Raw genomic sequence first — 112,046 nt, 5'->3', positions numbered from 1 at the left:
GCCGGGGAATCGGGCGAACGCGGCGGCGCCCCTGCACCCCGACGCCTCCCTCGACCGGCTGGACGGCGTCCGCGCCTGGTACGCCGCCCGCGACCTGCCACTGCACCTGACGGTGTCCGAGCGGCTCCTGCCCGGCGCGTCCGCGCTCGCGCCTCTCGCCCAGCCCACGGAGGTGCTCACGGCGCCCGCCCTCGGCGCCGCCGACCCCGCGGTTCGGTTCGCCGCCGCACCCGATACCGCGTGGCTCTGCCTCACGGGAGCGGCCGCGCCGCTCGTCGCCTCCGTCGACGGGTGCCGTGCTCTTCGCCACCCTCCCCGGGCCCGACGGTGCCCCCGCGGCCGCCGGCCGCCTCGCGCTCACCGCCGACGCCACCGGAACGGTGTGGGCCGGGATCGGCTCGATGGCCGTCGCACCCGAGCAGCGCCGACGGGGCCTGGCCACCCGCCTCCTCGGCGCACTGCGCGCGCGGGCTGCGGACGAGGGCGCTCAGCGCGTCTTCCTCGAGGTCGTCCGGGACAACACCGCCGCCCAGGCCCTCTACCGCGGCCTGGGGTTCACCCGTCACCACGGCTACCACTACTGGACCGAGCCCCGATGACGACACCCGCGCAGCGGGTGGCGCGCGCCCGGTACGTCCGGGCGCTGCGCCGGCCCGGCTCCTAGGTGTGTGCCGCGGAGGTAACGATGTCCTGGTACTGCGGGAAGCGAGTGAGGAACGAGCGCACGTAGCTGCAGACGGGGATGACGCGGCGCCCGCGGGAGCGCAGGTCGTCGAGAACTCCCGACACGAGGGCCCGGGCGAAGCCCTGCTTGCCGAACTTCTCCATCACCACCGTGTGCAGCAGGATCACGTCACCGTGCTCGGTGACCTCGTACCCCTCGACGCCGATGAGCTCGTCGCCCGACCAGAGCTCGTACCGGTCGCGCACCGGATTGTCGAAGAGACGCAACGGCTCCCCCAGTTCCAGCGTGGGCGGGGGAACCTCGACCTTGTCAGCCATGAACACCTCCTGTGATGCGGATCACCCCACCGTACGCCGGAACCCCGACAAGCCGGTGGATGCACGACCGGTGTTTTCACATCCGTCACATTTCTCGATCGTGAACCCGGCAACGCCGCTACCGTGAAATCCATGACGCTGGTCGCCCGCGGGCTCACGCGGACCTTCAAACAGCATGTCGCGGTCGCCGATGCGAGGCTCACGCTCACCCCCCGGGCGCATCACCGGGCTGGTCGGGCCGAACGGCGCGGGCAAGACGACGCTGCTGCTCATGCTCGCCGGCCTGCTCCGACCGTCGTCGGGCACCATCGAACTCGACGGCGCCCCCATCACCGCGGACGCGCTCCGGTCCCGCGTCGGGTGGATGCCCGACGTCTTCGGCACCTGGGACTCCCTGACCCCGACCGAGATCCTGAGCACCTTCGCCAAGCTGTACGGCCTCCCCTCGAGCGAGGCCCGCGCCCGGGCGACGGACCTGCTGGCGCGAGTGCACCTCACCGAATTCGCCGACCGGCCGGCGCAGGTCCTCTCCCGCGGGCAGAAGCAGCGACTCGGTTTCGCGCGGGCGATGGTGCACCATCCACCGATCCTGCTGCTCGACGAACCCGCGTCGGGCATGGATCCGCGGTCCCGGTTCGAGCTCCGCGATTCCCTGCGCGCTCTCGCCGGCAACGGCGTCGCCGTCCTCGTCTCCTCGCACATCCTCTCCGAGCTCGGCGAGATGGTCGACGATGTGGTGATGATGTCGCAGGGCCGCACCGAGGCACCGCCCGAATCCGCGGTGACTCGGTGGCGGATCCGCCTGCTCGGCGAGCCGCCGAGCGGCGGAACGCATCTCACCTTCGGCTCCGAGTCCGACGCCGCCGCGCACCTCGCGCAGCAGATCGCCGACGGTGCCGAGGTCGTCGAGTTCGCCCGTGCCACCAGCGCTCTCGAGGACTCCTACTTCGCACTGGAGGCTGATCGCACATGAACCGCCGCACCGGATGGTGGCGCACCGTCGGCGTGCTCGTCGGCCTGGAACTGCGCCAACGCACCCGTGCCACCCGCTGGCGCGTCCTGCTGGGCGTCTTCTTCGTCGTCGTCTCGGCGGTGGTCTTCGGCCTCCTGTGGTTCATCACGGCGACGTCGCCGGGCACCGGCGGGCAGACCTTCGAGGAGAACCTCTACTTCATCGTCCTCGGCTTCATCGGCTTCCTCGGCCTGGTCATCGCCCCGACGATGACCGCCACGTCGATCAACGGCGACCGCAAGGACGCCACCCTCGCGGTCGTCCAGGCGACCCCCGCCAGCGGCGCACAACTCGCGACCGGCAAGCTCCTCGGCGCCTGGATCGCCTCCTGCGCCCTGCTCGTGGTCTCGGCGCCGTACCTGATCTGGGCGATCGCCGTCGCCGAGTACCCGGTCGTCTTCTCGATACTCGGCATCGTCGTGACGGCGCTGCTCTTCCTGTCCTACTGCGGCATCGGGCTCGGCTTCTCCGCGCTGCTGGCGCGGCCGATCGGCTCCGCCGCGATCACCCAGCTGGCCATGCTGTTCCTGCTCATCGGGCTTCCGATCATCACCGTCCTGCTGATCCCCGCCACGAAGACCGAGGTCTCCGCGGACCGGCCGACCTGGACGTACTCCGACAGCGGCGCGAGCGGCACGTGCCGCATCGAGCGGACAACCGTCACCGTCGAACACACCGAACGGGTGTGGTGGATCCTCGCGCCGAACCCGGCCGTCGTGCTCGCGGACGCCGCGGCGCAGCGCGACGACGGACGCGACGCGGACCGGGACCGCGCGCACCGATCGCGCTACACCTCGGACGATCGGCGCGCCCCCTCCGAATCCGGCCTCGGCGCCCTCGCCGACGGGGTCTCGGAACTGCGCACCGGGCCCGCCGCGAATCAGGATCGCACCTGCGGGCGGGCGGGAATCCGGACCGGCGACGACTTCGTCTCCTTCGCCGGCGACGAGCCGCGGCGGACCGACCGCTACCTCGGCCGCTCCTGGTACTGGGGCCTGCTGGCCAACCTCGCCCTCGGCGGGCTCGGACTGGCGATCGCAGCCCGCCGCCTGCGGGTTCCCTCGGGGAGGCTGCCCCGCGGTGTTCGGATTGCCTGACGACGCCTCCGCATCACGCCGTGTGGGGAGGGCGACCGGGCACCGGTGCCGGCGCGACCGCCCTCCCTTACTCCGGCGATCAGGGCACGAGGATGGCGCGGCCCGCGACTCGACCCGCTTCCAGATCGTCGACGGCCTGCTGGAACCGTTCGAGCGGGTACTTCACGGTGTCGATGGAGATCCGACCACGCTGCGCCAGGCCGATGACGTCCACCAGGTCCCGCCTCGTCCCGCCGTACGAGCGCTGGACGGTGACGCCCCACGGAAGCGATTCCCCCTTCGACCCCTGCGTTGAACGGGAACGAGCCGCCGCCGAGGCCCACCAGCCGGAGGGCACCCTCCGCCGCGACGACCCGCCGGGCGAGGTCGATCGTGGGCCCGATGCCGACGAGATCGAGGACCACATCGGCTCCGACACCGTCGGTCTCAGCGAGGATCGTCTCGATCGCCTGCTCGTTGCTGTCGAGGACCAGGTCGGCACCGTGCTCGGCGGCCGCGGCTCGCTTGGCGGCATCGGTGTCGAGCGCGATGATCCTGGACGCGCTCACCGCGGCGAGGATCTGCACGGCGATGTGGCCGAGGCCGCCGAGGCCGATGACCACGACGGTCGCTCCCGGGGTCAGCCGGTCGAGCACGGTGTTGATCGCGTGCATGGGCGTGACTCCGGCGTCGGTGAGCGGAGCCGCGGTCGCGGGGTCCAGATCTCCGATCGGCACGGCGTGCTGCGCCGGGACCACGATGTACTCGGCCATGGATCCGTCCGGGCCCAGGCCCGGGGTCAGCGGAAGCCCGGTACGGGTTCCCGCTGTGGTGCACGCGTTCTCGCGGCCCTCGACACAGGCGCGGCAGGTGCCGCAGCTCCAGATAAGGTTGACCACGACCGCCTCGCCCTCGGTCACCCCGGTCACGTCGTCGCCGACCGCGTCGACCCATCCGCCGCCCTCGTGGCCGACGGTGCCGCCGAAGGCCGGCCACGCGTCACCGAGGTGCAGGACGTGGAGGTCGGAGTGGCACAGACCGGCGCCCGCGACCCTGATCCGGACCTGTCCCGGTCCGGGCTCGGGCTTGTCGACCTCTTCCAGTTCGAGAGTGCCTGGACCGGTGAGTTTTACTGCGCGCATGATTGATTCACTTTCTTCTTGGTGATCGAGATACATGTGTTCCGTGCGACTCAGGGATGCGAGGCGCAGGTGGTGAGAATCGTGGTGATCTGAGCATCGATGGGTGCACGCCACGCCGAGTACGCGTCCGCCGGGCCGGGCGCCATCTGGCGGGCCGTCGTGACCAACTGCTTCTCGGCGGTTCCGACGGTCTGCAGCACCGACGTGACCGTGCCCACGCCGCCGGGGATCGCATTGATGACGGTACAGATGAATCCGGTCAGCGGATCGGGTGCCGCGCTCGGAGCGGGCGCCTTCGGGGCCGGCGCCTTCGGCGCGGGAGCCTTCGGGGCGGGAGCGTGCGAGGCGGCGGGGCGGGGCTTGGGCGAGGTGGGTACCCCTGGAGTCGCGCCGGCGATACCGGCGCCCCCGGCGACGAGTGCTCCGCAGAGTGCGGCGGTAGCGACTGATCGAGCGATGACCATGGTGACCTTTCGTTGTGGGTTGCGCAGGACGACGGAAGCCCCCTACATGTCGTAGCCGCCGTTGACACCCCAAATCTGGCCGGTGATGTAGCCGGACGCGTCCGAGGCGAGGAAGCTCACGACGCGGGCGATCTCGGAGGGATCCGCGATGCGCCCGACGGGGATCTGCTTGCGGAGCTTGTCGATGACCTTGTCCGGCATCGCGGCGACCATCTCGGTCGCGACCATGCCCGGACTGACGGTGTTGACGGTGATGCCAATCGCGTTGCCCTCGAGCTTGCCCTGCCGCCCGAGTGCGAACGTCGCCTCGCGAGCAAGGGTCTTCGTCAGGCCGAACAGACCGGATTTGGAGGACGCGTAGTTGGCCTGACCGACGTTGCCGGTCTCGCCCACCACGGAGGAGAGGTTGATGACGCGTCCGGTGCCCCGCTCCACCATGTGGGCGAGCGCGGTCTGCGAGATGTAGAACGCTCCCGAGAGATTCACCCGGAGCACCGATTCCCAGTCGTCGTCCGTGAGCTCGAGGAAGACCTTGTCGGCGGTGATTCCGGCGTTGTTGACGAGGATGTCGAGGCGTCCGTGACCGGCGATGACCTCCGCCACGGTGCGCCGACAGTCGTCCGCGCTGCCGACGTTCCCGACGTGGCCCGACGCTCGCGCCCCCGACGTCGCGGTGATCGCGGCGAGTTCTTCGACGAAGGCGTCCGCCTGAGGACTCTCCTTGCTGTGGCCGACGGCTACGCTCGCGCCGAGGGCCGCGAGGTGGCGGGCGATGGCCGCCCCGATCCCGCGCGTGCCTCCGGTGACGAAGGCGACGCGGCCGCGCAGCTCATCGGTGCTGGGTACGGTGGACATGACTGTTCTCCTCATTCGATCGGCGAGCCGCCGGTGCGGCGGGCGGGGTGGCGCAGCGCATTCAGTGCGCTGGGCCCCTTTTGGCCTAACACATCCCGTGCGCCCCTAGGACCCAGGGGCAGGGGCGTCGCTGCGGAGCAGATGTACATGCCGAGGACGCCGAGGTCCTAAAGCTGCAAGGTGATTCGTGGCCCCTGCCCGCTAGCGTGTGACGAGCAGGAAGGCGCCCGGTGATCGTCAGAGCAGTGACTGCCGGAATCCGCCGTCGAGGATCAGGTTGCTGCCGTTGCACCACGAGGATCGATCCGACGCGAAGAACACCGCCGCCTCGGCGATCTCTTCGACGCGGCCGTACCGCGTCTGCTTGCTCTGAATGAGGCCGTCGAATCCGCCGGGCTCCAGGCCGAGGGCGGCCTCGAAGTTCGCCTGGTTGCTCGTCACGAGCGCGGTGTCGATGAACCCCGGCATGAGGCAGTTGGCTCGGATGTTGTGGAAACGCATCTCGGCGGATACGGTCTCGGTCAGATTGCGCACCGCCGCCTTCGCGGCCGCGTAGCTGGCGATCAGACCCGATCCTGCCGTGCCGGTGATCGACCCGACTGTGACGATCGAGCCGCCGCCGGCTGCCAGGAGTGCGGGGAGCGAATGCCGGATGGTGAGGAAGACCCCGTCGAGGTTCACGGCCATCACTTTGCGCCAGTCCTCGAACGAGGTCTCGACGATCGGTGCGGTGATGCCGATACCCGCGTTCGGTACCACCACGTTCAGGGAGCCGAGCTGGGCGACCACGTCGTCAATCCCGGCGCGTACCTGCGCCTCGTCGGTCACGTCCATGGTCAGGCCGATCGCGCCGTCGATCGTGGCGGCAGTGGCGGCTGCGGCGTCGCCGTCGATGTCAGCCACGGCGACGCGCGCTCCCTCGGCGGCGAAGGCGCGGGCGATCGCTGCGCCGATGCCCGTGGCGGCGCCCGTGACGAGGGCGACCTTGTTCTCGAGTTGTCCGGTCATGCGAGTCTCCTTGTGTCGGATGGATGGGAAACGGAGGGCCGCCGGCGGCGGCCCAGATCGTGGAGCGCGCGGGTCGCGGCGTGGAAGCCGCACATCCCGTGCGCGGCCGGTCCCGGCGGAGTGGCGGCCGAGCAGATGTACATGCCGGGGACGCCGAGGTCGTAGGGCTGCAGCGTAATCCGCGGCCCGAACACCAACTGGAGCGGGTCCTTGGAACCGGTGTTGATGTCACCGCCGACGAAATTGGCGTTGTACCGCGACATCTCCGTCGTCGAGCACACCGCGGTGCCGACGATGCGCTCGCGGAATCCGGGTGCGAACCGTTCGATCTGGCCGATGATCGCCTCGGTCGCGTCGCCGGTGTAGCCGTTCGGCACGTGCGCGTAGCTCCAGACGGGGTGAACATCGCCGGCGGAGCGGGTCGGGTCGGCGAGGTACTGCTGCCCGACCAACACGAACGGACGGTCCGGCATCTGCCCGGCGGCGATCGCGCGCTCGGTCGCGGCGACCTCCGCGAACTCCCCGCCCAGGTGGACGGTGCTGGACCGGCGCGCGTCGGGATTGGCCCACGGCACGCCGTCCTGGACCGCGAAGTCCACCTTGAACGCGCCCGGGCCGCGCCGGAACCGGTGGAACGCCTTGGCGATCCGTGCGGGCATCCGGTCGCCGACGATCCGCGCCACCTGGTGGGGATCGAGGTCGAACAGCACGATATCGCTCGTCGGCAGCTCGGCGAGCGAGGTGACCCGCGCTCCAGTCTCGATGTCGCCGCCGAGTTCCTCCAGTTCCGCCGCGAGGGCGGCCGCGATCGCGCCGGAGCCGCCCTCCGCGACCTTCCAGCCGAACGCGTGCCCAGCGGTGAGCATGCCCTTGCCGATCGCGGAGCTCATCGGCTCGTGCAGCGGCCGGAAGGCGTGGGCGGCAACGCCGCCCCAGAGTCCGCGCGCCTGCGGGGTCCGCAGCACACGGGCCAGAGCCGCCGCGGGCAGGGCCGTCGGCATCCCGAACCGGCCGAGCGCCACGGGATGCTGCGGCATCCGCAGGAGCGGACCGAGCATCGCGGGCCCGATCCGGTCGAAGTCCCGGACGGAGTGGTCAAACAGCGCGCGCCACGCGCCACCGTCTACCCCCATGCTGTTCGCGGTGTCGTCGACCGAGCGGTGCAGCACCCCGGCGGAACCGTCGTCGAGCGGATGCACGCACTCGAGTTCCGCCGAGCACCAACGCAGCCCGTGCCGTTCCAAGTCGAGTGAGCGGAGGAACGGGGAGCCGACGGCCATCGGGTGGATGGCGGCGCAGTGGTCGTGGATCAGTCCGGGGACGATGCCCTCGAAGGAGCGGGTGCCACCGCCGACGGTGCCGGCCGCCTCGAGGAGCGTGACGTCGACCCCCGCTCGGGCCAGGGTGATCGCGGCGGCGAGCCCGTTGGGGCCGGCGCCGACGACGGTGGCGGTGGTCATGCCTGAACCGCCTTGTGACCGGTGCGGATCTTCGACCAGGTGGGGGTGTGCGGCGCCGGGCCGTCAGGCAACCAGGGCTGGGTCTCGGTGACCTCGTGCACGTTCCAGGTGCCCTCCTCGAGGACGCCGAGGGCGGCGTCGATCACCCTGTACGACTGGGTCTTCTTGTGCACGGGCTGTGACTCGACCCAGACGATGACGCACTCGCCGGGCTCGAACTGCGCCTCGTCCTGGACCGCCTTGATCATGTCCATGCCGTGCAGGTGGCCGTCACCGAAATTGAAGCCGATGATCGAGTTGCACAGGAACTCGGCTTCGCGGACGGTGCGGCTGTCGATGTCCGGCAGGGTGGCCAGGAGCACCGAGAACAGTCCGCGGCCCTGGCTGTGCAGCGAACGCCAGCCGATGGTCATCTGCAGGGTGATCTCCGCCCAGTCCGGCGGGTAGCCCGCGGCGATGAACTGGTCGACCTGGTTGGGGGCGGAGCGGGTGACGCGGTTGAGCTTCTGCTCGGCGCCGGGTGTGAAGGTCCACAGGCCCGAGGCCCAGTTGCCGGCGTACTGCCGCATCGAGGGCAGGAAGGAGACCTTGTCGGGCCGGAGGTTGCCGAGGATCGGGAAGAATGCCAGGGCGGCGGTGATGGTGATCGCGAGCCAGGCGGGATTCATGTCCCACAGCGCATATCCGCTGTCGGCGGGGAAGCCGATGAACAGGGTGATCGCGGTGTAGCCGAACAGCAAGTTCCACTCCAGTGGCACGGCCAGCGGGAAGGTGGAGATGATGAACAGGTGGTAGAGGCACATGAAGACGGCCGCCACGACGGTCACGGTGCGGTTGGTCGAGAACAGCAGGATCAGCGGGGCGATGATCTCCACGACGACGCCGGGGCCATGCGCGAGGAACCGGGCGAAGCCGGACGGGCGCATATCGTCGGGGAAGCTCCTGTACTGCATCTTCTTGAACCAGCTGCCCGGGACGAGCGGGCTATTGGAGACCATGGGCGGGATGACCATGGTGAAGTGGTGGTTGCACTTGGACAGTCCAGCGCCGACCCAGACCACGCCGATCACGAGCTTGAGCGCGATGATCATGTTGTCGAAGCCGTGCTCGCCGAAGAGCAGCGGCAGGGTCGCGAAGGCCAGCATCGGAGGCAGGTACTGCTCACCGCGGGCCGCGAGGAAGACCGTCTTGTCCCGCAGGCCGATCAGGATCAGTAGAACCAGCGGAGCGATCAGCAGCTCCGGGCGCATCAGGCCGTGCGAGGCGTCGATTCCGAGCGCGGCCATGGAGGCGCTGAATCCGCCCAGGTCCCCGACGCCGGGGAGCACGATGCCGGTCAGCAGCGAGACCAGCATGGCCAGGTAGACGACGACGTCGAAGACGGTGCGCCGATCACCGGCCGTGCCGGGGACCCACTTCCACGGCCGCAGGCGGATCGTGCCAGGCTTGGCCCAGAATAGGATTCCGCCGGTCATCGGCTTGGCCTTACCGGCGAGCGGCCCCCAGGAGCCGGCGATGCCGATGGCTTCGAGCATGACCGTCCAGAGCACGAGCTTCTGGTAGACGATGGGCTGGTTCCACCACTCGTCCAGGGCGAAGGGCTGCATGCCCGAGGTCAGCGTGGCGATCGCGACGCCGCCGAGACCGTAGAAGACGAACAGCTTGAGCACGTAGATGGTGTGCACCATGTACGGGGTGCCGAAACCGTATTCGGCCCACTGGGTGCTCAGTACGCGGATGCGCTCCATGAGGGGGCGCTGGAGGAATTCCTCGGGTTCCACCGCGGGGAACACCGGATCCTTGAATCCCATGATGACTCTCCTTGATCGATCGGTTCTATTGATGTGACTGGTGTTACGACGCCGCGGTCGGCGACGTGAGGCGCTTGCGCAGGGTGGGCTTGTCGAGCTTGCCGACGGCGTTCTTCGGCAGGGTCGGTAGCACGGTGATCTGTGCGGGCAACTTGTACTTCGCGAGCTTCTCCGAGGCGTGCGCGAGGATCTCGGCGTCGCCGAGCACCGCACCGTCGCTGAGTGCGACGAACAGGACCGGCACCTCGCCGAACTTCGGGTCGGGCCGTCCCACCACGGCCGCCTCGGCGACCTGCGGCAGCTGGTAGATCACGGCCTCGATCTCCTTGGGGTAGATGTTCTCGCCGCCCCGGATGATGAGGTCCTTCGCGCGGTCGACGAGGGTGAGGTAGCCGTCCTCGTCGAGAAAGCCGATGTCGCCCGTCCGCAGCCATCCGTCGACGAGCGTGCTCGCGGTGTCCTCCGGACGATTGAGGTAGCCGCGCATCACGTTCGGTCCGGCGATCACCACGTCGCCCGGCTCTCCGGCCGGCCGCTCGGCACCGTCGGGGCCGAGGACCGCGACGGTCACGCCGGGAATGGCGGGACCGACGGTGCCGACCTTGCGGACGCCGTCGTACGGGTTGACCGTGGCGACGCACGTGCACTCGGAGAGCCCGTAGCCCTCGACGAGGGGGAAGCCGAAGCGCTTCTCCACCTTCGTGAGCAGTTCGACGCTCGCCGGGGCGGCACCGCAGATGCCGAACCGGATCGACGAGGTGTCCGGACGGACCTCGGCGGGCAGATCGACCAGCATCTGATAGATCGTCGGCACGGCCGAGAAGTAGGTGGGCCGCGCCTGCTCGACCCTGTCGAAGAAGGTCTCCGGCTTGAACCTGCCCGCCACCGTCGCCCGGCCGCCCGCGAGCAGCGGCGACAGCGTGCCCACGATGATCCCGTTGGCGTGGAACAGCGGCAGGATCAGCAGGCTGTGGTCCTCCGCGGTCAGGCCGAGGGCCTCCCCGAGCGACTGGCACTGCGCGGTGAGGTTCGCGTGATCGAGATGCACGCCCTTGGGCCGGCCCGTGGTGCCGGAGGTGTAGATGAGCAGCGCGAGATCGTCATCGCGCGGTTCGGCGGCAGGCGCGAGGGCATCGGTTCCGGTCACACCGTAGAGATCGGCGGTGAGCAGGACCGGTGCTCCCAGATCCTCGGAGCGGTCGTTATCGGTGACCAACATCTTCGACTCGGCGTCCGTCGCCTGATAACGGATCTCGTCGGCGGTCAACGCGGGATTGATCGGGGTGACCGCGGCGCCGAGTCGCCACGCCGCGAAGAGCGTCACGATCAGGTCGACGGTGTTGGGCAGGAGCACGGCCACGACGTCACCCCGGCCGACACCACGCTGGGCGAGCGTGGCGGCGGCACGGTCGATGAACTGGTCGAACGCGGTGTTGTCGAGATCGCGGCCGTCGTCGGCGACCGCCGGCTCCGACGGTGCCGTAGTGGCCCGGCGTGCGGGGAGGAGTGCGAAGTGCATCGGTGGCCTCTCAGGTGGGATGCGTGTTCTGGCTCACCGAGAAATCTATGGCGGCGTGACCGCAGTCACATCGTCCGTAACCGCCAACGTTCCAGTGCCCTTTGTCGCCGACCGACAACTCCAGCCGATAGCGAACGCGAACGGATTCCCGCGGATCAGCACCCGGGACAGCGCCCGATCGCTACGCTCGGAAGCCATGCCGGACCACCCCGACGCACCGTCCGAGCCGAACTCCGCCGCGGGCGCGGTAGCCGCGCGCATGGAGCCCCGGCTCGCCGGCATCACCGATGCCGTCCGGGACGTGATCGTCGCCCAGATCCCCGAACTGCGGGGCGACACCCAACTCGTCGAGCTCCTCCGCGCCAGCGTCGAAGGCAACATCGCGACCATCCTCACCGCCATCCGGCACGGCATCACCGTCTCCGGCGTCACCGCCCCCGTCGCGGCCGTCGAATACGCCCGACGCCTCGCCCAGCACGACGTCACTCCCAACGCCCTCGTCCGCGCCTACCGCCTCGGCCAACAAGAACTCCTCCGGCTCGTCTTCGCCGAGATCCGGGCCGGCGGACTCGACCCCGAATCCGCACTCGAAGTCTTCGAGGCCACCTTCACGGCGACCTCGCAGTACATCGACTGGATCTCCGAGCAGGTGATCGAGGAGTACCGCCAGGAACTCGGCCGGTGGCGCGAGAGCCGCGCCCGCATCCGGGACGATCAGGTGCGCCGAATCCTCGCCGGCAACACCGACTCCCACGCGATCGACGAACTGATGAGGACCCTGCGCTACCCGCTGCGCGAGCGCAGCCTCGCCGTGATCATGTGGTATTCGCGGCCGGAGCTCGAACGCGGCGAGCTCACCGGTATGGAACGATTCCTCCGCCACGCGGCCACGCAGCTCGGCGCATCGGCGGCGCCGCTGTTCATGGCGCACGATCGGCAGACCGCGTGGGGCTGGATCCCGCTCCCTGCGGCGGCCGCCGACGGTGCGGTCGAGGCCCTCCGCCACCTCGGCGCGACCGAGGATCGTGCGCCCTCGCTGGCGATCGGCTCACCGCGTCGGGGTGTCGCGGGGTTCGTCCGCTCCCACGAGCTCGCCCTGCAGGCCCGCGCGGTGGCGCTCCGCGCACCGGGCGACGACAGGGTCACGGTGGCGAGCGACGACACCGGCGTGGTGATCGCCGCCATGCTCGACGGCGATCTCTCCACCGCCGGCGTCTGGATCCGCGAAGTCCTCGGCCCCCTCGCCGAACCCACCGAATCCGATGCCCACCTACGTCACTCGCTCCAGGTCTATCTCGAAGCCGGCTCCAGCTTCACCAACGCCGCACCCATCCTCCACCTGCACACCAACACCGTGAAATACCGCGTCCGCAAAGCGATCGAACGCCGCGGCCGCCCCCTCGAAGACGGCCGCCTCGACGTCGAGATCGCGCTCCTGCTCTGCCGGCGGTTCCCCACACTCCTCGGGCCGGAGCGTCCCTGATACGGCGATTCCGCCCCGGCGTTCGCCGGTCACGAACGCAGGTCCGCGCAGGCATCACACGGATCGAGTGAGCACCGAACCCGTGACCTCCGCCGAAGTGTGCGTTACGCTCGGTGACGCACACCATCGGGAGCTCGCCGCAGCGAGCTGAGAGGACGTCTAGAGCGGGCGTCGACCGTACGAACCTGTCCGGGTAATGCCGGCGTAGGGAAGAGGAGTCCCGTATGTCTGTTTCCGTCTCAGCCCCCGTCTCCACCGTCACCGTCGGCCCGATCGAGGGGTCCGAGAAGCGCTACCGCACCGTCTCCGGTGTCCCGGAAGGCGGAGCTGACCTCCACGTCCCGTTCCGGCGGATCGCCCTGACCAACGGCGACCACCACGACGTCTACGACACCTCCGGCCCGTACACGCAGTACACCGCCGAGGACCAGCTGCACGATCTCGCCGAGGGCCTGCCGAAGACCCGCGACAGCTGGCACCGGCCCGCTCCGGTCGACGGTGCGAGCACTCAACTCGCGTGGGCGCGTGCGGGAATCATCACCGACGAGATGCGTTTCGTCGCCGCTCGGGAGGGCTTCGAGCCGGAGCAGGTGCGCGCGGAGGTCGCCGCCGGGCGCGCCGTGATCCCCGCCAACCGCAAGCACCCCGAGCTGGAGCCGGCGATCATCGGCAAGGCCTTCGCGGTGAAGATCAACGCGAACATCGGCAACTCGGCCGTGACCAGCTCGATCGCCGAGGAGGTCGAGAAGATGGTGTGGGCCACCCGCTGGGGCGGCGACACGATCATGGACCTGTCCACCGGCAAGGACATCCACGAGACCCGCGAGTGGATCATGCGCAACGCGCCGGTCCCCGTCGGTACGGTCCCGATCTACCAGGCGCTCGAGAAGGTCAAGGGTGACCCGACGAAGCTGACCTGGGAGATCTTCCGGGACACGGTGATCGAGCAGTGCGAGCAGGGCGTCGACTACATGACGGTGCACGCCGGCGTGCTGCTGCGCTACGTGCCGCTCGCCGCGAACCGGGTGACGGGCATCGTCAGCCGCGGCGGATCGATCATGGCCGCCTGGTGCCTCGCCCACCACGAGGAGTCCTTCCTGTACACGCACTTCCGCGAGCTGTGCGAGATCCTCCGCGAGTACGACGTGACCTTCTCCCTCGGCGACGGACTGCGCCCGGGTTCCATCGCGGACGCCAACGACGAGGCGCAGTTCGCCGAGCTCCGCACCCTGGGCGAGCTGACGAAGATCGCGAAATCCTATGGTGTGCAGGTCATGATCGAAGGACCCGGGCACGTCCCGATGCACAAGATCGTGGAGAACGTGCGGCTCGAGGAGGAGCTGTGCGAGGAGGCGCCGTTCTACACGCTCGGCCCGCTCGCCACCGATATCGCGCCGGCGTACGACCACATCACCTCCGCGATCGGCGCGGCGATCATCGCGCAGGCCGGCACCGCCATGCTCTGCTACGTCACGCCGAAGGAGCACCTGGGCCTGCCGAACCGCGACGACGTCAAGACGGGCGTGATCACCTACAAGATCGCGGCGCACGCCGCGGACCTCGCGAAGGGACATCCCGGCGCACAGGCCCGCGACGACGAGCTGTCCAAGGCGCGCTTCGAGTTCCGCTGGGTGGACCAGTTCAACCTGTCGCTGGACCCGGACACCGCGCGCGAGTTCCATGACGAGACGCTGCCCGCCGAGCCGGCGAAGACGGCGCACTTCTGCTCGATGTGCGGGCCGAAGTTCTGCTCCATGCGGATCAGCGCAGACGTGCGCGCCTACGCGCAGGAGCACAACCTGGTGACACAGGAGGACATCGACGCCAAGCTGGCCGCGGACATGGCTGCCAAGTCGCAGGAGTTCGCCGAGGCCGGTGGGCGCGTGTATATCCCGCTCGACACCGTGCGCGCGTGAGCGGTCCGCGCCGGGTCGAGGTCGAGGTCGGCGGACCGTCGCGCCTGCCGACCGCACCGCGGGGCACCGCCCCGCGCCGGGTGCTGACCATCGCCGGATCGGATTCCGGTGGGGGCGCGGGCATCCAGGCGGACCTGCGGACCTTCGCCGTGCTCGGACTGCACGCCTGTGTGGCAGTTACCGCGGTCACGGTGCAGAACACCGTGGGCGTGCAGGACTTCCGCGGCGTCGAGCCGGCGATCGTGGCGGCGCAGATCCGGTCCGTCGCGGGTGATATCGGCGTCGAGGCCGCGAAGACGGGGATGCTGGCGTCCACGGAGATCATCGAGGCGGTGGCGGCCGCGGCCGACGCCGAGAGCATCGGACACGGCCGCGCCGTGCCGCTGGTGGTCGACCCGGTGGCCGCGTCGATGCACGGCGACCCCCTGCTCGCCACCGAGGCTCTCGACGCGCTGCGGTCGGTCCTGATCCCCCGCGCCACGCTGGTCACTCCCAACCTCGACGAGGTCCGACTGATCACCGGCGTCGAGGTGGTGGACGCCGCCACTCAGCGCACCGCCGCGGAAGCGCTGCTGGCGCTCGGAGCCCAGTGGGCGCTGGTCAAAGGCGGCCATCTCAGGGATCACCCGGACAGCCCCGACCTGCTCACCGACGGGGCGGAGTCCGTCGAGTTCACCGCGCCCCGCGTCCCGACCGGGCACGATCACGGCGGCGGCGACACACTCGCCGCCGCCATCACCGCGGCCCTCGCGCACGGCCGGACAGTGCCCGCCGCCGTCGAGTTCGGCAAGGCCTGGGTGACCGAGGGCCTGCGCTGGGCCTACCCGCTCGGCGCGGGCCACGGCCCCGTCAACCCGCTCTGGTCCATCGCCGATTGAACACCGTTACGGAGAGTAAATCGCAGGTCGGATTCTCCATAACGGTGTTCAATCGCGGTGGGGTCAGTTCACGATGTACGCGTCGATGAGCCGCATGATGTTGTCGGGCCGGTCGGGGATGCCGTGCACATTGACCCGCATCACCCGGCGCCAGTCCGCACCCCACAGGTAGCAGTAGGGCATGCTGTCCGCGAGGCGTTCGGAGACGGTGCGGTACAGCGCCTTCCGCTGATCCTTGTCCGACGGCACGGTGGCCGCGCGCATCAGCGGATCGAGTTCGGGTTCGTCGAGGAGCACGAAGTTGGAGCTCTTCTTGCCCGGCGTCGCCGCCGCACTGCTGAACCACCGGCTCACGTTCCCGTCGGGATCCATCGAACCGCGCCACCGGTAGAGCATCGCGTCGAACCGGTGGGCGAACGAATTGTCCACCAGCGTCGGCTGGTCGATCGGCCGGATGGTCGCCTTGATGCCCGCCACGCCCCACTGCGCCAGGAGGGCCTGCGCGATCCGGGTGTTGTCCGGCGACGCCGTCAGCTGCAGCTCGAACGAAAGCCCGCCGAGCTCCTTCACGAGTGCCGCCGCGCCCTGCGGGTCGTAGCGCGGGTACCCCGCCACGGGGCCGAGGTCGTACGGACTTCCGGTGGGGAACGGCGACTGCTGGCCCGTGAGCCGGACGCCGCCGAACAGCGCCTCGTCGATCAGCTCGGGGCTGAGCGCCATGCACGCGGCCCGCCGCGCGCGCCGGTCCTGGAACGGCGAGCCGGGCCCGCTCTGGAACATGACGAAGTTCGATCCCACGGCCCCCTGCTCCCGGATCTGCAGCGCGCGGTTCAGCTTCGCGTCGTTGAGCCAGGTGGGCGAGATGTTCTCGGCGACGTCGACAGCGCCGGAGGTCAGGCTCGAGTACCGGGAGTCGATATCGGCGATCACCCGGAACTCGACCGCGTCGAGGTAGGGCCGGCGGGGATCGCGGTAGTCCTTCCACCGGGTGAACCGGACCGAGTTGTCGGGCACCTGTCCGGCGAAGACGAAGGGCCCGGTACCCACGGGGCGCGCGCCCAGGTCGCCGCCCGATTCCGCGATGGCCTTGGGCGAGGCCATGAGCCCGGCGGCGGAGGCCAGGACCATCGTCGGGAATCCCGAGTGCGGGTACTTCAGCGAGAACTCCACGGTGAGCGGGTCCACCGTCCGGACGCCGGCGAGCATGGCGATCTCACCGAGGCACGAGCACCCGTTCTTCGGGTTGCTCATCCGGTTCACGTTCACCACCACCGCGTCCGCGTCGAACGGCACGCCGTCCTGGAAGCGGACGCCGTCCCGCAGCCGCACCGTGTAGTGCAGGCCGTCGGGGCTCACCTCGTACCCCACGGCCAGATTGGGCACCGTCTCGCCGTCCGCGTCCAGATCGAACAGCGGCTCGTAGACCGTCTGCAGCACGCTGGAGCTGACGTAGGTGGTGGCGCGCAGCGGATCCAGCGACACCCAGCTGCCCTCGACGCCGACGGTCAGGGTGCCCCCGTACTGCGGATCGGTGCGGCCACCGCCGGGGATCGCCGCCTGCCCGCAGGCGGACAGCAGGAGAAGGCCGGCCAATCCGAGAACGATCGCCCGGGCCCACCCGAGGTACTCACGCATGCGCATCGGACGCCCCCGGCTGGGGATCGAACAGGCCGAAGAACTCCACGACGGCGGCGTCGTCGTGTCCCGCCGTTCCCGCCCCCGCCCGCACCGTCACGGAACCGTCGGCGACGGCGTCCGCCCAGTCGCGGTCGCCCGCGTACAGGGCGGCCCAGGTAGCGCGGTCCATGCTCACCGTGACGTCGGGCGGGTACGGGTGCGCGGCCGGATCCGGTACGAACTCGCACACGGCGCGCCGGACGTGCAGGGCCGCGGTCACCCCGGCATCGGTGAGCTCGATCGCCACCATCCGCACCGTATCGCCGCTGCGCTCCGGGTCCAGCCGGACGCGCAGGTGGTCGATGGACAGGGCGGCGGGGGCGCGGAGCACCGCCTCGGCGGTGACGGGTACCGCGGGCGGGATCCGCACGGCGCCTTCGAGTTCCCGGGCGTAACTGAGGTAGAAGTGCCGGGCGATGGAGCCGCCGGCACGCTGCCCGAGCGCGCGGACGGTGCGGGCCTTGAGCTCCCGGTGGCCGGGGTTCGACGGGTCGGTGCACAGCAGGTGCCCCGCGAGGACCGCGGCCCACGACAGCTCCTCGCGCTCGAGGGCCGCCTCCACCGCGGTGCGCACGGCGCCGACGCCGCCGAAGCCCTCGACGATCCGCTGCGCCTCGAGTTCGCGCGGGGGCGGGTTGATGCTCTCCGGCCGGCCGTCGAACCAGCCGAACACCCGCTCGTACACGTACGGCGGCTGGTACTGGGTCTCGCCGTAGCCGTCGCGGTTCCTCGGCTGCTCCCGCAGGTACTCGGGCAGCCGGACGAAGGACCGCAGCTCGTCCGGACCGAGCCCGTGCAGGATGCCGCGCAGCGATTGGTCGAGGGTGTACGCGACCGCGTCGGCGTACGACTCGAGCGTCTCCGCGATCACCTCCGCGCCGGTCAGGTGCGCCCCGTGCGTGTTCACCAGGTACTCGGGCCGCAGGTCCCGCAGGTGCAGGAGGCCGTCGCGCCACGACTGCGGGTCGCGGTAGCCGGTGCCGCGCAGGGCGTAGAAGTTCGGGATGGTCGGCCACAGGAAGTTGTTCAGCGCGAGTCCCAGGTCGGGGAACCAGGCGGTGAGGGTGTCGTCCGAGTCGGTGCGGTACCGGGTGGAGAACCGCACCCGCAGACCGGCGATCGTCATCTCCTCGCCGTCGGCCACCGGGCGGTCCACCGGGAGGGTCCCCTGCGGCGACGCGGCCGGGTAGGTCGCGCCGACGGGCGCGTCCGGGCCCTCGGTGGGCAGGTAGGCGGCGAACTGTCGCCGGAACCGCACGGTGAGGGCCGGGGCGGCCTCGGGGAAGTCCATGGCGTCGGCGCCGCGCTCGAGGTTCCCGTTCACAGCCGGGTGGCCGATCACCGGCGGCCGCGGCCCCGACGCGGGCAGGAAGGCACGGGCGCCGTGTGCGTAGTGGTTGTGGCTGTAGATGATCGCGGCGACGGGCTTGTCGGTGATCGAGCGCAGCGCGGCCATCGCCCGCTCACCGTCCTCGAGATCGGTCCCGGTGTCGTACACGACGACTCCCTCGGGTCCCTCCACGAACGTCCGGTTCACGATCGAACCGCCCACGTACGAATGGATACCGTCGGCGATGGTCACCAGGCCGGCGGTCCGGTGCCGCCGCGCACCGGCGTGGAGGTCGGCGGCGGCGACGGCGCCGTTGGGCGCGACGACGGTGCCGAGCGTCTCGCCGTTGTACCGGTCGGTCTTCATCGGGTGTCCTCCTTCATGCTCCCGGCGCGGGAGGCGATGGTCAGCGGGAAGTGGCACGCCACCCGGCGGCCGGGATCGAGCTCGCGCAGCGGCGGGGTCTCCTCGGCACAGAGCTCGGTCGCGCGGGGGCACCGCGTACGGAATCGACAGCCGGACGGCGGCGCCAGCGGCGACGGGATCTCGCCGCGCAGAGGCGGCGGCCTCGTGCCGTCCGGCTCCACCTTCGGGACCGCGTCGAGAAGTGCCGACGTGTACGGGTGGGCGGGCGATCCGTAGATCGCGTCCCGCGGCCCGATCTCCACCAGCCTGCCGAGGTACATGACCCCGATCCGGTCGCTGATGTAGCTGACCACGGCCAGATCGTGCGCGATGAACAGGTAGGTCAGTCCCAGCTCCCGGCCCAGTCGGCGGAACAGGTTGAGGATCTGCGCCTGCACGGAGACGTCCAGGCTGGACACCGACTCGTCGCAGACCACCAGCTTCGGATTCAGCGCCAGTGCTCGGGCGATCCCCACGCGCTGCGCCTGGCCGCCGGACAGCTGGCGGGGCGTGCGGTCCGCGAAGCGGTCGGGATCGAGGCCGACGAGATCGAGGAGCTCCCCCACCCGGGCGGCGCGGCTCGCGGCGTCGCCGACCCGGTGGACGACCAGCGGCTCGGCGACGATGTCGCGGACCTTCCACCCCGGGTTGAGCGAGGAGAACGGGTCCTGGAAGACCATCTGCATCTGCGACCGGAGCGCACGCAGCTCGGCCTTCGAAGCCCCCACGAGGTCGGCACCGTCGAACAGCACCTGCCCGGAGGTCGGGCGCGGCGCCTGCAGCACGGCCCGCGCCGTCGTCGACTTGCCGCAGCCGCTCTCCCCGACCAGGCCGAGGGTCTCGCCCCGGTGGATCCGGAAGGAGACGTCGTCGACGGCGCTGACGACGCCGCCGTCCCGGCCCGGGACCGTGAACCGCTGCGTCAGGTTCCGCACGTCGAGCAGGACGTCGCCGGCGGACTCGGCGTCGTGGTCCTGGGCGGCAAGGATGTTCGTCATCAGCTCTCCGATCCGACGGGGTGCCAGCACGCCCACGAGCGCCCGCCGCGGTGCGGGGTGAGGAGCGGTTGCGCCGTCCGGCAGCGTTCCTGTGCGCGGGTGCAGCGCGGCTGGAAGCTGCATCCGGGCCCGAGCCGCGCCAGGTCCGGCGGGGAGCCCTCGATCGCGGGGAGCGGACGATCCCGGTCCGCGTCGAGCGCGGGTATCGAGTCGAGGAGCGCCCGTGTGTAGGGCATCCGCGGGTCGCTGAACAGCGTGCGCGTGGGGGCCGATTCGACGATCCGGCCGGCGTACATGACGAAGACGGTGTCGGAGTACTCCGCCGCGATGCCGATGTCGTGCGTGATCAGCATGACGGCCATGCCCAGCTCCGCCCGCATCTCCCCGATCAGGTCGAGGATCTGCTGCTGCGTGGTGACGTCCAGGGCGGTGGTCGGCTCGTCGGCGATCAGCAGGTCGGGGTTGCAGCTGAGCGCGAGCGCGATCATGACGCGCTGTCGCATGCCGCCGGACAGCTGGTGCGGGTACTCGTCCACCCGGCGGGCCGGCGCCGCGATCCGCACCGCGTCGAGCAGTTCGACGGCGCGGGCCCGGGCCTGCTTGCGGTCCAGGTCCGAATGCAGCCGGATCGCCTCCGTCAGTTGCCGTCCGATCTTCATCGTCGGATTCAGCGAGCGCATGGGGTCCTGGAAGACCATGGAGATCCGGGCGCCCCGCACCGCTCGCCACTCCCGCTCGGACAGTCCGACCAGTTCCCGTCCGTCCAGCCGGACCGACCCCGCCGCCACCCTGCCGGGCGGCGCCGAGAGCCCCATCACCGTGCGGGCGGTCACCGACTTGCCGGATCCGGATTCGCCGACGATCGCGATGGTCTGCCCGCGGTCGACCTGCAGCGAGACGTCACTGACGGCGGTGACGGGACCGCGCGGGCCGGCGAACTCGACCCGGAGGTCCTCGACCGCCAGCAGCGGTGTGGTCGCGGTGCTCATCGGGAGCTCCCCTCGGTGTCGATGCGGTTGCGGATGCCGTCGGCGAGCAGGTTCAGCGACATGACGGTGAGGAACAGGAACATGCCCGGGACGAGGACGATCTGCGGCGCACGGCTGAGGTCGGACTTGCCGTCGGCGATCATGGAGCCCCAGCTCGGCGTGGGTGGCGGGATCCCGAGTCCGAGGAAGCTGAGCGAGGCCTCCGTGATGATCGCGATACCGCAGATCAGCAGGCCGTAGGTCAGCAGCGAGCCGATCACCCGCGGCGCGACGTGCTTGGTGATGACGTGCCAGGAAGATGCCCCGGCCAGCCGGGCGGCGAGGACGAAGTCCCGTTCCCGGACGGCGAGGGCGCCGGCCCGCGCGATCCGGGCGTAGGACGGGATCGCGAAGAACGAGATGGCGATGATCAGGTTCGGGACGCTCGGGCCCAGGTAGGTGGCCACCACCAGCGCGAGGACCAGCGAGGGGAAGGCGAGGAAGACATCGAGGATCCGCATCACGACGGTGTCCACGCGCCCACCCGAGTAGCCCGCCGCGATGCCGAGGGAGCCGCCGACGAGGATGCCGACCGCCACGGATCCCAGCCCGACGACGATCGAGATCCGTCCGCCGTAGAGCGAGCGGGACAGCAGGTCCCGGCCCAGCGCGTCGGTGCCCAGGATGTGCCCGGGCGAGAACGGGCTCATGCGCGAGGCGCCCTCGCCACCGTTGAGGATCCCCAGGTCGGGGTCGAGCACTCCGGGCAGGACCGGCGCCGCCAGACACGCGACCGCGATCAGGGCCAGGAGGACACCGGGGACCAGGACCTCGATCGACGGGCGGCGGGTCCGCCCCGGCGCGGTGTCCACGGCCCCGGGGACGACGGCCGCGGTGGGATCACTGTGCTGCGCGACCATGACGAATCCTCGGATCCAGCGCGGCGTACAGGACGTCCACCGCGAAGTTGATGAGTACGAAGGCGATGGCGATGACGACGACCGCGCCCTGGACCACGACCACGTCGCGCTGGTAGATCGCGTCGATCATGAGCTTGCCGAGGCCCGGCACCGCGAACAAGGTCTCGACGATCACCGCGCCGCCGAGCAGCGCCCCCATGTTCAGTCCGACGACGGTGACCAGGGGGAAGACCGAGTTCCGCAGCACGTGCCGCACGATGACGGTGCCGCGAGCGAGCCCCTTGGCGCGGGCGGTGGTCACGTACTCCTCCTGCCCGAGCTGCGTCACCAGATCGGCGCGCAGCACCCGCATGTAGACCGCGTACAGGCCCACCGAGAGAGTGAGTGCGGGCAGCAGCGCCGTGCGCAGGTTCATCAGCGGATCGTCGGTGATCGGGATCCACCCGGTGGCGGGCAGACCGAACGGGATGGCCACCACCAGCACCAGGATCATGCCGACGAGGAAGGGCGGCATCGCGACGCCGGCGAACGAGGTCAGGCCGGTCAGCCGGTCCAGGAGGGACCCCGGGTTGCGCGCGGAGACGACGGCGACGGGGACGGCGGCCAGGAGCGCGAAGAGCTGCGCGAGCAGCATGATCTCGAGCGAGGCGGGCAGCCGTTGCAGCAGCAGGTCGGTGACCGGTGATCCGGAGGTGAGCGACGCCCCCAGGTCGCCCCCGAGCGCGCCGGTCAGCCAGTGCCAGTAGCGCAGCAGCATCGGATCGTCGAGGCCCAGCTGATCGCGGAGCGCGGCGACCGCCTCGGGCGTCGCCCCGTCGCCCAGGACGCTGGCCGCGGGGTCTCCCGGCAGCAGGTTCAGCAACAGGAACGTGAGCAGACTGACGCCGAACATCACCGGGAGCAGGTGGAGCAGGCGCTTACCCAGCAGCGGCAGCATCGGTCCGCACCTCCGTGGGCCCGTCGAGGAATTGCCCGGAATCGATCACCCGCATTCCTGCGAGTGGGAGATCCGGTTCAACGGGGAAATCGATGGTCCGTGTCATGAAGCCGCTCTTTTCGTGGTGGCATCCGATGTCCGCCTCAAAGGCTGCCATCGGCGATCGACAACGGCCATCGGTGGCGATCACAACGTTTCAGCAAAGCAGTGTGATGGATCACACTAGGGTGGGGACATGTCCAACGACGCTCCACAGCCCGGGGGCGGCGGTATCGACTCATCGGACGAGCGACTGCAGGCGACCGTCGCTCGGCTGCGCGGCAGCCTGCACGAGTTGGCCCGCGCCTCCGTGGACCGCTACGTCGAACAGACCCCGCTGTACGACCGCCGACACTCCCCGCCGCACGTGTACCGGCAGACCCTGCACAACACGCGACGGGTGATGGACCTGTGCGTGCGGGCGATCGCCGGGCCCACCGAGGATCCCGATCCGCCTGGGCCGTGGGGCGATGCGTGGCACGAGGGCGGCGAGGACCGGATCCGCGAGGGGCTCCCCGTCCGGGAGTACATCCGGGCGTGGCACGCGAGCTTCGAGGTGCTCAGCGATGCCCTGCAGGACCAGCTGGCGGACGCGCCCGACACGCTCCGGGTGGCGCTGACGCGGTGCCGCCGCATGCACGACCACCTCCTGCGGGAGGCGGTCACCGCGTTCGAGGCCCACACCCGCGGCCGGGCCGAGGACACCCGGGAGGCCGCGGAGCTGGCCGCCCTGTTCCGCGGCGAGCCGGCGCTGGCGACCGCCTCGTCGCTCCTGCCGGAGAACCCGGTGGCGGTCGCGGCCGCCTTCGGCCCGCTCGGCGCGGAACAGACCCCGGACCTCGCGGCACGGACGGCCGCCCAGCTGCGCAAAGTCCGCTACCTGCGGACCCACCTGACCCGGCTGCTCCCCGGTCTGAGGCTCGCCGACGTGCGCCCCGATTCGGCGCATCTCCTCCTCGAGGGCCCCCTCCCCGGCGGCCCGGCGCTGGCTGCCCGACTGGCGGACGCGGTCGAGGTGGATGTACTCCTCGCGACCGAGCCGGCCTCCGACCTCGCGGACCTGCCCCGCGCGAGCCGACTCGCGGTGGAAGTGCTCGCCGTCGGTGCGGGGAGCGGCCGCACGCGCACGGCACTGCAGCACGAGGACGTCGCGCTGGAGATGCAACTGTCCACCCCCGGCCGGTCCCTCGACGCGATCCGCGCCCGCTGTGCGCCGATGTTCGCGCACCCCGAACTCGCCACGACGGTGCGCGAGTTCCTCGCCTCGGACTTCGACCGCAGGCGAACCGCGACCGCGCTGGTGGTGCACCCGAACACCGTCGACAACCGGCTGGCGAAGGTCCGGGAACTCACCGGCCTGGACGTGCACCTGTGCACCGACCTGATGACGCTGGCCGTCGCGGTGACCCCGCCCCGCGCCCCGGAGATCGCACCGCCCGGCCAGCACGTGTGACAGATCACAATGCACGCGCCGAACGGTGTGATCAGGGCTCATTGCACGCCATTACTGCGATCGGAAGAATCGATTCCCGGACCCGGACCTTCGATTCTCCCGAGAGCAGGCGCATTTCATGGCGGACAATTCGACGACGATCACGAACGGCTCCCCCGACATATCGCTCTCCAATGCCTCCGGCGTCGCGAAAGAAGCCGCCGCGGCGTTCGAACTCGGCGTCGAGGCCTACCTCTGGGGCTATCCCCTCGTCCTCATGGCCCGCACGAAGGGCGTCTTCACCGACCCCACCCGCCACGGAACGGTGCCCGTGAACGTCCTCCAGCACGGCGACCGGCTGTGGGACCATCGCGACCGCGCGGTGGTGAAGCCGAACAACGACACGCTGTACTCGATCGCCTGGCTGGACCTGTCCGGCGAACCCGTACGGCTGACGGTCCCCGAGGTGCCCCGGTACTACAGCTTCCAGGTGCTCGACGCCTACACCAACACGGTCACCTATGTCGGTACCCGCACCACCGGCAGCGGTCCCGGCACCTTCCTCATCGCGGGTCCCGACTGGACGGGCGATGCGCCGTCCGGTACCCGGGTTCTGCGCTCGCCGACGTCGATGGCGTGGATGATCGGGCGCACCGTGCTCGACGGTCCCGAGGACCTGCCGACCGCGTCGGCGCTGATCCGCACGTACGAACTCACCGGTCCCCCGCCCGCCGCCACCGACGCGGAGCCGGCTCCGGCATCGTCGCCGCACACGATCGGCGAGTCCGGCCTGGGCTTCTTCGACGAACTCGCCGCCGCGCTGGAGGGGAACCCGCCGCCCGTCTCCGACACCGCGCTTCTCGAGCGCCTCGCCGCAGCCGGCATCGAACCCGGGCGCACCCCGTCGAAGGAGCTGCGGCCCGGCGCGACGCGTGACGCCCTGGTGAAGTCCGTGGAGTTCGCACACGAGTGGCTCTCGTCCCGCAGCGGCCGGCGCGGACCGCAGAACCCGGTGTGGCCGTACCGCCTCGACATCGGCTCCTACGGCACCGACCACGTGCTGCGCGCGGCGATCGCGCTGCGCGGACTCGGAGCCGTGACCGCGGAGGAGGCGATCTACTCGACCACCGGTTACGACGGTGCGGGCGACCGCCTGGACGGCCGTAACACCTACGTCCTCCGGTTCCCGCCCGACCGGCTGCCACCCGTCGACGCGTTCTGGTCGATCACCCTGTACGACGACGAGGACTTCCTCATCCCCAACCCGATCGATCGATACTCGATCGGCGACCGGACGCCCGGGCTCGTCCACGACGAGGACGGCGGTCTGAGCATCACCGTCTCGCACGAGCGCCCCGCATCGACGGCGAACTGGCTCCCCTCGCCGGCGGCGACCTTCGAACTGACCCTACGGTGCTACCTGCCGCAGCAGTCGATGCTCGACGGGCAGTACGTCGTCCCGCCCCTGACCCGCGCGTGAGCGAGCCCACCGACCACGAGCCCGACTACCGGTTCACCCTCGCCAACGAGCGCACGTTCCTGGCCTGGATCCGGACGTCGTTCGGCCTCCTCGCCGGAGGTGTGGCGGTCAACGAACTCGCCACCCGGTTCGGCACCCCCGCGTGGCGCACCGCGATCTCGTTCCTCCTGCTGGCGCTCGCCACCGTGCTCGCCGGGAACGCCTACCGGCGGTGGCGGCAGATCCAGACCGCGATGCGCTCGGACGCGCCGCTGCCCGAATCGCGGATGATCCCGCTCCTGGCGCTGGGCACCTGCGTGATCACCGCGGCCTCGATCGCAGTGCTGGCGCTCACGTGATCGCCCGCGACCCCGGCGCCCAGCCCGAGCGCACCATCCTCGCGTGGCGCCGCACCGCACTCGCCGCCATGGTCTGCCTCGCCCTGCTGGTGCACCACGCGCGGGACGCGGGCGGCACCGGGATCGTCACCGCCGGGTTCGCCGCCGCGAGTGCGGCATGCCTGCTGGTGGCGGCCCTCGTCCGCGCACCCCGGCTGCGGGCCGCGGCTCCGCCTGCCGCGCCGCGACTGCTCGCGGTGGTCGCGGCGGTGACCACCGCGACCACGGCGTGCGGGGCCCTGTCCACGCTCACGTGAACGCCCCGGGACGGCACCGTCGTTCCGCCCGGAGCTCCGGCGCTACCCTCCCCGCCCCGCCGCTCACCCGCCGTCGGGGTCCGGCGCTACCCTCGTCGAATGCAGCATCTTCCCCTCCCCGCGAACGGCGAGACCCCGGTACGGGTGATGACGATCGCCGGGTCCGATTCGGGCGGGGCCGCCGGGCTCCAATCCGACCTGCGGACCTTCGCGCTCGCCGGCGTCCACGGCACCTGTGCGGTCACCGCGGTCACGGTGCAGAACAGCCTCGGCGTCACCGGGTTCCACCCGATCCCGCCCGAGACGGTCGCGGGACAGATCCGGGCGGTGGTGCAGGACATCGGGATCGGGGCCGCGAAGACGGGGATGCTCGCGACCGCGGCGATCATCGACGCGATCGCCGACACCGCGGAAGAGGTGGGGATCGGGACCACGATCCCGTTCCTCGTCGACCCGGTCTGCGCCTCGCAGCACGGCGATCCACTCCTCACGCCGGACGCGCTGGAGACCTTGCTGCGCAGGCTCTTCCCGCTCGCCCACCTCGTCACCCCGAATCTCGACGAGGTGCGGCTCATCACCGGGATCGACGTCATCGACGAAGCCACGCAGCGCGAGGCCGCTCGGGCGCTGCACGCCCTCGGACCGCGCTGGGCGCTCGTCAAGGGCGGTCACCTGCGCTCGGCCGCCACCAGTACGGACCTGCTGTACGACGGTGCCGAGTTCCTCGAGTTCGAGGCGCCCCGCCTGCGCACCCGGCACGATCACGGCGCCGGCGACACCCTGGGGGCCGCCACCGTCTGCGCCCTGGCGCACGGCTTCGACGTGCCCGAGGCCGTCTCCTTCGGGAAGGAGTGGGTGACCCGCTCCCTCGCGGCCGCCTACCCCGTCGGGGCGGGGCACGGCCCCGTCAACGCGTCGTGGCGCCTGCGCGAGAGGCCTTGAGCCTCCACCACCGGTTGATGGCCGCCACCACCAGCGGCAACGTGAGCACGATGATGACGAGGCGCAGGCTCTGGACCGTCGCGATCAGCGCCATATCGGCCTCCGCGCTCCCGGCGGCGCTGGCGACGACCGCGTTGATCCCGCCCGGCGTGGTCGCCAGGTAGGCGTCGGCCATCGGCACTCCGGTGATCGCCGCCGCGGCCGCCGCGAGGAGCGCGACCAGGCCGCAGAGCACCACGATCCCGGCGGTGATCACAGGCAGCAGGTGCGCGAGCCTGCGCAGCAGCCGGCGGTCGAACATGAGCCCGACCTCCAGCCCCACGACGATGAGCAGCAGTTCCTTGAACGCACCCTGCGGCGCGAAGCCGCGGGTGAGTTCCGCCCCGCCGATCACTGCGGCCAGGAGCATGGGACCGATCAGCCCTCCGCCCGGCAGGTGCAGCCGACGGCCGAGCCACATCCCGGCCAACGCGAAGACGAACGCGGTGGACAGGCCCGCCACCTGGTCGCCCCGACCCACGATCTGCAGGTCGAAGGTCTTCGACTGCGCGGACGAGCTCGCACCGCCGGCGAGGCCGGTCATGACGAACGGCGCTGTCAGGCTGACCAGGAGGACGCGCGTGTACTGCATCACCCCGACGACGTCCTTCCGCGCGCCGAGCTCGTCGCACAGGGTGACCACCGCCGACGAACCGCCCGCCATCAGGCCGAGCGTCGCGGTGCGCTGATCGAGCCCGGAGACGCAGCGGCTCAGGATCCACGCCGCGGCCAGGGAGAGCACGATGGTCAGGACCGAGATGAGGAGGAAGGGCGCCAGAACCGGTCCGACGGCCCGCACGGCCTCGAGGTTCAGGTAGCCGCCGAGCATGACGCCGATGAAGGCCTGCGTCCACCGGCTGACCTCCGCGGGTACAGCGATCTCGCGTCCGATCATCAGCCGCAGGGCCGCGCCGAGCACCAGCGCCGCGAGCAACGCGGGTGCGGGGATACCGAGCCGCCGCAGGCCCTCGGCGAGCAGCCACGCGCCGGCCAGGACGGCGGTGTACCGCGGGCCGCGGGCCCCGAGGATCCGTCGGAGCCGCCCCCGCGCCGGCGCCCGCGCCCGCGCGGAAGCGTCCGGGAAGGTCGACGGGGCGGCGCTCTTGGCTGTCACACTATGTGTGTAGCAGTGCGAACGATCCTGGGCTAGACCCCCGGACGAACGTTCACCTAACGCTTACACGTGCCGCGTGACCTGCACCTCTACCGGCTCAGGGTGAGTCAGGCGTCACGTCGCGAGACCAGCGTCACCGCTCCCGCCCAGAGCGCGCCGATCACCACGACGAGGTAGAGGAACGAGACCGGCGCGCCCCACGGAAAGCTCGAGTCGAACAGCACGCCCATGAAGTTCTGCAGGTTCGACAGAGGAAGATACGGCCCGGCCCCGCGGGTCTGCGGGAGCGAGGTGATCACGTTGTCGACGACGAACAGGTAGCCGAGAAGCAGGGTGATGGCGCCCGCGCCGTTGCGCAGTGCGGAGCCGACGGCCACGCCCAGCACCGCCGCGACCGCGGCGCCCAAGGGGAAGGCCAGGAACGATCCCAGGCCCGTCCGGAAGACCTCGACCGGCGAGCCGTCGACGATCACGCCGAACAGCAGCACGGCCACGATCATCGTCACGGCGTACGCGACGGCGCACAGCGCCGCGACCACGACGGTCTTGGCGAGGAGCGCGATCCACCGGTTCGGCACCGCGAGGAAGGTGGACCGCAGTGTGTTGTACCGGATCTCGGTGGTCACCGACAGCACGCCGACGATGGCGGCGAAGGTGATGCCGATGCCGGGAAGGCCGCTGAAGCCGGAGAGCGGGGCCAGCGCCACCACACCGATGTCGTCGATGGTCTCACCGATGTTGCGGACGACGAGGGCCACGATCACGGTGATGGCGAGGGCCGCGCCGGACGAGCCGATCAGCAACCAGCTGGTGGCCCGAACGGTCCCGATCTTGATGAGTTCCGCCCGAATCGCGCGCGTGATCATCCGATGCCTCCCGTTCCGCGGTACTCCACGGCGCCGCCGGTCATCCGCATGAAGACCTGTTCCAGTGAGCTGGTCTGCGGGGCCAGCTCCGCCAGCGGCAGCCCCTCCGCCGCGGCGATCTCGCCGACCGCATCGCTGGTGGCACCGCGCACCGTCAGCACCGTCCGTCCGCCGCCGCCCGGCGCGGGCTCCGCTGCGACCTCCACCGCCAGCCCGCGGGAGGTGAGCGCCTGGGCGAGTTCGCGGTCGCGCGGGCTGCGCACGCGGACGGTGTGTTCCGAGTTCCGGGCGATGAAGTCGGCCATGGTGCCGTTCCACACCAGGTGTCCGCGGCCGACGATCACCACGTCGTCGGCGGTCAGTGCCATCTCGGCGAGCAGGTGGCTGGAGACGAAGACGGTGCGGCCCTGCGCCGCGAGGGACTTCATGAAGGTGCGCACCCAGACGATGCCCTCGGGGTCGAGCCCGTTGACCGGCTCGTCGAAGAGCAGGACTCCCGGGTCGCCCAGGAGCGCCCCGGCGATGCCGAGTCGCTGCGACATGCCCAGCGAGAAACCGCCGGCCTTCTTGCGAGCGGCGTCGGACAGCCCGACGGCGGCGAGGCACTCGTCGGCCCGGCCGGCCAGGATACCGCTCGCGGCGGCCAGCCAGCGCAGGTGATCCCGGGCGGTGCGGTTGGGGTGCACCCACTTCGCGTCGAGCAGCGCGCCCACCCGGGTGAGCGGACGGTCGAGGGCGCGGTACTCGCTGCCTCCGATCGTGGCGCGCCCCGCGGTGGGACGATCGAGCCCCAGGATGCAGCGCATCGTCGTGGACTTCCCCGCACCGTTCGGGCCGAGGAAGCCGGTGACGCGGCCGGGTCTCACCGTGAAGGACAGGTCGTTCACCGCCCGCACCGCCCCGTAGGTCTTGGTCAAGCCCGCGACTTCGATCATGGCTGCACGCTAGCAATTGCCGAGCGTCGGCGCCGTCACCCGCGCGAGCACATAGACTACGGCGGACCGGGATCACGGAGGGGGCGTGTGATGGGTGGGGACTCGGCGAACGACCGGACGGGGACGACCTTCGGCCCGTATCGGTTGATCAGCCTGCTGGGCCGTGGCGGCATGGGCGAGGTCTATCTCGCGCACGACACCGTCAAGGACCGCGACGTGGCGTTGAAGCTGCTGCCCGCGGGGTTCGCGCAGGATCCGGGCTTCCGCGAGCGCTTCGCCCACGAGGCTCAGACCGCGGCCCGCCTCTCCGATCCGCATGTGATCCCGATCCACGACTACGGGGAGATCGACGGCACGCTGTACTTGGACATGCGTCTCGTCGACGGCGGCAACCTGGCCGAGCTGGTCGCCGCGGGCGCGCTTCCCGCCGACCGCGCGGTCGATCTGGTGACGCAGGTCGCCTCCGCACTCGACTCCGCACACCTCAAGGGGCTGGTGCACCGCGATGTGAAGCCCGCCAACATCCAGGTCACCCCGTCGGGCTTCGCGTACCTCCTCGACTTCGGGCTCGTGGTCACGGGCGACGCGGACCGGCTCACCTCCGCGGGGCTGTTCGTCGGCTCGCAGGCCTACGCCGCGCCCGAGCGCTTCGACGGCGGCGGCGCCACTGCGGCCGGTGACGTCTACTCGCTGGCGTGCGTTCTCCACGAGCTCCTCACCGGACGGCCCCCGTTCACCGCCGGATCGATCTCGGACATGATGCGCCAGCACCTGCTCTCGGCACCGCCGCGGGCGTCCGCGACCGCCCCGTTTCCCGTTCCCCCGGCGCTGGACGCGGTCATCGCGAAGGGCATGGCGAAGCGGCCCGAGGATCGCTACGCGACCTGCGGAGCTCTCGCCCGGGCGGCGTCCACCGCGCTCCAGGCCCCGCAGCAGACCTGGGGCGCCACGACGACGGTGCCCGTCGCGCACCGCCCGGCGGGACCACGTCCGACGGGTCCGGCGTCCGCGCCGCAGCCCACCCTGATGTCGCACCCGCACAGCATGCCGACCTCGAGCGGGCAGCCCCGATACGTGACGCCGAGCTATGCGCCGCCCGTGGCGCATCCGCCGGCTGCCGCCACCACGCCGCGCAGGAATCCCGCGGTGATCCCCGCACTCGCGGTCGGCGCGGTGCTCGTGATCGCCGCGATCGTCGTGGCGGTCGTGCTGTTGAGCGGAAACGGGCGCCCCTCGACGGTCGCGGTCACGACGACCTCCGCAGCGCCGACCTCGGCCACCACGGCACCGACGATCACCGCACCGTCGACGACCCCGCCGGTGCCGAAGGCCGCCCAGCCCGCCAACACCGCGCTGTGCACGGCCGGCACGGGGGACGCGTTCACCTCCGTCGCCGCGGACCGGGGCAGCGGTGTCGCCGGCGCGCCCTACACCTCGTGCGAGTTCGCGACCGCGGTCGCCACCGCCTACCGGGCGCAGTTCACCGCGCCCGCAGCGGGATCCGTCTCGGCGGTCAGCCCGATCGCACCCGACCTCGGCGCGATCGCCATGGCGTGCACGGGAGCGTCGAACATCGTCACGTGCCGAGGGGGCAACAATGCGATCGTCTACCTCTACTAGGGTCGCCGCGCTGGCGCTGGCCGCGGCGTGCAGCGCCGCCTGCACGATCGGCGACGCCGGCTCGTCCGCGCCCGCCCCGTCCGCGGCGGCATCGTCGTCCCCCTCCGCCTCCCCGTCGGTCTCCCGGCCCGACCCCGCGCAGGAAGGACGACTCCGCGTCGCCCTGGAGCAGGCGGTGAAGGCCGTGACCGGTCAGGCGAGCATCGCGGTCGCGGGCAATGGACGGGTCGTCGTCGCGGGGACCAGCGCGGGCCTCCCCGCGTGGTCCACGTCGAAGGTTCCGTTGGTGATGGCCGCGCTGACGAAGACGCCGCGGCAGGGTGTGACCGCGCCGATGCGCGCGGCGATCATCAACTCGGACAACGCGGCGGCGGAATCGATCTGGTCATCCCTCGGCACCGCCGACCAGGCCGCCGCCGCGATGACGCAGGTGCTCCGGGCCGGGGAGGACAAAGTCACCGTGGTGCCGACGAAGAAGACCCGCGCGGAGTACTCCGTCTTCGGCCAGACCCAGTGGAACGACGGTCCCGCCGCCACCTTCGCCTCGCACATCCCCTGCTCGGCCGAAGGACGGACCGTGCTCGACCTCATGCGCGAGGTCGACGCGGATCAGCGGTGGGGCGCATCGACGGTGCCGGGCGCGGAGTGGGTGGGCGTCAAGGGCGGATGGGGCCCGGGGAACGACGGCCGGTACGTGGTGCGCCAGCTCGCCGTGATCCGCACGGCCCGCGGCTACACGGGACTGATGATGACGGTGCGCCCGGACGACGGCTCCCTCGCCTCGGGCCGCACCGCACTCACCGGTCTCGGCGCCGTGGTCCGCGCGCAACTCGGTGTCCTCCCCGCCGGGGAATGCTGAGCGATCACTCCCGGCGTGCGCCGCCGAGAAGCAGATTCGTCACCAGGTGGGCGCTCTCCGCGGGCCCGGTCACGTCCACGTCGTTGACCATCGCCGCGACGACGCCGAGCAGGTAGCTCAGCCAGACCTCGGCGATGTCGGCGGTGAGGGCGAGTTTGCCGTGCACCAGCCCCGCAGCGCGGGCACGTTCGAGGATCGCGGCGCAGCGCGAGGCGACCTCGCGGTAGAGGCCGAGGTAGGTGTCGAAGGCCTCGACGTCGACGCCGGGCACCTCCAGGGCGAGGAAGCGGAACTCCTCCAGACGGGCCTCCACGTCCAGCAGTACCCGCAGGTTCACCTCGTGCACCGCCGCCTGGAGGTCCTGCACCGAGACGGTCTCCGGCAGCATCGCGGTCACCTCGTCGATCCGCCCCAGGATCAACGCGCGGTTGCGCTCGATGAGCACCGAGAGCATGTGCCGCTTGCTGTCGAAGTAGTTGTAGAAGGTGCCGTGGCTGACCCCGGCGCGCTCGGTGATCTCGCGGACCCCGACGGCGGCGTACCCCTTCTCGACGAACTCGGTGATCGCCGCGTCGAGGAGTTCCGCGGCGCGCCCCTCCGGCCCCGGATCGGTGCCGGGCGGCACCACGGCACCGTCGTCCTCCGGGGCGGTGAGAGCGGGCAGTCCGGCCCGGACCTCGTCGGAGAGCATGCCGCTCACCGACATCCGTACCGCGGCGCGCACGTAGGCGTGCCGCCGGTCTGCGTCGGCACCGTCGGTGAGGGCCATCATCAGGCCCGGCACACCGAGCGCGGGCAACAGCCGGCCGAGTTGCACCGTCTCCGTTTCCGGGTGCGCCGTGCGGGTGACGATCCATCCGTGCTCACGGGCGTGCCCGAGCGCGCGCCCCATCATCGCGTCGAAGGTCTGGTAGAGACCCTGGATCCGGAAGCGGAGCTCCTCGTCGACGGTGCCCGCCTGCACCATCACCACCTTGAGGATGTCGGGCCGCGAGTCGACCAGGTCGAAGAGCCTGGCGCTCACGCCCTCCACCATCTCCTCGGTGGCCTGCAGATCGCCGGCGGCGGTCACCTCGAGGATCTCGTCGGGCGCGATCGCGGCCATGAGCTGGTCGACGCACCGGTCGAAGACGAGGTCGAGCAGCTCGCGCTTGCCCTCGACGTAGCGGTACAGGGTGCCCTGCCCCATGCCCGCGCGCCGGGCGATGTCGGCCACGGAGGCGTGCTCGTACCCCTGTTCTGCGAAGACGGTGAACGCGGCGTCCGTCAGCTCCTCGCGCCGGCGCTCGGCGAGGCCCGCGGAGGGAGGACGGCCCCGGCGCGGCCTGTTCTCGACCGCGGGCTCCGGTATCGACATGGTTGAAGATTCTATCGCGCGCCGGGCTTCCGCTCCGGCCGCCACTCTGCGATCCGGGCGCCCATCGGCGTGGCGGGCCCGCCCATGCCGAGGATCTCGCAGGCGATGGCCCGCCACGGCCCGCGCGCCCGCAGCTCGCCCAGCAGCGCCACCGTCGAGATGTCGGTGCGCCGCCCCAGGGCGTGTTCGGCCTGGAGCTTCTGGCCCTCGAACTTGTCGTAGAAGCCGCCCGCGGGAAGGGTCGCCGCGATGACCGCGCGCCGCGCCGTCGCCGGCGTCACGGCGACCTCGCCCTCTCTCAGATGCCAGCCGACGACCTCGTCGATGTACGCGGCGAGGTCGTCGGCGTTCATCAGGTCCGGGCGGCCGATGAACCCGGCCCGCACCGCGAGCTCGTGCACCCGCTCGGATTCGCCGCGCAGCAACGCGGAGAACAGCTCCCGCTCGAAGGCGTGCTCCTCCGCTGTCAGATGCACCGTCATCCCGAAATCGACGAAGCCGGCGCGCCCGTCGGGCAGGATCAGCACGTTGCCGGGGTGCGGGTCCGCGCAGAAGCGACCCGTCCGGTACATCTCGCCGCAGTAGAAGCGGTAGACGGCCTCGCCGATCCGGTCCCGCGCGGCCTGGTCGAGGTCGGCGGCCGAGGAGAGGGGCCGTCCCTCGAGGAACTCGGTCACCAGCACTCTGCCGGTGCACAGCTCGTCGACGGGCCGCGGTACGGCGATGCCCGGATGCCCGTCGAAGAGGTCCGCGAAGTAGCGGTGATGACCGAGCTCGGCGGCGAAGTCCAGTTCCGCCAGCACCTGGCGGGCGATCTCCTCGGACAGCGCGGCGGCGTTCGCGGCGGGGAGGTATTTGCCGAGCACCTTCAGCAGCAGGCGCATGTTCTTCAGGTCCGCCCGCACCATCGCGTCGATCCGCGGGTACTGGACCTTCACCGCCACGACACGTCCGTCGTCGAGCACGCCCCGGTAGACCTGCCCGATCGACGCCGCGGCGATCGGGCCCTCGAGCGTGACGATGCGCCCGCGTCGCGCGCCCAGCTCCCGATCGAGCAGCGCCGTCATGGCCGCATCGGTCCACCGCGGCGCCGCGCGGAACAGCGGCTGGAGGCGTTGCGCGAAGGCCTCCCGTGCCGCACCACTGGTGATCCCGATGTCGATCACCGCGAGCAGCTGCCCGACTTTCATGGCCGCGCCGCGCATTCCGCCGAGCACCGTCACCAGATCGTCGGCGAGGGCCAGCAGCGCCGCGTCCCGCGCGTCGCGCGCGGCCTGGTCGTCCCGGAACCGTGCCGCGGCGCGGTTGCCCGCGGTCCGCGCGACGTGCCGCACCGCCACGCCGCCGATCCGCGCGCTGCGGCGGATCCGTCCCGACGGTGCCGCCGATTCCCCGCCCGGCGGTCGTCCGGCGTCAGGTCCGGGCACGCGTTCCCGCCATCCGGCCGTCCATCGGGGACGACGGAACCGCCCAGCGCCGCTCCGGGATCCGGCCGGCGCCGCGGGCCAGGCGACCCGCCTCCACCGCCAGGCGCATCGCCGTGGCCATCGCCTCGGGATCCTCGGCGCGGGTCACCGCGGAGGCGAGGAGCACCGCGTCGCATCCGAGCTCCATCGCGCGGGCGGCGTCGCTCGCGGTGCCGATCCCTGCATCGAGGATCACCGGCACGGGGCTCTGGGCCACGATCATCTCGATGTTGTGCGGGTTGAGGATTCCCAGCCCGGTGCCGATCGGCGACCCGGCGGGCATGACGGCCGCGCAGCCCACGTCCGCGAGGCGCCGCGCGAGGATCGGGTCGTCGTTGGTGTACGGCAGCACCGTGAATCCGTCGGCCACCAGCTCCTCTGCGGCCTCGACCAGGGCGACCGCATCGGGGAGCAGAGTCTTCTCGTCGCCGATCACCTCGAGCTTGATCCAGTCGGTGTGCAACGCCTCCCGCGCCAGCTGCGCCGTGAGCACCGCCTCGGCCGCGCCGAGGCAACCGGCGGTGTTCGGGAGCGGCATGATGCCCAGTTCGCGAATGGTCTCGAGGACGCCGCCGCCCTCCGCCAGGCTGGTGCGGCGCAGGGAGACCGTGGTCAGCTCGGTGCCCGACGCGACGAGAGCCGCCCGCAGATGCTCGAGGTTGGCGCTGCCGCCGGTGCCCGTGATGAGCCGCGAGGCGAAGCTCCGGCCCCCGATGAGCAGGGGGTCGGCGTCCCGGTCAGCCACCCTGCACCGCCGTGAGCACCTCGACGTCCGCGTAGGCGGGGAGCGCCTCGTCCCACCGCGACCGCGGGTGCACCGCGCCGTTCACGGCGATCGCGACCCCCTTGTCCGGCAGCCCGAGTTGCTCGAGCAGCGACTGCGCGGACGTCCCGTCGAGCACCTGCCGGTCGTCGCCGTTCACCGTCAGCTCCATGCCTGTACCTCCTGCTGTAGCACCATATCCGCCGCCCGCGCCCCGGTGACGGGGGCGAGCAGGATTCCGTTGCGCCCGTGCCCCGTCGCAGCGAAGATCCGGCCGCCGAGCGGCGCGATCACCGGGACGTTGCCCGTCGTGGTGGGCCGCAGTCCCGCCCGGACCTCGATCAGCTCGTACTCGCGGAGGAAGGGCAGCACGGTGAAGGCGTCGTCGAGCAACTCGACGACCGGGCCGATCCGCACGCCGAGGTCCCGGTCGTTCTCGTACTGGGTCGCGCCCACGACGACACCGTCGGCGCGGGGCACCACGTACACCTGGCGGCCGCGGACCCGCGCCCGCACCGTCACCGTCGGCGGTGGCAGGCAGGCCGGTCCGCGGCGCAGCCGCACCACCTCGCCCTTGACGGGCCGTACCCCCAGCTCGGGCGCGAACGCCGCGGAATCGACACCGGCGCAGACGATCACCGCGTCCCCCGGGAGTCCGTCGAGCGCGTCGGCGGCCACCGACTCCGCGCGGAAGGCCACGCCCGCCGCTCGGCACGCGGCGAACAGCGCCCCGTGCACGAGCCGGTTGTCGACGGCGAGCTCCCGCGGGGCCTGAGCCGCCGCCCGGATCCGCGGCGCCGCACCGGGAATCGCGCGCGCCGCCGCGGAGGGCCGGAGCGGGCCGAACAGGGTCGCGTCGCCCACCGCGGTGGCGACGGTGTCCAGCTCGGCGGCGTCACCGTCGTCCACAGCGAGGTGGACGGTGCCCCGGGCCGTGATCAACGGACCGTCGGCGAAGGGCTGCAACTCGCGCGCGAATTCCTCCCACAGGCCCAGGGATTCGACACCGAGCCGGAACAGCTCGTCCTCCCCCGGCCAGGCCTCGGAGTACGGTGCGAGCATGCCGCCCGCCACCCACGAGGCGCCCGACCCGGGCTCGGGATCGACGACGGTGACCGCGCATCCGCGCAGCGCCAGGGACCGGGCGACGGTGAGCCCGACGGTGCCGCCGCCCACGACAGTCACACTCTTCACGTTCGAGAAATCCTTCCTTCGCCGGCATTACCCGGATCAGGTCTGACGGTCAGGGGCGCACGTGCCCCACTCTCAGCCCCGCGGCGGGGGCTCCCGTGTGTGTACGTGACCCACCCTACTCCGCCGGGCCTACGCTGGGGCCATGATCTCCCCGCGCGAACGGCTCGCCTCCGCCTCCCTGTACCTGTGCACCGACGCTCGACGCGAGCGCGGCGACCTGGCCGAGTTCGTGGCCGCCGCGCTGCGCGGCGGCGTCGACATCGTCCAGCTGCGCGACAAGGGCTCGGCGGGCGAGCGGGAGTTCGGGGCGCTCGAGGCCGCGCAGGAGATCGAGATCGTCGCCCGGTTGCGGGAGATCGCGCACGAGCACGGCGCACTCGTCGCAGTGAACGACCGCGCCGACATCGCGTACGCGGCCCGCGCGGACGTGCTGCATCTGGGGCAGGACGATCTGCCGGTGCCGGTGGCCAGGGAGATCATCGGGCCCGACGTGGTGATCGGCCGGTCCACGCACGACGGTGCCCAGGCGCGCGCGGCCGCCGCGGAGGAGGGCGTCGACTACTTCTGCACCGGCCCGTGCTGGCCGACCCCGACGAAGCCGGGCCGCTCGGCGCCCGGCCTCCCCCTGGTGCGGGAGACGGCTGCGGCGGCGCCCGCGCGGAAGTGGTTCGCGATCGGTGGCATCGATCTGCCCCGCGTCCCCGAGGTGACCTCCGCGGGCGCGGACGCGATCGTCGTGGTCCGCGCGATCACCGCCGCCGACGATCCCGAGACCGCCGCCCGCGCCCTGAAGTCGGCGCTGCGATAGGCCGGGCTCCCGAATTCCTCCGCGCGGGGGACGACTCAGCCCTCGTGGCGCGCCACGAGGGATTCGGCGTGCGGCGTGGGAGAACTGGCGTCTCGTGGGGGAATCGGCGCCGCGCGGGGGGCGGCCGAACCCACGCCGGACGACCGGCGCGCGGTGGGGGACGAAACGCCGGAGGCGCCTTTCAGCGCCACGCGGGGGACGACGTCAGCGGCGGTAAGCACGACCAGCAGCAACGCCCACAGCGCGATCTACCCCTGCGCGAGGGAACGCACCTGGAGCTGGAGATCCGGCCAGGCGGCGGCGAAAGCGGGGTGCAGTTTGCGCTCGGACACCGCGTCGAGCGGCACCCATTCCAGCGCGGTCGACTCCTCGTTGGGCACCAGCTCGCGCGGCTCGACGAGCCGGGCCAGCACCGTCGTATAGGTCCACCCGACCGGCGAGCGGGCCGTGACCACCTCGGCCAGGACCTCGAGCGAGGTGGGCGGCAGGCCCGTCTCCTCGAAGGCCTCGCGGAGCGCGGCGGCGGCCGCCGATTCGTGCGAGTCGCGCGCCCCACCGGGAAGCGCCCACGTGCCGCCCTGGTGGCTCCACCAGGCGCGGTGCTGCAGTAACACCCGTGTCTCGTCCTGCGACAGAGCCAATAGGCCCGCCGCCCCGAACCTGCCCCAGTACCGGGCGCCGTCCGGGTCGCGGACCCAGCCGTTCCCGTCACCCAACATGGGACCACCGTAGCCGACGGCACCGTCGTCCGGGGCGCGCACAATGCGCATCATCACGTCGGTGGGCGGGGGTCGCGCGATAGGGTCGTCAGAAGGACGTCCGCAGTGGCCCTACCCGGCCGAGAGGGTGCGACTGATGGGAAGGAGCAGACGGTGACAGCCCAGACGTCGAAGAACCGGCAGCTGTCCTCCCTGCGCCTGCGATCCTTCCCCGAATCGTCCGTCTTCGTGGAGCTGCGGGAGTTCTTCACCTCCAGTCCCGGCAAGCTCGTCTCGATGACGCTGGTGCTCATGACGATGTGCCTGTTCGCCGGATGGTTCACCTCCGCGGCTCAGCTGTCCCGGACCGAGGTGCTGCAGCAGAACCTCTCGGACTACGAGCCGCGCGCGCACGCGGCGCAGGTGCTCTACAGCTCCCTCTCCGCGGCGAACGAATCCGCCAACGCGGCCTTCGTGGCCGGCGGCCTCCCCTCGGACGAGATCCAGAGCAGCTACAGCGTCGCGCTGGCCACTGCCGGAAAGGCGCTGATCACCTCGGCGACCAGCCTCCCCGCCGACGACGGTCACGCGCACGCCAACCTCGACACGATCGCGATGAGCCTGCCGGTCTACACCGGGCTGGTCGAGACGGCGCGCACGAACAACCGCCTCGACAACTCCGTCGCCGCCGCGTACCTCGCCACGGCGTCCACCCTCATGCAGGACACGCTGCTGCCCGCGGCCGAGAGCTTCTACCGCGAGGAGACCGAGAACCTGCGCCGCACGCACGACCGGTTCGCCTCGCCGCCGTGGGCGATCTACGGCGCACTCGGCGTCGTGCTCGGCTCGCTGGTCGTCACGCACCAGTACCTCGCCCGCCGGACTCAGCGCAGGGTGAACCGCGGCCTCGTGGTCGCGGGCGCCGCGCTCACCATCGCGATGACCTGGGTGGGCATCGCCGGGCTGGCCTCCTCCACATACTCGCTCCGCGCCGAACAGCGTGGCACCGCCGCGGTCGACACGCTCTCCCAGGCCCGCACGCTCACGCAGAAGGCCCGCTCGATCGAGACGATGGGACTCGTGCAGCGCGGCGCCGGGCGCGGTGTGCCGCCCACGGCCTTCGCGGAGAGCCTGCAGCGGGCGGAGACGACGATGCAGTCCCTCGGCGATGCCGATCCGCAGATCACCTCCGCGGTCGACGCGGCCCGCGCCGACGCGCAGCGCTGGGTCGCCGCGCACCAGCAGATCGCGGCCCGCGAGGCCACGGGTGACTATCTCGGGGCCACCCGGATCGCCATCGGGACCGACCCGGGCTCCGCCGCCGTCGCCTACCGCTCGCTCGACGCGCACCTCACCGCCGCGATCGACCGCGCCCGGACGCTCTACCGAGACAACGTCAACACCGCCCGCTTCGCGATCGCCTACTCCGGCCCCGGCGCGTTCGTCCTGTGCGTGCTCGCCGCCGCCGGGGTCGCCGCGGGCTTCTACCCCCGGGTCAGGGAGTACCGATGATGCGCCGCACCCTCAGTGGTATCGCCCTCGCGCTGACCGTCGCGCTCGCGTCGACGGGCTGCGTCGTCTCGGCCCCCGAGGCTCCCGGCGACGCCGTCACGGCGGTCGCGCAGCCGGTTCCCGGATCGGGTGCCGTCATCCCGCGGGACACCCCGATCCCGCCCGAGGTGTCGATGTGCACCGCCACGCCGGCCCCGTCGGGCCTGCCCCTGCCCGGGCACATGGTGCCGGGGACGACGATGGCGGACATCTACAACCGCGGCCGCCTCGTCGTGGGCATCGACATCGGCTCGAACCTGCTCTCCTTCCGCGATCCGATCACGGGCGAGATCAAGGGCTTCGACGCCGACATCGCGCACCAGATCGCCGCCGCGATCTTCGGCGACCCCGACCGCATCCACTTCCGGATCCTCTCGACCGCGGAGCGGCAGAAGGCGCTGGAGGAAGGCACCGTCGACGTGGTCACCAAGACGATGTCGGCGACCTGCGAGCGGGCGAAGTCCGTGGCCTTCTCCGCCACCTACTTCATCGCGCAGCAACGCATCCTCGCGCCGCGGGGAGCGCCGATCAACACCGTCGGCGACCTCTCCAGCCGGCGGGTGTGCGAGGTGCGCGGCAGCACCTCGCTCGACCGCGTGCGCCGCCTGGTGCCCAGCGCCACCGTCATCGCCACCGACTCGTGGTCGGACTGCCTGGTCATGCTGCAGCAGTCCCAGGTCGAGGCGGTCTCCACCGACGATGCGATCCTCGCCGGCCTCGAGCAGCAGGATCCGAACCTCACGATCACCGGTCCCTCGCTGGGACTCGAGTACTACGCCGTCGGCGTCGGGAAGAACCGGACCGACCTCGTGCGTTTCATCAACGGGGTGCTTCTCCGGATGGCCTTCGACGGGACCTGGATGCGCCTGTACAACCAGTGGTTCGCCCCGTCGCTCGGCCAGGTCTGGTCCGCGCCCGCCGCGAGGTACGAGGGGTAGTGATGCACGATGACTGACGACGTCGAGGAGCAGGAGTCCACGCAGGCGCAGGTGGTCTCGTTCGACGGTGCCGACGAGGACGAACAGGGCACCGTCGGCACGCCGATGACGAACCTGTTCGACGACGAGGACGAGCAGGGCACCGTCGGCGCGCCCATGACGAACCTGTTCGACGACACCGCGCCCCCGCCTGTCGGCACCCAGGTGACGAGGGTGCCGCCGCCGGCGCCGTCGGTCGCGACGGAGGCGACGCCGCGGTTCGGCAACGGCCCGGTCCGGGCCGCCGGCACGACGCGCGTCGCGGCACGCCGACGCGTCGGCGGCGGCCTCGTCGAGATCCCGCGAATCACCGAGGTCGACCCGTCGGAAGCGATCCGGACCAACCCGATCATCGCCGAGGGCAAGCGGTACTGCTGGAACTGCCGCAAGCCCGTCGGCCGTGCGCACGACGGCGAGCCCGGCGCGCTGATCGGGACGTGCCCGCACTGCGGCGCCCGGTTCTCCTTCGAGCCCGCGCTCGAGCCCGGCGACATCGTGGCCGACCAGTACGAGATCAAGGGCGCCATCGCGCACGGCGGTATGGGCTGGATCTACCTGGCCACCGACCTCAACGTCGTGGATCGCCCCGTCGTGCTCAAGGGCCTGCTCAACTCCGGCGACGCGCAGGCGCAGGCCGTCGCCGTCTCGGAGCGGCGGTTCCTCGCGGAGATGACGCACCCGTCGATCGTCAAGATCTACAACTTCGTCGAGCACCCCGATCCGGACGGCACGCAGATCGGCTACATCGTCATGGAGTACGTGCCGGGCAAGACGGTCAAGGACATCCTCGGTGAGGCCGCCGACGGCGCCGACCCCAAGGTGGAGGTCGAGCAGGCCATCGCCTACATCCTCGAGGTGCTGCCCGCCCTCGGCTACCTGCACAGCCTCGGGCTGGCGTACAACGATCTCAAGCCCGACAACATCATGATCAGCGAGGAGGACGTCAAGCTCATCGACCTGGGCGCCGTCGCCCCGCTCGGCGGGTACGGATACATCTACGGCACACCGGGATTCCAGGCGCCCGAGATCGCGCGGACCGGCCCGTCGACGGCCTCCGACGTCTACACGGTGGGGCGCACGCTCGCGGTGCTGGTCGCCGACGTGCCGATGGAGAAGGGCCGCTACGTCGACGGGCTGCCGTCCCCCGCCGAGGACGCCACGCTCGCGAAGTACAACTCGCTGTACCGGCTGCTGGTGAAGGCCACCGCGGAGGATCCGGCCGAGCGCTTCTCCTCGGCGGCGGAACTCACCGATCAACTCCTCGGCGTGCTCCGGGAGTGCCTGTCCACCAAGTCCGGCGAGCCGCGGCCCGGACTGTCGGTGGTCTTCACCCCCCAGCGCTCCACCTTCGGTGTGGAGCTGATGCTGCGCGCCGTCGACCCGGACCCCGAGGTCCACGACGACCGCCTCCGCGCCCCGGAAGTACTTGCAGCCCTGCCGATCCCGATCGCGAATCCCTCCGATCCGGCGGCGGGCGTGCTGGCGCTGACGATGCGCAGCGACCCGACGCAGATCCTCGACTCGCTCGCCGAGCTGCGCGAGGCGATGGCGGGCACCGTCGAGATCGACCTGGCGGAGGCCCGGGCGCATCTCGAGCTCGGCGAGGTGGACGCGGCGACGACGCTGCTCGATTCGCTGGCCTCCCGTGAGCCGCACCGCTGGCAGGTCACCTGGTACCGGGCCGAGACCGCGCTGATGCAGGGCGACTACGCCGCGGCCTACGACTACTTCGAGACGGTGACCGATCAGGCCCCCGGCGAGGCGGCGCCGAAGCTGGCCGCCGCCGTCGCCGCCGAATTCTGTTACGTCTCCGGCGAACCCGACCCCGAGGGCTGGCGCGATCGGGCGCGCCAACGCTACGAGAACGTCTGGCGCACCGATCGCGGCATCATCTCCGCGGCCTTCGGTGCCGCCCGCATGCGCCGCGCGGCGGGCGACATCGTGGGCACCGTCGAGATCCTCGACCAGGTGCCGTCGACCAGCCGGCACTACCACAACGCGTTGTGCTCGTCGGTGGTCGCGCTGGTACACGGCCGCGATCTCGCCGATGTCAGCGAGGCGCAGCTGCACGAGGCCGCCCGCCGCGTGCGCACCCTGCCCAAGTCCGAGTTCCGCCGGCTGCAACTGCGCGCACTGGTACTCGGCGTGGCTCTGGGCTGGGTGCAGCACCGCAACCAGCACGGCCGGCTCGACGGCTCCAGCACCCTGCTCGATCACGAGCTCACCGAGCGCGGCCTGCGCAAGGCGACGGAGAAGTCCCTCCGCGACATCGCCGCCCTCGCCGAGCGCAAGCGGCAGCGGCACGCCCTCGTCGACCTCGCGAACGCGATCCGCCCCCGCACCCTGTTCTGACCGCCTCGCCCGCCTCGCTGCGCTCGGAGCCGTCCCTAGCGGGGCGGCCACCTCCCTAGGACCATGGACATGGGGAATGCACGACACGCCATGGTGATTGACGCCCCGCTAGGGAAGCAGCCCGACGCTGCCACACGCCCCGCTAGGGAGCACGCCCGACGCGGCGCTCACCGATCGGGATGATCAGCGGCCGACCGGGGGCGACGGGATCGTCGATCACCTTCGAGTGCAGCCCGAAGGTCGTACGCAGCATCTCCTCGTCGATCACCTCCGCCGGCGTGCCCTGGGCGACCACGGCACCGTCGCGCAGGGCGATGATGTGATCGCTGTACCGGATGGCGAGGTTGAGATCGTGCAGCACCATGACCACCGTCCGTCCCTGGGTGCTCAACTCGTCCACGAGGTCGAGCACGTCCAGGGCGTGCGAGAGATCGAGATAGGTGGTGGGCTCGTCGAGGAGCAGCAGGTCGGTCCCCTGCGCGAGGGTCATGGAGATCCACACGCGCTGCCGCTGGCCGCCGGAGAGCGAGTCGATGGGGCGGTCGGCCAGGTCGCGCACGCCGGTCTGCTCGAGCGCGGCGTCGACGACCTCCGCGTCATCGGAACTCCACTGCCGCAGCCACGACTGGTGCGGATGCCGGCCGCGCGCGACCAGGTCGCCCACCGTCAACCCCTCAGGGGCGAGCGGACTCTGCGGCAGCAGGCCCATCGTGGTCGCGATCTGCTTGGACTTGAGCGTGGCGATGTCGGCGCCGTCGAGCACGACGTGCCCGGACGTGGGCTTGAGCAGCCGGGCCAGCGTGCGCAGCAACGTCGACTTGCCGCAGCCGTTCGGCCCGATGATCGTCGTGACCACCCCGGTCGGGATGTCGAGATCGAGCTCGTCGAGGACGGTCCTGTGGCCGTACCCGGAGCAAACCCTGCGGGCGCCCAGGCGCGACGGTGCGGTCGTCACCGTTTCGGTCGTGGTCACTTGGCCCCCTTGAGGTTCTGGCGGACGAGGAGATAGACGAGGAACGGACCGCCCACCGCTGCGGTGATGATGCCCACCGGGAGTGCGACGGCAAACAGCGTGCGGGCCACGAGGTCGGCACAGGCGAGCAGTGCGGCGCCCATGATCGCCGACGGGATCAGCGGCGGCGTGGGGAGCCGGGTCAGGCGCATCGCGAGCTGGGGTGAGACGAAGGCGATGAAGCCGATCGGTCCGGCGGCCGCGACGCCCGCGGCGGCCAGCACCACCGACGCGATGAGCAGCACCGCCCGATTGCGGCCGAGGCGCACACCGAGCCCGAGCGCCACGTCGTCGCCGAGCTGGACGGCGCGCAGCGGGAAGGCCGCGGCCAATGCCATCACCGCGGCCGGCGCGCCGAGGCCGATCGCGGTCCACACGTCCGACCAGTCGCGGCTCTCGAGCGAGCCCACGAGCCAGGTCTGCGCCCGCGCCACGTCGCGGATGTCGGCGCGCACCAGCATCCAGTCGACCAGGGCGCGCGTGAGGAACGTGATGGCGATGCCGACGAGAATCAGCCGCATCCCGTCGACCCCGCCGCGGACGGCGAGGAGATAGACCAGCCCGCCGGTCACGAGGCCCCCGGTCACCGCGACCACGGGCAGGCCGACGCCGGAGTTGAGCGTCGCGGCGAGGGTGCCGGTGGAGGTCACCAGGAAGACCGCCGCGACGCCCGCTCCGGCCGTGACGCCCAGGATGTCCGGACTCGCGAGGGGGTTACGGGCGATCGACTGGACGATCGCACCGGACATGCCGAGCGCGGCGCCGACCACGAGCCCGACGAGGGCGCGGGGCATCCGTAGTTCCATGACCACGAAGCGCGTCGTCGAATCGCCCGTGCCGGCGAGGGCCTGCAGGACCTCGCCGAAGGTCATGGGGAAGGCGCCGAGGCGGATGCTCGCGCAGAAGGCCACGAAGGCGACCAGCGCGAGACCGACGGTGACGGCGACGGGCCACGGCCGCCAGACGAAGGAGACGACGGTGCCGAATCGCAGGCCGGGGCGGATCGGGGGCCTGCGCTCGTCGACGGTGTCGAGGGTTCTCATACCTTGACCGCCTTCCGCCACCAGACGAGAGCCACGAAGAAGGGCGCGCCGAACAGGGCGACGACGATGCCGACCTCGAGTTCGCCGGGCCGCGCGACCACGCGGCCGACGATGTCGGCGACGAGTAGCAGACCGGCCCCCATCAGCGCGGAATAGGGCAGCAGCCAGCGGTAGTCCGGACCGGTGAAGTACCGCACGATGTGCGGCACCATGAGTCCGAGGAAGGAGATGCTCCCGCAGGCCGCCGTGGCGGCGCCGACCAGCAGGGTGACCGCAGCGATGCCGACAGTCCGCGCGAGGTTGATGTTCAGCCCGAGGCCCTTGGCCACGTCGTCGCCCATGTTGAGGAGGTTCACCGCCGGCCCGTTGGCCAGGGCGAGGAGCGCCCCGGCGGCGATGAACGGAGCGACGACGGCGATGACGTCGTAGCCGCGGCCGACCACCGCGCCCGCGTTCCAGAACCGCAGCATGTCGAGCGAGGCGTTGTCGCTGAGCGCGATCGCGGAGGTCATCGAGCTCAGGAACATCGCGACCCCCATGCCCGCGAGCACCAGGGTCAGCGGCGAGCCCACGCCCCGCCCCAGGCTGGAGAGGCCGAAGACGAGGATCGCGGTGAGGGCCGTGCCGAGGAAGGCGAACCAGACGTACTGGATGGGGGCGGTGAGGCCGCCGAGGAAGGTCGCGCAGACGACGGCGAAAGCGGCGCCCTGGGTGAGCCCGAGGAAGCCCGGGTCGGCGACCGGGTTGCGCGTGTGCCCCTGGATCAGCGCGCCGGCGAGTGCCAGGGCGGCGCCGGCGATCACGGCGAGGAGGGTGCGCGGGACGCGCAGCGTCTGCACGATAATCGCGGCCTGGTTCAGCTCGGGGTCCGCCGGGTTCGGGCCGGTCGTGTAGCTGTGCCACAGTCCGTCCCACACCAGCGCGGGCGCGAGGCTGCGGGAGCCGATCGCCAGGGAGGCTATCACCGCCACCACCAGCAGCGCGAGCAGCAGCGCGAGCCCGGCCACCCGGCGCCGGCGCCGCGCGGCTCCGGAGGTCGCCGCCGGCCGGGCGGGCGGGGCGCCCCCCGAGGGGTGCTCGTCGGTCACAGAGAGGGTCACAGCCGTAATGATAGGCTTCCCTTCATTCCAAGGAAGGGGCGGTATGCGTCGTCTGGTCTCGGTAGTCCTCGTGGCACTGCTCTCGCTCTCCCTCGCGGCGTGCGGGTCGGCCTCCGAGCCCGGTACGGCGAGCAGGGCCCCGCAGACACCGCAGCGGGTGGCCTCGCTCGGCCTCGGCGACGTCGACACACTGCTCGCGCTCGGCGTCGTTCCCGTGCTGGTCGCGCCGTGGGCGCAGGACGCCAAGGAGCCCGTCGGCGAGTGGGCGAAACCACTGCTGCAGGGAAAGAACCCGCAGATGCTGCTGGGCACCGGCACCAAGCTGGACACCAAAGTGGTCGAGACCCTGGCCGCCGCGAAACCCGACGTGATCGTCGCCGTGAACTCCGGCTTCGACGACGCCACCTTCGCGCGACTCGAGGCGATCGCACCCGTGGTCCGGCGTCCGGCGCAGTTCGCCGCGTGGGGCGTGCCCTGGCAGGACCAGGTGCGCGCCATCGCCGGCGGCGTCGGCCGCGCCGCGCAGGGCGAGGCGCTGATCACCAAGACCGAGAAGACGATCAGCCGCACGCAGGAGCAGCACCCCCGGTACCGGGGCCGGACCGCCGCCACCGTCCTCCCCAAGTCCGACGGCGGCTTCTACGCGTACGCCACCACGGACGGGCGCGGCCAGGTCCTCTCGATGCTCGGCTTCACACTGCCCGAGTCGATCTCCTCGCTGGTCCCGGCCGGGAAGTTCTTCGCCGAGATCCCCGCCGAGCGGGTGAACCTCCTGGACCTCGACGCCCTCGTCTACCTCGACTACGGCACGAAGGTGAGCGAGGACACCGCCTTCCGCTCCCTCGCCGTGAGCCGCGAGCACCGGGTCACCACGATCGACCGGACCCTCGGCAACGCCATGTCGATGCCCAACCCCGTGACCATCGACTGGGTGCTCCAGCAGTTGCCGCCGCGCCTACCCGCCTTCGCCTGACCCGCCGCCGACGGACGGCACCGCCTCGCGAGGGGATCGACGTCAGCGCTTCGCGACGTACATCCGCGTCGGCTGGGTCCGTCCCCGTAGCACGTCGACGGGGCCCGTCCGCCACCGCGAGGACTCCGCGGGATCGGCGGTCTCCACCGCCGGGGCCGAGGCCCACGGCACCGTCGGGTCCGCCTTGGCGTACGTCGACAGCCGGGCCGCCTCGTTGACCGGGTCGCCGATCACCGTGTATTCGAACCGGTCGGCGGCGCCGACGTACCCCGCCACCACCGTGCCGTAGGTGACCCCGCAGCCGGCCTGCACTTCGGGGACCTCGCGGGTCAGGCGCCGCATCATCGCCCGCGACGCCGACAGTGCGGCGCCCGCGGGGTCGGTCAGCGGGGCGGGCGCGCCGAAGATCGCGAGCACGGCGTCGCCCTCGAACTTGTTGACCAGCCCGCCGCGGTTGTTGACCTCGGCGACGACCACGCCGCAGAAGCGGTTGAGGATCTGCACCACCTCGGTGGCGGGGCGCTGCGCGGCGAGGGCGGTGGAACCGACCAGGTCGATGAAGATGACCGCAACGGTCTGTTCGACACCGCCGAGTTCGGGATCGCGCTCGATGGTCGCGCGGGCGACCTGCTCCCCCACCTGCCGGGCGTAGAGGTCCCGCACGCGTTCCCGCTCGCGCAGCCCCGCCGCCATCTCGTTGAACCCCGACTGCAGGTCGCCCAGCGAGGTCCCGTCGTAGACCACGACCTCCGTGTCGTACCGGCCCTCGGAGACGCGACGCATGCCCGTGGTCACGCTCTTGACCGGCGCGGACACCCGCGACGAGGACAGCAGGTTGAAGGTCATCCCCGAGAGGAAGCCGCCCACGGCCAGCACGGACATGCTGACGGCGATGCCGCGCACGGTGGCGGCCGGCTCGAAGAGCGCGAACAGCCCCACCGTGAACACACCCATGAAGGGCAGGCCCGAGCCGAGCAGCCACAGCCGCAACGACCGGCCCTGCAGGCTCTGGTGCCGCGGCTCTGGCCGCGAGACCCGCAGCGCGATCGCGGTGACGGGCCGCAGGCTGAACTCCGTCAGCACCCGCACCACGCCCGAGGTCATCAGGCCCGCGCCCAGCACCACCAGCGAGACCTTGGGCACGAGCTCCGGGTCCACCCGGCCGTACAGCCAGCCGAAGAGCGCGGCGGCGCAGAGCCAGGCGGTCAGCTCGAACCAGTAGATCCGGCTCGGCAGCGCGAGCGCGTCGGACGCCTCCTCGGCCGTCGGCGGGTCGTCGCCGCCGGTCCAGCGCAGCGACCGGTGGACGAGCCAGAAGGTGTAGAGGTGCCCGACCACCAGGCCGATCGCGATGTAGAGCGGCACCGCCACGGTGTTGACGGTGTGCAGCTCGGTCCGCTGCACGGACGGATCGGGGATCCCGACCACGATGAGCATCGCCGCGAAGCTGCCCCCGAGGAGGGTCGCGACGGACGAGGTCACCGCGATCAGGACGATGGTGCGGACCTTGCGCCGCCGGGCGCCGTCGGTGCGGGTACCGAGGAGCGCGGAGCCGTAATCGGTCCCGTCGTTCTCGATCCCCGCCCCACGCCCGAGGGGCATCAGAGTGCCGCGGCTTCGCGGGCGATCGCGAGTTCCTCATTGGTCGGGACCACGAGGACGGCGACGGTCGCCGCCGGGTCGTCGGACGAGATCGGGGTGGGCACGGCGATCCGGCCTGCATTGCGCTCGGGATCGACGACGATGCCGAAGCCCTCCAGCCCGGCGAGGGCGTCGGCGCGGACCTGCGCGGCGTTCTCGCCGACGCCGGCGGTGAACGTGATGGCGTCGACCCTGCCGAGATCGACGAGGTAGGCGCCGATGTACCGGCGGAGACGGTGGATGTAGACGTCGTAGGCGAGCTTCGCGTCCTCGTCGCCCTGCTCGATGAGCGCGCCCAGCGCGCGGAAGTCGTTCTCGCCGGCGATTCCCTTGAGACCCGAGCGACGGTTGAGCAGATCGTCGATCTGATCGATCGTCATTCCCAGCGTGCGCCCCAGGTGCAGCACCAGGCCGGGGTCGATGTCGCCGCTGCGGGTGCCCATGACGAGCCCCTCGAGCGGGGTCAACCCCATCGAGGTGTCGATCGCGCGGCCGCCGCGCACGGCGGACGCCGAGGCCCCGTTGCCCAGGTGCAGCACGATCTGGTTCACCTCGGTGGTCGGCCGGCCGAGGAACTCCGCGGCCTGCTTCGAGACGTACTCGTGCGAGGTGCCGTGGAAGCCGTAGCGGCGCAGGCCGTGCTCGGCGGCCAGGTCCCGATCGATGGCGTACGTGGCCGCCGCGGGCGGGAGGTCGAAGAAGAAGGCCGTGTCGAAGACCGCGACCTGCTTGACGCCGGGCAGCAACTCGCGCGCCACCTCGATGCCCTGCGCGTTCGCCGGGTTGTGCAGCGGCGCCAGCGAACTGAGCCGACGGATCTCGGCGAGCACGTGATCGTCGATCAGCGTGGGGGCGTGGAAGGTGCGCCCGCCGTGGACGACCCGGTGTCCGACGGCCACGATCCCCGCGGGGGTACCGGCACCGTCGGTGAGGTCGAGGCCGCGCTCGGCGAACTCGGCGAAGACCCGCCGCAACGCCGCGGCGTGGTCCGGCACCTCCGCCTCACCGATCCGCTCGACGATGCCGCCGTGCACCACCTCGCCCGTGTCCGGGTGCAGCAGTTGGTACTTCAGCGACGACGAGCCGGAGTTGAGGACCAGGACGGTACCCGCGACGGCGCTCATGCCCGCTCCTCTCCCGCGGCGCGCTCCGCCGCGAAGGCCTGGGCCTGGATCGCGGTGATGGCGACGGTGTTGACGATGTCCTCGACCAGCGCGCCCCGCGAGAGGTCGTTGATCGGGGCGTTCAGTCCCTGCAGCACCGGGCCGATCGCGACGGCACCGGCCGAGCGCTGCACGGCCTTGTAGGTGTTGTTGCCCGTGTTGAGGTCCGGGAAGACCAGGACGGTCGCCTTCCCCGCGACCGCCGAGTCCGGCATCTTGGCCGCGGCGACGCCGGGGTCGACGGCCGCGTCGTACTGGATCGGCCCCTCCACCAGCAGTTCCGGCGCGCGCTCGCGGACGAGCGCGGTGGCGGCGCGGACCTTGTCGACATCGGCGCCGGTGCCGGATTCACCGGTCGAGTAGGAGAGCAGCGCGACCCGCGGGTCGATCCCGAACTGGGCGGCGGTCTGCGCCGAGGAGATCGCGATGTCCGCCAGCTGCGTCTCCGACGGGTCGGGCACCACGGCGCAGTCGCCGTAGGCGAGCACCTTGTCGGCCAGGCACATCAGGAAGATCGACGACACCGTCGAGACCCCCGGCTTGGTCTTGATGATCTCGAAGGACGGCCGGATGGTGTGGGCGGTGGTGTGCGCCGCCCCGGAGACCATGCCGTCCGCCATGCCGAGATGCACCATCATCGTGCCGAAGTAGCTGACGTCCACCACGGCCTCGGCGGCGCGCTCCAGAGTCATGCCCTTGTGCTTGCGCAGCTCGTAGTAGGCCTTCGCGAAGGTCTCGACGAGGTCGGTCGCGCGTTTGGGGTCGATCACGTCGGTGTCGCCGAGATCGACGCCGAGCTCGGCGGCGCGGGCCCGGACGCGCGACTCCTGGCCGAGGATGGTCAGGTCGGCCACCTCGCGCTGCACGAGCCGCCCGGCGGCCCGCAGGATGCGGTCGTCGCCGCCCTCGGGCAGCACGATGCGCTTGCGGTCGGCGCGGGCCCGGGCGATGAGGTTGTACTCGAACATCTGCGGAGTCACCACGCCCGGATTGGAGACCTGCAGGGCGTCCAACAGCCCTTCCGAGACCACGTACTTCTCGGTGAGCGCGAGCGCGAGGTCCACTTTGCGTTCGGACCCGGGGCCCATCCGGCCGCGGGTCTTGGCCGCGAGCCGCGCCGTCTCGTACGTCCCGTGCGGTACGGAGATGATCGGCACGTTGGGCTGCAAGCCGTCGACCAGCGCCGCGGTCATCGGGTGCGGCATGTACCCGCCGTTGAGGATGATCCCCGCCAGCGACGGAAAGCCGCTCGCCCGGTGCGCGGTCACCATCGCGAGCAGCACCTCGGAGCGGTCGCCCGCGGCGATCACGGCCACGCCCTCGGTGATCCGCTCCAGGCTGTGCTCGGCGGTCATGCCCGCGACCAGGACCGACATCGCCTCGCGGGAGAGCAGCTCGGGATCGCCCCACAGCAGCCTGCCGTCCATCGCCTCCATCAGCTCGCCGATGGTCGGTGCGGTGAGCACTGGCTCCTCCGGCAGCACCCAGACGGGGAGGCCGGTGTCGGCCCGCAGCGCCTCGCCGACCGCGTCCAGCTGCGCCGGCGCGCACCGGTTGGCGATGATCGACGCGGTGTGGGCGTGGTTCGCGCGGATCTCCGCCATCGACTGCTCGGCGACGGCGACGACCTGCTCGGGCGTCCTGTCGAGCGCCTTGACCGCGAGCAGGATCGACGAGCCGAGGTTGGCGGCGATCCGGGCGTTGAAGGACAGCTCCGTCGGCGTGGTGACGTCGGTGTAGTCGGAGCCGAGCACCAGCACGAAGTCGCACTTGTCGGCCACGGCGTGGAACCGGTTCACGATCTCGGCGATCGCCGCATCCGGGTCCTCGTGCACCTGCTCGTAGCCGACGCCGACGCACTCCTCGTAGTCGAGCTCGGCCGTCGCCTGCTCGATGAGCAGTTCCAGGATGTAGTCCCGCTGATCGCCGACCGAGCGCGGAATCGGCCGGAACACGCCGATCGTCCACCCGGTGGACGTGAGCAGGTTCATCGCGCCGAGCGCGATGGTGGACTTGCCCGTGTCCCCCTCCGGGGAGGCGATGTAGATGCTGGTCGTCTTCGGTGCTCGGTCCGCGGCCATGGATGTACTATCGCAGCCGCGACTCAGCCGAGCGCACGCAGGCGGGGCTCGAGATCGCGCTGGAAGTTGTCCAGGAAGCGGCGCTGATCGTGGCCCGGGGCGTGGAAGACCAGATGGTTCAGCCCCGCGTCGACGTACTGCTTCACCGCGGCGACCGCCTCGTCGGGATCGGAGGCGACGATCCACCGCTTGGCGACCTGCTCGATCGGCAGCTCGTCGGCGAGGCGCTCCATCTCCGCGCTCGAGTTCACCGAGTGCTTCTGCTCCGCGGTGAGCGAGAGCGGCGCCCAGAAGCGCGTGTTCTCCAGCGCCAGCTCGGGATCCGGGTCGTAGCTGATCTTGATCTCGATCATCTTGTCCAGAGCGCTGAAGTCGCGGCCCGCGAGAGCGGAGCCCTCCTCCGCGGCGGGGATGAGCTTGTCGGTGTAGAGCTCCATGCCCTTGCCGGACGTGCAGATCATGCCGTCGCCCACCCGGCCGGCGTACTTGGCCACGACGGGGCCGCCCGCCGCGATGTACACGGGCACCGGCTTCTCCGGAATGTCGAACAGGACGGCGTCCTTGGTGTGGTAGTAGTCGCCCTCGAAGTTCACGATCTCGCCGGACCACAGCTCGCGCATGAGGCGCACGGACTCGCGCAGCCGCGCGAAGCGCTCCTTGAACTCGGGCCACTCGCCCTGGAAGCCGGTGGCGTACTCGTTGAGCGCCTCGCCCGTACCCGCGCCGAGGAAGATGCGGTCGGGGTACATGCAGGCCATGGTCGCGAAGGCCTGCGCGATCACCGCGGGGTTGTAGCGGAAGGTGGGCGTCATGACCGACGTGCCGATCTTCACGCGCTCGGTGCGCTCGCCGACCGCGGCCATCCAGGCGAGCGAGAACGGGGCGTGGCCACCGTTCACGCGCCAGGGCTGGAAATGGTCGCTCACCGCCACGGAGTCCATGCCCGCGGCCTCCGCCGCGACCGCGATCTCCACCAACTCACGGGGCCCGAACTGCTCCGCCGACGCCTTGTATCCCAGCTGCAACTTCGCCATGTGATTCAGACTACTGGCCGCCGCGCGGCGGCGGGCACGGCCCGGACATCGGCGGCCGCGGCGCGTCAGCGGACGGGCGCGGCCACCGGATCGTCGGCGCGCGAGGCACCGTACTCGGTCTCGTAGACGCGGCCGTTCTGCGACATGACCAGGCCGGCGGTGCTGGAGACGGCGGCGTCGGTGCGCGGGTCCTCCTTGTCGACCCCGCCGTAGACCTGCGAGCCCTGGGTGTCGTCGAACTGCTCACCGCGGGTCCCGCCGCGGACCAGGGCGTACGACCGCGCGGCGATCGCCTGCGCCTGCAACGCGGCGACCCCGCCCTGATCGAACCAGCCCGGCGAGTTCTCGACCGGTACGACGCTCCGCACGTAGTCCTCGAGCCCGACGATGTTGAGGACACCGTCGGGCCTGGCCACCAGGCGGCCTCGGTACCCCGCGTTGCTGCCGCAGAACCGGAGCACCTGATTCGGCGCCGCGGACTGGTCGTTCGTCATCGGGCTGACGGTGCCGTCCGGCACCTCGAGCGTCCCGAGCACCTGCCCGCCGCAGCCCTGCCGCACCGTCGCCGTGGTGCCGCTGATACTGACCGCCTGACCGGGCGCCAGGGACTTGCCCGCGATCATCCCGCCCGCGGGGGCGACCACGTTGAGCCTGCTCTGCTTGGTCAGCCGGACGGTGACCGGCAGCCCGGTGTTCACCCTGCCCAGTGTGGTGCCGGGGTAGTACTTCGCCAGGATCTGCTCCGCACTCCAGCCCTGTTTCGCGTAGGTCAGGGCGCCGAGCTGGCTCATCCCGCGCCCGTGCCCGCCGGCACCGCCGGGCGCCACGTCGCCGGGAGCGTCGACCAGCGCCGTCTCCGGCAGGGCGTCCGCGCCGGCCAGCGCTCCGCCGATCAGCAGGGCAGGGGCGACGGTGGCCGCCACGAACCGCGCCGTCCGCGTTCGTCGCGATCGTCGAGGTCCGCCGTCGATCCACCGGGCCATCCAGGTTCTCCCCTTCGTCGCGCCACCCCGGTCCGGGCGTGACTGTTGTGACTATTGAGACTCAAGTAAAGATTGAGACTTGTCAACACCGCGCCTCACTCCCGCAGGTCCAGCGCGTGCCGGCCTCCACCCTTCAGGCCCCTCCCCCCGATTCATTGCACCCCTCCCAACCCGCGACACCCTCCCCCCGTTTCGCCCCCTCCCCACCAGTTCGACCGGCGAATCGGTGGGGACGAGACGAATCGGGTGGTATCACAGCGCGGGCCGCCCACCGACTCCCGAGCCCGCGGGTATTCGCCCTCGGCGAACGACTGGACATCAACGTAACTTGAGGTCCTAGCCTTGTATGCATGAGCATGGAATCGGTGGCGTGGAGCACGCTGTACCAGGGGAACCGGTCTCTCGACGCCCCGTCACGTCGCCCCAGCGAGACGCTGCGCCGGATGGGCCCGTTCGCCCGGCCGCACCGCTGGCGGCTGACCTGGTTCCTGCTGCTCTCGATCGTCTCCGCGCTCCTCGCGGTGGCGACTCCCCTGCTGGCGGGCAAGGTGGTCGACCGGATCGTCGGCGGTGGGCCGACGAGCACCGTCGTCGAGCTCGCAATCCTCATCGCCGTGATCGCCCTCCTCGGCGCCGGGGTCGACCTGCTCTCCCGGTGGTTCTCCGCACGTATCGGCGAGGGCCTGATCTATCAGCTGCGCACGGCCGTCTTCGACCACGTCCAGACGATGCCGGTGGCTTTCTTCACCCGTACCCGGACCGGCGCACTGGTCAGCCGACTCAACAACGACGTGCTCGGGGCGCAGCGCGCCTTCTCCGACACGCTCGCCGGCGTCGTCACCAACGTCGTGACGCTCGCGCTCACGCTGGGCGTCATGCTCAGCATTTCGTGGCAGATCACGCTGCTCGCGCTGGTGCTGCTACCCGTCTTCATCATCCCGTCGCGCAGCATGGGCCGGAAGATCGCCGCGATGTCACGGCGTGCCGCTCGGCACAACGCCTCGATGAGCGACCAGATGACGGAACGCTTCTCCGCCCCCGGCGCGACCCTGGTGAAGCTGTACGGCCGCCCCGAGATCGAATCGCACGAATTCGCCTGGCGCGCGGGTGCGGTCCGCGACATCGGGGTCCGCACCGCGATGGCCCGCATGACCTTCGTGACCATGCTGACGCTGGTCAGCTCGCTGGCACTGGCGCTGGTCTACGGCCTCGGCGGCTTCTACGCGATCCGCGGAGACCTGCAGGCCGGCGCCGTCGTCTCCCTGGCGCTGCTGCTGACCCGGCTCTACGTGCCGCTCACCGCGCTCGCGAACGCGCGGGTCGAGGTCATGACCGCACTCGTCTCCTTCGAGCGGGTCTTCGAGGTGCTCGACCTGGAGCCGATGGTGCGCGACGCGCCCGACGCACGCGACATCCCGAAGGGCCCCACCGAGCTGCGGTTCACCGGCGTCGACTTCGCCTACCCGTCGGCGGAGAAGGTCTCCCTCGCCTCGCTCGAGGAGGTCGCGCACCTCGACACCCGGGGCGGCGAGACCGTGCTGCACGGAATCGACTTCGCCGCCGCCCCCGGCTCGATGGTCGCGCTGGTCGGCAGCTCCGGCGCCGGCAAGTCGACGATCGCGCAGCTCGCCACCCGGCTCTACGACCCCGACGCGGGCGCGATCACTCTGAACGGCGTCGACCTGCGCGACATCACCGCCCGGAGCCTGCACGGCACCGTCGGCCTGGTGACGCAGGACGGCCACCTGTTCCACGACACGATTCGCGCCAATCTGCTCCTCGCGAACCCGGAGGCGACGGACGCGGAGGTCCACGACGCGCTGCGCCGCGCCCGGCTCGTCGAGCTGGTCGAGCACCTGCCCGACGGGCTCGACACCGTCGTCGGCGAACGCGGCTACCGCCTCTCCGGCGGCGAGCGCCAGCGCCTGACGATTGCGCGGCTGCTTCTCGCGCAGCCCTCGGTCGTGATTCTCGACGAGGCCACGGCGCACCTGGACTCGACCTCCGAGGCCGCGGTACAGGCGGCGCTCGGCGAGGCCCTGGCCGACCGGACCTCGCTGGTCATCGCGCACCGGCTCTCCACGATCCGCGCGGCGGACCAGATCCTGGTGCTCGAGGCCGGGCGGATCGTCGAGCGCGGCACGCACGAGAGCCTGCTCGCGCAGGGCGGGCGGTACGCCGAGCTCTACCGCACCCAGTTCGCCGAGCAGGCGGCGTAGCAGCCGATCAGTCCTGGGCGATGCAGAACTCGTTGCCCTCCGGGTCCTGCAGCACCGTCCACCGCACACCCCACTCGTCGTGATCGCGCAGGCGCTCGGCGCCCAGCCCGACGAGCCGGGCGACCTCGGCTTCGCGGTCGTCCGCGTGCAGGTCCAGGTGCATGCGGTTCTTCACCGTCTTGCCCTCGGGCACCGCGAGGAACATCATCCGGGGCAGGCTCGCGTTGCGGTGGCCGACGGTGCGCATGAACGCGTTCCCGTCGTTCTCGTCGACGGGGACGCCGAGCGCCTGCGACCAGAACGCCGCCTGCCCGGCGACGTCGGCGCAGTCCAGGTTGATCATCTGCAGCGTGAGGGCCATGTCAGTTCTCCTTCGTCGCGGCGGCCTGGACGGGCCACCAGATCTCGGTGCGCAGGTCCGCGGGAGTCGCGGCGGCGCAGGGGTCCACCAGGTAGCGCTCGATGATCGACCCGCGCGCGTCGATCGCGTTGCGGGCCACCCACGCGCCGAGCTGGCCGTAGGTCTCGTCGAACCGCTCGTACGAGCCCTGGTGCACGGCGACGGCGCACAGTGCGCGACCCAGCCGCCGGTTGCGCACCCGCCCCGTCACGGCGCCGGGTCCGGAGACCGGGATCAGCGCGGCCACCTGCTCGACCTCCGCGACCTGCGCCGGGTACTCGGCGAGCGAGGGGCCGGGCACCGTCAGGCCCGCGGCGGCCGCGCACGCCTCCAACTCGGTGTAGGCGGCATCGAGGAACTCGGGGAGCCGCGCGTGCTCGACCTTCCCGGCGATCTCCAGGACGTCGGTCGCGTCGAACTCGCGCAGATGGATCGGGGTGTGCACGACGGGGGCCGTCGCGTCCTGCAGCGCGACGATGGCCCGCTCGAGGCCGGCGCGACGCTCGCGCAGCGTCGCCTCGTGATCGGCGAGGATCTCCCGGGTCACGTCGGGATCGCGCGCCTCCAGCACCCGAGCCACGGCCGCGAGCGGCACGTCGAGGTCGCGCAGCCGGGTGAGCACCGCGGCGTCGTGCACCTGCGCCGCGTCGTAGTGCCGGTACCCGGTCGCGGGGTCGATCGCGGCGGGCACCAGCACGCCCTGCTCGTGGTACCGCCGCAACTGCTTGACGGAGAGCAGGGTCGCGCGCGAGAACATCCCGATCGACATCAGGCCCGGTGTGGTCACGGGTCGAGTATGGGGTCTCCCCCCGAGGGGAGGGTCAAGTCCGGCCCGGCGGGCTACGGTCGAGCGATGACCGCCTCAACCCCATCACGGTCGAACAGTACGGCGCCGTACGCCCGGCCGGCCGCCGGCACCGTGAAGCGGTTCGCCCTGATCGTCGCGGCGGCACTGCTGGTCGGCTGCGCGGCCGAATCGCCCGCCCCGACACCGTCGCCCGGTCGCACACCGCCCGGTACGCACGCACCGGCACCGTCGCTGACGGTGCGCCCCGCCCCGAGTCCGGAGGCGACCCGCGCGCTGGCCCGGGCCGTGACCGCCGGCGATCTCGGGGCGACCCGCGCCGCCATCGCCGACGGTGCCGATCTGGAGGCCCGGATCACCCGGGGCCGCACCGCCGTGGTGGCGGCGACCAAGGCCGGGCACACGCCGATCGCGCTGGCGCTGCTGGAGGCGGGTGCGGACCCGAACACCAAGGACGACATCCAGGACTCCGCGTACCTCTATGCGGGCGCCGAAGGATTGACCGAGATCCTGGCGTCGACGCTGCGGCACGGCGCCGACGTGCGGAGCCTCAACCGCTACCGCGGGACCGCCCTGATCCCCGCGTGCGAGCACGGGCACGTGGAGAACGTGAAACTCCTGATCGCCGCCGGGGTCGACGTGAACCACGTCAACAACTCAGGCTGGACCTGCCTACTGGAGGCGGTGATCCTGGGCAACGGCGACGCGAACCACGTCGAGACGGTCCGACTCGCTCTCGACGCGGGAGCGCGTCCCGACCTCGCCGACCGGCAGGGCGTCACCGCCCGGCAGCACGCCCTCAGCCGCGGCCAGACCGCCGTGGTCGCGGAGCTGGACCGCCGTCGCTGACGGTTCCCCGGTCAGGCGGCGTCGCTGCGCGAGGGCTCCTCCTCTACCTCGTCGAGATGCTCGGAGAGGAAGGCGACGGCCGTCTGGTACGCGGCCCACGACTCGGGCGTGAGCCCGGCGCTGACGACGAAGGCGTGCACCTGGCCGTCGTAGAGATGGACCTCGTTCTCGATCCCCGCCCGCTCGAGCGAGGCGTGTAGTTCCATCGAATCCAGTTCGAGGGCTTCGCGACTCGCGGCGAACAGGATGCTCGGCGGGAAGTACTTCGCGGTCGCGTCGGTGGTCATGTCCTCCGGCCCGCGCAGGGCCTCGGGTCCGCGCCCGAGAACAGTGCGCAGCCGCCGGATCTTGCCGAGCGGCAGCATGGCGTCGTGCCGGGAGGATCGCGGCAGCCCGGCACTGATGTCGAGGAAGGGCGAGAAGCCGGCGAACGCCGTCGGCCCCTGGATGCCCGCCTCCGCGGCGTACTGGATCACCTTGGCGCACACGAAGCCGCCGGCGGAGTCACCCGCCACGAGGATCCGGTCGAAGTCGCCCGATTCGAGCAGTTCCCGGTACGCGGCGAAACCGTCGGCCACCGAGGTCCCGACGCCACCGTCGGGGTACTGCCGGTACTCGACGTTGTAGACGGGCACGCGCAGGCCGCGCGCGAGCAGGACCGCGATCCGGCGGTGGGTGTCCAGGTTGCAGCCGATGAAGGCGCCGCCGTGGTAGTAGACGAGGGCCGCGCGCGGGTGCGGGTCGGCGTCACCGTCGGGGATGATCCGCTCCGTCGGCACCCCACCGAGGGTGATCTTCTCGATCCGGACACCCCGCACGGTCTGCGGCACCCGGCTCAGGTAGGGCTCCGCGACGCGCAGCAGCGGCAGAGTCCGATCGCTCAGCGGGAAGACGCGGAACAGCGTCTTCATGACGACCCGAACGAACCACAACACGATCAGGGCTCGCGTGCTGCGGCCGCGATGGGCGATGACGGCCATGACGAACACTCCTTGTTACTGGCCAGTAATCTATGCTTCCAGCTTAGCTCGCCCCGTCGGTTCGGCGGCATGAATGTGACCTGACACAATCAACGCGAAGTCTTGTGTTCTCTGTCGTGCCCATCTGCATCACCGGAGGAAGTCGGCCACCGTGGTACCGAACAAGATCCCCCCGCAATACCTGCTGTCCACGTCGGCCCCGGCGCCCCGGACCCTGATCGACATCCTGAAGGCCACCGTCGACGCCTATCCCGAGGTGCCCGCCATCGACGACGGCGACGTGGTCCTCACCTACTCCGAACTGTGGGAGGAAGTGCTGGAGGGAGCCGACTTCCTCGGTCGCAGCGGCGTACGGGCCGGCGACCGCGTCGGTATCCGCATGCCCTCCGGGCACCGCTCGCTCTACATCGCGATCCTCGCGACGCTGGCCGCGGGCTGCGCGTACGTCCCCGTCGACGCCGACGACCCGCAGGAACGCGCCGACCTCGTCTTCGGCGAGGCGCACGCCGCCGCGATCTTCACCGGCGACGGCCTGTGGCGCGCTCCGTCGACGAAGGAGCACGCGGCCGCGATCGAGGCCGGCACCGCCGAGCCCGGTCACCGCCTGCCGACCCCGGACGACGACTCCTGGATCATCTTCACCTCCGGCTCGACGGGCACGCCGAAGGGCGTCGCCGTGACGAACCGGAATTCGGCGGCCTTCGTCGACGCCGAGGCGCGCCTGTTCCTGCAGTCCGAGCCCCTGCGGCCCGGCGACCGCGTGCTCGCCGGACTGTCCGTCGCCTTCGACGCCTCTTGCGAGGAGATGTGGCTCGCCTGGCGCCACGGCGCCTGCCTCGTCCCCGCGCCGCGCTCGCTCGTGCGGTCCGGCATGGACCTCGGGCCCTGGCTCGTCTCCCGGGACATCTCCGTGGTGTCGACGGTGCCGACGCTCGCGGCCATGTGGCCCGCCGAGGCCCTGGAAGCCGTCCGCCTGCTGATCTTCGGCGGCGAGGCCTGCCCGCCGGAGCTGGCGCAGCGGCTCGCCGTCGACGGCCGCGAGGTGTGGAACACCTACGGCCCCACCGAGGCCACCGTCGTCGCCTGCGCCGCGCCGCTCGACGGGCAGGGCCCCGTCCGGATCGGCCTGCCGCTCGAGGGCTGGGACCTGGCCGTCGTGGACCCCGCGACGTCGCTCCCGGTGGCCGTCGGCGAGTCCGGCGAGCTGGTGATCGGCGGCGTGGGCCTGGCCCGCTACCTCGACCCGGCGAAGGACGCCGAGAAGTACGCGCCGATGGAGACCCTCGGCTGGGAGCGGGCCTACCGCTCGGGCGATCTGGTGCGGCTGGAGCTCGAGGGCCTGCTGTTCGAGGGCCGCGCCGACGACCAGGTCAAAGTCGGTGGCCGCCGCATCGAGCTGGGCGAGGTCGACACCGCGCTGCAGAACCTGCCCGGCGTCTCCGGCGCGGCCGCGGCCGTGCGGAAGAACTCAGCGGGCACGTCGATGCTCGTCGGTTACCTGGCCTCGACGGACCCCGACTTCGACCTCAAGGCCGCGCGCGATCTCCTCGCCGAACAGTTGCCGGCGGCGCTGGTGCCCCGGCTCGCCCTGCTCGACGAACTGCCCACCCGGACCTCCGGCAAGGTCGACCGCAACGCCCTCCCCTGGCCGCTCCCGGGCGCCGACGAGACCGACACCGGCGACCTCGACGGCACCGCGGCCTGGGTCGCCGAGCGCTGGTCGGGCATCCTCGGCGCGTCGATCACCAGCGAGGACGCGGACTTCTTCGCCGAGGGCGGCGGCTCACTGAGCGCGGCGCAGCTGGTCACGGCGCTGCGCGAGCAGTACCCGTCGGTCACCGTCGCCGATCTCTACGACCATCCCCGGCTCGGCTCGCTCGCCGCATACCTCGACTCCCTGCGGCCGGCGGAGGTCGCCGAGCCGCGGGAGGTCCGCCCCACGCCGCGGTCGACGGGCATCGCGCAGGTCCTGCTGTCGGTCCCGCTCACCACGCTGACGGGTCTGCAGTGGCTCACCTGGATGGCCATCGCGAACAACGTCTTCGCCTGGGCCACCGGCTCGGACCTGCTGCCCACCCTGAACTGGTGGGTGGTGCTCGCGCTGTTCCTCGTGTTCATCACGCCCATCGGCCGGATGGCGCTGTCGGTGATCGCGTGCCGCCTCCTGCTCGGCGGGCTGAAGCCCGGCGTCTACCGTCGCGGCGGCCCCGAGCACCTGCGGTTGTGGATCGCCGAGCGCTTCACCACGGCGTCCGGCGCCGAGAACCTCTCCGGCGCGCCGTGGATGATCTACTACGCGCGCGCCCTCGGAGCAACGATCGGCCGCGGCGTCGACCTGCACGCGCTGCCGCCGGTGACCGGCATGCTCGAGCTGGGCGACCACGCCTCCGTCGAGCCCGAGGTCGACCTGGCCGGGCACTACCTCGACGGCGACGAACTGCACATCGGCGCGATCAGCATCGGCGAGGAGGCCTCCGTCGGGGCGCGGTCCACGCTGCTGCCGGGCGCGAAGATCGGCCGGCGCGCCGAGATAGGCCCCGGCTCCGCGGTCTTCGGCAAGGTCAAGGCCAAGCAGCACTGGGCGGGTTCGCCCGCGGAGAAGATCGGCAAGGCCGAGCACCCGTGGCCCGCCGAGCGCCCGCCCCGCAAGCCGTACTGGGTGTGGATCTACGGCGCGAGTTCGATCCTGCTCGCGGGACTGCCGATGGTGGCGATCGCCGCGGGCCTGGCGCTGATCGGCTGGGTCGTGCGCGACGACTCGAACCTCAAGGAGGCTGCGCTGCACTCGCTGCCCGCCCTGCCGATCGCGGTCATCGTCTCGCTCACCGTCTACGCGCTGCTCACGCTCATCGCCGTCCGGTTGCTCTCGATCGGCCTGCGGCCCGGCTACCACGCCGTCCGCAGCCGCGTGGGCTGGCAGGTCTGGGCCACCGAGCGGCTGATGGACGCCGCCCGCACCTTCCTGTTCCCCCTGTACGCCTCGCTGCTCACGCCGCTCTGGTTCCGCCTGCTCGGCACCAAGGTGGGCAAGGACGCCGAGATCTCCACGGCCATGGTGATCCCCACGTTCACGACCATCGGCGAGGGTTCCTTCCTCGCCGATGACACCATGGTCGGCAGCTACGAGCTCGGTGGCGGCTGGATGCGGATCGACGAGGCCAAGATCGGCAAGCGCGCCTTCCTCGGCAACTCGGGGATGACGGGGCCCGGCCGTCGCGTCCCGAAGGACGGTCTGGTCGCGGTGCTCAGCGCCACCCCGTCGAAGGCGAAGAGCGGCAGCTCCTGGCTCGGCTCTCCCCCGGTGCGCCTGCGCCGCACTGCCGGCAACACCGATTCCACGTTCACCTACAACCCCTCGCCGGCGCTGCGCATGGCGCGCGGCTCCGTGGAGACGGCGCGCCTGCTGGCCGTCTTCGTCAGCTTCGGCCTGGGCCTGGCGACTCTGGTCGCGCTGAACTACTTCGCGATCAACGTGGGCTGGTGGCTGGCCGCGCTCCTGTCGGGCGTCACGCTGCTCGTGGCCGGCGCGATCGCGTGCTGCGTCGCGGCCGCCGCGAAGTGGCTGGTAGTCGGGCGGATCGGGCGCGAGGAGCACCCGCTGTGGTCCTCGTTCGTCTGGCGTAACGAGCTCTCCGACGCGTTCGTCGAGTGCGTCGCGGCTCCGTGGTTCGCGCACGCCGCCACCGGCACGCCGATCCTCAACCTGTGGCTGCGGATGCTCGGCGCGAAGATCGGCCGGGGCGTCTGGTGCGAGACCTACTGGCTGCCCGAGGCGGACCTCGTCACCCTCGGCGACGCCGCCACGGTCTCCCGCGGCTGCGTCGTCCAGACGCACCTCTTCCACGACCGGATCATGGCGATGGACACCGTCGTCCTCGGCAAGGGCGCCACGCTCGGCCCCCACTGCGTCGCGCTCCCCGCGTCGTCCGTGGGCGACGGTGCCACCGTCGGCCCCGCATCCCTGGTCATGCGCGGCGACTCCGTGCCCGCCAACACCACCTGGCAGGGCAACCCGATCTCGCCGTGGGCGGTGGGCCAGGGCAAGCGCAAGCGCGACTGACCCGACCCGCTCCCCGACAGAAATCTCCGACGAAAGGGCCACCGTGAGCGACGGGCTCGAGATCACCCCGTTCCAGCCGGGCGACGTGGCGGAACTGCTCGTCCTACAGCGATGCTGCTGGGTCCAGGAGGCGATCGCGAACAACAGCCTCGACATCCCACCGCTGACCGAGACCCACGACGACATCCTGCTGTGGGCCTCCCAGTGGGCGACCTTCGTGATGCGCCTCGACGGTCGGCTGATCGGCGCGGTCCGCGGCCGCGCCGAGGCGGACCACCGCTGGCACATCGGGCGCGTGATGGTGGCGCCGGACCTCGCGGGCCGCGGGCTCGGCACGGAGCTGATCTCGCTGATGGAATCCCTCGCACCGCAGGGCACCGAGGAGTTCGTCATGTTCACCGGCGCCGGCAGCGAGCGCAACATCCGGACGTACGAGCGGGCCGGCTACGTCGCCTCCGCGCCCGAGCCCGCGCCCGACGGCGGCGTCGCGACGGTGACGCTGCGCAAGCCCGCACCCTGACTCACGGCCGCGCACCGCGCCCGACTCAGCGACCGCGCACCGCGCGCGATGCCTCTGCGAGGCGTCGCAACAGGTCCTGTGCCGCCTCCAGCTCGGCCGCGCTGAACGCCTCGCCGACCGCGTTCGACCAGGCGTGCTGCGCCTCGCGCAGCCCCGCGACCGCCGCCCTCCCCGCCGCGGTCGGCGCCACCAGCTTCGCCCGACGGTGCCGGGGGTTCTCCTGATACTCGGCCCAGCCGCGCCGGACGAGGTCGTCCGCGACGCGTTGCACGCTCTGCCGGGCGAGAAGGCCGACGCGCCGCGCGATCTCGGCGACCGGGAGGGCCTCGTCGAGCACGGCGCCGAGCACCTTCCACTGTGCGGGAGTGATACCCGCCGGTCGGCAGATGTCCTCGGCCGCGGCCAGGAACTCGCCGTTCAGCTCGAAGACGGGCAGCACCAGCCCCGTGACGGCGTCGCCCTCCCGGCTGCGAGTCATGCGCCGGCGAGCGCGTCGTAGTACCGCCGTTCTCCGGTCGTGTAGAGGCCGTACCAGGCGTCGGCCACGTCCTTCGGGAAGGCGCCCACCGCGTCGAAGACGGCGCGCGCGAAGTCCACGGGGAACACCGCCCCCGCGGTGATGACGCCCCCGTCGGAGACCGCCCGCTCACTGCGGTACCGCTCCGCTCCGCGGTATCCGGGTACCCCGGCGAGGAACTCCGGCGCGTTCGAGGTGTGGTCCACCTCGTCGAGCTGCCCGTCGCGCGCGAGTCCGAGCGTCGCCCCACAGATCGCCGCCACGGTTCCACCCGCGGCGCGGACCCGCCGCGCGAGCGCGAGGGCACCGTCGTGCCCGGAGTCCCAGGTGTCGGCGCCCGGCAGGATCAACAGGCCGGGCAGGCCGACGGTGCCGAGGGTCTCGTCCGGCAGGACCGCGAGACGCCCCTTGGTGCGTACCGGATCGGAGGTCTCGCCGACGGTGCGCACGGGCAGGTCGGCTCCGAATTCCCCGGCCCACGCCAGTCCCGCCATGACGAATCCGTACTCCCAGTCGGCCATCGTGTCGGTCACGTACATCGCAACGTCGGTCATCGCTCACTCCTTTGACAGTGTGCTGTCATCGTGCGCCGATGACAGTACACTGTCAACCCGACCGATTGTTCGGCGGTCGCGCGGCTGCCGGAGGCGTCCGCCGGTAAGGTAGCGAGCCGAACCCAGACGAGAGGCAGGTGCGGTCCGTGGTGCGCAAATCGGCCAAGCCGAAGAACGGCGCCGCGTCGAATCCGCAACACGCCCGCGCGGTGGACCCGTACATCCCCGATCACGGCAATCCCGGCTACCGGGTCTCCCGGTACGAGCTGGAGCTGACCTACAAGGTGGAGAGCAACCGCCTCGACGGCAGGGCCACGATCACCGCGACGGCGAACGAGCCGCTCAAGCGGTTCGCACTCGACCTCTCCGATGCCCTGGCGGCGTCCAAGATCGCCGTCAACGGACGGCGCCCGCAGCGGTACGCCCAGCGCGGCGGCAAGCTGGAACTCACCCTCGCACAGGAGGTCCCCGCCGGCGCGGCGATGACGATCTCCCTGCGATACGCCGGCACCCCGAAGCCGATCCGGTCGACCTGGGGCGAGGTCGGCTGGGAGGAACTGTCCGAGGGCGTCATCGTCGCCTCCCAGCCGAGCGGCGCACCGTCGTGGTTCCCCTGCGACGACCACCCGGCCTCGAAGGCCTCGTACCGCATCGCGATCACCACGGACTCGCCGTACCGCGTGGTCTCCAACGGCACGCTCGTCTCCCGCAAGGTCTCCGCCGCCCACACGACGTGGGTGTACGAGCAGGCCGCCCCGATGGCGTCGTACCTCGCGACCATCCAGATCGGCAGCTACGACCTGCTCAAGGTGGCGGAGAAGCCGGTCCCCATCCGCGCGGCGGTACCCGCCCGCCTCACCTCGGACTTCCAGCGCAGCTTCGGCAATCAGGAGCGCATCATGCGGGCCTTCACCCGCTGGTTCGGCCCGTACCCGTTCCCCACCTACACCGTCGTAGTGACCGACGACACGCTGGAGATCCCCGTCGAGGCGCAGACCGTCTCGATCTTCGGGGCCAATCACTGCGACGGAACCCGCACCGCCGAGCGTCTCGTGGCGCACGAGCTCGCGCACCAGTGGTTCGGCAATTCCCTGACCCTGACCCGGTGGAAGGACATCTGGCTGCACGAGGGCTTCGCCTGCTACTCGGAGTGGCTGTGGGCGCAGGAGTGCGGCTCGGCGACCACGCAGCAGATGGCCGCCCGCTACTACGCGAAGCTCGCGGCATCCCCCACCGACATCGTCGTCGGTGACCCGGGCCCGGAGCTGATGTTCGACGACCGCGTGTACAAGCGGGGGGCGCTCACCGTGCACGCGGTGCGCGTCGCGTTGGGCGATCCGGCCTTCTTCTCGATGCTCCACGAGTGGAGCGCCGAGCACGCGCACGGCTCGGTCACCACCGACGACTTCGTCACCCTCGTCGCCAAGCACAGCCCCGAGCCGCTGCGCGACCTGTGGCGCACCTGGCTCTACGAGACGGCGCTGCCGCCGCTGCCGGTACTCTCCGCCGTCTGACGCGGCCCGATAGCGCCGTTTCCGCGCCTGCGGAAACGAGAACCGGGAAACTTTCTGTGGGGACGATGTCGAAACGGCGTCGTCCCGTTCGACGCCTGTACGAGACACGCTCACCACACACGTAAGGACTGATCGATATGCCTCGTTTCATGGGATTCGTACGCATGGCGGAGGGCCCCGAGGTCGGCGCTCCGCCGCAGGCCCTCTTCGACGCGATGGACGTCTACATCGGCGAGCAGGCGGCCAAGGGCCACTTCCTCGACGGCGGCGGCCTGTACGGCACGGAGGACGCGGTGAACTTCGTCGTCCGCAAGGGCGAGATCACCCGGGTCGACGGCCCGTACGCCGAGACGAAGGAGGTGGTCGGCGGCTGGTCGCTGCTGCAGTACGACACCCTCGAGGAGGCGATCGCCGCCTCGGAGGAGTTCGCTCAGCTGCACGCCACCCACTGGCCGGAGTTGAACATGGTCTCCACCCTCCGCCAGATCTCCGACGAGCCGCCGACCCCGGCGGACGACTGACATCGAGGTCGCGCCATGGGCATCGTGTTCAGCGACCTCTCGGTGTCGGCCGACGGCTTCGCCACCGGCCTGCACCAGAGCGAGGAGTCCCCGTTCGGGGACATCGACGAGACCTGGCTCCACGGGTGGATGTTCGACGACTCCGGTGATGACCGGGCCGAGGTCGAGGCGATCACGGCGTCCGGCGCGACCATCATGGGCCGCAACATGTTCGGTCCGGTCCGCGGCGAGTGGAACCGGGAGTGGCGGGGCTGGTGGGGCCCGAACCCGCCGTACCACAACCCCGTCTTCGTCCTGACCCACTTCCCGCACGAACCGATCGAGATGGAGGGCGGAACCACCTTCCACTTCGTCACCGACGGGGCCGGGCGAGCGCTGGAGCTCGCCCGGGCCGCGGCCGGCGATCGGAACATCTCCGTCGCGGGTGGCCCCGGCACGGTCAACCAGTTCCTCGCCGCGGGACTGCTGGACGAGTTGCGGCTGCACGTGACGCCGTGCATCCTCGGCGCGGGCGTCCGCGTCTTCGACGGGGTTCCGCCGCAGCAGCTCAAGCGCGTCTCGGTGCGCGCCACCCCGCTGGTCACGCACGTCGTCTACCGACCCCGTCGCTGACCCGAGGCGATACGCTGGCCCTCGTGCCAGAGTGGACCACCGCCGACGCCGGGAGCGGAGCGAGCCGGTCGGATTCGGCCGAGGCGATCACCGCCGCCTGGCGGGCGGAATCGACGCGCCTCGTCGGCGCACTGACCCGCATGACCCGCAGCATCCAACTCGCGGAGGACCTGGCGCAGGACGCGCTGGTCGCCGCCCTGGAGCAGTGGCCGGAGAAGGGCATCCCCGACAACCCGGCCGCGTGGCTCATGACCACAGCGAAACGCCGCGGCGTCGACTCGATCCGCCGCGCCGAAACCCTGCGCCGCAAGACCGAGGAGATCGGTCGCGGCCTGCGGGAGGACGACGGTATGCCCGACCTCGACGCGCAGGTCGACTTCATCGAGGACGACGTGCTGCGCCTGATCTTCCTGTCCTGCCACCCGGCGCTCACGCCCGAGTCGCGGGCGGCCCTCACGCTCCGCGTGGTCGGCGGCCTCACCACCGCCGAGATCGCCCGCGGCTTCCTGGTCCCGGAGAAGACCATGGGCCAGCGCATCTCCCGTGCGAAGAAGACCCTCACCACCGCCCGCGCGGAGTTCGAACTGCCCACTGGCGAGGAGCGCACGCGCCGCCTCGACGACGTGATGGCCGTGATCTACCTGATCTTCACCGAGGGGTACACGGCGACCGCCGGGGACGACTGGATGCGTCCGGAACTGGCCCGCGAGGGCATCCGGCTCGCGCGGATGCTCGCCGAACTCGCGCCCGACGATCCCGAGCCGCACGGCCTGCAAGCGCTTCTCGAGCTCCAGGGGTCCCGCCTCGACGCCCGCACCGGTCCCGACGGCGCACCCGTGCTCCTCGACGACCAGGACCGCGGCCGCTGGGACCGGCTCCTGATCCGGCGGGGCCTCGCCGCCCTCGCGCGCGCGGACCGCCTGGCGGCGCAGGGGATCCCCGTCGGGCGGTACTACCTCCAGGCCGCGATCGCTGCGCAGCACGCCCGCGCCGCGACGGCCGCCGAGACGGACTGGACGCGTATCGCGCGGCTGTACGACGCACTGGCAGAGGCCGCACCGGGGCCCGTCGTGGAGGTCAATCGCGCTGTGGCACATGGCCGTGCCCACGGCCCGGCAGCGGGACTGCGAGTCCTGGACGCCGTCGACGATGCCGCCCTCGGCGACTCTCCCCTCGTGCCCGGCGTGCGCGGGGATCTGCTCGAGCGGGCGGGCCGGCACGCTGCCGCCGCGGTGCAGTTCGACGAGGCCGCCCGCCGCACTCGCAACGCCGGCGAACGCGCCCTCCTCGACCGTCGCGCGCGGGACAACCGCTCGGCCGGAAGCTGATTCAGCCGTTCCACCGCGGAAGCGCACCGGCGGCGAGCGCCGCAGCCAGCGATGGTGCCGCCGTGTCCTTCTCCGACAGAATGGGGGGAGCCGCTCGCGGCCAGTCGATCCCGAGCTCGGGGTCCAGCGGGTCGACCCCGTGCTCGGCGGACGGGTTGTACTCGGACGAGACGTGATAGGCGACGACGGCGCCGTCGGTGAGAGCGCAGAACCCGTGACCGAGCCCCTCCGCGAGGTAGACGGTGCGGTGCCGCTCGCCGTCGAGACGCACCGACGAGGTCGCGCCGAAGGTGGGCGAACCGACCCGCAGGTCCACGATCACATCGAGGACCGCGCCGTGCAGGCAGGCGACCAGTTTCGCCTGCCCCGGAGGGACATCCGCGTAGTGGATGCCGCGGACGGCGCCGATCCGGTTCACCGAGACGTTCGTCTGCGCCACGACCAGGTCGCGCCCCGTCGCCTCCCGGAACGCCGATCCCTTGAACAGCTCGAAGAACTCGCCCCGATCGTCCGGCCGCACGATCGGATCGAGAACGAAAGCGCCCGCGATGGGCAGCGCCTCGATGTTCATCGCCCCTCCCGAAGCAGTCCGCGCAGGTAGTCGCCGTAGCCAGACTTGGCGAGCCGATCCGCGTGGGCGAGAAGCTGTGCGTCGTCGATGAATCCGCTCCGCCAGGCGACCTCCTCCGGTGCACCGATCTTGGTGCCCTGCCGCTGTTCCACGGCGCGGACGTACCCGGTGGCGTCGGCGAGCGCGTCGAAGGTACCCGTGTCGAGCCACGCCGTCCCGCGCGGCAGGACGTCGACGGTGAGCCTTCCCTCGCGCAGGTAGTGCCGGTTGACGTCGGTGATCTCGTACTCGCCGCGCGCCGAGGGCGTCAGGCTCCGCGCGACGTCGACGACCGACGGCTCGTAGAAGTACAGGCCCGGCACCGCGTACGACGACCGGGGGTGATCGGGCTTCTCCTCGAAACCGACGGCGCGCCCGGCACCGTCGAACTCGATCACCCCGTACGCGCGGGGATCGGCGACGCGGTAGGCGAAGACGGCGCCGCCGTCGATCCCGTCGAACCTGCGCAGCTGGGTGCCGAGTCCCGGACCGTAGAAGATGTTGTCGCCCAGAATGAGCGCCACCGTCTGGTCGCCGATGAAGTCGGCGCCCAGCACGAATGCCTGAGCCAGCCCTTCCGGGCGCTCCTGCACGACGTAGTCGATCCGCACGCCGAACTGCGAGCCGTCGCTGAGCAACCGGCGGAACTGCGGTGCGTCCTCCGGTGTCGTGACCACGAGGATCTCGCGGATCCCGGCGAGCATCAGCGTCGAGAGCGGGTAGTGGATCATCGGCTTGTCGTAGACGGGTACCAGCTGCTTGCTCACCCCGACCGTGATCGGGTGCAATCGGCTTCCCGTTCCGCCGGCCAGGATGATTCCGCGCATGTGCTCACAGTACTTCCCACCGGCGGGAAGTACTGTGAACGCATGCGCATCGTGGTCACCGGCGGCGCCGGCTTCATCGGCGCGAACTTCGTCCGCCGGACGATCGCGACCCGCCCCGGCGTCGACGTGACCGTGCTGGACGCGCTGACCTACGCCGCCAACGAGTCGTCGTTGGACGAGGTCCGTGACCGCATCGACTTCGTGAAGGGCTCGATCACCGACCCGTCGGTGGTCGACGAGGTCGTCGCGGGTGCCGACGCGGTGGTGAACTTCGCCGCGGACACGCACAACGACAACTCCCTGAGCGACCCGTGGCCCTTCCTGGACACCAACATCCGCGGCACGGCGGTCCTCCTCGACGCGGCGCGGCGGCACGGCACACGGCTGCACCACATTTCCACCGACGAGGTCTTCGGCGACCTGCCCCTGGACAGCCCCGAGCGGTTCACCGAGGAGACGCCGTACCGGCCGTCGAGCCCCTACTCGGCGTCCAAGGCCTCGTCGGACCACCTGGTGCGGGCGTGGGTCCGCAGCTTCGGCGTGCGGGCCACGATCTCCAACTGCTCCAACAACTACGGGCCCTACCAGCACGTCGAGAAGTTCATTCCGCGGCAGATCACCAACATCCTCAGCGGGGACCGCGCCAAGCTCTACGGCTCCGGATCCAACGTGCGCGACTGGATCCACGTCGACGACCACAACGACGCCGTCTGGGCGATCCTCGACCGGGGCGCGATCGGCGAGACCTACCTGATCGGGGCCGACGGCGAGCGGTCCAACCGGGAGGTGCTGCGCACCCTGCTCGCGGCGATGGGGCGCCCCGCCGACGACTTCGACACCGTCCCCGATCGGCCCGGCCACGACCTGCGCTACGCGATCGATTCGTCGAAGCTGCGCAGGGAACTGGGGTGGGCGCCCGCGCACGCCGACCTCGACGCCGGGCTGCGCGCCACCGTCGAGTGGTACCGCACCAACCGGGGGTGGTGGGAGCCGGGCAAGCACGGCGTCGAAGCCGCCTACGCGCGGCGCGAGTCTGCCTCCTGACCCCCGCAGTCCTGTGATCTTCGACCGAACCGGTGCGGAAAGCACAGGTCCGGCACGAAAACCTGTTTCAATTGTCGCGACATCACATGCGACCCGACCGTCCCGGCACCAGCGGGCGGTCGAAGAGATTCCGAGGTGACCACCCATGCCGCCCGAAGGCACCCCCGCCGCCACCGCGACCGTGACCGCGTCCTCGAAGGAGGACCTCGACACCGCGGGTCAGCGCGAACGGCGCAAGCGCATCATCGACGCCACGCTGGCGCTGGCCCGCAAGGGCGGCTACGACGCGGTGCAGATGCGCGCGGTGGCCAAGAAGGCCGACGTGGCGCTGGGCACCCTGTACCGGTACTTCCCGTCGAAGGTGCACCTGCTGGTGGCCGGCCTGGTCAGCCAGTTCGAGCGGGCCGGTGAGCGGATCGGCAAGGCCCCGATCCCCGGCGATACCGCGGCCGAGCGCCTGATGTTCGTGCTCGACCGCAACACCGAGGCTCTGCAGCGCGCGCCGCTGCTCACCGAGGCGATGGTGCGCGCGTTCATGTTCGCCGACGCCACCGCGGCCGCAGAGGTCGAGCGGGTGGGCCGCCTCCTCGAGGGCATGTTCGCGCACGCCCTGGGCGTGACCGACCCGGACGAGCGCCAGCGCGACACGTTCCATCTGATCGCCGATGTGTGGATGGCGAACCTGGTCGCCTGGGTGACCCACCGGGCATCGGCCACCGAGGTGCAGAAGCGGCTCTCCGTGGCCGTCGACCTCCTCATCAAGGACTGACGAACCAGCAGGTCACATCCGGTTTCCAAGGTAAAAACTGAAACACGTACTAGTTTTGCCCGGTAGTTGATACGCTCCTCTCGTTAAATGAGGAGAGGACACCCGATGGCGGCATGCGGAGGCCCGGAGTGAGGGCCGCGGCGCTGTACCGGTTGTACCGGTTGGCCGCGATCTTCACCAAGAGCCTGTCCACGGTCGGACGCTCGGTGGTGCTCGCCGGCGAGATCGTCACCTGGACGGTGCGCGGCATCCTGAAGCGGAACTTCGCCGTCGCCGAGACGATCACCCAGGCGGTGACCCTGCTGCGGGTCACCACCCTGCCGGCGATCCTGGTCGCCATCCCCTTCGGCGCGGTCGTCTCCGTACAGGTCGGCGCGCTCGTGGACACCGTCGGCGCCAATTCCCTGGTCGGCGCGGCCTCGGGCATCGGCATCATCCGTCAGGGCGCGCCGCTCGCGACCGGCGTCCTGCTCGGCGGCGTCTGCGCCTCCGCGATCGCCGCCGACCTGGGGTCCCGCACCGTCCGCGAGGAACTGCAGGCCATGCAGGTCATGGGAGTCGACCCGATCGCCCGTCTCATCGCGCCGCGCATGCTCGCTCTGATGCTGATCGCGCCGATGCTGCTGGTCGCGATCGTGGCGGTGGCGATGCTCGTGGCGCTCACCGTCTCCGTCTGGCAGTTCGGCCTGAGCTCGGGCGGCTTCTGGTCGTCCTTCGGCGCCTTCTCCGCCCCCTCCGACCTGGCCTTCGCCGTACTCAAGGCGGAGACCGGGGCGATGATCGTCGGCCTCGTCGCCGGGCTTCGCGGCCTCGAGGCCTCCGGCGGCCCGCGCGGCGTCGCCGACGGTGTGAACTCGTCCGTGGTGCTCTCGATCACGCTGATCTTCCTCTCCTTCCTCGGGCTCACACAGCTGCAGACGATGTTCTTCCCGAGCCAGGTGGCCTGATGACCGCCACGAACGCCCCCGCGCCCGTGCAGCCGAAGAAGCGCGCCGCTCTCGATTCGAAGCCCGCCAACCTGATCGCGCGGATCGGCGAGGCCGTCGTCTTCGTCGCCCAGTCCATCTATCTCGTGCCCGTCGCGCTGATGAAGTACCGCGGTGAGACCTCGCGCGTGCTCAAGCAACTCGCCTGGGGCCGCGGATCCGTCATCGTCGACGGCGGTGTCGTGGTGATGATGGTGATCCTCGGCGCCGCGAGTGGCGCCGCCGTTGCGATCGAGGCCTACGCCGGCCTCAACCTCATCGGCTTCGGCCCCCTGACCGGTGTCATCGGCGGCCTCGCGAACATCCGCGAGATGATCCCCATCTCCGCGGGCATCGGCTTCGCCGCGCAGGCCGGCTGCCGCATGACGGCACAGATCGGCTCCATGCGCATCGCCGAGGAGATCGACGCGGTGGAGGCTCTGGGCATCCGCTCGATCCCGTACGTGGTCAGCACCCGGCTCATCGCGGGCATCGTCGTCGTGATCCCGGCGTACCTGCTCACGCTGCTGCTCAGCTTCCTGACCTGCAAGCTCATCGTGGTCGTCTTCCACGGTCAGGCGCTCGGTACCTACAACCACTACTTCGAGCAGTTCCTCAGCCCGGGCGACATCGCGCTGTCGACGCTCAAGGCCGTCGTCTTCTGCGCCGCCGTCACGATCATCCACTGCTACTACGGGTACTTCGCCAAGGGCGGCCCCGAGGGGGTGGGGCTCGCGAGCGGCCGCGCCGTGCGCGCCAGCCTGGTCACGGTGCTCACGCTCGACTTCATCCTGACCATCCTGTTCTGGGGTATCACCCCCACGATCGTCTTCAAGGGTTGAGGGGGAGAAGATGTACGAGCTGCTCGGCGGCACACCCGGCCGCCAACAACGGATCTTCTTCACCGTCGGTGTCGCGACGATCGCGGTCGTCCTGGTCGCGGTGCTCGCGGGCGCCGTCTCCTCCCGCATTCCCGCGTCCGACCCCCGGCTCGCGCTCACCGTCGAATCCACCGACGTGGGTCCGGGCGTCAAGGAGGGCACTCGGGTCACGCTCCGCGGCGTGCCGATCGGCGAGGTGCAGTCCGTCGTCGTCCCGCGTGCGGGACAGGCCAGGGTCGCGGTCCGCCTGGACCGCAGCAACATCCGCGGGCTCACCGATACCCTGTCCGTGCGCTACCAGCCGGGCAACTACTTCGGCGTGACCGAGATGGCGCTCGTGCCGGGGCAGGGCGGCGCGGACCTGCGCTCGGGGAGCACGCTGCGCCCCCGCTCGAGCAACAACACGATCTCCGATCTCCTCACACGCAGCGCCGTCTCCGTCTCGGGCGTCATGACGCCGAAGCTCATCGAGGTGACGAAGAAGGCCACCCGGTACACCCAGGCGATCACTCCCCTACTGCAGGTGGCGTTCTCCGTCGAACAGCAGAACGCGCGGTCCACGCAGGTGCCGATCGGAACCACGCTGCGCGCCGTGCGCACCACGCTCGACGGTGCCCCGGGCGTCGTCGAGGGAGCCTTCGAGGGATGGTTCGTCCCGCAGATGCGCGGCGGCGAGGCCGCGGGCACGCTCGATTACACGGTCAACAACTACGACAAGGTCGACAAGACGACCACGCTCCTCGGCACCGGCTTCTTCACGCCGCTGGCCGACATGTTCGGCTCGCACGAAAAAGAGTTCAAGCCCGGCACCGTCATGCTGCGCGTCATCATGGACAGCACCACCAAGGTGATGCGCACGGTGAGCATTCCCCGCCAGGTCGTCCCGTTGATCACCGGCGTGAACGGCGCCTTCATCACCGTCCCGGAGGGCACCGCACTGCGCATGAACGTGATCGCCGACCGTCTGCCGGCCGCCGCTTCCGTCCTGGAAGGGGGTCGATGACATGCGCGCCAAGAACACTCGCGCCACCATCACTCTCGCGATCGCCCTGGTCATCACGCTGGTCATCGCGGTGGGCATCTTCGCCGCCCTGCGCAATCCGGCGGGCGGCGAGACCCGCGACCTGCAGGCGCACCTCTCGGACGCCTCCGGCCTGCGCGTGGGCAGCGACGTACGGCTCCGGGGCGTCCTGATCGGCAAGGTCACCTCCGTCGAGGTCCGCGGCACCGCGGACGGGAACGGCAACGAGGCGGTGGTCGGCTTCACCGCGCAGAACGAGCACCCCGTCACGTCGACCACACGGCTGGCGGTGAAGTACCGCAACCTGACCGGCGAGCGGTTCATCGAGATCCAGCCCGGCAGCTCGGCAGGAGGCACGCCCACCACGTCGATCCCGATGGCGCGCACCACCCCATCGTTCGACATCACCACCCTGTTCAACGGCCTGGCCCCGGTGCTGCGCACGCTGAGCCCCGAGGACGTCAACGAGCTGACCCGGAATCTGTTGGGGCTCCTGCAGGGTGACGACACGACCGCCGCGCAGACCTTCAGTGCGATCGACAGGATCACGGCGAACCTCGCCGATCGGCAGACCGTGATCAAGACCCTGATCGACAACGTCACCCGGGTCGCGAACATGATCAACGACTACTCGCCGCAGGTGGTGGAGTTCATCGTCAACTTCGACCTGCTCCTGACGAAGGTGCTCGAGAATCTCGACGAGTTCCGCCGCACGGCCACCTACGGTCCCGGTTTCGGTGCCGCGACCAACCGGGTGCTCACCGCGCTCGGCCTGTCCAAGGAGCTCGACGTGGAGAAGCTGGTGCGCACCGCGTTCCAGGACCCGGGCGCCGCGGTGCAGGCGATGGGCAAGCTGCCGGGCCTGTTCACCGGCGTCGCCGCGCTCCTCGGCGCGCCGCCCGCGCCGTGCTCGAAGGGCCAGGCGCCACTGCCGAACAAGGTGACCGTGCTGACCGGGGGAACGAATGTGACGGTGTGCCTGAAATGATCTTCACCGGCCGTCCGCCGTGGCGCGGACTCATCAATCGCAGCACCCGGATCGGCGCCATCGCCGTGGCCGTCGCCCTCGTCATCACCGCCGGGCTCGCCTACGTCTACCTGCGTCCGCCGGGGCAGAAGGAACTGACCTTCATCACCCAGGACGCGGCCCTCATCAAGCCCGGCGTGGAGGTGCGCGCCTCGGGCGTGCGCATCGGCTCGGTCTCCGCAGTCGACCTCCGCAAGGACGACGTCCAGGTGACGGCGCGCATCGACGACGGTGTCTTCGTGGGGGATCAGACCTCGGTCGCGGTCCGGATGCTCACCGTGGCGGGCGGCTTCTACGTCGCCGTCACCTCCGCCGGCCGCTCGGCCCTGGGCGACAAGTCTGTTCCGCGTTCCCGCGTGAGCCTGCCCTACACCATCGGCGACCTGCTTCAGGAGACTCCGGAGAAACTCGAACCCGTCGATCGCACCCAGCTCGCCGCGTCGATCAAGGCGCTCAGCACCGGGCTCGACGCCAATCCCGGATCTGTGGACAACGTCGTCGAGGGCGTGAACTCCCTCATCGGACAGCTGACGGAGCAGCGCGACCAGGTCGGCCGGATCATCAACGTCAGCACCCAGTACGCCACGGGCTTCGCCGAGCAGCGCGAGACCATCATGAACATGATTCACAAGGCGTCGCTGGCGATCGTCACGCTCGATCAGACCGCCGCCAACTTCGGCCTCGCCTATCAGGGCCTGGCCGGGATGTTCGGCAAGATCAAGCCCTTCCTCGACCTGTACTGGAAGTACCGCGAGACCCTCGGTGATGTCTTCGCCAAGGTCGAATCGGCACTGAAGACGACGAACGTGACGATTCCCGCGATGATCGGTGAGCTGCAGAAGGCGATCGACACCATGCAGAAGACGTTGGAGAAGCAGGGGAAGCCGATGTCGCCGGACACCGTACTCGCCAGCCGCCTGTGCTTCCCGACCGCGACGGCGAGCTGCTGATGCGCGCCGCCCGGATCCGCATCCTCGCCGTGGTCGCCGTCCTGCTGGCGCCGCTCCTCCCCGGCGCCACCGGCACGGTCGCCGCCGCCACCAGCACCCAGTGCGCCTACCTCGCGGACGGCATCGGCCTGTACCCGAACAACGACGTCACCCAGATGGGCGTGAAGATCGGCGCGGTCCGCTCCGTCGAACCGTCGGGCGACGGCGTCAAGGTCACGTTCGACGTCTCCGGCCGCACCCTGCCCGCGTCGGTCAAGGCCGTGACCCGGTCCACCTCCATTCTGGCCGACCGCTCCCTGGAGCTCGTGGGCAACTACTCCTCCGGCGCTACCCTGCGCCCGGGGACGTGCATCACGCGGGCGAACAGCGCCACGCCCAAGTCGATCTCGGAGACCACCTCGGCCGCCACCCGGCTGGTCGACTCGGTCACCGAGGGCGGTGCCTCCGCCGATCTGGGCAAGCTACTCGTCCGGCTCGACACCGAGGTGGGCCCGTCGGTGCCGCCGCAGGCCGCCCGCTCCCTGAACAACCTGTCCACCCTGTTGAGCGATCCGGCCGGCTTCCTCGGCGACGTCACCACCGTGGTGAGCAACGTCCGGCCGCTGATGCAGAGCATGGACCAGCAATGGGGCGAACTCCTCCTCACCCTGCAGCACGTGGGCAATGTCCTAGATCAGTACGGCAAGGTGACCTTCCCCGCGGTCTCGGAGATCTTCCAGACCCTGCCCGTCTTCTTCCTGGTGGGCGATGACATGATGCGCCGCTACGGCCACATCCTGCGGCCCGGTGGCACGATGGCGGCCGACGCGGTCAAGTTGACCGCCACCGGCGTTCGGTCCAACGCGGCACTCGCGCGGATGCTGCCGGTCTTCGGCTCGCAGATCGCGCCCTACCTGCCCCGCGGCGACGAGGCACCCACGGCGGTCGCGGGCGTGCCGGTCACGACGATCGCCACCCGCGATCCGAACGCCCTGTGCGCGCAGATCAACGCGCAGGCGCCGGGCAGCTGCTCCGTGGTCGCCGGCAAGGCGCAGACCGCGACCGTCGACCTGCTCCAACTGCCGTTCCAGGGAGGCCGCTGATGACCCGCACACGCACCGCGGTGCGCTGGCTCCCCCGCCGGATGGCGGCGGCGATGGTGATCGGCACCGCCGTCGTCCTCGCCGGCTGCGGCGTCAGCCCCGCGAACATGGACATGCGCAATCCGCTCTCCGACGGCGACCAGTACGACGTGCGGCTGCAGTTCGCGGACGTGCTCAACCTCCCCATCGGCGCTCGGATCTCGCTCGGTGGCCTGACCGTCGGGCGGGTGAAGGCCGTCGATCTCGGCGAGGAGGCCGCGACGGTGACCGTCCGGCTGGACCGGACGGTCACGCTCCCGTCGGACATCCACGCCTCGGTGCTGCAGGACACCCTGCTCGGCGAGGCCTACGTCCGGCTGGAGACACCGGAGAAGTCCACCGGCGACGCGGCACCGTTGCGCCCGGGTGCGATCCTCCCGCTGTCGCAGACGAGTCCGCCGCGCTCCGTGGAGAGCACGCTCACCATCCTGGCCGACTACTTCGGAAGCGGCTCAGTGCAGGACGTCAGTAAGACGATCACGCGCCTGAACACCGCCCTGCCCAAGGACCGGCCTCAGTTCGACCTGCTGTCGGCGCAGCTCAGCCGCGATGTCACCGGCATCGGCAAGAACACCACCGAGGTCAACCGGCTGCTCGATTCGGCGAGCGAGATGGCCGATCGGATTGCCAAGCAGGAGAAGAACTTCAAGGACACCCTGTCGCAGTACCACCTCAAGTACTGGTCGAATCAGGGCAAGTTGATGTCGAACATCGGCGTGCTGCTCCCCGCCGTCGGCGGCATGCTGCAGCAGGGATCCTGGTTGATCCCCCTGATGAACTCCTCGTCCGACCTCTTCGAGCTGCTCACGGCGGACATGGTCTCGCTCGGCTCGGCGATCCACGGCGGCTCGATCCTGGTGAACAAGAACCTCGTTCCCTTCCTGGCCAAGCCGGTCGTGAAGATCGACTCGGTGACGAACGCCGCCGGCCAGGACGTCTCCCCCGGCGCACTCAAGGTTCTGCGACTGATCGGACAGGCCCGATGACCCGCTCCGGACTCGCCTCCACCCTCGGCCTGATCGCGCTGGTCGTGGTCTCCGTCCTGCTCCTGGGAAACCAGGGAGTGCAATGGCTCTCGCCGTCGGGCGAGCGCACGGCCTACATCCGGCTGACCGACGCGAACGGCCTGCAGGAGGGCTCGCGGGTCCTGGACCGCGGCGTCGAGGTCGGCAAGGTACGCAGCCTGACCGTCGACGCCGACCGGGTCGAGGTCGAGGTCCGCTACGCCAAGGACACCCGCATCACCACCGGCGCCAAGGTCCGCGTGCAGAACCTCTCCGGTCTGGGCGAGACCTACCTCACGATCGCCCAGGGCGACGGTGCCGCCGTCCCCGACGGGGCCCGACTCGAGGGGGTCGTCGATACCGCCGATTCGACCGTCGGCGCCCTGTCCAGCTCCCTGTCCCGCCTGATGAAGCAGCTCGACCCGGCGACGGTGCAGCGGCTCCTGGCCCGGGCCGACAAGGCCCTGCCCGACCGAGAGCAGACTGCCCCGACGATCGACGCCGGCGCCGTACTCTCCGCCACGTCGATCCTGCGCCAGCTGCCGGACATCGGCGATCTGCTGCAGTCCTTCAACTCGATCACCCCGCGCGCGACCGATGTCGGGGCGCTGCTGCTCAGCCTCGACCGGCCCTTGCGCACCTTCGGCAAGGGCTACGGCGAGATGGCACCGCACTCGGTCTCCTACATCAGCCAGGGCGACTACCCGAACGTGATCAAGGACGGCATGCTCGAGCTGTTCAAGGTGATCCAGGGGTTCGAGGACGGCGCCGCGCCGAGCGTGCAGTACCTCTCCGAGCTCCTGCTCCCGTCGGTCCGGGCGATGGCGGAGCCGCTCTCCACCATCAACGGCGGCCAGTTGCTCGACACCGCGCTCTCCTCGGTCCGCGGCCGATCCGGCGCCGTCACCCTGCGGATGGCCCCGGCGGACCCGCGCGTCCCGGCACCGTCGTCCGCGAAGCCCTCCGCCGCAACGCAGCCCAGCACCGTGCCGGCGTCGACGTCGACGTCGACGTCGACGTCCGGCCGTACCGCACCGTCGAGCAGCCCCGCGCAGCCCCGCTGACGCGGCCGAAGGAGAACCGTGACCCTCGCGATCACCGACGTCCAGAACGCCCTCGCCGACGCGATCCGGGACTGGGCCGACCGCGCGCATCCCATCGACGCGGTCCGCTCCGGCGACCCCGGCGCCCTCGAGAAGGCCTGGCGCGGACTGGCGGACATCGGCGTCTTCGGCATCACGCTGAGCGAGGAGCTGGGCGGCTTCGGCGGCACTGCCGAGGACGCCGCGGTAGCGGTCGAGGCAGCGACCACCGTGCTCGCGCCCGGGCCGGTGATGGGCACGGTCGTGGTCGGGGTCCTGCTGGAGCACCACCTGCGCGGATCGGAGCGCCTGCGCGCGGTGCGCTCCGCTCTCGCCGCTGGCGAGGCACGTGCAGCCCTCGTGGTCGACGGTGCCGGCGCGCTCGCCCCGGACGCCACCCCACAATCCCACCTGCTGGTCGAGTCCCCGTCGGGCGCCTGGCATCTGCTCCCGCCCGGGCATCCCGGGGTCACCGTCGAGCCGCTGCCCGGCCTGGACTCCTCCCGGCCGCTGGCGCGGATTCATCTCGAGGACATCGCCTTCGACGATTCGACCGAGGTCCCCGGGCTCACCGGTGCGGATGCCCGGTCGGCGCTCGCGACGTTCGCGGCGGCCGAGGCGTCCGGGGTGGCTGCGTGGACCCTGCGCACCGCCGCCGAGTACGCGAAGGTCCGGGTCCAGTTCGGCCGGCCGATCGGTTCCTTCCAGGCGATCAAGCAGATCGCGGCCGAGATGCTCTGCCGTGCCGAGCAGTCCGCGGCGCTCGCGTGGGATGCGGCCCGGTCCGTCGGTGCGGGCGCGGAGCACCGCCTGGCGGCCGCCGTCGCGGCGGCCGGCGCCCTCGATGCGGCGGTGGAGAACGCCAAGGACGCGATCCAGGTCCTGGGTGGCATCGGTTTCACCTTCGAGCACGACGCCCACCTGTACCTGCGCCGCGCGACCGCCCTTCGGCAGCTGCTCGGCGACAGCACCCGATGGCGTATGCGCGCAGCGGAACTCGCCCTGGCCGGCGTCCGGCGTGGGCTCGACTTCCGGATCGACGGCGACCACGCCGCGGCTGCGGCCGAGGCGGAACGGATCGCCGCGCTGCCCGCCGGCGAGCAGCGGCGCGCGCTGGCGGAGTCGGGACTGATGGTGCCGCACTGGGATCCGCCCTACGGACGGGGTGCCGGCCCCGCAGAGCAGTTGATCATCGACGGTGCGCTGGAAACCGCGAGGGTCGAACGCCCGTCGCTGGTGATCGGCGCGTGGGCGGCGCCGACGATCCTCGAGCACGGGACCGACCAGCAGGCCGAGCGCTTCGTATGGCCGACGCTGCTCGGCGAGATCCGGTGGTGCCAGCTGTTCAGCGAGCCCGAGGCGGGCTCCGATCTCGCCTCGCTGCGGACGAAGGCCACCCGGGTCGAGGGCGGATGGTCGCTCACCGGACAGAAGGTGTGGACCTCACTCGCGCACGAGGCGGACTGGGCCATCTGCCTGGCACGCACCGACCCGGACGCACCGAAACACAAGGGCATCACCTACTTCCTGGTGGACATGCTCTCCGACGGCATCGACGTGCGTCCGTTGCGCGAGATCACCGGCGACGTGCGGTTCAACGAGGTCTTCCTCTCCGACGTCTTCGTACCGGACGATTGCGTCGTGGGCCCGGTGAACGGCGGCTGGCGCCTCGCCCGCACCACGCTCGCCAACGAGCGGGTCGCCATGAGCGGGTCCGGCCTGGGCGCGCGCCTGGAAGGGCTCCTCGCCGATCCGGGTCCGGATCCGGACCTCGCGGCGCTCGGCGAGCTCGTCACTGAGGCGGCGTCCTGCACCCTGCTCGACCTGCGGGCCGTGATCGCCAGCGTCGGCGGCCAGGACCCGGGCGCGGCGTCCAGCGTACGCAAGCTGGTCGGCGTGCGGCACCGTCAGGCGGTCGCGGAGGCCTGCCTGCGACGCCTCGGGCCCGACGGTGCCGTGGCCGGCCCGGAGGACCCCGACGACGCCCGGTACGAGTTCCTGCTCAGCCGCTGCCTGTCCATCGCCGGCGGCACCTCGCAGATCCTGCGGAACGTGGCCGCGGAGCAACTCCTGGGCCTGCCCCGCTCCTGAGCCGTTCCGCCCCCACACAACTGGAACCTGTTCTACTATTCGACCATGGACGAGTCCGCTGTCTCCGCCGCCGCCGACGCACTGCTCGGCGCGTACGCCGCGCGCACGCCGATCGACCCGATCATCGAGACCTTCCCCACGGCCACGATCACCGACGCGTACCGGATCCAGCAGGAACAGGTGCGCCGTTGGGAAGCCACGGGCGACGTGGTGAAGGGGCACAAGGTCGGGCTCGCCTCACTCGCGATGCAGCGCCAGATGAACGTCTACGAACCCGATTTCGGGCACCTGACCGCCTCGATGTTCCACCTCGAGCAGATGCCCATCGACGCCTCGTCCTGGCTGCAGCCCCGGATCGAGCCGGAGATCGCCTTCGTCCTCGGCCGCGAGCTCCGCGGCCCGGGCGTCACGGTGGCGGATGCGATCCGTGCCGTCGACTTCGTCGTCCCCGCCCTCGAGGTCGTCGACTCGCGCATCACGGACTGGAAGATCTCGATCGTGGACACCGTGGCCGACAACGCGTCCTCGGGCGGCGTCGTCCTGGGCAGCCGGCCGACCCGCCTGACGGACGTCGATCTGCGTACCATCGGATGCACCTTCCGGATCAGCGGCGAACAGGTGGGCACGGGCGCGGGCGGTGCCGTCCTCGGCTCGCCGATCAACGCCCTCGTCTGGCTCGCGAACACCGTCGGGCCGCTCGGCACCGTGCTGCAGCCCGGCCACGTCGTCCTGCCCGGCTCGATGACGCGGGCCGAGCCGGTCCGCGCCGGAGACGTCGTCGTCGCCGACATGGGCCCGCTGGGCTCGGTGACGGCCGTCCTCGCCCCCTGACCCGACCGACCTGAACGGAGAACACCATGAAGATCACCATCGGCGACGCGTGCACCGGCTTCGGCGTCTGCGAGGGCATCCGCCCCGACGTCTTCGAGGTCAACGACCAGGGTTTCGCGGAGGTCACCGACGAGGGTCTCACCGACGCCGACCGCGAGGACATCGAGTACGCGGTCAGTCAGTGCCCCACCCAGGCCATCACCGTCGAGTACTGACCCCGCCGCCCCGGCGGCAGGAGGCCCGACGGTGCGCCGTGGCACCGTCGGGCCCGTTCCGTCAGACCTTCTGCGCCGCGGACATCTCCACCGCGATGGCGATGATCATGTCCTCCTGACCGCCGACGTAGCCGCGGCGGCCGCACTCGTAGAGGATCTCGTACGCGGGGACGCCGTAGCGCTCCGCCGCCCGCTCCGCGTGCAGCAGGAAGCTCGAGTACACGCCCGCGGCGCCCTGGACGATCGAGCTGCGGTCCATGACCGGCAGGCGGGTGATGTACGGCTTGACCACGTCCTCCGCGGCGGCCATCAGCGCATCCTTGTCGGTGCCGGTGCGCACGCCGAGCTTCTCGAAGGCGGCCGAGAGGACCTCGGTCGGCGAATTACCAGCACCAGCGCCGAGAGCGAGCAGCGAACCGTCGATCTGCTTCGCTCCGGCCCGGTACGCGAGCACCGAGTTGGCGACGCCGAAGCTCAGGTTCTGGTGCCCGTGGTACCCGACCTGTGCGTCCTCCCCCAGCTCGGCGACCAGCGCCGCCACGCGGTCGCTCGCGTCCTCGAGGATCAGCGCGCCCGCCGAGTCGACGACGTAGACGCACTGGCAGCCCGCGTCGGCCATGATCCGCGCCTGCTTCGCCAGCGCTTCGGGCGTGGACATGTGCGAGAGCATGAGGAAGCCCACCGTCTCCAGTCCCAGTTCCCGCGCTGCACCGAAGTGCTGGATCGAGACGTCCGCCTCGGTGCAGTGGGTCGCGATGCGCAGCGCACCCGCCCCGAGGTCGGCCGCCACGCGAATGTCCTCGACGGTGCCCAGCCCGGGCAGCATGAGCACGGCGATCTTCGCCTGCTGCGCCTCGTCAACCGCTGCGGCAATCAGCTTGCGCTCGTCGACCAGGGAGAAGCCGTAGTTGAAGGTGCTGCCGCCGAGCCCGTCGCCGTGGGTCACCTCGATGAGCGAGACGCCCGCGTCGTCGAGGGCGCGCACCGTGTCTCGCACGTTCTGCTCGGTGAACTGATGGGCCATGGCGTGGCTGCCGTCGCGCAGCGAGGTGTCGACGATGCGCACGTCGCGGTCCGGATCGCTCCAGAGGTCGCCGTTGATGCCGGTCATGCGTTCACTCCTGTCAGGATGCGCTGCGCGAGCAGCTCGCCGGCGCGCGCCGCGGCGGCGGTCATGATGTCGAGGTTGCCCGCGTAGGTGGGCAGGTAGTCGCCGTTGCCCGCGACCTCGAGGAAGACCGCGACGCGCGCCTTGCCCTCCCAGCCCGGCCGGGGCTCGTCGTACTGCGGCGGGGCCGTGAGCGTGTAACCGGGCACGTACACCTGCACGTCCTCGACCATCTGCTCGATCGACGCGGTGATCGCGTCGCGGTCGGCGTCGGGGTCGATCGCACAGAACACCGTGTCGCGCATGATCATCGGTGGCTCGACCGGATTGATGATGATGATCGCCTTGCCCTTGGCCGCGCCGCCGACCTCCTCGATGGCGCGCGCCGTGGTCTGGGTGAACTCGTCGATGTTGGCGCGAGTCCCCGGGCCGGCCGAGCGGGAGGAGACCGAGGCGACGATCTCCGCGTAACTCACCGGCGTGACGCGGCTGACGGCGTGCACGATCGGGATCGTCGCCTGCCCGCCGCAGGTGATCATGTTGACGTTGGGCGCGTCCAGCTGGGACTCAAGGTTCACCACGGGACAGGCCAGCGGACCCACCGCCGCCGGCGTGAGGTCCACGGCGACGATGCCCGCCTCGGCGTAGCGAGGTGCGTTGGCGCGGTGCGCCTTCGCCGATGTCGCTTCGAAGACGAGCTGCGGCGGCTCGGGGTGCGCGAGCAGCCAGTCCACCCCCTCCGCCGAGGTCTCGAGCCCGAGCGCGGCGGCCCGCTTGAGGCCGTCCGACTCGGGATCCACGCCCACCATGTACCTGACGTCCACGTGTTCGCTGCGCCGCAACTTCGCGAGCAGATCGGTGCCGATATTCCCCGGGCCGACGATGGCCGCCCTTACTTTCTCCGTCATACCGTCGAGACTGCGGTCCCTGTCCCGCATACTCAACACATGTGTCCCGCTGAGCGGAACGACGGCGCCACCGTCGACCGGGTCTCCGCGCTCCTGTCGGCATACCGGCCCGGCGACGGCGGGCTCGGGGTGTCCGAACTGGCGCGCCGCACCGGCCTGCCGAAGTCGACGGTGCACCGCCTCACCGGGCACCTGGTGACCGCGGGCCTGCTGGAGCGGTCCGGCACCGACCTCCGCCTCGGACTGAGACTCTTCGAGATCGGTCAGCTCGCCACGGGCCACCGCGACCTGGTCGACGCGGCCCGGCCGGTGCTCGCCGATCTCCGCTCGGCGACCCGCAACACCGTCCACCTCGCGCGCCTCGAGGGCACCGAGGTGGTGTACTTCGAGGTCGTGCCCGGACCCGACGCGCCGAACCTCCCGTCGCGCGTGGGCGGCCGGATGCCGGCGCACGCCACCGGCGTGGGCAAAGCGATCCTCGCGTTCTCGGCCGAGGCCACCGTCGACCGGGTGATCGCGACCGGGCTGCCGAGGCTGAGCACCCGCACGATCACCTCCCCGGCGATCCTGCGCCGCCAGCTGCAGCGGGTCCGCGACGAGGGCGTCGCCTACGAGCGGGAGGAGTCCGGCAGCGGCACCGTCTGCGTGGCCTGCCCCGTCCTCGACGGCGACGGTGCTCCCGTCGCCGCGATCTCCGTGGCGGGGTGGAGCACCCGCATGCGCCCGGAGCGGGTCGCCCCCGCCGTCCGCGCCGCCGCCCTCACCCTCTCCCGCGTCGCCTCCTCCAATTGAACACCGTTATGGAGAAGAAAACCGCAGGTCAGATACTCCATAACGGTGTTCAATCGGGGAGGTGGACGGTGACCGTCGGTGCGCCCGCGCCGGAGAGGTCGACGAGGGCGACGCCGCGACGAGCACCGTCGTAGACGGTGGCGGTCACCGTCGATCCGGAAGCGAGCACCTTGCCCACCTGGAGGCCTCGCTCGCACAGGAGCGCGGTCGCACGGCGTCGACCGCGGCCGCCGACGCCGCGGACCCCGCCGAGGAAGCCGAGGGCGGCGCGGGGGCCGAGGGTACGGAACAGGCGGGGCCCGAGGAGGGCGCCCGCGGCCAGCCCGCGCGGGCCCGAGAGCAGGAGCGCGATGATCATCGCTCGCAGCTCCCAATGCGCGTACAGCCCGGAGATCGCCGGGCCGTCCGCACCGTCGGTGACGATGTAGCGCAGGTGCATCGGGATGCGCAGCGTCACACCGGTACTCATCGTGGTGCGCACAGTGAGATCACGGCACATCGTGTCACCGTCGATCACGTCGTGTTCGACGTCGAAGACGATGGTGTTCGGCGCGATGAACATGTCGTAGAACCGCGCGATCGCCTCCGGAGTGGTCTGCGGCGGCGGCCCGACCGGGTCGTGGACGGTGCCGCCGGGCGCGAACAGCGCCGTCCACGCGGCCTTGTCGTGCGCGGCGACCGCCGCGGGCGAGGCCTCCACCACCCGCCGGATCTCTTCGGGCGACGGCATCTACAGCTTCAACGCGTGCGTCGCGGTGGCGCCGCCGTCGGCCACGAACTCGGCGCCCGTGCTGTAGCTCGCCTCGTCCGAGGCCACGAACAGCACGAGGGAGGCGATCTCGTCGGCACTGCCCTGCCGCCCGATCGGGAGCCGCTGCTTGAGCCAGTCGGTGGGCGGCTCGTTCCCGCCCAGGGCGTCCGCCACCATCGCAGTGTCGATCATGCCCGGGTGCACCGAGTTGACGCGAATGCCGTACTGCCCCAGCTCCATCGCCGCGGACTTGGTCATGCCTCGGATAGCGAATTTGCTGGCGGTGTAGGCAGTCAGATAGGGCATGCCGCCCAGCCCCTCGACCGACGACGTGTTGACGATCGACCCGCCACCTGCGGCCTTCATCGGTTCCACGGCGGCGCGCATCCCGAGGAAGCAACCGAACTGGTTGATCCTGATGACCCGTTCGTAATCCGCGAGGGAGGTCTGCTCCAGCGCCGAGAAGAACAGCACGCCGGCATTGTTGACCAGGATGTCCAGCCCGCCGAAGCGCTCCCGCACCTCGGTGACCGCTGCGGCCCAATCGTCCTCGCTCGTCACATCGAGATGGCGGTACACCGCGGCGTCCCCCAGCTCAGCGGCGAGCGCAGCGCCCTGCTCGTCCAGCACATCGCCGAGCAGTACCTGCGCGCCCTCAGTAACGAACCGCCGCGCGACTGCGGCGCCCTGGCCGCGTGCGGCGCCCGTGACGAGCGCCCGCTTCCCGCTGAGCCTTCCGGTCATCGTCATCCCTCCAACTGTGCTGCGACGAACATTCGGTCGTCGCGATCCGCGAAATAGCCACCGACCGCTGCGGCGAGCCCCGCCTCGTCCCACTGGCCGCCGTCGGCGTCGAAGCGGGCCTCGAGGCTCGGCGGCGCCATCAGCGCGACCATGCCGCCGTGCACCACGAAGACCTGCCCGTTGACCTTCACCGCCTCCGGCCCGGCGAGGAAGCGCACGAAGCGCGCGACGTGATCGACGGACAGCGGGTCGACCGCACCGTCGGGAGCCTCGCCGAAGACTCCCTCCGTCATGGCCGTCCGGGCTCGGGGGCAGATCGCGTTGGCGCGGACACCGTAGCGGCCGAGGCCACGCGCGGTGGCGATGGTGAGCGCCGCGATGCCAGCCTTCGCCGCGGCGTAGTTGGGCTGGCCGACGGAGCCGAACAGGAAGGCCTCCGACGACGTGTTGATCACGCGCCCGTAGACCTCGCCGCCCTCCGCCTTGGCCGCATCGCGCCAGTACGCGGAGGCGTTGCGCGAGAGCAGGAAGTGCCCGCGCAGGTGCACCCGGACCACCGAGTCGAACTCCTCGTCGGACATCGAGAAAATCATCTTGTCGCGGCAGAAGCCGGCGTTGTTGACCACGATGTGCAGCCCGCCGAGTCCGTCGGCGGCGGCCATGAGCGCATCCGCGGTCTCGCGGTCGCCCGAGTCGCCGAGCACGAGCTCGGCGCGACCACCGTCGGCCCGGATCTGCTCCACCACCTGCTCGGCGGCGGGCGAGACGTCGCCCACCACGACCGCGGCGCCCCCGCGAGCCAGCGCCAGCGCCTCGGCGCGGCCCAGTCCGGCACCCGCGCCGGTCACGATCGCCACCTTGCCGTCCAGGCTCTCCACGTTCACCTGCGCCATGCGCCATCCTTCCGATTCGAGAACCTGTTCACTACGGGGCACGCACCCCTTCCAGTAGGAAAATACTGCCGAGACCGCGGTTTCGTTCCACTTTTCTAGAACTTGTTCTACAGTGACGCCATGCGGATCGACTATGCGCCGGAACAGCAGGAGCTCCGGACCGAGTTGCGCGCGTACTTCGCCCGGCTGATGACGCCGGAGCGCCGCGAAGCCCTACTCGGGCCCGGTGGCGAGTACGGCGACGGGGAGGTCTACAAGGAGATCACCCGCACTCTGGGCAAGGACGGCTGGTTGGCGATCGGCTGGCCCGAGGAATTCGGTGGGCAGGCCCGTCCCATGCTGGACCAGCTGATCTTCACCGACGAAGCAGCGATCGCCGGCGTGCCAGTCCCGTTCCTCACGGTCAACACCGTCGGCCCCGCGATCATGGCGGGCGGCACTGCGGAGCAGAAGGTGGAACTGCTGCCCGGCATCGCCGCCGGCGAGACCCACTTCTCGATCGGCTACTCCGAGCCCGAGGCCGGCACCGACCTGGCCGCGTTGCGCACGCGCGCCGTCCGCGACGGTGACGACTTCGTCATCAACGGCCAGAAGATGTGGACCTCGCTCATCGAGTACGCGGACTACATCTGGCTCGCGGCCCGGACCGACCCCGAGGCCCAGCGCCACCGCGGCGTCTCCATCCTCGTGGTGCCCACCGACGCGGAGGGCTTCTCCTGGACCAAGGTGCACACCGTCGCCGGGCCGGGCACGTCCGCAACCTACTACCAGGACGTCCGCGTGCCGGCCGGCTCGGTCGTCGGTGAGCTGCACGGCGGCTGGAAACTCATCACCAACCAGCTCAACCACGAGCGGGTCGCACTGACCTCCGCAGCCCCTCTGCTGGACTCGGAGCGACAGGTGCGTCACTGGGCGCAGACCACCCGGCTCGCCGACGGCTCGCGGGTGATCGACGCCGAGTGGGTGCGCGTGCACCTCGCCCGCGTCTACGCGCACGCGCAGTACCTCAAACTGCGCAACTGGAAGATCGCCTGGGCCGCCGACCACAGCGAGCTCGGTCCTGCCGACGCCTCGGCCACCAAGGTCTTCGGCACCGAGTACGCCACCGAGGGGTACCGCCTGCTGATGGAGGTACTCGGCACCGCGGCGATCGTCCGCGCCGGCTCGCCCGGAGCGCTCTTGCGGGGCCGCATCGAGCGCCTGCACCGCAGCTCGCTCATCCTCACCTTCGGCGGCGGCACCAACGAGATCCAGCGCGACCTGATCGCCGGGGCCGGCCTGCGGCTGCCGGTCAGCCGATAGGGCAGGAGAGAAGAGATGGATTTCACCGTCCCGGAAGCCCGGACCGATCTCGCCGACCTGACCCGGCGGATCGTGCTGTCCTGGGCCGAGAAGGACCCGCGCCCCACGGATTCCGGTTTCCACGCCGGGCTCTGGGCCGCGCTCACCCGCTCCGGAGTGCTCGACGCGGCCCTCCCCTCCGCCGTCGGTGGCGGCGGCCTCGGCCTGCTCGCCCACGCCGCCGTCCTGGCCGAACTCGGCCGCGCAGTGGCACCCGCGCCGTACCTCGACACCGTTCTCGTCGCCGGCGAGCTCCTCGCCGAGGCCGGCACGCCCGCCCAGCTCGAGCGGTGGCTCGTGCCGCTGGTCCGCGGCACCACGACGGCCGCCGTCGCTTTCGGGGACGCGCTGAGCGGCTTCACCGCTCGCCCGACGGCCGACGGCTGGCAGGTCGACGGTGCGCAGACCGCGGTCTCGTCCGCCTCCTTCGCCGATCTCCTCCTCCTCGAGGCCACCACCGCCGACGGTGCCGTCCTCCTCCTCGTCCCGCGCGGGACGACGGGGCTCGTCGTCACCGGCCAGCACGTCGGCAACGGGACCGACACCTCCCTTGTCGAGGCCGACGCCGTCAACCTGCCCACGACCGCGCGGCTCGGCGGCCCGGACACCGCCGCCCGCGCCCGCCGTCTCGCGACGATCGGCTGGTGCGCCCTGCAGGCGGGCATTACGGAACGAGCGCTCGAGCTGACGGCCGACTACGCCCGCACGCGCGAGCAGTTCGGCAAGCAGATCGGCGGTTTCCAAGCCGTCCGGCAGCGCCTCGCCGACGCCTACATCGACGTCGAAGCCGTCCGCCTGACGGTGCTCGAGGCGGCCTGGCGCGAGTCCGAAGGACTCGACGCCGAAGCCGAGATCGCCACCGCCAAGTTCTGGGCCGCCGAGGCCGGACACCGCGTGGCGCACACCGCGGTTCACGTGCACGGCGGTGTCGGGATCGACATGGACCACCCCACCCATCGCTACTTCGTGGCGGCCAAGCGCGCGGAGTTCGCGCTCGGCGGCGCAACGGCCCACCTCCGCGCCCTCGGCGCGACCCTCGCCGGAAGGAACCCCACATGATCCGCAGGCTGTACAAGACCGCGACCACCCCGCTGTCGCCGAACGAGGCCGTCGACTACGTCGTGATCGGCTCGGGCAGCGCGGGTTCCGTGGTGGCGGGCCGACTCGCCGACACCGGCGCCACTGTCGCGCTGCTCGAGGCGGGCAAGGCCGACAACACCCGCATGACACAGGTGCCCGGCATGATCACGATGGTGCACACAGTGCCACAGATGAAGTCGCAGGTGGCGTGGAAGCAGTACTCAGTGCCGCAGAAGTTCGCCAACGACCGCCGGATCCCCATGACTCGCGGGAAGATCCTCGGCGGCTCCAGCTCCATCAACGGCATGCTCTTCGTCCGCGGCAACCGCGCCAACTACGACTCGTGGGCCGCCGAGGGAGCCACCGGCTGGGACTACGAGGGCGTACTGCCCGCGTTCAAGCGCCTGGAGAACTGGGAGGGCGGGGCGAACGAGTTGCGCGGCGCGGGCGGCCCGATCGAGGTGACGCGCCAGCGCGACCTCACCGAGGCCACGAAGTCCTACATGGACGCCCTGGCCGGCACGCTGAACGCGCCGATCATCGACGACTACAACGGCCCGTCGCAGGAGGGTGTCAGCGTCTTCCAGCAGAGTGCCGCGGGCGGTACCCGCTACAGTTCCGCGCAGGGCTACCTCCGCGAGGCCCGCCCCAACCTGCGTGTCCACGTGAACGCACACGTCAAGCGGGTCGTCATCGAGAACGGCCGCGCCACGGGCGTGGAGGTGCTGGACGGGAACTCGGTCACCACCATCCGCGCCAAGCAGGAGGTCATCGTCTCCGCCGGCGTCATCGGCACGCCGCAGGTCCTCATGCTCTCGGGCGTCGGCCCCGCGGCGCACCTGCGGGAAAAGGGCATCGACGTCGTCGCCGACCTGCCCGTCGGCCAGAACCTGCACGATCACCTCTTCGTCCCGATGACCTTCCTCATGAAGGACGCGGTGAACAAGGGCACCCCGGCGTACTTCGCGAAGGGCGTGGCCGCCGAGGTCCGCAAGCCGGGCACGACGTGGATGGCGCGCACCGTCTTCGACGCGGCCGCGTTCGTGCGCACCTCTTACGCCAAGGACATCCCGGACCTGCAGATCCACTGTCTCCCATGGAACTACCCGGTGCCCAATCAGGACGCCGACAAGCTGCACATGGTCGATCCCCGGCCCGGCCTGACCATCCTGCCCACGCTGATCTACCCGCAGAGCCGTGGCGAGCTGCGCCTGAACTCCGCGAACCCGTTGGAGCAGCCGTCGATCGACCCCGGCTACCTCAGCGATCCGCAGGACACCGAGGTGCTCATGGAGGGCATCGGCATGATCCGCGAGGTGATGCAGCACCCGTCGGTGCGCGGCAAGGTGAGCGAGGAGTTCACGCCCGGCGCTTCCCTCATGGACGATGCGGCGCTGCGGCGCGAGCTCCCGAACCGCGTGCACTCGGTGTACCACCCGGTGGGCACCTGCCGGATGGGCACCGACGAGCGGGCCGTCGTCGATCCGGAGCTGAAGGTGATCGGCGTCGAGGGCCTCCGCGTCGCGGACGCCTCGATCATGCCGTCGATCACGGGCGGCAACACGAACGCGCCGTCGTACATGATCGGCGAGATGTGCGCGCGGTTCCTCGGCGCGTGAGATGAGCGGAGCACGCTCGCAGCCGCTTCCGACGGTCGCCGACCTGCTCCGCGCCCGCGCCGACGATCCCGGCGCGGGCCTGCGGGCGGGCGACCGCACGTGGAGCTGGGCGGAGCACGTCGCGGCATCCGCGGTCCGGGCGTCCGTCCTGCGGGAGTTCCTTCCCGACGGTGCGCCACCGCACGTCGGAGTGCTCGCGGACAACGTCCCCGAGTACTCGCTGCTGCTCGGCGCTGCTGCACTGTCGGGCGCGGTCGTGGTGGGGCTCAACCCCACCCGCCGCGGCGACGCCCTCGCGCGGGACGTGGCGCTCGCGGACTGCGGCGTCGTACTCGTGCAGGGCCGGCACGCGGCTCTCCTCGAGCGGCTCGACCTCGGCGTCCCCGTCATCGACCTCGACAGTGCGCGGTGGGCCGCGCTCCTCGACGCGCACACGGGTGCACCGCTGCCGCGGGCCGAGGTGACCGCGGACAGCCTGCTCGCCCTCGCCTTCACCTCCGGCACCAGCGGCGAACCGAAGGCCGTGCGGGCCACGCACGGCAAGTTCACCGGTGCGGGCATCATGCTGGCGCAGCGGTTCGGGCTCAGCGGCGACGACACCGCGTACGTGGCGATGCCCCTCTTCCACTCCAACGCATTGCTCGCGGGCTGGGCGGTCGCCCTCGCCGCCGGCGCGACCATCGCCCTCGCCGAACGCTTCTCGGCGTCGGGCTTCCTCGCCGACGTGCGGCGGTACGGCGCCACGTACGCGAACTACGTGGGTACGCCCCTGTCGTACATCCTCGCCACCGAAGAACGCCCCGACGACGCCGACAATCCACTGCGCGTGCTGTACGGCAACGAGGGGCGCGCCGACGACATCGCAGCCTTCGCCCGGCGCTTCGGCTGCCACGTCCAGGACGGTTACGGCTCGTCGGAGAACGGCGTCGCCATCGCCCGAACCCCCGACACCCCGGCCGACGCGCTCGGCCCGCTGCCCGACGGGGTCGCCGTGTGGAAGCCGGGCACGTCGATCGAGTGTCCGCGCGCCGAGACCGCCCCCGACGGGTCCCTCCTCAACCCCGACGAAGCCATCGGCGAACTGGTGAACACCGCAGGCACCGGCGGGTTCTCCGGCTACTACAACGATCCCGCCGCGGACGCCGCGCGCGCGGACGGCGGCGTCTACCGCACCGGGGACCTGGCGTACGTCGACGCGGACGGCTACGTCCACTTCGCCGGCCGCACCGGCGATTGGATGCGGGTGGGCGGTGAGAACCTGGGCGTCGCGCCGATCGAGCGCGCTCTGCTCCGGCATCCCGCCGTCGTCGAGGCCGCGGTCTACGGCCTGCCGGATCGCGTCGGTGATCAGGTGGCCGCAGCCCTCGTGCTCGCGCCGGGCGCGCGCCTCGGTCCCGCGGACCTCGCCGCCTTCCTCCGCGCACAGCCGGACCTGGGCCCGCGCCAGTATCCGCGCCGGTGGCGGATCGTGGACGAACTCCCCCGCACCCCGTCGTTCAAGGTGCTCCGCCGCGCCCTGGTCGCCGACGGGATCGACGCCACCGCACCGCTACCCGGGTAGGAGCGCCCGGACGGCGTCGATCGTGTCCGCCTCGGCGGCGGTCTTGTCGGGCCGGTAGCGGAGCACGCGGGCGAAGCGCAGCGCGACGCCGCCCGGGTACCGGCGCGAGACCTGCACCCCGTCGAGCTCGATCTCGACCACGATCTCGGGCCGCAGGTACACCGTGTGCTCGTCCCGATCACGTTCGTGGAGCGGGAATTCGTCCGTCTGCCAGCGCAGCAGCGCGTCCGTGAGCCCCTTGAAGGTCTTACCCACCATGACCGGATCGCCGCCGTCCGGGTCGCGGGCGCCGAGGTGGAGATTCGAGAGCATCCCGGTGCGCCGCCCGTACCCCCACTCCGCGCCGAGCACGATCAGGTCCAGCGTGTGGCTCTGCTTGGCCTTCTGCCAGGCGCGGCCCCGGCGGCCCGCGGCGTACGGCGAGTCCAGCGCCTTGACCATGACGCCCTCGTGGCCCGCGGCGAGGGCGGCCGCGTAGTGGGCCGCAGCCTCGTCCGGCGAGGGCCGAACAAGCGCGGGGATACGCGCCGGCCCTGCGACGGATTCCAGCGCACCGAGGCGGACCTCGAGGGGTTCGTCGAGCAGGTCGAGGCCGTCGAGGTGCAGGCAGTCGAAGTAGTACGGGCGCAGCACGGTGTCGTGGGTCTCGGTGGATCCGAACCTGCTCATCGTCTCCTGGAAGGGCCGCGGCCGGCCGGCATCGGTCAGGGCGAGGGACTCCCCGTCGAGAACGACGGACCGGCAGGGCAACTCGCGTACCGACGCGACGATCTCGGGCACGGCATCGGTGATGTCACGGAGCGTGCGCGTGTACACGCGGACCTCGTCGCCGAGCCGGTGCACCTGGATCCGAGCACCGTCGAGTTTGAACTCGACACTCACGTCCGGGCCCAGGTCTGCCATCGCGGCGCCGACGTCGTCCGCGGGCGAGGCGAGCATCGGCGAGACGCCGCGCAGCACCTGAAGGCCGAAGCCCGCGAGTTCCTCGGCGCCACCGCGCAGGGCGGCGGCAGCCGTATCGGGCAGCGAGCCGGACAGCATCGCCGCGCGACGCACCGTCTCCAGCGGTACCTCCGCGGCCCGCGCCACCGCATCGGTCACCACACCCGCCAGGGCGCCCTGCCGCAGCTCGCCGGTGATGAGCCCGACGAGGAACCGCCGCTCCGGTGCCGTCGCGCGGCCGAACAGCTCGGTGAGCACGGCGTCCCGTCGAGTGACGGATCCCGCACCCGAGGTGCCGGCCAGCTCGTCGAGCGCGACGGTGACCTCCTCGACGGTCAGGGACGGCTCGGCAGCGGGTTCGAGTGCATCGACGGTCCGCGCAACGGTGCGCCAGCCCGTGCCGAGCCGGCCCTGCAGCAACTCCCCCGAAAGCCAGGCGACGACGGCGCGGACATCGCCGGGCACGGCGGCACGGATCACGGCGGCCAGCGCGGCGATCTTCGCGGTGCGCGAACGGGTGCTCGCGACCTCGGCGGACACGGCGACGACCTCGGCGAACAGCACCCCGTCATTGTGGCACCGCGCACTGACAGGTGACCCCTCAGCGAATACGCAGCTTGCGCATCCAGCGCAGTACCTGCATCGTCTGCTGCGCGTACTGCGCGTAGGTCTGTCCCGGCCGCAGCCCGTAGACCTGCTTCTTCAGCGTGGCGAGGTTGGTGGTGTCGGTGTACTTGAGCAGGCCCGCGTCGCCGTGGCGCACGCCGACGCCCGAGGCCTTCCAGCCGCCCGACGGGGTGCCCTTGCTCGCGAAGGACGCGGCGAAGCCGTCGTTGATGTTGACGTTGCCCGCCTCCAGCTGCGCACCGATCCGCGCCGCGCGGCGCAGGTCCCTGCCCCATACGCTGGCGTTGAGGCCGTAGCGGGTGTCGTTGGCGAGTCGGATCGCCTCGTCGTCACTCGAGTACCGGAACAGAGAGACGACGGGGCCGAAGGTCTCGGCGGAGGCGAGGTGCATGTCCGGAGTGACGCCCGTGAGGATCGTGGGCGCGTAGAAGGCGGGGCCGATGTCGGTGCGTTCCCGTCCGCCGCACAGGATGGTGGCGCCCTTGGCCCGTGCGTCCTCGACGTGTGCGGAGACGCGGCGCAGCTGGTCGGGCGACGCGAGCGAGCCCATGTCGGGTTCGTAGTCGTAGGTGGCACCCAGTTTCAGGGCGCCCGCGGCCGCGACGAAGCGACGGGAGAACTCGTCGAAGATGTTCTCGTGGACGTACATCCGCTCGACGTGCATGCACGCCTGGCCGGCGTTGGCGAAGACCGCGAAGATCGCCGACGGGATGGCCTCGTCGAGGTCCACGTCATCGAGGACGATCATCGGGTTCTTGCCGCCGAGTTCGAGGCTGCACCCGATGAGGTTGCGCCCGGCCCGCTCGCCGACCGTGACGCCCGTGGCGCTGGAGCCGGTGAACATGACGAAGTCGGACTCGTCGATCAGGGCGGGGCCCACGTCCGGCCCCTGCCCGCAGACCACCTGGAAGAGGCCCTCCGGTGCCCCGGCGCGGCGCAGCAGCTCGACGCCGTAGAGCGCCGCAAGCGCGGTCTTGTTGTCGGGCTTGAGGACCACGCCGTTGCCGGCGATGAGGGCGGGGATCGCGTCCGAGAGGGCCATCGCGAAGGGGAAGTTCCACGGCGCGATGACGCCGATGACGCCCTTGGGCCGGTGCAGTTCCACCGAGTTGCTGACCACCGGCACCGGGCCACCCCGGCGGCGCGAGCGGAGCAGCTTCGGCGCGGCCTTGAGGTAGTGGCTGATCACCATCGGGACGTCGCAGGACTCTTCGAAGGCCATCCGGCGGTTCTTGCCGGTGCCGCTCTGGATGAGATCGACGAGCAGCTCGTTGTTCTCGAGGATCAGCTCGTGCAGCCGCCGGAAGACGGCGAGGCGCTCCTCGAGAGGCCGCTGGGCCCACTGCCGCTGAGCCTCCCGGGCGGTGGCGAAGGCCGCGACCACGTCGCTCGGGGTGGACTGCGGGAGCGCGCCGATGGCGGCACCGGTGAAGACCTCGGTCATGGTGAACGGGTCGCGGCTGCCGTCGGCCACCACCAGCGCAGTGAGTCGCTCGATCAGCTCGTCGGTGACGCGCGCGGGCAGGGTGCTGTGGATCTGCGTGGGCGAAGCCATACCGAACTGTAACCCAAATCCTAGAACTTGTTCTAGGATTTGGGGAATGGTCAATGATCTCAATCTGGGCATCAACCTCGGCTACTGGACCCGCGGACCCGAGGACCACACGGCGGCCGTGGTCGCCGCCGACGAGCTCGGCTACGACTACGTCTTCACCGCGGAGGCGTACGGCTCCGACGCCTTCTCCACGCTGGCCTGGTACGGATCCCGCACGAAGCGGATCAAGCTGGGCACCGCCGTCGCACAGATCCCCGCGCGCACGCCGGCCGCGACCGCGATGCACGCCCTCACGATCGACGGGCTCTCCGGCGGCCGCATGGTGCTCGGTCTCGGCGCGTCAGGACCGCAGGTCGCCGAGGGCTGGTACGGCAGCCCGTTCCCCAAGCCGCTCGCCCGGACCCGCGAATACATCGACATCGTGCGGCAGGTGATCGCCCGGGAGGAGCCGGTCACCAGCGCCGGCCCGCACTACCCACTCCCCCTGCCGGGCGGGACGAGCCTGGGCAAGCCGCTCAAGTCGATCGCGCTGCCCGTTCGCCCGCGGATCCCGATCTTCCTCGGCGCGGAGGGACCGAAGAACGTCGCGCTGTCGACCGAGATCGCCGACGGCTGGCTACCACTGTTCGTCGATCCGCAGCAGGTCGAGTCGGTCTTCGGCGAGTCCCTTGCGGGGCGCTCCGCGGACTTCGAGATCGCCGCGACGGTCTCGGTGATCGTCTCCGACGACCTCGAGGCCGCGCTGACCCGGGCGAAGGTCCCGCTGGCCTTCTACATCGGCGGCATGGGCCACAAGTCCACGAACTTCCACCTCGACCTCATCGGCCGGCTCGGCTTCGCCGATGCCGCCGTGGCCGTCCAGGAGAAATTCCTCGCGGGCGACCGCGCGGGCGCCGTCGCCGCCGTCCCCGACGAGCTCGCCGACTCCATCGCCCTGCTCGGGCCGATCGACCGGATCGCCGAACGCCTCGCGCTGTGGCGGGACTCCCCCGTCACGACAGTGCTGTTCAGCGGTGTCCGTGACGAGTCCACGCTCCGCGCCCTCGCCGAGGCCGCGCGAGGCTGAGGCTCAGCGCCGTCCGAAGGTGAAGGCGAGGTCCCACGGGTCGATGTTCCAGCGGCTGATGGCCTCGATCATCACGGTCGGGGCCGTCGCCACCGTCTCGGGGCCCGACGGTGCGCTGATGGTTGCGCTCCGGTCCCACTCGTCCACGTAGGGCGCCCACAGGTCGGACTCCCGGGGCGGGGGCGCAGTCTCGACGACGGTGACGAAGGCGCCCGGCTCGTTCCCGGCGGGCAGCACCGCGAAGAGACAGAAGGGCTCACGCCCCGCATCCCACGCGCCCCGCTCGACGACGAGGTACTCGTCGGTTGCCGCGCAGTGCTCGACCGCCCGGGTCAACACCTCGCGGAAGTCCTCGAAAGTGGAACGGGATGCACGTTTCTCCGGGCCGAGCGCGACGACCTGGGGTTCCATGGTGAGACTCCCGTCGGTGCCGGGCGTCGGGACGCGCGGCCGCACGAGAAGGGCACCGTCGGAGACCGAGAACGCGGCGGCCTCGCGGTACCGGTTCTCCTTGCGGGAGAGCCGGCCGATCCGGCCCGTGCCCTGGATCTCGCGGAGCCAGGCGTCCTCGGGCACCGACCAGAGGCGGGAGGCACCGTCGGCCGACCAGGTCCGCACGAGACCCCCGACGCAGGGGCTGAGTTCGACGAGCCCGGCGGATTCGCCGGGCTGCGCATGCGATCCGGGCATCGACATCCGCCTAGAGGTGCGCCGCGGTGCTTCCACTGACCGGCATCGCGGGCATGCCGAGCTTGCGGTGGTCCCAGCTGCGGATCCGCTCGCCGCGCAGCCGCACCGCGACCCGCTTGTTCATCATCGCGTCGATGGCGGGTTTCAGCTCCTCTGTGTACGGGCCGAAGTAGCGCTCGTACACCTGCTCGCAGACCGCGCGGACCGTCGCCTCGTCCTCCACGATCTCGGCGGTGCCCTCGATGGTCACGCCGCGGAGCTCGTCATAGGACCGGCCGGCCTCGATCGACGCGCTCATCATCGGATTGCGGCGCAGGTTCACGACTTTCTGCGACTTGGCCTTGGTCTCGATCCACAGGTCGCCGTCGATCACGGCGTACCACATGGCGACGAGGTGCGGCGCCCCGCTCGCCCCCAGGGTGGCGATGGTGGCGGTGCGGCTGCGCTCGAGGAAGTCCTCGACCTCCGCCTCGGTCATCCGGATCTGGCCGCGCTGATTCGTTCCCATGGGGTCAGCGTGCCAGGTTCAGGCGGTCGACGGCAGCGGAGAACTCGGCGACGAGCTCGGCCATGATCTCCGCGACGGGCCGCACCGCGTTCATCCTCCCCACGATCTGGCCGACGGGCATGGCCACTACGGACGGATCCCCCGAGGCGTGGATCCGGCTGTGCGCCTCCCCCACCAGCAGGTTCTGCAGGGGCATGGGCAGGGCCGACGGCGCGCCGGGCTGCTCCCACGCCTGTGTCCATCGGGTCTTGAGCAGGCGGGCCGGCTTGCCGGAGAAGATCCGGGTGCGCACCGTGTCGGCGCTCGTGGCGGCGACCAGTGCCTCCTGCATGGTCTGCGACTTCGTGTGCGTCTCGAGGTACTCGGTCGTGGTCAGCCAGTACGAGCCCATCCACACACCGGTCGCACCGAGGGTCAGGGCCGCGGCGATCTGCCGCCCCGACCCGATGCCGCCCGCGGCGACGACGATCGCGTCGTCGCCCACCTCGTCCACGATCTCCGGGAGCAGCACCATCGAGCCGATCTCGCCGGTGTGGCCGCCCGCCTCGTAGCCCTGCGCGATCACGATGTCGACACCGTTGTCGACATGAGCACGGGCGTGCTTGGCTCGGCCCGCGAGCGCGGCGACCTTGACGCCGTGCCCGTGCGCGGCGTCGATGACGTCCTTCGGCGGCGAACCGAGGGCGTTGGCGATCAACGCGATCCGATGCTTCAGCGCGACGTCGACGTGCGAACGGGCCACCGAGTGCAGCCAGCCGAGCACCCCCGCCCCGGCGGCACCGTCGGGCAGCTCCGGCACGCCGAGCTCGCGGAGGGTGCGCTCGACGAAGGCACGGTGTTCGGCGGGGATCAGCTCGCCGAGATCGACCGCGCTCCCCTCGGTGGGCACCTTGTTGGGCATGACGATGTCGACGCCGTAGGGCCGGCCGTCGGTGTTGGTGTCCATCCAGTCCAGGACGGCGTCGAGCTCGTCGGGATCGTTGAATCGGACGCAGCCGAGTACGCCGAGTCCGCCGGCCCGGGAGACCGCGGCGGCGACGTGCTCGGACGGAGTGAAGGCGATGATCGGGTAGTCGATACCCAGGTCGTCGCACAGGGGTGTGCGCATGAATCCTCCTGAAGGGCTCTTTCCTCCAAACTAGAACCTGTTACTGTTCAGCGGAAGCGGATTCCCGCATTTGCCGATCCCCGTTTCGGCGAGGGCACGATCGAAGGAGCTTCCGACATGACAGACGCCCCGCACGCCCTCATCGAGCAGCGCGGCCGCACGCTGCTCATCACCATGAACCGGCCCGAGCGCAAGAACGCACTCACCGGCGAGATGTTGCAGATCCTCAGTGACGCCTGGGACCGGATCGACGCCGACCCGGAGATCCGCAGCGCGGTGCTCACCGGCGCGGGCGGCGCCTTCTGCGCCGGCGCGGACCTGAAGAACATGGCGAAGTCCGACCCGGGCGACGCGATGTCCGGCGGCGGATGGGATCCCGCGCGCATCCCCGGGCTGCTCAAGGGGCGCCGGCCGTCGAAACCGCTGATCGCGGCGGTCGAGGGCGCCGCGATCGCCGGCGGCACTGAGATCCTGCAGGGCACCGATATCCGCGTCGCCGGCGAGAGTGCGCGGTTCGGCGTCTCCGAGGCCAAGTGGAGCCTGTATCCGATGGGCGGCTCGGCGGTGCGGCTGCCGCGGCAGATCCCGTACACGGTCGCGGCGGACCTGCTGCTCACCGGCCGGCACATCACCGCGGCGGAGGCCAAGGAGTACGGGTTGATCGGGCACGTCGTACCCGACAGCACCGCGCTGGACAAGGCACTGGAGCTCGCCGAGCTGATCAACGCCAACGGCCCCCTGGCCGTGCAGGCGATGCTGCGAACCATGCGCGCCACCGAGGGCATGCACGAGGAGGAGGCCTTCGCGATCGATGCGAAGGAAGGCCTGCCCGTCTTCCTCTCGAAGGACGCGAAGGAGGGCCCCCGCGCCTTCGCCGAGAAGCGCACCCCCGTCTTCCACGGCCAATAACCGATTGAACACCGTTATGGAGAATCTGACCTGCGGTTTTCCTCTCCATAACGGTGTTCAATCGGTCAGGCGTACTGGGCGCGGAGGGCCTTCTTGTCGGGCTTGCCGAGCGGGCTGACGGGGATCGAGTCGACGAGGTCGACGGTCTTGGGGGTGTAGACGGCGCCCTTGCGGTCGCGGACCAGCTCGCGCAGCTCCTCGACGTCGACGGTCGCGCCCGCGCGGGGCACCACGACGGCCTTGACCGCCTCGCCCCACTTCTCGTCGGGCACGCCGATCACGGCCACGGATGCGACGGACGGGTGCGTCGAGATCACGTCCTCGACCTCGCGCGGGAAGACGTTGAAGCCGCCCGTGACCACCATGTCCTTCTTCCGGTCGACGATGTAGAGGTAGCCCTCGTCGTCGAACCGCCCCACGTCGCCGGTGTGCAGCCAGCCGTGCTCGGTGGCCTCGGCGGTCTGCTCCGGCTTGTTCAGGTACCCCTGCATCACGAGCGGCCCGCGCACGCAGATCTCCCCCGGCGCACCGGGTTCGACGGGGCGTCCGGCGTCGTCGAGCAGGGCGACGTTCACCCACGGGACGGGCTTGCCGCAGCTCGCCAGCCGCTCCGGCTTCGACGGATCGTGGTCGCCGCGACGCAGCACGGAGATGGTCATGGGGCACTCGGCCTGGCCGTAGAACTGGAAGAACACGGGGCCGATCCGGTCGATCGCCTCAGTCAGCCGGGTCGGCGAGATCGCGGACGCCCCGTAGAACACGGTCTCCAGGCTGGAGAGGTCGTAGTCGTCGAACTTCGGGTGGTCCAGCAGCGCGTAGATCATGGTGGGCACCAGCATCGTCGCGGTGATCCGGTACTTCTCGATCGCGGCGAGCACGGTCTCCGGCTCGAACCGGGGCAGCACCACCATCGAGCCGCCGGACATCGACGTCGGGTTCCAGAAGGCTCCGCCGGCGTGGCTCAGCGGTGCGCACACCAGGAACCGGATCTCCTCCGGCCATTCCCATTCCGTGCGCTGGATCCGCAGGAGCGCCGCGCCGCCGGAGTAGCTGAGCATGACGCCCTTGCTCTTGCCCGTGGTCCCGCCCGTGTAGGCGAGACTGGCGGTCGACGACGGATCGGCGGTGTGCGCGACGAGCGGGCCGGGCTCGAAGCCGGCCGCCACGGCGGTGAGATCCACGCCGTGCTCGGTGGGCCCCAGGGAGAGCAGGGTCTTCAGCCCGGGAACGCGCTCCCTCAGATCGGCGGCGCGTTGCTCGTAGAGCCGCGGGTCGTAGACGAGGGTCTCGATCCCCGCGTCCTCCATGACGTAGACGTGGTCGTCGAGCGAGCCCATCGGGTGCAGCGCCGCGAACCGCACGCCGGTGATCAGATTGGCGGACTGGGCGATCAGGACTTCGTGCCGGTTACCCGAGAGCATCGCGACGGGACTTCCCACGCCGAGGCCGAAGGATTCGTAGGCCTGCGCGTAGCGACTGACCTCGTCGCGCACCTGGGCGTAGGTCAGGGTGCTGTCCCCGTCCGGCCCCGTGACGTGCACGGCGATGCGGTCCGCATGGGCGGAGAGGGAGCCGAGCAGGATGTCGCCGGCGAGCGGCTCGCGATGCAGCTGGTCCATGGAACACCTCACGGAAGATCGTTGCGGGAATACCTGCGCGGAACGCGGTACGAACGTTTTCCACGGTAAGGGCTCATCGTCGTTTCCGGGATACCCTTGCGCCAAAAAGTTAGAACATGTTTCACTCGTGAGGTGACCGCTGAACCGCAGACCCTCTCGGCGCCGATGCACCTGTCCTTCGACTACACCCGGTCGCTCGGTCCGGTGCTCGGCGCGTTCATGACGAACCTCCGCGAGCGGCGCATCGTCGGGACCCGGGACGCGGCCGGGCGGGTGCACGTACCGCCGCTGGAGTTCGATCCCGACACCACCGCCGCCCTCAACGACATCGTCCCGGTCTCCGACACCGGCACGGTGACCAGCTGGAGCTGGACTGCGCACCCCGTCGAGGGGCAACCCTTCGACCGGCCCTTCGCCTACGCCCTGATCAAGCTCGACGGTGCCGACACCGCCCTCCTGCACGCAGTGGACGTCGCGGGGCCCGAGGAGATCTCGACAGGGATGCGCGTGCACGCCCGCTGGGCCGCGGAGACCACGGGCGCGGTCGGCGACATCGCCTGTTTCGTTCCGGGCGAGGGCGACGGGGTCCCCGAGGTCACGGCACCGCCGGACGATCCGGTAACTATGCTGGTCACACCCGTCTCCCTGCACCTCGAGCACTCCGCGTCCGAACCCGAGACGCGCTACCTCCGCGCCCTTGCCGAAGGGCGCCTGATCGGCCAGCGGTGCAGTACGTGCGGCAACGTCTACGTCCCGCCGCGCAACGCCTGCCCGATCGACGGGGTCCCGACCACAGAGGAGGTCGACCTCCCGGACACCGGCGTCGTCACCACCTTCTGCGTGGTCAACGTGCCCTTCCAGGGCCAGCGGATAAAGCCTCCGTACGTCGCCGCCTACGTGCTGATCGACGGTTCCGACATCCCGTTCCTCCACCTCGTCCTGGGCTGCGACCCGTCTGAGGTGCGAATGGGCATGCGGGTGCGGGCCGTGTGGAAGCCGCGTGAGGAGTGGACCTTCAGTCCCGGCAACATCTCGCACTTCGAACCGACCGGTGAGCCGGACGCCCCCTACTCCAGTTACGAGAAGCACCTGTGAGCACACGCACCAGTACCGATCCGGACGGCTCCGTCGCCGTCGTCGGCTACGCCGCCACCCCGTGGTTGCGCGCCGCCGAGACCACCACCAACGGCGTGGAGATGCTGATCCCGCTGTTCGCCGACGTCTTCGCCCAGACCGGTCTCACCAAGTCCGACATCGGATTCTGGTGCTCCGGATCCTCCGACTACCTGGCGGGAAGGGCGTTCTCGTTCATCGCGGCGATCGACTCCATCGGCGCCGTGCCGCCGATCAACGAGTCGCACGTGGAGATGGACGCGGCGTGGGCCCTCTACGAGGCGTGGGTCAAGATTCGCACGGGTGAGGTCGACACGGCCCTCGTGTACGGCTTCGGAAAGTCCTCCGCGGGCACTCTGCGCCGCACACTCACCATGCAGCTCGACCCGTACACCGTTGCGCCGCTGTGGCCCGACTCGGTGTCCATCGCCGCGCTGCAGGCCCGCGCGGGCATCGACTCCGGCGCGTGGACCGAGGCCGAGATGGCCGCGGTCGCTGCGCGCAGCCTGGGCGACGCCGCCTCGAACCCCGCGACACAGTTCTCACGCACCGTCGATCCCGAGGCGCTCCTGAACGAGCCCCTGTGGGCCGATCCCCTACGCCGGCACGACATCGCGCCCGTGACCGACGGTGCCGCGGTCGCGATCCTCGCCTCCGCCGACCGCGCCCGCGAGATCCGGGAGAACCCCGCGTTCATCACGGGACTCGAGCACCGGATCGACTCGCCCGCACTCGGTTCGCGGGATCTGACGCGGTCGCCGTCGACCACCGCCGCGGCCCGCGCCGCCGGAGCGGACGGCGTGCAGCTCGCCGAGTTGCACGCCCCGTTCACCCACCAGGAGCTGATCCTGCGGAACGCGATCGGGCTCGGCGACGACGTGCGGATCAACCCGTCCGGCGGCGCGCTCGTGGGGAACCCGATGTTCTCCGCGGGTCTCGCCCGGATCGGCGAGGCTGCCCGCGCGGTGTGGAACGGCGACGCGGAACGCGTCCTGGCCCACGCCACCGGCGGACACGCCCTGCAGCAGAACCTGATCGCCGTGATGGAGGCCAAGTGATGGGCAAGCCCACCGCCGTACTCGGAACGGGCCAGACCCGGCACCGCGCCAAGCGCACCGACGTGTCGATGGCCGGCATGATCCGCGAAGCGGTCGACGCCGCGCTGCTCGACGCCGGCACCACGATGGCCGAGATCGACGCCATCGTCATCGGCAAGGCCCCCGACATGTTCGAGGGCGTCATGATGCCCGAGCTGTTCCTCGCCGACGCCCTCGGCGCCGTGGGCAAGCCGCTGCTGCGCGTGCACACGGCCGGTTCGGTCGGCGGTTCCACCGCCAATGTCGCGGCCGCGCTGATCAAGTCGGGTGTGCACAGGCAAGTGCTCACGGTGGCGTGGGAGAAGCAGTCGGAGTCGAACGCCATGTGGGCGCTGTCGATCCCGGTCCCGTTCACGGTCCCCGTCGGCGCGGGCGCGGGCGGCTACTTCGCGCCCCACGTGCGCTCGTACATCCGTCGCTCGGGCGCGCCGGACCACGTCGGCGCGATGGTGGCGGTCAAGGACCGTCGGAACGGTGCCCGGAATCCGTTCGCGCATCTGCACCAGCCCGACATCACTCTCGAATCGGTGCAGGCCTCCCAGATGCTCTGGGATCCGATCCGGTTCGACGAGACCTGCCCGTCGTCCGACGGTGCCTGCGCGATCGTCCTGGGCGACGAGGACGCCGCCGCCACGTCCGAGGCCGCGACCGGCAACCGCGTCGGCTGGGTGCTCGCGACCGCCATGCGCACCGAGCCCCTCGCCTACGCCGGGCGCGAGCACGTCAGCCCGCAGGCCGGGCGGGAGGCCGCAGCCGCGCTGTGGCGGGACGCCGGCATCACCGACCCGCTGCGCGAGGTCGACGCCGCCGAGATCTATGTGCCATTCTCCTGGTTCGAACCCATGTGGCTGGAGAACCTCGGCTTCACTTCCGAGGGTGAGGGCTGGAAGCTTACCGAGTCCGGCGGCACCGCGATCGGCGGGGAACTGCCCGTGAACCCCTCCGGCGGCGTGCTTTCCTCCAATCCCATCGGCGCATCGGGGATGATCCGCTTCGCCGAGGCCGCCAAACAGGTGATGGGTCGCGCCGGGGACTACCAGGTCGACGGTGCCCGAAAGGCACTCGGCCACGCCTACGGCGGCGGTTCGCAGTACTTCTCCATGTGGCTGGTGGGCGCGGACAAGCCCGCCTGAACCCGGCCCACGCGCCGGGGAGTGGTCGGAACGGACGAGCCCACGCGGTCCCGAATGTGAGCAACGTCCGGCACCGGCGAGAATCGAGTACGAACCCCCAGCTCGTTCGGTACGCCGCCCGGGACTGCAGGCGGCGGAAAGCGAGTTGGCAGCGGCCGTCGGGATACGGACGCTGAGGGCATGGACATCGAGAGATACGAACGCCGCATGCCGCCCGAACTCCGCGCTCGGCCGATGTGTCCGCCCACCTCCGAGTGGTACTCGTGGCGCGGCCACGCGGTGCATGTGGCGCGGGCTCGGAGCGGCCGGGCTGCGGCACGCCTGCTCGCCTTCCACGGAGCCGGTGGCAACGCCGGCATGCTGTGGCCGATGCTGGGCCGCCTCGCCGCTCTCGGCGCGGATGTGACCGCGATCGATCTTCCGCTCTACGGGGACACCGTCAGCCCGGAGCCGGGAGAGGTTCGATACTCGGACTGGGTGGAGCTCGCAGCCGATTTCGTCACCGACGAGCGGCGCGCGGACGACCGGCCACTCGTGATCGTCGGTGCGAGCATGGGCGGCATGCTCGCCTACGAGACCGCGCAGCGCACCGGCGCGGTGGCGCACGTCGTGGCGACCTGCCTGTTCGACCCGCGCGATCCCGAGGCGATGTCCGCGGCATCGCGGCTCCCGTGGGTGGAGCGGATCCCGGAGCGCGTACTCGACGGGGCCGGGCGGCTGGTGGGCGGCATCCGCATCCCCGTGCGCTGGTTCGCCGAGGCGCGCCGGATGAGCCGCGATGCCGAGCTGACCCGCGCGTGCCTGCAGGATCCACGCGGCGCCGGCGCGGCACTGCCCGTCGGCTACCTCACCGACTTCATGACCTTCGAGCACCATCCGCCGGAGGCGGCGAACGACACGCCTGTCACGCTGGCGCATCCCGCGGTCGACGCATGGACACCGGCCTCGCTGAGTCTGCGATTCCTGGACCGCATCCCTGCCGGCACCCGCCATGTGCCACTGGACAACTGCGGTCATTTCCCTGTGGAACAGCCGGGCCTGTCTCAGTTCCTCGCGGTCGTCTCCGAGGTGCTCGACGACGCAGGGGCGTGAAGGTCGACCAGACCGGCGACGAAGCGCTGGAATTCGTCTCGGTCTCCGCTTGAGAGGAAGACCCGGTGCAGGTAGCCGTCCACTCCCGTCACTATCGCCGACGCGGCTCGTTCCGGTTCCGGCGCACCCCGGTTCGCCCTGCCGAGATGAAAGGCCAATTCGGGCACCAGTTCCTGCTCCAGTCGTTCGACCCGCCGCGCCGCCACTCCCGTACGGGATACGGCCCGATACATGACGGAGTGGAGCCGGCGGCGGTCGCCGTGCAGATCGATGACGGCGTCGGTGAGCACCGCCATCAACTCCTCCAGGGGTGGCGGGTCCGCGCGGGCATCCTGAAGAACACGGCTGAGCACGGCGGCTGCCTCGTCGACGTGTCTCGTGGCGAGCGCCTCGAGCAGCGCCGCCTTGTCCGCGAAGTACTGGTAGAGGCTCCCGATCGAGTAGCCGGCGCGCTCAGCGATGCGATTCGTCGTGGCCGCCAGGCCTTCACGATCGAAGACCTGCGCGGCTGCTTCCACGAGCACGTCCACGGTCTCCCGTGCCCGACGTTGTCTCGGTGACCGCCGCATGACTCCGAACCTACCGGGGCACCGGCGCGGTGGCGAGCCCTCGCGTCGGACGAAGCGCCGGCGTAGCACCCGGGGAACCACTGCCCGCGGCCGTTACCGCCGAGCAGCGCCGCGCGCGATCACGGTGTCGACATCCAGGACGAACACCGCCGTGTTACGGACGAATCGTGCGGTCGCCCCACTGTCGAAGGAGGCGACGAAGCGGCGCGCACCGGCATTGTCCTCCTGCACGGTCGCCCGGAATTCGCGGATTCCAGCGTCCTTCGCGAGGGCGGCCAGACGCACCATCAGCTCGCGGCCCAGGCCGTCGTGTTGTCGGTCGTCGGCGACGATGATCGCCACCTCCGCGATGTTCGACGGATCTCCGCACGCGTCCCGGGCGAATCGAGCCACGCCGGCGAATCCCCTCTCGTCGACCGCAACGAGGGCTTCCCTGCACCCCGGCTCCAGATTCAACAGCAGATTCAGAGTGGGATCGGTCAGCAGCTTCATCGGCCCGTGGAACCGCGTCCGCGCCGTCTCCGGGGAGACACGCTCCGGGAAGGCCGCCAACGCAGCGCGATCCTCGGGGAGCAGTTGCCGGATGGACGTCGTCATTCCTCCAGTACAGCCGATCCGGCGTGATCGGGACCGGCGAATCCGCGAGGTTTCCGCAGACGCCGGAGGCGACTACTCGTACGCGACCTTCCAGTGCTTGATGCCGTTGAGCCAGCCGGAGCGCAGCCGCTGCGGGGGCTCGAGCTCGCGCAGATTCGGCATGACGTCGGCGATGGCCTTGAACATGAGGTCCATCTCGAGCCGTGCGAGGTTCGCACCCACGCAGTGGTGGGTCCCCGAGCCGCCGAACCCGACGTGCGGATTCGGGTCGCGCAGGATGTTGAAGGTGTACGGGTCCTCGAAGGCGTCCTCGTCGAAGTTGGCGGACGCGTAGAACAGCGCGACGCGCTGGCCCTTCTTGATCGTCTGCTCGCCGAGTTGGACGTCCTCGAGCGCGGTGCGCTGGAACACCGACACCGGGGTCGCCCAGCGGACGATCTCATCGGGGGCCGTGCGCGGGCGCTGCTCCTTGTAGATCTCCCACTGCTCGGGGAAGTCCACGAAGGCCTTCATGCCGTGGCTGATCGCATTGCGCGTGGTCTCGTTCCCGGCCACCGCGAGAAGGAGGACGAAGAAGGCGAACTCGTCGCTGCCCAGCGACTCACCGTCGATATCGGCCTGGATGAGCGAGGTCACGATGTCGTCCATCGGACACTTCCGGCGCTCCTCCGCCAGGTTCCACGAGTATCCCGTGAACTCCGTCATCGCCTCGAGGTAGTTGCCCTCGAACTCGGGATCGTCGTAGGCCATCATCGAGTTGGACCAGTCGAAGAGCTTGCGCCGGTCCTCCTGCGGCACGCCGAGCAGCTCGGCGATCGCCTGCAGCGGCAGCTCCGAGGCGACCTGCTCGACGAAGTCACCGCCGCCGGTCTTGCGGGCCTCGTGAACGATCTGCTCGGCCCGCTCGGCCAGCGCGTCGTGCAGCGACTGGACCGCCTTCGGCGTGAATCCTCGGGAGATGATGCGGCGCGTCTTCGTGTGCTGGGGCGGGTCCATGTTGAGCAGCAGCATGCGCTGCATGTCGATCTGCTCGCGCTCGATCTCCGGGCCGAACCGGACGATGGCGCCGTTCTCCCAGTTCGAGTACTGCTTCGGATTGCGGGAGATGGCCTTGATGTCCTCCAGCTTGGACACCACCCAGAAACCGCCGTCGTCGAACCCGGTGGTGCCGGGCGGGATGTCCTGCCACCAGACGGGCGCCGACCTCCGCAGTTCGGCGAACTCTGCCTCGGGCCGCCGCTCCGACCACAGGTCGGGGCTGGTGAAATCGAACCCCGCGGGGAAGTGCACGCTCACGCCGCCTCCTAGAAGCGTCTCCGCCCGGATTCCACCAGGCGTATCTGAAACATGTTCTACTCATTGAAGCACAGACGCTCCGCTCGTGAGCTAGATTGCGAAGGACGCTGGCAACACAGCACTTTTCCAGGGACGAACCAGTCGCGGCGCCACCATCGTCAGGCTCGACAGAGCTCGATTCGCGCGCCACAATCGAGAACGTGCTCTACCCACCGGGTCGAGCCGAGAATGTGAGGAACGATCGATATGGGCATCCCCGTCATCGTCGACGCCGTCCGCAGCCCCATCGGCAAGCGGGGCGGCGTGCTGAGCGGGCTGCACCCCGCCGAACTGCTGGGCGGCACGGTCGCCGGCCTCCTCGGGCACGCGGGCATCGATCCGGCGGAGGTCGAACAGATCATCGGCGGCAACGTCACCCAGGCCGGCGAGCAGGCCGGGAACATCACGCGTACCGCCTGGCTGAACGCGGGCCTGCCCGAACTCACCGGCGCCACCACCATCGATGCGCAGTGCGGTTCCGCGCAGCAGGCCACCGGCCTGATCGCCGGCCTCATCGCCACCGACGCGATCTCGGTGGGCATCTCGTGCGGCGTCGAGTCGATGAGCCGCATCCCCCTCGGCGCCAACCGGCCGGAGGGGCTCGGCAACTCCCGTCCTCCGTCCTGGACCATCGACATGCCGAACCAGTTCCTCGCGGCCGAGCGGATCGCGGAACGCCGCGGCCTCAGCCGCGAGCAGATCGACGCCTTCGGCGTCGCCTCCCACAGCAAGGCGCTCCGAGCGTGGGAGGAGGGCCGCTTCGACCGCGAGGTCGTGCCCCTCAAGGCGCCCGCCATGGCCGGCGGTACCCCCACCGGCGAGACGATCGAGGTCTCCCGCGACCAGGGGCCGCGCGAGAGCACCCCCGAGGGGCTCGCCAAGCTCAAGCCGATGCTCGACGGTGGCCGCCACACGGCCGGCACGTCCTCCCAGGTCTCCGACGGTGCCGCAGCCG

The 112,046-nt window shown here is 70.9% G+C and carries 103 protein-coding genes, 2 pseudogenes and 2 riboswitches (2 of these 107 running past the window's edge); of the genes and pseudogenes, 52 read left to right on the top strand and 53 right to left on the bottom strand.

What is annotated here, in order from left to right:
• A pseudogene (locus AC21LY_RS03905) lies at positions 1 to 259 on the top strand (GNAT family N-acetyltransferase, cg3035/Rv0428c family); its annotated part reaches 407 nt to the left of the window's first position; the annotation flags it as partial.
• A gap of 37 nt (positions 260 to 296) precedes the next feature.
• Positions 297 to 599, top strand: coding sequence for a GNAT family N-acetyltransferase (locus tag AC21LY_RS03900; protein ID WP_489045010.1), 303 nt, complete (start codon positions 297 to 299; stop codon positions 597 to 599).
• Between the two features lie 61 nt (positions 600 to 660).
• On the opposite strand, the gene AC21LY_RS03895 is transcribed toward AC21LY_RS03900, so the two are convergent.
• Positions 661 to 1,002, bottom strand: a complete 342-nt coding sequence (locus AC21LY_RS03895) for a GNAT family N-acetyltransferase (protein WP_489045009.1) — start codon at positions 1,000 to 1,002, stop codon at positions 661 to 663.
• Positions 1,003 to 1,192: 190 nt separating this feature from the next.
• Here AC21LY_RS03895 and AC21LY_RS03890 point away from each other — a divergent pair, with 190 nt between their 5' ends.
• Both AC21LY_RS03890 and AC21LY_RS03885 read left to right on the top strand, forming a co-directional pair.
• Positions 1,193 to 1,975 carry an ABC transporter ATP-binding protein gene (locus AC21LY_RS03890; RefSeq protein ID WP_489045008.1) on the top strand — a complete coding sequence of 261 codons (783 nt, stop codon included), beginning with the start codon at positions 1,193 to 1,195 and terminating at the stop codon, positions 1,973 to 1,975.
• Entirely contained in the window at positions 1,972 to 3,111 is a 1,140-nt protein-coding gene (locus AC21LY_RS03885) for an ABC transporter permease (protein ID WP_489045007.1), read from the top strand. Before AC21LY_RS03890 ends, AC21LY_RS03885 begins: the two co-directional genes overlap by 4 nt.
• A gap of 79 nt (positions 3,112 to 3,190) precedes the next feature.
• Here the strand turns inward: AC21LY_RS03885 and AC21LY_RS03880 are convergent, their stop codons facing one another.
• The 8 genes and pseudogenes from AC21LY_RS03880 to AC21LY_RS03845 form a co-directional block, all read right to left on the bottom strand.
• Entirely contained in the window at positions 3,191 to 3,325 is a 135-nt protein-coding gene (locus AC21LY_RS03880) for a hypothetical protein (RefSeq protein WP_489045437.1), read from the bottom strand.
• A gap of 133 nt (positions 3,326 to 3,458) precedes the next feature.
• Positions 3,459 to 4,232: pseudogene (locus AC21LY_RS03875) on the bottom strand (alcohol dehydrogenase catalytic domain-containing protein); the annotation flags it as partial.
• 50 nt (positions 4,233 to 4,282) lie between these two features.
• Positions 4,283 to 4,696: a hypothetical protein gene (locus AC21LY_RS03870; RefSeq protein ID WP_489045006.1), complete on the bottom strand. Its 414-nt coding sequence runs from the start codon at positions 4,694 to 4,696 to the stop codon at positions 4,283 to 4,285.
• Positions 4,697 to 4,738: 42 nt separating this feature from the next.
• On the bottom strand, positions 4,739 to 5,551 hold the full coding sequence (locus tag AC21LY_RS03865; RefSeq protein ID WP_489045005.1) for a 3-oxoacyl-ACP reductase family protein: 813 nt from the start codon (positions 5,549 to 5,551) through the stop codon (positions 4,739 to 4,741).
• A 237-nt stretch (positions 5,552 to 5,788) separates the two neighbouring features.
• Positions 5,789 to 6,559 (bottom strand): SDR family oxidoreductase, encoded by a 771-nt coding sequence (locus tag AC21LY_RS03860; RefSeq protein ID WP_489045004.1) that lies wholly within the window; start codon positions 6,557 to 6,559, stop codon positions 5,789 to 5,791.
• A complete protein-coding gene (locus AC21LY_RS03855; RefSeq protein WP_489045003.1) occupies positions 6,556 to 8,019 on the bottom strand; it encodes a phytoene desaturase family protein in 1,464 nt (487 codons plus the stop codon). The genes AC21LY_RS03860 and AC21LY_RS03855 overlap by 4 nt, the downstream gene beginning before the upstream one ends.
• The gene (locus AC21LY_RS03850; RefSeq protein ID WP_489045002.1) at positions 8,016 to 9,830 is read right to left on the bottom strand and encodes a DUF3556 domain-containing protein; all 1,815 of its coding nucleotides are present in this window, start codon (positions 9,828 to 9,830) and stop codon (positions 8,016 to 8,018) included. Before AC21LY_RS03850 ends, AC21LY_RS03855 begins: the two co-directional genes overlap by 4 nt.
• Before the next feature lie 43 nt (positions 9,831 to 9,873).
• Positions 9,874 to 11,349, bottom strand: a complete 1,476-nt coding sequence (locus tag AC21LY_RS03845; RefSeq protein ID WP_489045001.1) for a class I adenylate-forming enzyme family protein — start codon at positions 11,347 to 11,349, stop codon at positions 9,874 to 9,876.
• Positions 11,350 to 11,545: 196 nt separating this feature from the next.
• Here AC21LY_RS03845 and AC21LY_RS03840 point away from each other — a divergent pair, with 196 nt between their 5' ends.
• The 3 genes from AC21LY_RS03840 to thiD (AC21LY_RS03830) all read left to right on the top strand — a co-directional run bounded on the left by AC21LY_RS03840 (position 11,546) and on the right by thiD (AC21LY_RS03830) (position 15,626).
• Positions 11,546 to 12,832 (top strand): PucR family transcriptional regulator, encoded by a 1,287-nt coding sequence (locus tag AC21LY_RS03840; RefSeq protein WP_489045000.1) that lies wholly within the window; start codon positions 11,546 to 11,548, stop codon positions 12,830 to 12,832.
• Positions 12,833 to 12,948: 116 nt separating this feature from the next.
• Positions 12,949 to 13,060: riboswitch (TPP riboswitch) on the top strand.
• Positions 13,057 to 14,748: a phosphomethylpyrimidine synthase ThiC gene (thiC, locus tag AC21LY_RS03835; protein ID WP_489044999.1), complete on the top strand. Its 1,692-nt coding sequence runs from the start codon at positions 13,057 to 13,059 to the stop codon at positions 14,746 to 14,748. It overlaps the preceding riboswitch by 4 nt.
• A complete protein-coding gene (thiD, locus tag AC21LY_RS03830) occupies positions 14,745 to 15,626 on the top strand; it encodes a bifunctional hydroxymethylpyrimidine kinase/phosphomethylpyrimidine kinase (RefSeq protein WP_489044998.1) in 882 nt (293 codons plus the stop codon). Before thiC ends, thiD (AC21LY_RS03830) begins: the two co-directional genes overlap by 4 nt.
• Positions 15,627 to 15,689: 63 nt before the next feature.
• On the opposite strand, the gene AC21LY_RS03825 is transcribed toward thiD (AC21LY_RS03830), so the two are convergent.
• From AC21LY_RS03825 to AC21LY_RS03800, 6 genes are read right to left on the bottom strand one after another with little or no spacing between them, the layout of a single operon-like run.
• A complete protein-coding gene (locus AC21LY_RS03825; RefSeq protein ID WP_489044997.1) occupies positions 15,690 to 17,261 on the bottom strand; it encodes an ABC transporter substrate-binding protein in 1,572 nt (523 codons plus the stop codon).
• Complete coding sequence (locus tag AC21LY_RS03820) at positions 17,254 to 18,999, bottom strand: alkyl sulfatase dimerization domain-containing protein (protein WP_489044996.1); 1,746 nt, start codon at positions 18,997 to 18,999, stop codon at positions 17,254 to 17,256. Before AC21LY_RS03820 ends, AC21LY_RS03825 begins: the two co-directional genes overlap by 8 nt.
• Entirely contained in the window at positions 18,996 to 20,036 is a 1,041-nt protein-coding gene (locus AC21LY_RS03815; RefSeq protein WP_489044995.1) for an ABC transporter ATP-binding protein, read from the bottom strand. The genes AC21LY_RS03820 and AC21LY_RS03815 overlap by 4 nt, the downstream gene beginning before the upstream one ends.
• On the bottom strand, positions 20,036 to 21,025 hold the full coding sequence (locus AC21LY_RS03810) for an ABC transporter ATP-binding protein (RefSeq protein ID WP_489044994.1): 990 nt from the start codon (positions 21,023 to 21,025) through the stop codon (positions 20,036 to 20,038). The genes AC21LY_RS03815 and AC21LY_RS03810 overlap by 1 nt, the downstream gene beginning before the upstream one ends.
• Complete coding sequence (locus tag AC21LY_RS03805; protein ID WP_489044992.1) at positions 21,022 to 21,924, bottom strand: ABC transporter permease; 903 nt, start codon at positions 21,922 to 21,924, stop codon at positions 21,022 to 21,024. Before AC21LY_RS03805 ends, AC21LY_RS03810 begins: the two co-directional genes overlap by 4 nt.
• Positions 21,905 to 22,861 (bottom strand): ABC transporter permease, encoded by a 957-nt coding sequence (locus AC21LY_RS03800; RefSeq protein ID WP_489044991.1) that lies wholly within the window; start codon positions 22,859 to 22,861, stop codon positions 21,905 to 21,907. Before AC21LY_RS03800 ends, AC21LY_RS03805 begins: the two co-directional genes overlap by 20 nt.
• A gap of 235 nt (positions 22,862 to 23,096) precedes the next feature.
• On the opposite strand from AC21LY_RS03800, the gene AC21LY_RS03795 reads away from it, so the two are divergent.
• From AC21LY_RS03795 to thiD (AC21LY_RS03775), 5 genes are all read left to right on the top strand, one after another.
• Positions 23,097 to 24,353 (top strand): PucR family transcriptional regulator, encoded by a 1,257-nt coding sequence (locus tag AC21LY_RS03795; RefSeq protein WP_489044990.1) that lies wholly within the window; start codon positions 23,097 to 23,099, stop codon positions 24,351 to 24,353.
• 118 nt (positions 24,354 to 24,471) lie between these two features.
• Positions 24,472 to 25,812 (top strand): DUF1254 domain-containing protein, encoded by a 1,341-nt coding sequence (locus tag AC21LY_RS03790; protein WP_489044989.1) that lies wholly within the window; start codon positions 24,472 to 24,474, stop codon positions 25,810 to 25,812.
• Positions 25,809 to 26,150 carry a YidH family protein gene (locus AC21LY_RS03785; protein WP_489044988.1) on the top strand — a complete coding sequence of 114 codons (342 nt, stop codon included), beginning with the start codon at positions 25,809 to 25,811 and terminating at the stop codon, positions 26,148 to 26,150. The genes AC21LY_RS03790 and AC21LY_RS03785 overlap by 4 nt, the downstream gene beginning before the upstream one ends.
• Positions 26,147 to 26,446: a DUF202 domain-containing protein gene (locus AC21LY_RS03780; protein WP_489044987.1), complete on the top strand. Its 300-nt coding sequence runs from the start codon at positions 26,147 to 26,149 to the stop codon at positions 26,444 to 26,446. Before AC21LY_RS03785 ends, AC21LY_RS03780 begins: the two co-directional genes overlap by 4 nt.
• A gap of 99 nt (positions 26,447 to 26,545) precedes the next feature.
• The gene (gene thiD / locus AC21LY_RS03775) at positions 26,546 to 27,388 is read left to right on the top strand and encodes a bifunctional hydroxymethylpyrimidine kinase/phosphomethylpyrimidine kinase (protein WP_489044986.1); all 843 of its coding nucleotides are present in this window, start codon (positions 26,546 to 26,548) and stop codon (positions 27,386 to 27,388) included.
• Here the strand turns inward: thiD (AC21LY_RS03775) and AC21LY_RS03770 are convergent.
• From AC21LY_RS03770 to AC21LY_RS03760, 3 genes are all read right to left on the bottom strand, one after another.
• Positions 27,354 to 28,541 (bottom strand): AbrB family transcriptional regulator, encoded by a 1,188-nt coding sequence (locus AC21LY_RS03770; RefSeq protein WP_489044985.1) that lies wholly within the window; start codon positions 28,539 to 28,541, stop codon positions 27,354 to 27,356. The genes thiD (AC21LY_RS03775) and AC21LY_RS03770 overlap by 35 nt on opposite strands.
• Before the next feature lie 107 nt (positions 28,542 to 28,648).
• Positions 28,649 to 29,407 carry a hypothetical protein gene (locus AC21LY_RS03765; RefSeq protein WP_489044984.1) on the bottom strand — a complete coding sequence of 253 codons (759 nt, stop codon included), beginning with the start codon at positions 29,405 to 29,407 and terminating at the stop codon, positions 28,649 to 28,651.
• On the bottom strand, positions 29,404 to 30,342 hold the full coding sequence (locus tag AC21LY_RS03760; RefSeq protein ID WP_489044983.1) for an ABC transporter ATP-binding protein: 939 nt from the start codon (positions 30,340 to 30,342) through the stop codon (positions 29,404 to 29,406). The genes AC21LY_RS03765 and AC21LY_RS03760 overlap by 4 nt, the downstream gene beginning before the upstream one ends.
• Positions 30,343 to 30,432: 90 nt before the next feature.
• Between AC21LY_RS03760 and AC21LY_RS03755 the strand changes: the two genes are divergently transcribed.
• Complete coding sequence (locus AC21LY_RS03755) at positions 30,433 to 31,962, top strand: serine/threonine-protein kinase (RefSeq protein WP_489044982.1); 1,530 nt, start codon at positions 30,433 to 30,435, stop codon at positions 31,960 to 31,962.
• The gene (locus tag AC21LY_RS03750; protein WP_489044981.1) at positions 31,940 to 32,821 is read left to right on the top strand and encodes a hypothetical protein; all 882 of its coding nucleotides are present in this window, start codon (positions 31,940 to 31,942) and stop codon (positions 32,819 to 32,821) included. Before AC21LY_RS03755 ends, AC21LY_RS03750 begins: the two co-directional genes overlap by 23 nt.
• Positions 32,822 to 32,825: 4 nt before the next feature.
• Here AC21LY_RS03750 and AC21LY_RS03745 read toward each other — a convergent pair whose 3' ends face one another.
• From AC21LY_RS03745 to thiO, 5 genes are all read right to left on the bottom strand, one after another.
• Positions 32,826 to 34,178, bottom strand: a complete 1,353-nt coding sequence (locus AC21LY_RS03745; RefSeq protein WP_489044980.1) for a TetR/AcrR family transcriptional regulator — start codon at positions 34,176 to 34,178, stop codon at positions 32,826 to 32,828.
• 11 nt (positions 34,179 to 34,189) lie between these two features.
• The gene (locus AC21LY_RS03740; protein WP_489044979.1) at positions 34,190 to 35,605 is read right to left on the bottom strand and encodes an ABC1 kinase family protein; all 1,416 of its coding nucleotides are present in this window, start codon (positions 35,603 to 35,605) and stop codon (positions 34,190 to 34,192) included.
• Positions 35,592 to 36,389 (bottom strand): thiazole synthase, encoded by a 798-nt coding sequence (locus AC21LY_RS03735; protein ID WP_489044978.1) that lies wholly within the window; start codon positions 36,387 to 36,389, stop codon positions 35,592 to 35,594. The genes AC21LY_RS03740 and AC21LY_RS03735 overlap by 14 nt, the downstream gene beginning before the upstream one ends.
• Positions 36,382 to 36,579 (bottom strand): sulfur carrier protein ThiS, encoded by a 198-nt coding sequence (gene thiS, locus AC21LY_RS03730; RefSeq protein WP_146434227.1) that lies wholly within the window; start codon positions 36,577 to 36,579, stop codon positions 36,382 to 36,384. The genes AC21LY_RS03735 and thiS overlap by 8 nt, the downstream gene beginning before the upstream one ends.
• Positions 36,570 to 37,601: a glycine oxidase ThiO gene (thiO, locus tag AC21LY_RS03725; protein WP_489044977.1), complete on the bottom strand. Its 1,032-nt coding sequence runs from the start codon at positions 37,599 to 37,601 to the stop codon at positions 36,570 to 36,572. Before thiO ends, thiS begins: the two co-directional genes overlap by 10 nt.
• Positions 37,598 to 37,708: riboswitch (TPP riboswitch) on the bottom strand. (Overlaps the previous gene by 4 nt.)
• Before the next feature lie 35 nt (positions 37,709 to 37,743).
• Between thiO and thiE the strand changes: the two genes are divergently transcribed.
• Positions 37,744 to 38,409: a thiamine phosphate synthase gene (gene thiE / locus AC21LY_RS03720; protein ID WP_489044976.1), complete on the top strand. Its 666-nt coding sequence runs from the start codon at positions 37,744 to 37,746 to the stop codon at positions 38,407 to 38,409.
• 248 nt (positions 38,410 to 38,657) lie between these two features.
• On the opposite strand, the gene AC21LY_RS03715 is transcribed toward thiE, so the two are convergent.
• Complete coding sequence (locus AC21LY_RS03715) at positions 38,658 to 39,128, bottom strand: NUDIX domain-containing protein (RefSeq protein ID WP_489044975.1); 471 nt, start codon at positions 39,126 to 39,128, stop codon at positions 38,658 to 38,660.
• Positions 39,129 to 39,281: 153 nt separating this feature from the next.
• On the opposite strand from AC21LY_RS03715, the gene AC21LY_RS03710 reads away from it, so the two are divergent.
• From AC21LY_RS03710 to AC21LY_RS03700, 3 genes are all read left to right on the top strand, one after another.
• Entirely contained in the window at positions 39,282 to 40,619 is a 1,338-nt protein-coding gene (locus AC21LY_RS03710; protein WP_489044974.1) for a hypothetical protein, read from the top strand.
• Positions 40,616 to 41,596, top strand: coding sequence for a glutamate ABC transporter substrate-binding protein (locus tag AC21LY_RS03705; protein WP_489044973.1), 981 nt, complete (start codon positions 40,616 to 40,618; stop codon positions 41,594 to 41,596). Before AC21LY_RS03710 ends, AC21LY_RS03705 begins: the two co-directional genes overlap by 4 nt.
• 105 nt (positions 41,597 to 41,701) lie before the next feature.
• A complete protein-coding gene (locus tag AC21LY_RS03700) occupies positions 41,702 to 43,987 on the top strand; it encodes a serine/threonine-protein kinase (RefSeq protein ID WP_489045418.1) in 2,286 nt (761 codons plus the stop codon).
• A gap of 142 nt (positions 43,988 to 44,129) precedes the next feature.
• Here AC21LY_RS03700 and AC21LY_RS03695 read toward each other — a convergent pair whose 3' ends face one another.
• From AC21LY_RS03695 to AC21LY_RS03685, 3 genes are read right to left on the bottom strand one after another with little or no spacing between them, the layout of a single operon-like run.
• Complete coding sequence (locus AC21LY_RS03695; RefSeq protein ID WP_489044972.1) at positions 44,130 to 44,960, bottom strand: ABC transporter ATP-binding protein; 831 nt, start codon at positions 44,958 to 44,960, stop codon at positions 44,130 to 44,132.
• Positions 44,957 to 46,042 (bottom strand): FecCD family ABC transporter permease, encoded by a 1,086-nt coding sequence (locus AC21LY_RS03690; RefSeq protein WP_489044971.1) that lies wholly within the window; start codon positions 46,040 to 46,042, stop codon positions 44,957 to 44,959. The genes AC21LY_RS03695 and AC21LY_RS03690 overlap by 4 nt, the downstream gene beginning before the upstream one ends.
• Complete coding sequence (locus tag AC21LY_RS03685) at positions 46,039 to 47,142, bottom strand: FecCD family ABC transporter permease (protein ID WP_489044970.1); 1,104 nt, start codon at positions 47,140 to 47,142, stop codon at positions 46,039 to 46,041. The genes AC21LY_RS03690 and AC21LY_RS03685 overlap by 4 nt, the downstream gene beginning before the upstream one ends.
• A 43-nt stretch (positions 47,143 to 47,185) precedes the next feature.
• Here AC21LY_RS03685 and AC21LY_RS03680 point away from each other — a divergent pair, with 43 nt between their 5' ends.
• A complete protein-coding gene (locus AC21LY_RS03680; protein WP_489044969.1) occupies positions 47,186 to 48,115 on the top strand; it encodes an ABC transporter substrate-binding protein in 930 nt (309 codons plus the stop codon).
• Between the two features lie 42 nt (positions 48,116 to 48,157).
• Here AC21LY_RS03680 and AC21LY_RS03675 read toward each other — a convergent pair whose 3' ends face one another.
• The 5 genes from AC21LY_RS03675 to AC21LY_RS03655 all read right to left on the bottom strand — a co-directional run bounded on the left by AC21LY_RS03675 (position 48,158) and on the right by AC21LY_RS03655 (position 54,957).
• The gene (locus AC21LY_RS03675; protein WP_489044968.1) at positions 48,158 to 49,717 is read right to left on the bottom strand and encodes an adenylate/guanylate cyclase domain-containing protein; all 1,560 of its coding nucleotides are present in this window, start codon (positions 49,715 to 49,717) and stop codon (positions 48,158 to 48,160) included.
• Positions 49,717 to 50,880, bottom strand: a complete 1,164-nt coding sequence (locus AC21LY_RS03670; RefSeq protein WP_489044967.1) for an acetate kinase — start codon at positions 50,878 to 50,880, stop codon at positions 49,717 to 49,719. The genes AC21LY_RS03675 and AC21LY_RS03670 overlap by 1 nt, the downstream gene beginning before the upstream one ends.
• Positions 50,877 to 53,000, bottom strand: coding sequence for a phosphate acetyltransferase (gene pta, locus AC21LY_RS03665; RefSeq protein WP_489044966.1), 2,124 nt, complete (start codon positions 52,998 to 53,000; stop codon positions 50,877 to 50,879). Before pta ends, AC21LY_RS03670 begins: the two co-directional genes overlap by 4 nt.
• A gap of 23 nt (positions 53,001 to 53,023) precedes the next feature.
• A complete protein-coding gene (gene fgd, locus AC21LY_RS03660) occupies positions 53,024 to 54,034 on the bottom strand; it encodes a glucose-6-phosphate dehydrogenase (coenzyme-F420) (RefSeq protein ID WP_489044965.1) in 1,011 nt (336 codons plus the stop codon).
• A 65-nt stretch (positions 54,035 to 54,099) separates the two neighbouring features.
• The gene (locus tag AC21LY_RS03655) at positions 54,100 to 54,957 is read right to left on the bottom strand and encodes a SpoIID/LytB domain-containing protein (RefSeq protein ID WP_489044964.1); all 858 of its coding nucleotides are present in this window, start codon (positions 54,955 to 54,957) and stop codon (positions 54,100 to 54,102) included.
• Between the two features lie 410 nt (positions 54,958 to 55,367).
• Here AC21LY_RS03655 and AC21LY_RS03650 point away from each other — a divergent pair, with 410 nt between their 5' ends.
• Entirely contained in the window at positions 55,368 to 57,236 is a 1,869-nt protein-coding gene (locus AC21LY_RS03650) for an ABC transporter ATP-binding protein (protein ID WP_489044963.1), read from the top strand.
• 7 nt (positions 57,237 to 57,243) lie between these two features.
• Here AC21LY_RS03650 and AC21LY_RS03645 read toward each other — a convergent pair whose 3' ends face one another.
• Together AC21LY_RS03645 and AC21LY_RS03640 are read right to left on the bottom strand one after the other, a co-directional pair.
• Complete coding sequence (locus AC21LY_RS03645) at positions 57,244 to 57,597, bottom strand: VOC family protein (RefSeq protein ID WP_489044962.1); 354 nt, start codon at positions 57,595 to 57,597, stop codon at positions 57,244 to 57,246.
• A gap of 1 nt (position 57,598) precedes the next feature.
• Positions 57,599 to 58,423 (bottom strand): MerR family transcriptional regulator, encoded by an 825-nt coding sequence (locus AC21LY_RS03640; protein WP_489044961.1) that lies wholly within the window; start codon positions 58,421 to 58,423, stop codon positions 57,599 to 57,601.
• Between the two features lie 66 nt (positions 58,424 to 58,489).
• Here AC21LY_RS03640 and AC21LY_RS03635 point away from each other — a divergent pair, with 66 nt between their 5' ends.
• Complete coding sequence (locus AC21LY_RS03635; protein ID WP_489044960.1) at positions 58,490 to 59,290, top strand: ankyrin repeat domain-containing protein; 801 nt, start codon at positions 58,490 to 58,492, stop codon at positions 59,288 to 59,290.
• Between the two features lie 11 nt (positions 59,291 to 59,301).
• Here the strand turns inward: AC21LY_RS03635 and AC21LY_RS03630 are convergent, their stop codons facing one another.
• Positions 59,302 to 60,270 carry an alpha/beta hydrolase gene (locus AC21LY_RS03630; RefSeq protein WP_489044959.1) on the bottom strand — a complete coding sequence of 323 codons (969 nt, stop codon included), beginning with the start codon at positions 60,268 to 60,270 and terminating at the stop codon, positions 59,302 to 59,304.
• Between the two features lie 151 nt (positions 60,271 to 60,421).
• Between AC21LY_RS03630 and AC21LY_RS03625 the strand changes: the two genes are divergently transcribed.
• Together AC21LY_RS03625 and AC21LY_RS03620 are read left to right on the top strand one after the other, a co-directional pair.
• Positions 60,422 to 64,330 (top strand): Pls/PosA family non-ribosomal peptide synthetase, encoded by a 3,909-nt coding sequence (locus tag AC21LY_RS03625; protein WP_489044958.1) that lies wholly within the window; start codon positions 60,422 to 60,424, stop codon positions 64,328 to 64,330.
• A 43-nt stretch (positions 64,331 to 64,373) separates the two neighbouring features.
• Positions 64,374 to 64,850: a GNAT family N-acetyltransferase gene (locus AC21LY_RS03620; RefSeq protein ID WP_489044957.1), complete on the top strand. Its 477-nt coding sequence runs from the start codon at positions 64,374 to 64,376 to the stop codon at positions 64,848 to 64,850.
• 25 nt (positions 64,851 to 64,875) lie between these two features.
• On the opposite strand, the gene AC21LY_RS03615 is transcribed toward AC21LY_RS03620, so the two are convergent.
• Both AC21LY_RS03615 and AC21LY_RS03610 read right to left on the bottom strand, forming a co-directional pair.
• Positions 64,876 to 65,328 (bottom strand): MarR family winged helix-turn-helix transcriptional regulator, encoded by a 453-nt coding sequence (locus AC21LY_RS03615; protein WP_489044956.1) that lies wholly within the window; start codon positions 65,326 to 65,328, stop codon positions 64,876 to 64,878.
• On the bottom strand, positions 65,325 to 65,921 hold the full coding sequence (locus tag AC21LY_RS03610; RefSeq protein ID WP_489044955.1) for a DJ-1/PfpI family protein: 597 nt from the start codon (positions 65,919 to 65,921) through the stop codon (positions 65,325 to 65,327). The genes AC21LY_RS03615 and AC21LY_RS03610 overlap by 4 nt, the downstream gene beginning before the upstream one ends.
• Before the next feature lie 149 nt (positions 65,922 to 66,070).
• Here AC21LY_RS03610 and AC21LY_RS03605 point away from each other — a divergent pair, with 149 nt between their 5' ends.
• The 4 genes from AC21LY_RS03605 (at position 66,071) to AC21LY_RS03590 (ending at position 69,896) form a co-directional block, all read left to right on the top strand.
• Positions 66,071 to 67,435, top strand: a complete 1,365-nt coding sequence (locus AC21LY_RS03605; RefSeq protein WP_489045417.1) for a M1 family metallopeptidase — start codon at positions 66,071 to 66,073, stop codon at positions 67,433 to 67,435.
• Between the two features lie 149 nt (positions 67,436 to 67,584).
• Positions 67,585 to 67,956, top strand: coding sequence for a YciI family protein (locus tag AC21LY_RS03600; protein ID WP_489044954.1), 372 nt, complete (start codon positions 67,585 to 67,587; stop codon positions 67,954 to 67,956).
• 15 nt (positions 67,957 to 67,971) lie between these two features.
• Positions 67,972 to 68,568: a dihydrofolate reductase family protein gene (locus AC21LY_RS03595; protein ID WP_489044953.1), complete on the top strand. Its 597-nt coding sequence runs from the start codon at positions 67,972 to 67,974 to the stop codon at positions 68,566 to 68,568.
• A gap of 23 nt (positions 68,569 to 68,591) precedes the next feature.
• Complete coding sequence (locus tag AC21LY_RS03590; RefSeq protein ID WP_489044952.1) at positions 68,592 to 69,896, top strand: RNA polymerase sigma factor; 1,305 nt, start codon at positions 68,592 to 68,594, stop codon at positions 69,894 to 69,896.
• A 1-nt stretch (position 69,897) separates the two neighbouring features.
• Here AC21LY_RS03590 and AC21LY_RS03585 read toward each other — a convergent pair whose 3' ends face one another.
• Both AC21LY_RS03585 and rfbA read right to left on the bottom strand, forming a co-directional pair.
• A complete protein-coding gene (locus AC21LY_RS03585) occupies positions 69,898 to 70,467 on the bottom strand; it encodes a dTDP-4-dehydrorhamnose 3,5-epimerase family protein (protein ID WP_489044951.1) in 570 nt (189 codons plus the stop codon).
• Complete coding sequence (rfbA, locus tag AC21LY_RS03580) at positions 70,464 to 71,333, bottom strand: glucose-1-phosphate thymidylyltransferase RfbA (RefSeq protein WP_489044950.1); 870 nt, start codon at positions 71,331 to 71,333, stop codon at positions 70,464 to 70,466. Before rfbA ends, AC21LY_RS03585 begins: the two co-directional genes overlap by 4 nt.
• 42 nt (positions 71,334 to 71,375) lie before the next feature.
• On the opposite strand from rfbA, the gene rfbB reads away from it, so the two are divergent.
• The 13 genes from rfbB (at position 71,376) to AC21LY_RS03515 (ending at position 84,334) form a co-directional block, all read left to right on the top strand.
• Complete coding sequence (rfbB, locus tag AC21LY_RS03575) at positions 71,376 to 72,377, top strand: dTDP-glucose 4,6-dehydratase (protein WP_489044949.1); 1,002 nt, start codon at positions 71,376 to 71,378, stop codon at positions 72,375 to 72,377.
• A 145-nt stretch (positions 72,378 to 72,522) separates the two neighbouring features.
• Entirely contained in the window at positions 72,523 to 73,146 is a 624-nt protein-coding gene (kstR, locus tag AC21LY_RS03570; protein WP_489044948.1) for a cholesterol catabolism transcriptional regulator KstR, read from the top strand.
• 113 nt (positions 73,147 to 73,259) lie between these two features.
• Positions 73,260 to 74,093, top strand: coding sequence for an MlaE family ABC transporter permease (locus AC21LY_RS03565; RefSeq protein ID WP_489044947.1), 834 nt, complete (start codon positions 73,260 to 73,262; stop codon positions 74,091 to 74,093).
• Positions 74,093 to 74,953, top strand: coding sequence for an MlaE family ABC transporter permease (locus AC21LY_RS03560; protein WP_489044946.1), 861 nt, complete (start codon positions 74,093 to 74,095; stop codon positions 74,951 to 74,953). The genes AC21LY_RS03565 and AC21LY_RS03560 overlap by 1 nt, the downstream gene beginning before the upstream one ends.
• A 10-nt stretch (positions 74,954 to 74,963) precedes the next feature.
• On the top strand, positions 74,964 to 75,995 hold the full coding sequence (locus tag AC21LY_RS03555; RefSeq protein ID WP_489044945.1) for an MlaD family protein: 1,032 nt from the start codon (positions 74,964 to 74,966) through the stop codon (positions 75,993 to 75,995).
• Between the two features lies 1 nt (position 75,996).
• Positions 75,997 to 77,001, top strand: coding sequence for an MlaD family protein (locus tag AC21LY_RS03550; RefSeq protein ID WP_489044944.1), 1,005 nt, complete (start codon positions 75,997 to 75,999; stop codon positions 76,999 to 77,001).
• A complete protein-coding gene (locus AC21LY_RS03545; RefSeq protein WP_489045416.1) occupies positions 76,998 to 77,990 on the top strand; it encodes an MlaD family protein in 993 nt (330 codons plus the stop codon). Before AC21LY_RS03550 ends, AC21LY_RS03545 begins: the two co-directional genes overlap by 4 nt.
• Positions 77,960 to 79,072, top strand: coding sequence for an MlaD family protein (locus AC21LY_RS03540; protein ID WP_489044943.1), 1,113 nt, complete (start codon positions 77,960 to 77,962; stop codon positions 79,070 to 79,072). Before AC21LY_RS03545 ends, AC21LY_RS03540 begins: the two co-directional genes overlap by 31 nt.
• The gene (locus tag AC21LY_RS03535) at positions 79,072 to 80,097 is read left to right on the top strand and encodes an MlaD family protein (RefSeq protein WP_489044942.1); all 1,026 of its coding nucleotides are present in this window, start codon (positions 79,072 to 79,074) and stop codon (positions 80,095 to 80,097) included. The genes AC21LY_RS03540 and AC21LY_RS03535 overlap by 1 nt, the downstream gene beginning before the upstream one ends.
• Positions 80,094 to 81,179, top strand: a complete 1,086-nt coding sequence (locus AC21LY_RS03530) for an MlaD family protein (RefSeq protein WP_489044941.1) — start codon at positions 80,094 to 80,096, stop codon at positions 81,177 to 81,179. The genes AC21LY_RS03535 and AC21LY_RS03530 overlap by 4 nt, the downstream gene beginning before the upstream one ends.
• An 18-nt stretch (positions 81,180 to 81,197) precedes the next feature.
• Positions 81,198 to 83,288, top strand: a complete 2,091-nt coding sequence (locus AC21LY_RS03525) for an acyl-CoA dehydrogenase family protein (protein WP_489044940.1) — start codon at positions 81,198 to 81,200, stop codon at positions 83,286 to 83,288.
• A gap of 45 nt (positions 83,289 to 83,333) precedes the next feature.
• Positions 83,334 to 84,119 (top strand): 2-keto-4-pentenoate hydratase, encoded by a 786-nt coding sequence (locus AC21LY_RS03520; RefSeq protein ID WP_489044939.1) that lies wholly within the window; start codon positions 83,334 to 83,336, stop codon positions 84,117 to 84,119.
• Positions 84,120 to 84,145: 26 nt separating this feature from the next.
• On the top strand, positions 84,146 to 84,334 hold the full coding sequence (locus tag AC21LY_RS03515; RefSeq protein WP_489044938.1) for a ferredoxin: 189 nt from the start codon (positions 84,146 to 84,148) through the stop codon (positions 84,332 to 84,334).
• A gap of 61 nt (positions 84,335 to 84,395) precedes the next feature.
• Here AC21LY_RS03515 and dmpG read toward each other — a convergent pair whose 3' ends face one another.
• Together dmpG and AC21LY_RS03505 are read right to left on the bottom strand one after the other, a co-directional pair.
• Entirely contained in the window at positions 84,396 to 85,445 is a 1,050-nt protein-coding gene (gene dmpG / locus AC21LY_RS03510; protein ID WP_489044937.1) for a 4-hydroxy-2-oxovalerate aldolase, read from the bottom strand.
• On the bottom strand, positions 85,442 to 86,350 hold the full coding sequence (locus AC21LY_RS03505) for an acetaldehyde dehydrogenase (acetylating) (protein ID WP_489044936.1): 909 nt from the start codon (positions 86,348 to 86,350) through the stop codon (positions 85,442 to 85,444). Before AC21LY_RS03505 ends, dmpG begins: the two co-directional genes overlap by 4 nt.
• 39 nt (positions 86,351 to 86,389) lie before the next feature.
• Between AC21LY_RS03505 and AC21LY_RS03500 the strand changes: the two genes are divergently transcribed.
• Positions 86,390 to 87,142 carry an IclR family transcriptional regulator gene (locus AC21LY_RS03500; protein ID WP_489044935.1) on the top strand — a complete coding sequence of 251 codons (753 nt, stop codon included), beginning with the start codon at positions 86,390 to 86,392 and terminating at the stop codon, positions 87,140 to 87,142.
• A gap of 49 nt (positions 87,143 to 87,191) precedes the next feature.
• On the opposite strand, the gene AC21LY_RS03495 is transcribed toward AC21LY_RS03500, so the two are convergent.
• From AC21LY_RS03495 to AC21LY_RS03485, 3 genes are read right to left on the bottom strand one after another with little or no spacing between them, the layout of a single operon-like run.
• The gene (locus tag AC21LY_RS03495; RefSeq protein ID WP_489044934.1) at positions 87,192 to 87,872 is read right to left on the bottom strand and encodes a nuclear transport factor 2 family protein; all 681 of its coding nucleotides are present in this window, start codon (positions 87,870 to 87,872) and stop codon (positions 87,192 to 87,194) included.
• Positions 87,873 to 88,637, bottom strand: coding sequence for a glucose 1-dehydrogenase (locus tag AC21LY_RS03490; protein ID WP_489045415.1), 765 nt, complete (start codon positions 88,635 to 88,637; stop codon positions 87,873 to 87,875). It lies immediately after the preceding gene.
• A gap of 2 nt (positions 88,638 to 88,639) precedes the next feature.
• Positions 88,640 to 89,530, bottom strand: coding sequence for a 3-oxoacyl-ACP reductase (locus AC21LY_RS03485; protein ID WP_489044933.1), 891 nt, complete (start codon positions 89,528 to 89,530; stop codon positions 88,640 to 88,642).
• Positions 89,531 to 89,650: 120 nt separating this feature from the next.
• Here AC21LY_RS03485 and AC21LY_RS03480 point away from each other — a divergent pair, with 120 nt between their 5' ends.
• From AC21LY_RS03480 to AC21LY_RS03465, 4 genes are read left to right on the top strand one after another with little or no spacing between them, the layout of a single operon-like run.
• Positions 89,651 to 90,832, top strand: a complete 1,182-nt coding sequence (locus AC21LY_RS03480; protein WP_489044931.1) for an acyl-CoA dehydrogenase family protein — start codon at positions 89,651 to 89,653, stop codon at positions 90,830 to 90,832.
• 15 nt (positions 90,833 to 90,847) lie between these two features.
• Complete coding sequence (locus AC21LY_RS03475) at positions 90,848 to 91,930, top strand: acyl-CoA dehydrogenase family protein (RefSeq protein WP_489044929.1); 1,083 nt, start codon at positions 90,848 to 90,850, stop codon at positions 91,928 to 91,930.
• A complete protein-coding gene (locus AC21LY_RS03470; protein WP_489044927.1) occupies positions 91,927 to 93,570 on the top strand; it encodes a GMC family oxidoreductase in 1,644 nt (547 codons plus the stop codon). Before AC21LY_RS03475 ends, AC21LY_RS03470 begins: the two co-directional genes overlap by 4 nt.
• A 1-nt stretch (position 93,571) precedes the next feature.
• On the top strand, positions 93,572 to 95,131 hold the full coding sequence (locus tag AC21LY_RS03465) for an AMP-binding protein (protein ID WP_489044925.1): 1,560 nt from the start codon (positions 93,572 to 93,574) through the stop codon (positions 95,129 to 95,131).
• Here AC21LY_RS03465 and AC21LY_RS03460 read toward each other — a convergent pair.
• Both AC21LY_RS03460 and AC21LY_RS03455 read right to left on the bottom strand, forming a co-directional pair.
• Complete coding sequence (locus tag AC21LY_RS03460) at positions 95,120 to 96,637, bottom strand: ATP-dependent DNA ligase (protein WP_489044923.1); 1,518 nt, start codon at positions 96,635 to 96,637, stop codon at positions 95,120 to 95,122. The two genes, AC21LY_RS03465 and AC21LY_RS03460, sit on opposite strands and share 12 nt — an antisense overlap.
• Positions 96,638 to 96,674: 37 nt before the next feature.
• Complete coding sequence (locus AC21LY_RS03455; protein WP_489044922.1) at positions 96,675 to 98,255, bottom strand: succinic semialdehyde dehydrogenase; 1,581 nt, start codon at positions 98,253 to 98,255, stop codon at positions 96,675 to 96,677.
• 46 nt (positions 98,256 to 98,301) lie between these two features.
• Between AC21LY_RS03455 and AC21LY_RS03450 the strand changes: the two genes are divergently transcribed.
• The gene (locus AC21LY_RS03450) at positions 98,302 to 99,321 is read left to right on the top strand and encodes an LLM class F420-dependent oxidoreductase (protein ID WP_489044921.1); all 1,020 of its coding nucleotides are present in this window, start codon (positions 98,302 to 98,304) and stop codon (positions 99,319 to 99,321) included.
• 3 nt (positions 99,322 to 99,324) lie between these two features.
• On the opposite strand, the gene AC21LY_RS03445 is transcribed toward AC21LY_RS03450, so the two are convergent.
• Genes AC21LY_RS03445 through AC21LY_RS03435 form a run of 3 tightly spaced genes read right to left on the bottom strand, consistent with a single transcriptional unit; the run spans position 99,325 to position 101,627 of the window.
• A complete protein-coding gene (locus tag AC21LY_RS03445; protein WP_489044920.1) occupies positions 99,325 to 100,011 on the bottom strand; it encodes a hypothetical protein in 687 nt (228 codons plus the stop codon).
• 10 nt (positions 100,012 to 100,021) lie between these two features.
• Positions 100,022 to 100,519 carry a pyridoxamine 5'-phosphate oxidase family protein gene (locus tag AC21LY_RS03440; RefSeq protein ID WP_489044918.1) on the bottom strand — a complete coding sequence of 166 codons (498 nt, stop codon included), beginning with the start codon at positions 100,517 to 100,519 and terminating at the stop codon, positions 100,022 to 100,024.
• A 4-nt stretch (positions 100,520 to 100,523) separates the two neighbouring features.
• Entirely contained in the window at positions 100,524 to 101,627 is a 1,104-nt protein-coding gene (locus tag AC21LY_RS03435; RefSeq protein ID WP_489044916.1) for an NAD(P)H-dependent flavin oxidoreductase, read from the bottom strand.
• A 117-nt stretch (positions 101,628 to 101,744) separates the two neighbouring features.
• On the opposite strand from AC21LY_RS03435, the gene AC21LY_RS03430 reads away from it, so the two are divergent.
• On the top strand, positions 101,745 to 102,536 hold the full coding sequence (locus AC21LY_RS03430; protein ID WP_489044915.1) for a crotonase/enoyl-CoA hydratase family protein: 792 nt from the start codon (positions 101,745 to 101,747) through the stop codon (positions 102,534 to 102,536).
• Positions 102,537 to 102,601: 65 nt separating this feature from the next.
• Here the strand turns inward: AC21LY_RS03430 and AC21LY_RS03425 are convergent, their stop codons facing one another.
• Entirely contained in the window at positions 102,602 to 104,155 is a 1,554-nt protein-coding gene (locus AC21LY_RS03425) for an AMP-binding protein (RefSeq protein ID WP_489044914.1), read from the bottom strand.
• A 165-nt stretch (positions 104,156 to 104,320) separates the two neighbouring features.
• Here AC21LY_RS03425 and AC21LY_RS03420 point away from each other — a divergent pair, with 165 nt between their 5' ends.
• The 4 genes from AC21LY_RS03420 (at position 104,321) to AC21LY_RS03405 (ending at position 108,590) form a co-directional block, all read left to right on the top strand.
• Positions 104,321 to 105,250, top strand: coding sequence for a Zn-ribbon domain-containing OB-fold protein (locus AC21LY_RS03420; RefSeq protein ID WP_489045414.1), 930 nt, complete (start codon positions 104,321 to 104,323; stop codon positions 105,248 to 105,250).
• Positions 105,247 to 106,326 (top strand): thiolase domain-containing protein, encoded by a 1,080-nt coding sequence (locus AC21LY_RS03415; RefSeq protein ID WP_489044913.1) that lies wholly within the window; start codon positions 105,247 to 105,249, stop codon positions 106,324 to 106,326. The genes AC21LY_RS03420 and AC21LY_RS03415 overlap by 4 nt, the downstream gene beginning before the upstream one ends.
• On the top strand, positions 106,326 to 107,498 hold the full coding sequence (locus tag AC21LY_RS03410; RefSeq protein ID WP_489044911.1) for a thiolase domain-containing protein: 1,173 nt from the start codon (positions 106,326 to 106,328) through the stop codon (positions 107,496 to 107,498). Before AC21LY_RS03415 ends, AC21LY_RS03410 begins: the two co-directional genes overlap by 1 nt.
• 180 nt (positions 107,499 to 107,678) lie before the next feature.
• Entirely contained in the window at positions 107,679 to 108,590 is a 912-nt protein-coding gene (locus AC21LY_RS03405; protein ID WP_489044909.1) for an alpha/beta hydrolase, read from the top strand.
• Here the strand turns inward: AC21LY_RS03405 and AC21LY_RS03400 are convergent.
• The 3 genes from AC21LY_RS03400 to AC21LY_RS03390 form a co-directional block, all read right to left on the bottom strand.
• Positions 108,542 to 109,120 (bottom strand): TetR/AcrR family transcriptional regulator, encoded by a 579-nt coding sequence (locus AC21LY_RS03400; protein WP_489044907.1) that lies wholly within the window; start codon positions 109,118 to 109,120, stop codon positions 108,542 to 108,544. The two genes, AC21LY_RS03405 and AC21LY_RS03400, sit on opposite strands and share 49 nt — an antisense overlap.
• Positions 109,121 to 109,252: 132 nt before the next feature.
• Complete coding sequence (locus AC21LY_RS03395) at positions 109,253 to 109,651, bottom strand: GNAT family N-acetyltransferase (RefSeq protein WP_489044906.1); 399 nt, start codon at positions 109,649 to 109,651, stop codon at positions 109,253 to 109,255.
• Positions 109,652 to 109,828: 177 nt separating this feature from the next.
• Positions 109,829 to 111,052: a cytochrome P450 gene (locus AC21LY_RS03390; RefSeq protein WP_489044905.1), complete on the bottom strand. Its 1,224-nt coding sequence runs from the start codon at positions 111,050 to 111,052 to the stop codon at positions 109,829 to 109,831.
• A 246-nt stretch (positions 111,053 to 111,298) separates the two neighbouring features.
• On the opposite strand from AC21LY_RS03390, the gene AC21LY_RS03385 reads away from it, so the two are divergent.
• Positions 111,299 to 112,046 carry the 5' portion of a steroid 3-ketoacyl-CoA thiolase gene (locus AC21LY_RS03385; protein WP_489044903.1) on the top strand. 413 nt of this gene lie beyond the right edge of the window, so the window shows 748 of its 1,161 coding nt (coding positions 1-748); the start codon lies at positions 111,299 to 111,301; its stop codon lies beyond the right edge, outside the window.

The organism is Tsukamurella sp. II2bb (assembly GCF_057815145.1).
The sequence above is the reverse complement of the archived record's forward strand: the minus strand, read 5'-3'. Positions and strand labels throughout refer to the sequence as shown.

Bases quoted from the DNA above. Each gene is read 5' to 3' on its own strand.
- AC21LY_RS03550 (WP_489044944.1), top strand. From the start codon at position 75,997: ATGCGCGCCAAGAACACTCGCGCCACCATCACTCTCGCGATCGCCCTG.
- rfbA (WP_489044950.1), bottom strand. From the start codon at position 71,333: ATGCGCGGAATCATCCTGGCCGGCGGAACGGGAAGCCGATTGCACCCG.
- AC21LY_RS03715 (WP_489044975.1), bottom strand. From the start codon at position 39,128: ATGTTGGGTGACGGGAACGGCTGGGTCCGCGACCCGGACGGCGCCCGG.
- AC21LY_RS03850 (WP_489045002.1), bottom strand. From the start codon at position 9,830: ATGGGATTCAAGGATCCGGTGTTCCCCGCGGTGGAACCCGAGGAATTC.
- AC21LY_RS03670 (WP_489044967.1), bottom strand. From the start codon at position 50,880: ATGAGCGCCGTCGCGGGTACCGTCCTGGTCCTCAACTCCGGCTCGTCG.
- AC21LY_RS03600 (WP_489044954.1), top strand. From the start codon at position 67,585: ATGGGATTCGTACGCATGGCGGAGGGCCCCGAGGTCGGCGCTCCGCCG.
- AC21LY_RS03480 (WP_489044931.1), top strand. From the start codon at position 89,651: ATGCGGATCGACTATGCGCCGGAACAGCAGGAGCTCCGGACCGAGTTG.
- AC21LY_RS03425 (WP_489044914.1), bottom strand. From the start codon at position 104,155: ATGGACCAGCTGCATCGCGAGCCGCTCGCCGGCGACATCCTGCTCGGC.
- AC21LY_RS03745 (WP_489044980.1), bottom strand. From the start codon at position 34,178: ATGTCGATACCGGAGCCCGCGGTCGAGAACAGGCCGCGCCGGGGCCGT.
- AC21LY_RS03565 (WP_489044947.1), top strand. From the start codon at position 73,260: ATGCGGAGGCCCGGAGTGAGGGCCGCGGCGCTGTACCGGTTGTACCGG.
- AC21LY_RS03500 (WP_489044935.1), top strand. From the start codon at position 86,390: ATGTGTCCCGCTGAGCGGAACGACGGCGCCACCGTCGACCGGGTCTCC.
- AC21LY_RS03505 (WP_489044936.1), bottom strand. From the start codon at position 86,350: ATGACGGAGAAAGTAAGGGCGGCCATCGTCGGCCCGGGGAATATCGGC.
- AC21LY_RS03650 (WP_489044963.1), top strand. From the start codon at position 55,368: ATGAGCATGGAATCGGTGGCGTGGAGCACGCTGTACCAGGGGAACCGG.
- thiC (WP_489044999.1), top strand. From the start codon at position 13,057: ATGTCTGTTTCCGTCTCAGCCCCCGTCTCCACCGTCACCGTCGGCCCG.
- AC21LY_RS03455 (WP_489044922.1), bottom strand. From the start codon at position 98,255: ATGGCTTCGCCCACGCAGATCCACAGCACCCTGCCCGCGCGCGTCACC.
- AC21LY_RS03530 (WP_489044941.1), top strand. From the start codon at position 80,094: ATGACCCGCTCCGGACTCGCCTCCACCCTCGGCCTGATCGCGCTGGTC.
- pta (WP_489044966.1), bottom strand. From the start codon at position 53,000: ATGGCCGCGGACCGAGCACCGAAGACGACCAGCATCTACATCGCCTCC.
- AC21LY_RS03440 (WP_489044918.1), bottom strand. From the start codon at position 100,519: ATGGGAACGAATCAGCGCGGCCAGATCCGGATGACCGAGGCGGAGGTC.
- AC21LY_RS03595 (WP_489044953.1), top strand. From the start codon at position 67,972: ATGGGCATCGTGTTCAGCGACCTCTCGGTGTCGGCCGACGGCTTCGCC.
- AC21LY_RS03515 (WP_489044938.1), top strand. From the start codon at position 84,146: ATGAAGATCACCATCGGCGACGCGTGCACCGGCTTCGGCGTCTGCGAG.
- AC21LY_RS03490 (WP_489045415.1), bottom strand. From the start codon at position 88,637: ATGACCGGAAGGCTCAGCGGGAAGCGGGCGCTCGTCACGGGCGCCGCA.
- AC21LY_RS03815 (WP_489044995.1), bottom strand. From the start codon at position 20,036: ATGACGAACATCCTTGCCGCCCAGGACCACGACGCCGAGTCCGCCGGC.
- AC21LY_RS03800 (WP_489044991.1), bottom strand. From the start codon at position 22,861: ATGCTGCCGCTGCTGGGTAAGCGCCTGCTCCACCTGCTCCCGGTGATG.
- AC21LY_RS03895 (WP_489045009.1), bottom strand. From the start codon at position 1,002: ATGGCTGACAAGGTCGAGGTTCCCCCGCCCACGCTGGAACTGGGGGAG.
- AC21LY_RS03760 (WP_489044983.1), bottom strand. From the start codon at position 30,342: ATGATCGAAGTCGCGGGCTTGACCAAGACCTACGGGGCGGTGCGGGCG.
- AC21LY_RS03465 (WP_489044925.1), top strand. From the start codon at position 93,572: ATGAGCGGAGCACGCTCGCAGCCGCTTCCGACGGTCGCCGACCTGCTC.
- AC21LY_RS03825 (WP_489044997.1), bottom strand. From the start codon at position 17,261: ATGCGTGAGTACCTCGGGTGGGCCCGGGCGATCGTTCTCGGATTGGCC.
- AC21LY_RS03750 (WP_489044981.1), top strand. From the start codon at position 31,940: ATGCGATCGTCTACCTCTACTAGGGTCGCCGCGCTGGCGCTGGCCGCG.
- AC21LY_RS03445 (WP_489044920.1), bottom strand. From the start codon at position 100,011: ATGCCCGGATCGCATGCGCAGCCCGGCGAATCCGCCGGGCTCGTCGAA.
- AC21LY_RS03680 (WP_489044969.1), top strand. From the start codon at position 47,186: ATGCGTCGTCTGGTCTCGGTAGTCCTCGTGGCACTGCTCTCGCTCTCC.
- AC21LY_RS03700 (WP_489045418.1), top strand. From the start codon at position 41,702: ATGACGAACCTGTTCGACGACGAGGACGAGCAGGGCACCGTCGGCGCG.
- thiE (WP_489044976.1), top strand. From the start codon at position 37,744: ATGATCTCCCCGCGCGAACGGCTCGCCTCCGCCTCCCTGTACCTGTGC.
- AC21LY_RS03610 (WP_489044955.1), bottom strand. From the start codon at position 65,921: ATGACCGACGTTGCGATGTACGTGACCGACACGATGGCCGACTGGGAG.
- AC21LY_RS03840 (WP_489045000.1), top strand. From the start codon at position 11,546: ATGCCGGACCACCCCGACGCACCGTCCGAGCCGAACTCCGCCGCGGGC.
- AC21LY_RS03795 (WP_489044990.1), top strand. From the start codon at position 23,097: ATGTCCAACGACGCTCCACAGCCCGGGGGCGGCGGTATCGACTCATCG.
- kstR (WP_489044948.1), top strand. From the start codon at position 72,523: ATGCCGCCCGAAGGCACCCCCGCCGCCACCGCGACCGTGACCGCGTCC.
- AC21LY_RS03860 (WP_489045004.1), bottom strand. From the start codon at position 6,559: ATGACCGGACAACTCGAGAACAAGGTCGCCCTCGTCACGGGCGCCGCC.
- AC21LY_RS03635 (WP_489044960.1), top strand. From the start codon at position 58,490: ATGACCGCCTCAACCCCATCACGGTCGAACAGTACGGCGCCGTACGCC.
- AC21LY_RS03410 (WP_489044911.1), top strand. From the start codon at position 106,326: ATGGGCAAGCCCACCGCCGTACTCGGAACGGGCCAGACCCGGCACCGC.
- AC21LY_RS03495 (WP_489044934.1), bottom strand. From the start codon at position 87,872: ATGCCGTCGCCCGAAGAGATCCGGCGGGTGGTGGAGGCCTCGCCCGCG.
- AC21LY_RS03765 (WP_489044984.1), bottom strand. From the start codon at position 29,407: ATGATCACGCGCGCGATTCGGGCGGAACTCATCAAGATCGGGACCGTT.
- AC21LY_RS03790 (WP_489044989.1), top strand. From the start codon at position 24,472: ATGGCGGACAATTCGACGACGATCACGAACGGCTCCCCCGACATATCG.
- dmpG (WP_489044937.1), bottom strand. From the start codon at position 85,445: ATGACCGGCATCAACGGCGACCTCTGGAGCGATCCGGACCGCGACGTG.
- AC21LY_RS03805 (WP_489044992.1), bottom strand. From the start codon at position 21,924: ATGGTCGCGCAGCACAGTGATCCCACCGCGGCCGTCGTCCCCGGGGCC.
- AC21LY_RS03535 (WP_489044942.1), top strand. From the start codon at position 79,072: ATGACCCGCACACGCACCGCGGTGCGCTGGCTCCCCCGCCGGATGGCG.
- rfbB (WP_489044949.1), top strand. From the start codon at position 71,376: ATGCGCATCGTGGTCACCGGCGGCGCCGGCTTCATCGGCGCGAACTTC.
- AC21LY_RS03585 (WP_489044951.1), bottom strand. From the start codon at position 70,467: ATGAACATCGAGGCGCTGCCCATCGCGGGCGCTTTCGTTCTCGATCCG.
- thiD (WP_489044986.1), top strand. From the start codon at position 26,546: ATGCAGCATCTTCCCCTCCCCGCGAACGGCGAGACCCCGGTACGGGTG.
- AC21LY_RS03755 (WP_489044982.1), top strand. From the start codon at position 30,433: ATGGGTGGGGACTCGGCGAACGACCGGACGGGGACGACCTTCGGCCCG.
- AC21LY_RS03475 (WP_489044929.1), top strand. From the start codon at position 90,848: ATGGATTTCACCGTCCCGGAAGCCCGGACCGATCTCGCCGACCTGACC.
- AC21LY_RS03820 (WP_489044996.1), bottom strand. From the start codon at position 18,999: ATGAAGACCGACCGGTACAACGGCGAGACGCTCGGCACCGTCGTCGCG.
- AC21LY_RS03395 (WP_489044906.1), bottom strand. From the start codon at position 109,651: ATGAAGCTGCTGACCGATCCCACTCTGAATCTGCTGTTGAATCTGGAG.
- fgd (WP_489044965.1), bottom strand. From the start codon at position 54,034: ATGGCGAAGTTGCAGCTGGGATACAAGGCGTCGGCGGAGCAGTTCGGG.
- thiS (WP_146434227.1), bottom strand. From the start codon at position 36,579: ATGGAGCTGACGGTGAACGGCGACGACCGGCAGGTGCTCGACGGGACG.
- AC21LY_RS03435 (WP_489044916.1), bottom strand. From the start codon at position 101,627: ATGCGCACACCCCTGTGCGACGACCTGGGTATCGACTACCCGATCATC.
- AC21LY_RS03405 (WP_489044909.1), top strand. From the start codon at position 107,679: ATGGACATCGAGAGATACGAACGCCGCATGCCGCCCGAACTCCGCGCT.
- AC21LY_RS03470 (WP_489044927.1), top strand. From the start codon at position 91,927: ATGATCCGCAGGCTGTACAAGACCGCGACCACCCCGCTGTCGCCGAAC.
- AC21LY_RS03450 (WP_489044921.1), top strand. From the start codon at position 98,302: ATGGTCAATGATCTCAATCTGGGCATCAACCTCGGCTACTGGACCCGC.
- AC21LY_RS03855 (WP_489045003.1), bottom strand. From the start codon at position 8,019: ATGACCACCGCCACCGTCGTCGGCGCCGGCCCCAACGGGCTCGCCGCC.
- AC21LY_RS03485 (WP_489044933.1), bottom strand. From the start codon at position 89,530: ATGGCGCAGGTGAACGTGGAGAGCCTGGACGGCAAGGTGGCGATCGTG.
- AC21LY_RS03845 (WP_489045001.1), bottom strand. From the start codon at position 11,349: ATGCACTTCGCACTCCTCCCCGCACGCCGGGCCACTACGGCACCGTCG.
- AC21LY_RS03705 (WP_489044973.1), top strand. From the start codon at position 40,616: ATGATGCGCCGCACCCTCAGTGGTATCGCCCTCGCGCTGACCGTCGCG.
- AC21LY_RS03630 (WP_489044959.1), bottom strand. From the start codon at position 60,270: ATGGCCGTCATCGCCCATCGCGGCCGCAGCACGCGAGCCCTGATCGTG.
- AC21LY_RS03430 (WP_489044915.1), top strand. From the start codon at position 101,745: ATGACAGACGCCCCGCACGCCCTCATCGAGCAGCGCGGCCGCACGCTG.
- AC21LY_RS03865 (WP_489045005.1), bottom strand. From the start codon at position 5,551: ATGTCCACCGTACCCAGCACCGATGAGCTGCGCGGCCGCGTCGCCTTC.
- AC21LY_RS03870 (WP_489045006.1), bottom strand. From the start codon at position 4,696: ATGGTCATCGCTCGATCAGTCGCTACCGCCGCACTCTGCGGAGCACTC.
- AC21LY_RS03645 (WP_489044962.1), bottom strand. From the start codon at position 57,597: ATGGCCCTCACGCTGCAGATGATCAACCTGGACTGCGCCGACGTCGCC.
- AC21LY_RS03885 (WP_489045007.1), top strand. From the start codon at position 1,972: ATGAACCGCCGCACCGGATGGTGGCGCACCGTCGGCGTGCTCGTCGGC.
- AC21LY_RS03675 (WP_489044968.1), bottom strand. From the start codon at position 49,717: ATGCCCCTCGGGCGTGGGGCGGGGATCGAGAACGACGGGACCGATTAC.
- AC21LY_RS03560 (WP_489044946.1), top strand. From the start codon at position 74,093: ATGACCGCCACGAACGCCCCCGCGCCCGTGCAGCCGAAGAAGCGCGCC.
- AC21LY_RS03615 (WP_489044956.1), bottom strand. From the start codon at position 65,328: ATGACTCGCAGCCGGGAGGGCGACGCCGTCACGGGGCTGGTGCTGCCC.
- AC21LY_RS03555 (WP_489044945.1), top strand. From the start codon at position 74,964: ATGTACGAGCTGCTCGGCGGCACACCCGGCCGCCAACAACGGATCTTC.
- AC21LY_RS03520 (WP_489044939.1), top strand. From the start codon at position 83,334: ATGGACGAGTCCGCTGTCTCCGCCGCCGCCGACGCACTGCTCGGCGCG.
- AC21LY_RS03420 (WP_489045414.1), top strand. From the start codon at position 104,321: ATGCACCTGTCCTTCGACTACACCCGGTCGCTCGGTCCGGTGCTCGGC.
- AC21LY_RS03690 (WP_489044971.1), bottom strand. From the start codon at position 46,042: ATGAGAACCCTCGACACCGTCGACGAGCGCAGGCCCCCGATCCGCCCC.
- AC21LY_RS03545 (WP_489045416.1), top strand. From the start codon at position 76,998: ATGATCTTCACCGGCCGTCCGCCGTGGCGCGGACTCATCAATCGCAGC.
- AC21LY_RS03890 (WP_489045008.1), top strand. From the start codon at position 1,193: ATGCGAGGCTCACGCTCACCCCCCGGGCGCATCACCGGGCTGGTCGGG.
- AC21LY_RS03810 (WP_489044994.1), bottom strand. From the start codon at position 21,025: ATGAGCACCGCGACCACACCGCTGCTGGCGGTCGAGGACCTCCGGGTC.